Below are 112338 nucleotides of genomic sequence, written 5' to 3'. Positions count from 1 at the left end.
CTCGAGTATTCGTTGCGCTTCGGGGTGATTGCCCGGCTGGCCGCGCTCGTCTACCTCGCCACCGGGGGACGCGAGCGGGTGGGTTTCACCGTGGTCGGTTACGAAAACGGCGAGCCACAATACATCGGCGGCCTGGAAGGCATGATCGAGCGCACCGTCATGCGCTTCTATCTTGCACTGCAGGCCTGGCTCGACGTCCGCGACCGGCCGGCTCAGGAGCTCCTTCTGGCCCGCCTGGAACGCTGGTTCGACCTGACCGACGAATACCCGCGCCAGCTACGCGAGCTGGACCGCGAGACCTACCTCGAACAGAAGCAACGCGAGTACGCGAACCAGCAGAAGCTGCAGGATGCCCCACCGCCCCGCCGGCGCATCCTGCCCCTGGACTGACGGGCTATCCGAATCTCCCTGTCCTTGCAGCTCGGACAGGAGGCGGGTGTCGTGTTCTTCCGTCTTCGGCCGCAGGGGGGGTGTGGGTCAGGGGTGCTCCGGTGCGTCGGCGTATTGCTGGCGGGGGCGGTTGAGTTCGAGCAGTTCCAGGCGGTGGTTGCCGGTCGGATGGGGCCCCGAGGGGCCCTGGACGAGGAGGGCGAGGCCGTCGTCGATGCCGTGCTCGGTGAGCCACTGGCGCGCGAAGTCGTTCCAGTCGGCGCGGTCCTCGGCGACATCCACGGGGTGGACACCGTAGGAAAACTGCAGGCCCTGGGCGGTGGCCGGGTTCGGGGTGAAGGCGGCGATCCAGCAGGGCAGGCGCAGGCGGGCGATGCGCCGGGCGGTGGCCCCACTGGCCGTAGGCGCCAGCGTGACCCGTGGCAGGCGCCGCTGCGCGGTGTGCAGTACGCTGCGCGCGATCAGGTCGACGGCTCGGTCAAGACCTGCCTCGTCCGGGTCGTCGGGGCCGTCGGCGCTGATGCCGCCGTCGCGTTCCGGTTCGATGGAGCGGGCGATGGCCGCCAGCATCGCCACGGCCTCCACCGGGTACAGCCCCATCGCCGACTCGGCGGAAAGCATCACGCAGTCGGTACCGCCGAGGATGGCGTTGGCGACGTCGGTGGCCTCGGCGCGGGTAGGGCGGCGCGAGGCGACCATGGACTCCAGCATCTGGGTGGCGGTGATCACCGGGCGGTTGTGCCGGTTGGCGCGGCGGGTGATGCGCCGCTGGGCGAGGGCGATGCGCGCGATCGGGATCTCCACTCCGAGATCTCCGCGCGCCACCATGATGCCGTCGGCGGCCTCGAGGATGCCGTCGAGCTGCTCCAGCGCGGCAGCGCGCTCGATCTTGGCGATGATGAAGGGGGCGTAGTCCAGTGCTTCTGCCGCCTTGCGCACCGCAAGGATGTCGTCGCCGTCGATCACGAAGCTTTGGCTGACCGCATCCACGCCGTGTTTCGCCGCAAACCGCAGCCATTGGTGGTCGTCCGTGGTGAAGGCGCGGATGCCGAGATCGATGCCCGGCAGATTCAGGCCCTTGCGTGAGCGCAGTTCGCCGCCGGTATGCACGCGGCAGATCACTTCGCTGCGCTCGACCGTCACCACCTCCAGCTCGATGAAGCCATCGTTCAGAAACAGGGCATCGCCCGGCTGCACCGCCTCCGGCAGGCCCGCGAACGAGACGCTGACCCGCGAGGCATCGCCAATACAGGCCTCGGTAGTCAGGGTGATGGTCTGGTCGGTGTGCAGTTCGATCGGCTCTTCCGCCAGTTCGCCGATACGCATCTTCGGACCGGGAAGGTCACCGAGGATGGCGACGCGGGTGTCGGTCGCGCGCGCGGCGTCGCGGATGCGGCCGATCAGCTCGGCATGGTAGGCGGCATCGCCGTGCGAGAAGTTCAGCCGAGCTACATCGAGCCCGGCCAGCATCATGCGCCGCAGCGTCTCTGGTGAATCGGACGCGGGCCCAATGGTGGCAACGATCTTCGTCTTCTGCGCGGGAAACGGCATGGGCGGGTTATTCATCCGGGCGGTGTCTTAGGAGGGTAGACCGTCCGCGGGTACCTGTCGCCGTGCCCGTGGCGTGTCCATGTGCGGCCGCTGGAATCGGTATACGACCTTCGTAGACGACCCTCAGTGCGATGCGTCCGCTTTAATCGTGGCGTAACCCTGCCGGAGCAGTGATAGCGGCCCGTTGGGTCGAACGTTCGGACCATCGGAACAACATGGGTGTCCTCTTCTTCCTGGTCCTGGAGCAAGAAGGATGAGCGAGATAACAGCACAACCCATCGAGCGGTTTCCGTTTATTCGTTCATGTCTTCGCGCTTTGAGCGCTCCTCCTGACGTCGCTTGCGAATGGTGCTGGACTTTATGAATGGCAGGAGTTTCAGCAGCCCCGTAACAAGGCGTGAACGATAGTACTCGACGCGTACGATGAAGCGGACAGCCCAGTGTTCCTTACCCAACTTTTCCTTGGCCTCTGTTATCGCGGCACTGCTGCCGGCATTGCGGACGCTGGCCAGGCGGAACAGTTCAATCTGTCGGAGCAGGGCCGTGTGTCGCAGCAGCGGCAGGGGACGGAGAAGTCGGATCAGGCGAGTGGATTTGAGTATCTCGTGAAGCAGTGGAAACGAGAAGATGATAATCAACACCGACAGCCAGTTTTCTTTGGTCGTCTTCCAGCGGTCATGCGAGATGGCCATGTAAAAAGCATACTCGACCACGAACACGGCCCAGATCAGCCAATCGGCGACCGTGATCAGGGGGTGTTCCACGTCTAACCAGTAAGTGATCGTCAGCGGTACGGTCAGTATGGCGGCAATGATGACGGCAGCGGTCAGGTAATTGCTGAGCGATTCTTCAAGCGCCGATTCAAGCTTCAGTCGCACCGGCTCCCTCCCGCTACCCTGAGTGGCCGCCTTCCAGCGCACGAATGGCAATGGATAACGTCACGCGAGGGATTCGTGCCTTTGCATGGCGCGTTCGTCATCAACACAGACTGTTCGCCACCATAGGCCGAGGTCAGGCTGGCGTCGGTACGGTGCCAAACAAAGCGGTTTCGAGGCTCTTTGCGGCGGAAAAGCCCGCCTTTTCTCCAGCAGGGCGAGCGCCGCGGTTGACGCCAGGAGCCCGTACCGCTGGGGTCGGTGAAGGCCGGCTGCAAGAAGATGGGGATGGTGCGTTCAACCGGTCGACGCAACAGTGGCCATGAGTTTATCCGCCGGGGAGATGAAGCCCAAGGTTTTCCGCGGTCGCCGATTCAAGCGGAGGGCGACTTCATCCAGGTCGGTCTGTGAGAAGCCTGCCAGTTCTGTACCCTTGGGGAAGTACTGGCGCAGCAGGCGGTTGGTATTCTCGTTGGTGCCGCGCTGCCAAGGACTCTGCGGGTCACAGAAGTAGACCTTCACATCCGTGTCGGCGGTGAAGGCCTTATGGCTGGCCATCTCGCTGCCGCGATCCCAAGTCAGGGAGCGCCACATCTCGCGCGGGAGTCTGCGGACCTCGCGGCTGAGCGCGCTCGCGACACTCGCCGCATCCTTGCCTTGGACCTTCACCAGCATCGTAAAGCGGGAGTGGCGCTCGACAAGCGTGGCGATGTGGCTGTTCTTCGCCCCGGAGATCAGGTCTCCCTCCCAGTGGCCCGGTATCGCACGATCTTCCACTTCCGCCGGGCGCTCTCGGATCGAGATTGCATCAATGATCTGGCCGCGAGGCTGTCCTTCCGTGCTCGCAAGGCGTGAGCGGCGCATCATCCGTCGCGAACGCAGGTGCTTCAGCAGTTCTTTCTTGAGTACGCCGCGAGCCTGAATGAAAAGGCTGCGGTAAATCGTCTCGTGGGAGATGTGCATATTGGACGCGCCTGGATACTGAACCCGTAGCCATCCTGCGATTTGCTCGGGCGACCAGTCCAATCCGAGCTTCTCTGCCACTATTTGTTGCAGTGGGATATGCGTTGCGAGCCGACAGGGCTTGGGGCGCCGCGCCCGATCCCACGCCCGACTATCGGCCACAGTGGCGCGATATGTGCGCCGGGTGCCGTGGCGCGCGATCTCGCGGCTGATCGTGGAAGGGGCGCGCTGGAGGGTCGCGGCAATCTGACGGATCGTTGCCCCGCCAGCAAGGCTGCGGGAGATCTCCTCGCGCTCTGAGGGCGTCAACGCCAGACGGGACCTGCGACGCTCGGCAGGGGCAATTCCGCCACACGCGGCGACGACGCCATGAATCGAACCAGCCTGCTTGCCCAGCGCTCGGCCAATGTCACTTAGCGACTCGCCAGCTTGCCACCGTGCCCAAAGCTCAGCCCTCTGTTTGGCCGAGAATCCCGGCCTCCCCATTGGCTCCATATGCAACACCCCCCAAACGCAGTATTAGGACCGAAGGTGTTGCATCGATCAATTGAACTCACCATCTCTTCTTCCGGCTGAGGGGGTACCACTAGCTCCGCCATGATCGGAAGGAGGGGCAACAGGCAAGGTCGACCCCATGCCATGCGCGCACCCAATAGCGTGACGCACTTGACTGAGACCGGCGCCGTAACATGGAGCCCTTCTGATTCGGTTTCTCTACAATACCCGGCATCACACCCTTCCGGATCAACCCATGCAGCTGGAACAACGCGCCCGTTCCTTCGCCATTGCCGCGCATGCGCGCGTCGAGCACGTCTGCCGGTATACCGGCGAGCCCTATATCGTGCATCCGGCGCGGGTTGTGGAACTGCTGCGTTCGGTGCAGCACACCGAGTGCATGCGGGCGGCCGTCTGGCTGCAGGACACCATTCGGGATACCGGGGTAAAACCGGAGACCCTGGAGCGGCTGTTTGGTGCGGAGGTCGCAGAAATGGTGGTGATGATCAGCGACGTGAGTCATCCGGAGGACGGCAACCGGGCCCAGCGCAAGGCGATCGACCGGGCGCATCTGGCGCGGGCGACGGCCCCGGCCAAGACCGTGAAACTGGCCCAGCTGATCGATCTGGCCTGTACCGTATTCATGCATGATCGTGCCTTCACCCCGGTGTTTGTTCGCGAGAAGGCGGCCTGGCTGGAGGTGCTGGAGGGCGGCGACCCGTTGCTCTGGCGCCAGTTGCGGGATCTGACACCGGCCATGCACCCGGAAATGGCGGACAAGGACGCCGACTGGCGTCGAAACTGCCCCTTCGCACGGCGCTCTCCCCTGCGCCGGTACGATGTCGCAGTGGGGCATGGTGTTCGGGAAGGATCCAGTAACCAGGACACGGCTGCGGCCGGGTGAAGCGACAGCCCGAACCGCGCAGGAACAGGAACCCGGTCCCCATTATCGCGGTCGGCGTCTGGTTGTTTCTTGCGCGGGTCTGACACCGTCCCCAGCAGCGGGGGCAGATCAAATTTGTCACGTTGGGAGCAGCGTTGGCCTCACTCGCCGGGGACGCTCGTGGTCCTCGTGCCGATCGGGTGATGGACTACTAACTGGAGGCTCGGCCTTGCGCGCCTCGGGAAGGAAGGGGTCAGACCTGGTCTTTTTCTCTGCCTTCACCACAGGGGCAAAAGGCAAGGTGTGACCCCATGCCACAGCGGGAGATGCCGCATTGCCGTCTGTCTGCGAGCAAGTTGGCCATTTTCGTCCCTGAAATTGTCCGTTTAAGGCTATCTGTGGGCCTGGAAACCGCTATAACCGAAAGTATTTCCGGCTCTTATCGTGGTCCGACCCCGTCGCGCTTGTCGGCGCGTGCACGCTCGCCTATCGAGTGATGGGCGGACCGAAGGGTTCGGTCTTGCGCGTCTCGGCCTCCGCGCGTTGCTCCGGGGTGAGTTGCTGGTGGATGTAGTCGCGCGCCTCGGCCGCCGGCTTGTGGCCCTGATCGGCGGCGCGCGCGAACCAGACCCAGGCGGCGACATAGTCGACCTCCACACCATGGCCCTCGGCCAGCACGATGCCCAGGTTGTACTGCGCCGGTGCCAGACCCTGCCGGGCAGAGGCTTCATACCAGCGCGCCGCCGCCGACTGGTCCCGGGGTAGCCCCAGACCCCGATCCAGCAGGACCCCAAGATTGGCCTGGGCCTGGGGATGGCCCGCTTCGGCCGCCGCCCGATACCAGTGAGCGGCAGCTTCCATGTCTTCCTTTGTGCCCTTGCCATCGCGGCAGAGATTCCCCAGTTTAGCCGCGGCGTCGGGGTCCCCGGCCTCGGCGGCCTGCCGATACCAGCGGACGGCGGCGGTCAGGTCCGGGTCCACTCCATCGCCCTGTTCCAGGGCGAGGGCGAGGTTGAAGGCCGCCTCGCGGTGTCCCGCGTTGGCCGCCTGGGCGTAATACCCGACGGCGGCCGTTCGATCCCGCTCGCAGCCGCTGCCCTGCTGGTGGGCGACCCCAAGGCTGTTCAGGGCATCGGGGTCGCCGCGTTCCGCGGAGCGTTTCCACCACTGGACGGCCTCGGTGGTGGCGGCATCGCCGCCCTGGTTGAGCAGCAGAACCGCCAGATTGTTCTGTGCCGCAACGTGTCCTGACTCGGCCGCGCGGCGATACCAATGCCGGGCCATCTCGGTATCCGCCGGCTCTGCCTTCTCGGCCATCACGCCCAGGTTGAAGCTGGCATCGCTCAGTCCTTGTTCGGCAGCCTGTGTCCAGTATTCGCGTGCACGCGCCGGGTCCGCCTCCAGCCCCAGCCCCTCCGCGTAGAGGATTCCCATGCCGAGCTGCGCCCAGGCCGAGCCACCATCGGCGCGGTCCTCCCAGATATTCCGGGCGGCCCGGTAGTCGCCCCGTTCGAAGGCGAAAAAACCGTCGCGGTCGGCGCCGCCCGGACTGTCGGGGGGCAAGGGGTTGGCAGATGAGGTGGGCGTGTCCATGGCTGATGCGCTCGGTGGCAGGTGACAACCCGAGGATACAGGCCCGGATGCCTACCGCAAGACACAGCACGGAACATCGTCGGGGTTACACGGCTCGCCACCCATTCGCCCGGCCGAGCCGGTCGGTGACGGCCTGTCTCCAGCCTGGACCTTGGCTCTTGATGAAGCTTCACAGGCCACGATCCGGCAGCGACCGCTCGGTCCTCAGTACCTTGTCGAGGTCAGTCCCGGTAATGCGTGGCTGGCCCGGGTCGCCTCTGTAACCTCTTAGGGTGGCCAAATCCACAGGATCAGCGGCACGGCAGTCACGATGACGATCAGCGACAGTGGCAGTCCCATGCGCCAGTAGTCGCGAAATTCGAAGCCACCGGGGGCCATGACCAGCGTGTTCGACTGGTGCCCGATCGGCGTCAGGAAGGCGCAGGACGCACCCACGGCGACCGCCATCAGAAACGGATCCGGCGCGGCCTCCATCGACCGGGCCAGCGCGATCCCCACCGGCGCGGCCAGCACCGCCGCCGCGGCGTTGTTGATCACGTTCGACAGCAGCATCACCACGGCCATTAGCAACGCCAGCATCACGGCGGGGGAGGAGGCCTCGCCCAGCGCGAACAGGCCATCGGCGATCAGCTGCGAGCCGCCGGTCGTCTCCAGCGCCTGACCCACGGGCAGCAGCGCCGCCAGCAGCACGATCACCGGCCACTCGATCCCGCGATACACCTCGCTCGGCCCGATCAGCCCGACCAGCACCATCGCCACCGCGGCCCCGACCAGCGCGGGCGCCGCCGGTACCCAGCCCAGCGCCACCGCGCCCAGCGCCAGCGCAAACAGGCTGCTGGCGAGGATCACCTTGCGCGGCCGGGTGATGCGTAGCCCGCGCGAGGCCAGCGGCAGGCAGCCGAGCTCGCTCAGCGCGGCGGGCAGTTCCTCCTCGCCGCCCTGCACCAGCAGGATGTCCCCGGCGCGGAACCGCACCTTGTCCAGGCGCTCGCTCCGGCGCACGCCCTGGCGCGCAACGGCCAGCACATTCACCGCGTAGCGCTGGCGCAGTTCCAGGGCGCTGGCCGTGGTCCCGACCAGGCGCGAGCCGGGCGTGACGATCGCCTCCTCCAGTGCCAGTTCGCCCAGCGCGTTCTCGCGCTTTTCATCGTTGCCTTCCTGCTCGGCCTGCTCTTCCGCCTCCTCGACCCGCGCCTCCAGCTCCATCTCGGTCACGTCCAGCAGCGTCTTCAGGCTGTCGGAGTCCGCCTCGACCAGCAGGATGTCGTCCGCGCGCAGCACCTCGTAGATGGCGGGCATCGGCTCGCGGCGTTCCCCGCGCACCAGCCCGACCACGACCACCTCGGCCTCGCCGCGCAGCTCGCGCATCAGCTCGTAGACAGTGTGGCCGACATAGCGGTTGCCCTCCGGCACCCGCACCTCGGTCAGGTAGGCGCTGATCTCGAACAGCTCGCCGCTGGCGGCCGGGCGCTCCCGCTGCGGCGTCAGCCGCCAGCCGATCAGTGCGATGAAGATCACGCCGACCACCGCGATCCCAAACCCCACCGGGAGGAAGTCGAACATCGCAAACGCGGTGCCCGTCGCCTCCGCGCGGTACTCGGCGATGATGATATTCGGCGGCGTGCCGATCATGGTCAGCATCCCGCCCAGCAGCGAGCCGAACGCCAGCGGCATCAGCAGGAACGCGGGCGAACGCCCGCTCTGGCGTGCCATCCAGATGGCCACGGGCATCAGCAGGGCCAGCGCGCCCACGTTGTTCATGAACCCCGAGGCCAGTGCCACGACCCCCGTGAGGGCCGCCACCTGCACCCAGGGCTGGTCACCCACACGGGTGAGCTGGCGCGCCACCGTGTCCACGACCCCGGCGTTCAACAAGCCCCGGCTCAGCACCAGCACTGCAGCGACCGTGATCACCGCCGGGTGGCCGAAGCCGGAGAACATCTCGCGAAACGGGACCAGCCCGAGAAAGGCCGCTGCCAGCAGCGCCCCGATCGCCACGATGTCGTAGCGCCAGCGGTTCCAGACGAACAACGCCAGGGTCACCGCTAGCAACCCGAAGATCATCCACTGCTCGGCCGTCACTCACCGCTCCCTCGGGTGTCCCTTTCACCCAATGTAGGGCCTTCGCGGGTTACGTGCACCGTTTTCGGCGGCAAGCGTGCGGTGCATCAGAAACGGCCAATGGCACACCGAGCAGTGGCTGCAGGACTACAACGAAACCATCCCCCACGATTCGCTGGGGGACCTGACGCCGGTCGAATACCGGCAGCTACACCACCCGGAAACCTCTGGTTATGCGTGGACCTAATCCGGGGAAGTGGACAGTGGGGCGGTTGGTAGGCGTTGCCGCATGTACACTTCTAAGACCAAGACCGGATTGTTGCGGCAGTAGGAGAGCTGGGCGATGAGTAAGGACAGCAACCTCGCGGTGTTGATCGACGCGGACAATGTGCAGCCGGCCATTGTGGATGGGCTTCTCGCAGAGATTGCCAAGTACGGTACGGCAAGCGTCAAGCGGATTTATGGTGACTGGACAGGGCCTGCACTCAAAGGCTGGAAGGAGGCGCTTTTGCAGCATTCCATCCAGCCGGTGCAGCAGTTCGGTTATACCCGCGGCAAAAATGCGACCGACAGTGCACTGATCATCGACGCGATGGATCTGTTGTACACCGGCAATTTTGGCGGATTTTGCCTGGTTTCCAGCGATAGTGACTTCACGCGGCTTGCCTCGAGGATTCGCGAGTCCGGGCTGACTGTGTATGGCTTTGGCGAGCGGAAGACCCCTGCACCCCTCGTTGTAGCCTGCGACAAGTTTATCTACACCGAGGTCCTCACCGAGGGCAATGAAGAAGAGCAGCAATCACGGAAGCGCTCCGCCAAAGAACTCAAATCCGATACCCGACTGGTGAATGCGTTGCGCAATGCAGTCGAGGGCTCGTCGGACGAGGACGGCTGGGCACAACTGGGGCCGGTCGGTAGCAATATCGCGAAGCAGAGCCCGGAGTTCGATGCGCGCAACTTTGGTTACCGCAAGCTGCGCGATCTGGTCGAGGCGACCGGGTTGTTCGAGGTTCAGGAACGCTCCGCAGCCGATGGTGCATCCAAGGTCATCTACGTACGGGACAAGCGCAGGCCGTAGGTCGCGCCCTGGGCCGGGTATCTCCGAAGCCTCTGTTGGCAGGCTCTGAAGTCCTTGGCAGCCCATTTCTAGGCCGAAAATTGGCTGTTTAAGGCCGTATGAGGCGCTTGGTCTGTCTCTTTCCGCACTATGTTCAGTGTCTTACCGAGGTCCGACCTCATCAGGATTTCCTCTCGCCACACGGAGCCGCCGGTAATTCGCCTTCCAGAGTTCGCTGCCATGCCGTGGCAACTTCCTGAGAACTGAATATCCCATGTAAGTTTCCACTAGGAATTGGCGTCCATATGGTCGCCCTCGAAAACTGGCGACCAATGACAACGATGCGGGTCATTTTACCGATGTTTGCTTCCGTGAACGTCTCAAAGCTGGTGGCACCTAGTTCTGTCAACTTGACGTAAACCGGCCAGCCCATATCTGTCCTTTCCCCTGTCATTGATTTCTGCACATAGGGCGAGCACAGATGAAACTCCAGCTCAGTGTCTGCTACCACAATGGCAGGAGTAACCAGCAACAGAACAGCGATCCATTTCAGCATGACGATTGCCTAAGGCCAAGCTCAGCCGGGGAAGGCCGCATCGGGGCCTGATGTCGGCTGGAGCCGCGTGTTAGAGCATTTTCGTAGCACGGTAAGGTCAAGTGCGGCGTGAAGCGGGTCCCCAACACCGGCGTCTACGGGGTACGGAAGCCGGTTGCCGGCCTCGGCATATCCCCTTCGGAGGTAATACTGGACAAGTTCCCGACGCGCGGACACGACTACCAACACGAACACCTCCACCCCCGGCACGGTGCTCGCCCATGCCTGCGCGCGCACGAGAAGCGAGTTACCTATCCCCTTAGCCTGCATTCCTGGCGCGACCGCAAGCATGCCGATATGCGCCTCCCTTCCTTTAACGTCAACCTGAACGCAGCCGACAATTCGCCCATCATCCAACGCGAGAATAATCCTCGCCAGCCCCATTGCCGCCCCGATCTGCATCGGATTGGTTCTCTGGCCTCCAAGCAAAAGCGATTCGTGAGTCCAGCCCTCGTCTCCAGTGCTGGGCCGATATGCGGAATTCACAAGCCGAGCGATGTCCTCCACATCGCCTGGTGTCGCCGTCCGATACACCAAATCGACCATTACCTTCTCCGCGGCTCTAACAGTGATTAGGTAGCGTGCACGGATATTGGTTGAACGTGCGCGCTATATCTTGAACGAGCGGAGGGAAGCACTGCATTGCCGATTTCCTGCGCGCTGGTCGGCCATTTTCACGCCTGAAATTGGCCGTTTAAGGCCTTCTCTGGGCCTGCAGTAGCTTACCGAGGTCCGACCCCATAACGCTCCAACGCTGCCGAGAAAAGTCGGTTTCCTGTCCTCATGTCCTCAGGCCGCGTCGATAACGCTTGCAACTCCCGATAAGGAGATACCAACCAAAAGAAGGGTTAGCCCAATCTGTGCAGCCCGTAGCCAGCCGCCAACGATCGTCACGTGTGTAACTGGCTTCCCGTTTGCATACGTATCTCGGCTTGGGGAGATCTTTATTCCTCGGAATGAGAAGAGAGCCAAAACCAATGTCCCTATGATTTGCAGAATGGCGGAAAGGCCGACGAGGTACACCATATGCTCTTTCACGAAGATAGCTAGATCGAACATGTTAAAAGGCCTTTCGAATCCTTGTCCTATCGAGGTCTGACCCGGTGATGCCCACCGACTGTGTAATGTGACTTACGCCGTTGGTTGTCCCTTGCCGGCGTGTTCGTCGAAGCGAATCTGCTGGACGGCATCCAGCTTCACGTGCCTGCGCGCACACCAGAGGTCGTGCTGGTCCTGCATGGCTAGCCAGCTTTCGGGTGAGCGGCCGAGCGTCTTCGATAGGCGCAGTGCCATCTCGGGGCTAACGCCGCTTCGGCCCTGAAGGACACGACCGAGTGTGGAGGGCGAGACATCAAGCTTGTCTGCCAACTGACGCGCGCTCAGGTCGTACGGTTGCAGATAGACCTCGCGAATGAACTCACCCGGGTGCGGGGGGTTGTGCATGGTCATCAGTGATAATCCTCATAGTCCAGGATGTGGACATTGCCGTCACGGAACTCGAAGGTCAGGCGCCAGTTGCCGCTGACCCGGATGGTCCAGCGTCCTTGCGCCGAGCCCTTGAGTGGGTGCAAGTGGAAGCCGGGGATATCCACGTCCTCGATTGAGGAAGCGGTATCCAGGGCCGCCAACTGCATCCTCAGCCGCTTCGCGTGCCGAGGCTGTATCCCGGTGACGCTTCCCGACTCGTAGAAACGGCGCAGTCCCTTGTGCCGAAACGACTTGATCATTTCTCAAGTGTAGCGCATTGCGCGACGCTCGACATTCTGGTTGCCGATATCGGATGGCCCGGCACGCAGGGCACTAGCTGTGATCAGTCGAGGAAGGCGACGGATTTGACGAGGGCGTGGGCGCGGGTGCCGGGCTGGAGGGCGAGGCGTTCGGTGGAGAGGCGGGTGAGTTCGGCCATCAGGGTCTGGCCGTCGTCCTGGCGGCAGGTGGCGAGGATGCGGGCGGGGCCGTGGTGGCCGGGGGCTTCGTCCAGGGACTCGATGGTGACGGGGATGATGTTGAGGATGGAGACGTCCTGGGGTGGGGTCAGGGCGATGGAGACGTCGCGGGCGTCGATGCGCAGGCGGGCCTCGCTGCCGGCGCCGTTGGTGGAGCCGGGCGTGGCCGGAACGCGATAGCGTGCGTCCGGGGAGCCGAAGGGGTGCAGGCCGTGTTCGTCTGGCGGACCCAGCTCGCCCTGCAGGACAGATACGGCGCCCTCGTCGCGGAACAGGGGGGAATCGGTGCGGGCGAGGGCCTCGCGCAGGGGTTCCAGGCGTTCGAGCTGGCCGTCGTGCATGAAGGCGACGCGGTGGGCCAGGCGTTCGACCTCGTCCGGGGCGTGGGTCACCAATAGCGTGGGGATGCCGGTCCTGTCGGACAGGCGGGCGAGGAAGGGCATGATCTCGCGCTTGGTCTGGGTGTCCAGCGCATTCAACGGTTCGTCGAGCAGCAGCAGGTCGGGGCTGATGAGCAAGGCGCGGCCCAGCGCCACGCGCTGGCGCTGGCCTCCGGAGAGCTGGTCGGCGCGGCGCTCCAGCAGCTCGGTGATGCCGAGGAGGTCGGCGACCTCGTCCAGGTGCAGGCGGCGCAGGGGCTCCGGGGTGCGTTTGTAGCCGTAGAGCAGGTTGCCGCGCACGGAGAGGTGCGGGAGGAGGGTGGACTCCTGGAACACCAGTCCGACGCGGCGGCGGTGCAGCGGGACGAAGGTCTTGCCGGATTGCCAGATGGTGCCGCCGAAGTGCACCTCGGCGCCGGGCGGATGCTCTAGGCCGGCGATGATGCGGAGGAGGGTGGTCTTGCCGCAGCCGGAGCGGCCGAACAGGGCGGTGACGCCCTCCAGCGGGAAGGCGGTGTCGACGTCCAGTGCGAAGCCCGCGCGTTCGAGGCGCGCCTTGATGCGCAAGGTTTCGCTTGTGGGTCGGTTCACAGGCGCACCGTGTCGAAGCGACGGTTGATCGCGTAGACCACGAACAGCACCACGAAGGCGAAGATGAGCAGCCCGAGCGACAGGCGATGCGCGGAGGCGAAGTCCATCGCCTCGGCGTGGTCGTAGATCAGGATGGACAGCACCTGGGTCTCGCCGGGGATGGCGCCGCCCAGCATCAGGATTACGCCGAACTCGCCGAGGGTGTGGGCGAAGGCGAGCGTGGCGGCGACGATGAAGCCGCCGCGCGACATCGGCAGGACCACGGTAAAGAAGCGGTCCATGCGCCCCGCGCCCAGCGAGCCGGCGATCTCGGTCGGCCGGCGGCCGAGGTTGGCAAAGGCCTGCTGCAGGGGCTGCACGGCGAATGGCAGGGAGTAGATCACTGAGGCGATCAGGATGCCCTGGAAGGTGAACGCCAGGTGGTTCAGGCCCAGGTTCTCCAGCGTGCTGCCGACCGGGCCGGCCGGGCCCAGCAGGACCAGCAGATAGAAGCCGAGCACGGTGGGCGGCAGCACCAGCGGCAGGGCGACCAGTGCCTGCACCGTCGTACGCAGGCCGCCGGGGGCGCGGCCGTTGGCCAGCCACCAGGCGATGGGGGTGGCGATGACCAGCAGGATCAGCGTGGTGTACAGCGCAAGCTTGAGGGTGACCTCGATCGCCATCCAGTCCGTGGGGCTCAGCTCGAACATGTCGGGTTACGGGGTGGCGTCGTCGGGCAGCTCTTCGCCGGGCATCACGAAGCCGTAGCGGCGCATGATGTCGCGGGCGGTGTCGCCGTTCATGTAGTCCGAGAAGCGGTGCGCCGTGTCGTTGTGTTCACCGCGTCGGGTGATGATGAAGCCCTGGGTGAGTGGTTCGTGCAGGGCGTGGTCGATCAGGTAGTGCGGGTGTTCGGCGAGGTCCGGGAACTCGGCCAGCGACAGGGCGATGATGCCGATCTCGGCACCGCCGGCCTGGATCATGCGCGCGGTCTGGGCGATGTTGTCGCCGTTGACGATCTTGGACTGCAGATCCTCCCAGACGCCGACGGACTTGAGCGCTTCCATCGCGCGCACGCCGTAGGGCGCGTGGGTGGGCGAGGCGATGGCGACGCGGCGGATATCGTCGCGCAGCAGGTCTTCCAGCGTCATCGTGGAGGCATCCATGCGGTTGCTCCACAGCACGATGCGGCCGATGGCGTAGACCTCCGGTTCGGTGACCGCGTGGCCCTCGGCGTGCAGTTTCTGCGGGTAGGCGATGTCGGCGGAGAAGAATACGTCGTAGGGGGCGCCGTTCATGATCTGCGTGGTCATGCGGCCGGAGGAGCCGTAGGTGACGCGTACGGCATCGTCCGGGTGCGTCTCGCGGTAGGCGTCCAGGATCTCGTCCAGGGCAAAGCGCAGGTCGGAGGCGGCGGCGATGGTCAGCGGGCCGCTGGTGGTGGCCAGGCCGGGCAGCAGGAGCAGCAGGGTCAGGAAGAGGGCGCGCAGGTGCATGGTGTAGGTTGTTCCCTGTGGCTGGGTCTTGGTGGGCTCGGGTGGTTCCGTTGGGAGACTGCTTCGCCGCGCTGCTCCTCGCAGTGACGCGGCGCTTGTCTGGGTGGATATGCGTTTCGTTATATTTCAGTTTGCATATCGGTTGGCGCAATGATGCGGGGACCAGGGAGACCCGTCAAGGCTGGGGTCGGGGTTACGGCTTGGGGTCGTCGGCGAGGAAGTCGGCGAAGGCGTGCAGCTCGTCGCGCAGGGCCTCGCAGGCCTGACGTTCCATGTCGCGGTAGCGCGCCAGGACGGTCTCGCCGAATTCGGTGACCTGTGCGCCCCCGCCGCCGGAGCCGCCCTTGGCCGTGGCCACCACCGGTTCGCGGAAGCTCTGGTTCATGGTCTCGACCAGGTCCCAGGCGCGGCGGTAGGACATACCCACACTGCGGGCGGCCGCGGAGATCGAGCCCTTGTCGCGGATGGCCTCCAGCAGCATGGCCTTGCCCGGGCCCATGGCCGTGACCTCGCCCAGCAGCACGCGCAGGCGCGGGGCCTGGGGGTGGTCCTTGGGGTTGCCGGAGTGGTGGGTGCTCATGCGTTGTGGGGCCTGGGGTTTGCCGGTGATAGTGCCGGGGAAGGCTGGCGATTGCGAATGATAACCCCCGAACTGTAGGAGCCCAGCCTCTGGGCGATGGGGTGCTGGACAGGCCCCATCGCCCAGAGGCTGGGCTCCTACAGGGAGAGCCGAGAAAAGCCGAGAAAAGCCGGGGCGCGGGGCCCCGGCCCGGGGCTCAGGCCTTGCCCTGGAGCTGCGGGATGACGGCCTCGTTCTCCAGCGTGGAGGTGTCGGAGGTGATCTCCTCGCCCTTGGCGATGGAGCGCAGCAGGCGGCGCATGATCTTGCCGGAGCGGGTCTTGGGCAGGCCGTCGGCAAAGCGGATGTCGTCCGGCTTGGCGATCGGGCCGATCTGGTCGGCGACCCAGTTGCGCAGTTCCTTGACCATCTCCTCGGCCTCGTCGCCGGTCAGGCGATCGCCCTGCAGGATCACGAAGGCCACGATGGCCTCGCCCTTCACGTCATGCGGGCGGCCGACCACGGCGGCCTCGGCGACCGCCTTGTGCGCGACCAGGGCGGATTCGACCTCCATGGTGCCCATGCGGTGGCCGGAGACGTTCAGCACGTCGTCGATGCGGCCCATGATCCAGAAGTTGCCCTCGGCGTCGCGGCGGGCGGAGTCGCCGGCCAGGTAGTACTTGCCGCCGAACTTGGGCCAGTAGGTGTCCTTGTAGCGCTGGTCGTCGCCCCAGACGGTGCGCAGCATATGCGGCCAGGGCTTCTTGATGACCAGGTAGCCGCCCTCGTCTGCGCCCAGGCTCTTGCCGTCCTCGTCCACCACGTCGGCCGCAATGCCGGGAAGGGCCTGGGTGCAGGAGCCGGGGACCAGCGTGGTCGCGCCCGGGATCGGGGCGATCATGTTGGCGCCGGTCTCCGTCTGCCACCAGGTATCGACGATCGGGCAGCGCTCTTCGCCGACGGTGGTGTAGTACCACATCCAGGCCTCGGGGTTGATCGGTTCGCCGACCGTGCCCAGCAGACGCAGCTTGGACAGGTCGTACTGTTTCGGCAGGTCGGGGCCGGCCTTCATCAGCGCGCGGATGGCGGTGGGGGCGGTGTAGAACACGGTCACGCCGTGGTCCTGGCACATCTTCCACCAGCGCCCGGCGTCGGGCACGGTCGGGGTGCCCTCGTAGACCACCTGGGTGGCGCCCACGGCCAGCGGGCCGTAGGCGACATAGGTGTGGCCGGTGATCCAGCCGACATCCGCGGTGCACCAGTAGACGTCGTCGCCCTGCAGGTCGAACACCCACTCGTTGGTGACGATCGCGCCCAGCAGGTAACCGGCACTGGAGTGCTGGATGCCCTTGGGCTTGCCGGTGGAGCCGGAGGTGTAGAGCAGGAATAGCGGGTGCTCGGCCTCCACCCATTCCGGCTCGCAGTCGACGGATTCGCCGTCCACGGCGTCTTCCCACCAGACGTCGCGGTCGGCGTGCATGGTCACGTCGTTGCCGGCCCGCTTGCAGACGACCACTTTCTCGACGTCGCCCGGGTTGGAGTCCAGGGCCTTGTCGACGTTGGCCTTGAGCCCCACGACCTTGCCGCCGCGCTCGCCGCCGTCGGCGGTGATCACGACCTTGGAGCCGGAGTCCACCACGCGGTCACGCAGGGCGTCCGCGGAGAAGCCGCCGAACACCACCGAGTGGATCGCGCCGATGCGGGCGCAGGCCTGCATGGCGATCACGGCCTCGGCGTTCATCGGCATGTAGATGATGACGCGGTCGCCCTTCACCACGCCCATGCCCTTGAGGGCGTTGGCGAGCTTGCCGACCTCGTTGTAGAGGTCACCGTAGGTGAGGTGGCGGGTGTCGCCGTTCTCCGCCTCGAAGACGATCGCGGTCTTGTTGCCGCGGACTTCCAGGTGGCGATCGATGCAGTTGTAGGAGACGTTCATGCGCCCGTCGGCGAACCACTGGTAATGCGGCGCCTTGGACTCGTCGAGGCCCTGGGTGAACTCGGTCTGCCAGTCGATCTTCTCGCGCGCGAGATCGCACCAGAAGCCCTCGTAGTCGGCCTCGGCCTTCTGGTGCAGGGCCTCGAGATCGGCCGGCTTCAGGCGGGCGTTTTCGGTGAACTCCGCCGGCGGCGCAAAGTGGCGCGTCTCGGTGAGGGTGGACTCGATGTTGTCACTCATCAGGGCCTCCAGATCGGTTTTTGGTATGGGGTATGGGAGTGGCCAACCGCCAGCCCCTTTGGTGGGTGCGAGGATAGCATGCGAACCGGGCGCTGGCCGCGCTTACCAGAGCCACGCGGGGCGGAACAGCACGCGCCCCAGTGGCAGTTTTCCGTCCGGCGATTGCCGGCTCAGCAGCGCGGCGAACAGCTCGCCCGCGGCGATGGCGTCGAACAACGCGTCGTGCGCGCGATAGGCCGGCAGGTTGTAGCGCGCGCGCAGGGTATGCAGGCGCAGCCCGTGGGCCGGGATCGGCTGGCCGGCGCGGCGCAGGGCCGTCTCCGCCAGGCGCAATGTGTCCACGATGGCCAGCGGGGCGCGCACGCCGTACAGGCGCTGGCAGGCCTGCTCGAGGAAGCCGATCTCCAGGGCCGCGTGGTGCGCCACCATGACGCGCCCGGCGAGCGCATGGAACAGGGCGTTCAGGGCCTCGTCCAGCGGTACCCCGCGGGCGGCGCGCCGATCGGTGATGCGGTGGATGACGGCGCTGGCCTCCGGCACGGGCCCTTCGGCGCGCACCAGGCGTTGGTCCGCGGTGGCGAGGTCGATGCGCGGGCCCTCCATCGCCACCCAGCCCATGCTCAGGATGCGGTCGTGTTCCGGGTCCAGGCCGGTGGTTTCCAGATCCACTGCGAGAAAGCGGCTGGCGGCCACCGGCTGGCCGGCGGGCGGCATGGGGGCCTCGAGGAGTTCGCGCAGCGGGCCCGGCGGGGCGCGGCGTGCGGCCCGACGCCGGGCGCGGCAGAAGCGCCAGTGGCCAGGCGGGCGGAGCCATGTGGCAGCGTGCAGAGGGCAGACCATCAGAGGGCCGTCTTGCGGGCGTCGTTCACCAGGCGGAAGGCGGTCTTCAGGTGACTGCGCTCCAGGGTGGACAGTCCGGCCGGGTCCAGCGCGTTGTCCGGGGGCTGGCCGTTGCGGATCTGGCGAGCCTGATGGCGGGCGCGCAGGTTCGCGATGTACAGCCAGGCATCGGCCAGGTTGTCGGCCGTGCTCTCGTGGATAACCCCTGCCCGGGCCGCGGCGCTCAGGCGTTCCACCGTGCTGCGTGCCGCGCTGCCGGCGCGCAGGGCAAAGACCCGTGCCATGGCGACGATCGGCAGCAGCCCACGCATCTTCAGGTCGAGGGTGTCGGCGTGTGCGCCGCTGTCCTCCAGCACGAACTGGCGGAAGAAGCCGAGCGGCGGGGGCAGGTTGCGCGCCTGGTCGGCCAGGGTGCTCAGCAGGGCCTCGTGGCGCGCACCTACCTCCAATGCCTGTTGGCGCAATGGTTCGAACAGTTCGGCTGCACCGTGGATCACGCGCATGTCGAGGTAGTGGGTGGCCAGCATCGCATCGCGTGGGGCCGGGTGGTGCAGCACGCGTTCCATCTCGCGCGCCCAGTCGGCCGCGGGTCGGCGCCAGTCGGGATGGGTGGGATCGACATCGCCGGGGCAGGCGCGGATGCCGCAGGCGTCGAGGCCGGCGGTTACCCCGCGGGCAAGCTCCGCGAACCAGACGTCGACGTCCGGCGAGGCGTCATCGGCAATGATGAGAGCGGTGTCCTGGTCAGTGAACACGGTCTGCTCGTGGCGGCCCTGGCTGCCGCTCGCAAGCCAGGCAAAGGCGCAGGGTGCCGGGCCGCGGTCGCGTTCGTCCAGCTCGATCAGGCGCTGGGTGAGTGTGTCGATCACCGTGGTAACCGTCTGGGTGAGTTGGGCGGCGTCGGCGCCGGCCTCCACCAGTTGCACCTGCAACTGGGGCAGGGCCTGCATTACACCCTGCAGGCCGGCAAGGTCGTCGGCCCGGCGCAGGTCGCGCACCAGGTAGATGGCGCTGGTCCCCTGGTGGCGGATCAGGTCGGTGCTGGAGAGGATGCCGGCCAGGGTCCCGTCGGCCTCGTGGACGACCGGGAGGTGGTGGATGTCGTGGCGCGCCATGCGCAGCAGGGCCTCGAAGGCGGGGGTGCCGCGCGCAACCGTGGTCAGCGGGCTGGCCATGGATTCGGCAACGGGCTGGCCGGGGTCCACGCCGTTGGCGACCGCACGGCGCAGGTCGGTGTCGGTGAGGATGCCGCAGGGTTCGCCCGGGCGCTCGGGCGTGTGCAGCAGCAGTGCGGAAATGTCGCCCCGGTCCATCAGGCGCGCGGCCTCGCGCAGGCTGAGCGTGCTGACGGCCAGTATCGGGTCGCAGGTCATCAGGGCGCGCACTGGCGTCGTTAGCAGGCTGCGGTCGCCGTGCCCGCCCTGTGCTGTGCGGTCAGCGGCCAGTGGGCGCGGGGCGTCGGCGTCGAGGAACTGGGCGATGGCGTCGTCGCGCGCGGCCAGCTCAAGGGCGCGATCCAGCGGCAGGTGGTAGACCAGGGCGTCCTCGGTGACCGGGCCGAGCGGGCGCGCCGGGGTGTTGGGGATGTGCACCAGATCGCCCTCGCCCAGGCGGTCGTGCAGGGTGTCCTGCGCGTCGCGGATCTCCAGCGTGCCGGTGCGCACGATCCACAGGCCGGGTTCGGCGTCCGGGGGAAAGCTGGTGCCCTCGCGCAGGTAGCGCAGAGTGAGCTGGCGCAGAAAGGCATCCCGGCTGGCCTTTGGCAGGGGGGCCAGATCGGGGCAGTGGTCGAGAAACTCGCGGATCTCTTCGAGTTCGCCGTTCATGCGTGGGTCCGTATGGGGTGGGGCAACCGGCAATCGACCGGGGTGGGGTCGATTGCCGCTTGGCCCGCAGACACTGTGCCAGATAAAAGGGGCCGACCCGGTGTACCCGAGCCGACCCCGTCTTTTCTCCTGTCGAATGACCATCCAGTCATGGTGGCAGGGGTCCCGCCATGTCGGTCATGGCGGGACCGTCCATCAGCCTTCGGTACGCGGTACGCGCACGCTTTCCACCAGATCCTGGATGTCCTTCGGCGGCTCCTTGGTCAGCTTCATCACGATGTAGGCGGTGACGAAGTTGAAGACCGCGCCGATGGCGCCGAAGCCGGTCGGGTTCACGCCCAGCAGCCAGCCGTCCGGGTTGTCCGGGAGCATGGCGGTGCCGGAGAAGAAGAACCAGCCCTTGTACGTGAAGATGTACAGAAGGGTGGTCAGCAGACCCACCAGCATGCCGGCGATCGCGCCTTCCTTGTTCATCTTCTTCATGAAGATGCCCATCATCAGGGTCGGGAACAGCGAGGCCGCGGCGAGACCGAAGGCCAGTGCCACCACCTCGGCCGCGAAGCCGGGTGGATTCAGCCCCAGATAACCGGCGAACAGGATGGCGACACCCATGGCGATACGTCCGGCCATGAGCTCCCGTTTCTCGCTGATCCTTGGCATGAACACGCCCTTCAGCAAGTCATGCGAGATGGCCGATGCAATGGCCAGCAGCAGGCCCGCCGCGGTCGACAGTGCGGCGGCGATACCGCCCGCTGCGACCAGTGCGATGACCCAGCCCGGAAGCCCGGCGATCTCGGGGTTGGCCAGCACCATGATGTCGCGGTCGAGGGTGACGATCTCGGAACCTTCCCAGCCGTATTCCTCTTCGGCGAAAGCCGCGAACTCTTCGTTGCCGTCGTTGTAGTACTGGATCACGCCGTCGTCGTTCTTGTCCTCAAAGGCAAGCAGGCCGGTCTGTTCCCAGCGCTCCATCCACGCCGGCCGGTCCGCATGGGCCAGGTGCCCCTCTTCGGTGCCGATCTCGCCCGGGTGGACGGTGTTGACCAGGTTCCAGATGGCCATCGCGCCGACTGCCGGGGCAGTGGTGTAGAGGATGCCGATGAACACCAGCGCCCAGCCGGCGGACTTGCGGGCATCACGCACGCGCGGAACGGTGAAGAAGCGGATGATCACGTGCGGCAGGCCCGCGGTACCGATCATCAGCGCCAGCGTCAGCAGGAACATGTTGAGCATGCTCATGCCGCCCACTTCGGTGTAGGCGTGGAAGCCCAGATCGATCATGGTCTGGTCCAGCGCCTCCAGCAGGTAGGTATCCGTCCCCTGCAGGGTGGAGCCCAGTCCCAGCTGCGGTACCGGATTGCCGGTCAGGGTGATGGCAATGAAGATCGCCGGCACCGTGTAGGCAAAGATCATGATCACGTACTGCGCGATCTGGGTGTAGGTGATGCCTTTCATCCCGCCGAGCACGGCGTAGATGAACACCACGGTCATGCCGGCGATCAGGCCGGTGGCCAGTGGCACTTCCAGGATGTTGGAGAAGGCGATCCCGACCCCGCGCATCTGCCCGATCACGTAGGTCACGGACATCACGATCAGGGAGATCACCGCGATAATGCGCGCGGTCTTCGAGTAGAAGCGGTCACCGATGAATTCCGGCACCGTGAACTTCCCGAACTTGCGCAGGTACGGGGCCAGCAGCAGCGCCATCAGCACGTAGCCGCCGGTCCAGCCCATCAGGTAGGCACCCCCGGTGAAGCCGAGGAACGCGATCAGGCCGGCCATGGAGATGAACGACGCGGCGGACATCCAGTCCGCGGCCGTGGCCATGCCGTTGGCGATCGGGTTAATGCCGCGCCCGGCGACGTAGAACTCGCTGGTCGAACCGGCGCGCGCCCAGATGGCGATGCCGATGTACAGGGCGAACGTCGCCCCGACCACGAGCAGGCTTAGAGTCTGTTGATCCATGACAGGCTTACTCCTCGTGGACGTTGAACTTGCGATCCAGGACGTTCATGCGCCAGGCATAAACGAAGATCAGGATGATGAAGGTGTAGATCGAGCCCTGTTGCGCGAACCAGAAGCCCAGCGGATAGCCCCCCAGCTGGAACGCGTTCAGCGGCTGGGAGACCAGAATGCCCAGCACGAACGACACCAGGAACCAGATGGCCAGGCAGATGCCCAGCAGACGCAGATGCGCCCGCCAGTAGGCCTGCCGGCTCAGGTCTTCTTGTGACATGACGATGCTCCTCTCGTAAGGTTTTGTTGTTTGCCGTGACTCGTCTATGCGATTCGTCACAGTTGGTACTGCACCTCAAGCTGTCCCTGCAGCTTGCGGGCCTGCCGGAAACTCTCCTTGAGCACCCGTCCCTCCAGGGCACCCAGCTCTTCCGGCCGGATTCGGTTGTCGTCGTCGCGTCCCTCGCGCAGCGCCTTTTGCTGGGCGCGCAGGCGCAGCATCTGCAGGTAGCGCAGGGCGGAGTGGTAGTCACGGGCGTCGCCTTCGCGCATCACATCCGCCGCAACGGCCTGGTCCAGGCGCTCGTGAGTGCGCGTGGCCGGTAGCTCGGCGGCCAGCGCGATGACCCGTGCGCCGTCGACGAAGGGCGTGAGGCCCTGCTTCTTGATGTCGATGCCGTTGGACCCGCTCTTGATCTCGCCAAACAGACCCAGCGGTGGACGGAACATCTGCTGGTTGGCGGCCATCTGGCGGCGGAAGCGGCTGTTGAAGGCGGTCTTCTGTAGCAGGCGGGTGCGCAGCGCCTCGACGGGTCCGGCATCGCCGTCCACGGCGCGCAGATCGAAGAAGATGCTGCTCTTGAGCAGGTGCTCCGGCGTGCCTTGCTCGATCCAGCGGGTGAAACGCTGATCCCACTCCGGGCCGCTCAGGCAGCACTCCGGGTTGCCGGCCATGATGTTGCCGGGGCACAGCATGAACCCGCACTCGGCCAGCGCCAGGTTCACGTCCTTCGCGTACGGCAGCAGGCGCTCGCGGATCGCGTCCGCGTCGCTGACCGCGGCGTCGAACAGGATGCCGTTGTCCTGGTCCGTGACCAGGGCCTGCTCCTCGCGCGCCTGGGAGCCGAACGCCAGCCAAGTGAAGTCGATGCCCTCGATCGCCTCGTGCTGCGGCCGCAACAGGGTCAGCACCCGGCGGGTGGCGTGTTCGTTGAGACGCGTGATCAGGCGCAGGACCTGATCGGCCTCCGCGCCCTGGCCGACCACCGCCTCGATCAGGCGGGGCACCTGGTGCAGGCGCTCGGCGACGACGGCGACGGAGTCGGCGCGGCGGATCGCGCGCACCAGACCGTCCAGGGTCAGCGGCTGACTGGTCAGCAGGTCGCGCTCGCCCAGCACGCCGACCAGGCGGCCGTCGCGCACCACACACAGATGGGTCATCCCGTGCTCGGTCATCGCCTCGATACCCTCGAAGCCCGGGGTGCTCTCCTCCAGCGCCACCGGGTCGGGGGTCATCACGGCCGCGACCGGGGTGTCGAGGTCGACATCCGCAAGCGCCACGCGCGCGAGCAGGTCATGCAGGGTGAAGATGCCCACCGGCCGCTGGTTGTCGTCGACCGCGACGATGGAGCCGACACGTTCGTCGCGCATGGTGGCCAGGACCTCGCGCAGCCGGGTGTCCGGGCGGCAGGTCACCGGGCTGCGCGCCAGGCGCAGGACCAGCGGCGTATTGAGTTGTCCGGCGCCACCGTCGCGGGCGGACAGGGTATCCAGGCCCTGCTGCAGGCGGTCCAGCAGGTTGGCCAGGCGGCGCGTGCAGAAGTCGTTAAAGACTCGCGAACGGACGCGCAGGCGATCGAAGTCCTCCAGGCTCAGTTCCAGGCAGACGGTGTCCTCCGCTGCGCGATGCACGGTATGTACCGCGCGGCGGCCGAGCAGGGCGCCGATCGGGAAGCATTCGCCGGGGATCAGCTCCCAGGCCTTGCCGGAGAGCTGTTCGTCCTCGCTGGGGGTCTCGCCGCGGATACGGCCCTGGCGGATGATGTGGAAACGCTGGGCCGGACCGGCCTCGGGGTCGGTGATGCGCGCGCCACGCGCGTAGAAGCGGCTCTCCAGGCGGGGCAGCAGGAACTCCAGCGCATCCGTCTCGAGCTGGTCGAACGGGGCGTGGGCGCCGAGGAACTCCCGGGTGCTGTCGAGCGCGTCGGACATGGCGGTAGCGGCATCCCCAAAGTGATGGTGTTCACGTCTCGGGGGTCTACTGCAAGTTGCACGCCAATTCTTTGGCCCCCGCGAATCAGCAGGTTGTGGTCAATCGGTCTGTTCCGTGCGTTACGTTGCGTAACGTGCGTGTTTCTTCTCGTTACACCGGCCCGCGGCATAACGGAGGCAAATGCGAATGCCGACGTGTTCGCATTCGCCCCGGTCGTCAGCAAGCCTTCGTTACACCGGGGGGCGCCTGCCGGTGACGAAGAACACCACCGCGAGGATCAGGCCCACGACAAACAGGATCCAGGCGATTTGCGTGGCGGCCCCGGCAATCCCGCTCAGCCCCAGCGCGCCCGCGACGATCGCAACGATCAGGAAAAGTAGCGCCCATCCCAGCATTGGTTCTCTCCTTTCGACTCGTTTGAATTCTTAGTGTAGGCCAGAATTCGCTGCCCCATGACTTCTTGTATTCGGCTTGGCGTACCAGTTCTCAGTTCCGGATTCCCATGGGCGACCTGGCGTATCCACCAAGGACACACTGGGGGGAGGTGAGTGATGCTCGCTATGGGTTTTCAATCGGATGAACGTGTGTCCGGTCGGGAAATGTGAACCTGTTCAGGACGGCTTCGGTGTATGCCGAGATAGAGGTCGCCGGCGTCGGTACAAAAATGTTGCCTTGTCGATGGATTGGGAAGCATTGATCGGCGCGCCCTGGAAAAGAATTCCTGGAGGGAAAATGCAATGAGCAGCGTTATCCGAAAATCATGCAAGGATGCGGACGGTCCGTCCCGATTCCTGTCGCTGCCGGTATATGCGGTAGCCCTGGTGCTTGGCGGCATGCTGGCGGGCTGTTCCGATCCGGGCCCGGCGCAGGAGGCCGGCGAGGCAGTGGACGAGACGGTCGAGGAGGTGGACGAGGACCTGCGTGGCTGGATCGAGGATCTGCGCGAGGATGAAGTGCAAGAGGACGAATCCGGCCGCGGGGGGCATGACGACGCGTTCTCCGAGGAGGATCCGGCGCACGATATGGACTGATCAGTGGTCGCCGTGCCGTGGGGCCGGGTCGGAAAGGGATTCGGTCAAACGGATGCAGCAATCAGGAAACAAAAGGCTGGTGGGTGGGTCGCCATGAGCGGATGGCGGTTCGCCCATCAGCCTTTTTCTTTGGGTTCTGTGCGTGTGCGCGGTATCACGAGTCGGGTCTCGGGGTGGTCCTGTTTTGCACGTGTTTGAAAATGAGTCACGCATTTCTGCTTTCCGGACCTGGGGTGTTTCGGGAAAATCGCCAGCGTCTTTATGGCAGTCAAGAAATTTTACATTCCGAGCACGATCAGGAAGGAGACGCGAAAATGAAAAAGATCTTGTTGAATACGGTTGTGGTGGCCGCTGCAGGGATCCTGGCGCCCCAGGTGGTGATGGCAGATGAGTCCGATCGGGGCGAGGGCCTGTACATGGGGCTCGGTACCGGTTTCAGCGCTCTGAAGAACGACCGCGACGAGGTCGCCGATTTCATCGGTTCCGGGGCCTCGGACTACCGTCTGGACGACGACGACAACGTCTGGCGCGGGTTTGTCGGGTACAACTTCAACCCGTATGTAGGGGTCGAGGGGTTCTACTCGGATCTCGGAAAGGTGAAGCTGCGCGGTGACGAGTCCGGTGCGCATACCGACATCAAGTCTCGAGCCTATGGCGCGAGCGTCCTCGGCAAACTGCCGATCGGGCAGCATTTCGAGTTTTTTGCGAAGGCGGGCCTCGCCAAGTGGGATGCCGACGTCCGGGGCAACCTGGGGGATGAGAGCATCACCCTGCGCGATAACGATGGCGTGGATCCGGTCTACGGACTCGGTGCGCAGGTGAATCTGGACAGCTTCCTGATTCGCGCCGAGTACGAACGCTATGACTTCGACAGCGACTACAAGGTCGACGCGTTGACTGCCTCGGTTGGCTGGCGATTCTAGAAAATACGGGCACTGACGGCCCACGAGATAACGTCTTGACGCCGCCCCGGTTGGTTGCCGGGGCGGCGTTTTACGTGGGGAGAACGGCGTGACCCTCAGGCGGCCTTGGCGATGCCTTCCTGGCGGCCCGGGCGGCCTTCCTTCAGGGTGACCAGTTCCTCGGCGCTGGTCGGGTGCAGCGGGATGGTCAGGTCCAGGTCGCGCTTGGTCGCGCCCATGCGCACGGCCACCGCGAAACCCTGCAGCATCTCGTCCACGTTCGCGCCGATCATGTGGATGCCGACGACCTTTTCGTCGTCCCCGGCGCAGACCAGCTTCATCGCCACCGGCGGCACCTCGCCCTCGGCGAATGCACGGTTCAGGCCGCCGAACTGCGTCTCGTAGATGCGTACCGTGTCGCCGTGCTTCTCCACCGCCTGTGGCTCGGTCAGGCCGACCATGCCCGCGGTCGGGTGGGTAAAGGTGACTGTGGGGATCTGATCGTAGTCCACCGGCACGGGATTCGTCTCCGGGGCATACCAGTGCGCGGCCAGGCGGCGACCGGCGGCGATGGCCACGGGGGTCAGCGGGCCCTTGCCGATGATATCGCCCAGGGCGTAGATGCCCTCGACATTGGTTGCCTGCCATTCGTCGACCGGGATCGTGCCGTCACGGGCGATCTCGACGCCGATCTCTTCCAGGCCCATGTCGCTGGTGGCCGGCTTGCGGCCGACGGCCCATAGCACCTTCTCGTACGGGCCCAGTTCCTTGCCGCCTTCCAGTTTGATGGTGACCGCGCCGGGCTTGCCGCCCAGACCCGCGGCCTTCATGCCCAGGTGGCGTTCGATGCCCTGGTGCTCCATGTGCTGGTCCAGCGTCTGCGAGATCATCGGGTCGGCAATCTCCAGCACGCGGTCCTCCATGGCGATCACGTCGGTCTTCACGCCCATGGAGCGCAGCATGCCGGCCATTTCCAGCCCGATGTAGCCTCCGCCGATTACGGCGATGGATTCCGGCAGCTCGGTCCACTCGAAGAAGTCGTCGGAGGTGGCACCCAGCTCGGCGCCCTCCAGCGGCGGTACCAGCGGGGCGCCACCCATGGCCAACACGATGCGCTCGGCGGTGTACTCGGTGCCGCTCTCGCTGACCACCTTGTTCGTGTCGGCCAGGCGGGCCCGTTCCGGGATATGGGTCACGCCCAGCTTCTCCAGGTGCCCGGACCAGAAGTTGTTCAGGTCCTTCAGCATTGCCTGGCGTTTGTTCGCCAGGTCGGCATAGCGGATGCCCTTGATCTCGACGTCCACACCGAACTCGCCGGCCTCGCGGGCGTGCGACAGGTGCTCCGCGGCGTACCAGGTGAGCTTTTTCGGGACGCAGCCCTCGTTCACGCAGGTACCGCCCAGGGGCTTGGGATCGAACACGGCGACGCGGGCGCCGTGCGGGGCGGCGCGTTCCGCAACGGCCAGGCCGCCGCTGCCGCCGCCAATCACGATGATGTCGTAGTGTTCCATGTCGGTTCCTCGAAGGAGTCGGTCAACGTTGGGTTTAGTCGAAGTTTCGCATAACGACCGCCGTCGTTACGGTCGTCAGGGTTTGCCATCCGTGTCCGGACGTCCGGATGGGTCGACATCCGGACACGGATGGCCACCTGTGGGAGCAGATGGCCATCCGGGGCGGGCCGTGGACCCGCCCCGGGTGGTGGTGACGAGTTACGCCGCCTTTTTCTCGCGGGAGATCCACTCCTGCAGATCTTCCGCGCCACCGATGCGGTGCCCGCCGACGAACACCTGCGGCACGGTCATCGCACCGGTAGCCGCCCGCAGGCTGCGCAGGCTGGCGTCGCGACCCAGCACGATCTCCTCGTAGTCGAGACCGGCGTTCTCCAGCATCTCCTTGGCGCTGGCGCAGTACGGGCAGCCCGGCTTGGTGAAGACGACCACGTCCTCGGGGCAGGCCGCATCCGGGGCGACGTGGGCGAGCATCGTGTCGGCGTCGGAGACGACGAAGGGGTCGCCCGGCTCGTCCGGCTCGATGAACTGCTTCTCGATCACGCCGTCGCGCACCAGCATGGAGTAGCGCCAGGAGCGATGACCAAAGCCAAGGTCGCTCTTGTCGACCAGCATGCCCATCTGTTCGGTGAATTCGCCGTTACCGTCGGCGATGAAGGTCACCCGGTCGGCCTGCTGATCGGCCTGCCAGGCTTCCATCACGAAGCCGTCATTGACCGAGATGCAGACGATCTCGTCGATGCCGTGCTGCTTGAGCACCGGTGCCAGCTCGTTGTAACGCGGCACGTGGGCGGACGAGCAGGTCGGGGTGAAAGCGCCCGGCAGGGCGAATACGACCACGTTGCGACCCTTGAACAGGTCTTGGCTGCGGACGTCATTCCAGTCGTTGTCCTTGCGGCAGCGGAAGGTGACTTCCGGGACGCGCTGACCTTCGCGATTTTCGAGTTCCATGTTTCGTACTCCTGTTTGGGTGTTAATTGCGGTAGACCAGAAAGAAGATTTTGGTTCGGTCGGGGCGATGCCCGACTGCGAGACTCAAGATAAGGGCTGGCCTCTCATTGATCCAGTTTTCGTTCTCTATGTGGTTGTTAGTTTCGGGCTATCGTCAGTTCCGGCCCTTTGTGGCGTCTCAAGGTTGACGCGTCCGCCGGAAATGCGGAAGCTTGCCGCCCGGATTCGGAAAGCCCGAATCGCGGTCCGCGTTATGGTGGTCCGTATCAGTCCCCTCGCGACGACAGGTTGTGAACCCCGCCAGGCCCGGAAGGGAGCAACGGTAGCAGCTGCGTCGGGCGCCGGGGTGTGGCGGGTGCGGGCCACCACCCTTTTCCTTGCGGCCCAGATTCCTGCGGTGATTGCCCCGCACCCGGGCACGCAACAGACTCCACTGACGGGGGAGGCATGAGTCACCAGGTTCTGGCCCGCAAGTGGCGCCCCTCGCGCTTCGAGGACCTGGTCGGGCAGCCGCATGTGGTGCGCGCCCTGGCCAATGCCCTGAGCGGCGAACGCCTGCACCACGCCTACCTGTTTGCCGGTACCCGCGGGGTGGGCAAGACCTCCATTGCCCGGATTCTTGCGCGCTGTCTCAATTGCGAGACCGGCGTAACGGCCACGCCCTGCGGCGAGTGCCGTTCCTGCGTGGAGATCGCCGAGGGTCGCCACCTCGACTTGATCGAAGTGGATGCCGCCTCGCGCACCCGGGTGGATGATACCCGTGAGCTGCTGGATAACGTCTCCTATGCCCCGACCACCGGGCGCTTCAAGGTGTACCTGATCGACGAGGTACACATGCTCTCGGAGAAGAGCTTCAACGCCCTGTTGAAGACCCTGGAGGAGCCGCCGGAACACGTGAAGTTCCTGCTGGCGACGACCGATCCGCAGAAGCTGCCGGTCACCGTGCTGTCGCGCTGCCTGCAGTTCAACCTGAAACCGATGCCGCCGGCGATGATCGCCGAGCACCTGACCCGGATCCTGGCCGCCGAAGGCGTCGAGGCGGAGCCGGGTGCCCTGCTGCGTCTGGGCGAGGCGGCCGAGGGCTCGATGCGCGATGCCCTGAGTCTGACCGACCAGGCGATTGCCTATGGCGGCGACCGCCTGAGCGAATCCGACGCCTGCGACATGCTTGGATTGCTCCCGCGCACGCGACTGGCCGCGCTGCTGGATGCGGTGTTTGCCGGGGACGGCCCGGCCCTGCTGGCGGGCCTGGCGGAGCTGGAGACGCTGGGACCCGACTGGTCGCGCCTGCTGGACGAACTCGCCGCGCTGGTGCATCAGGTGGCGGTGCAGCAGGTGGCCGGTGCCACACCGGCGGCGGGCGAGGAGGCGCTGGTCTGGGCACACGAGACCGCCGGCCGGGTCGACCCGGAAACGATTCAGCTGATCTATCAGATCCTGATCCACGGGGTGCGTGATCTGCCCTACGCGCCGGACGCGCGCATGGGCGTGGAGATGACATTGCTGCGCCTGCTGGCCTTTCGCCCGGAGCCAGCCCCGGGGTATGGGGAGCACGAGGGCCAGGCCGAACGCCGGCCGGCCACGGTGCGCGGGGAAGCGTCTGCGCCGCGCGCCGCGCCCTCCCGTAATGCCGCAGCGGCGGCGCGACCCGCTGCAGTCGAACCGGCCGTGTCGAAATCGGCCGCGCAGGCGGCCTCGCGCAGCGGTGAACACTCGCCGCCGCCCCGCGAGCGGGTGAGCGAGCCGCCACCTCCGCGGGAGGCACCCACACCGCCGGTGCACGCCGATGAGCCCACGCACCAGGAGTCGTCGCCGCGACAGGCCACGCCGGCGGCGTCTTCGACGGCGGAACCGGTCGCACCCGCCGTGGCCGCGGACGGGATGTTCGACTGGCACCGTTTTGCCGAAGGTCTGCCCATGGGGACGGTGCGCGAACTCGCCCTGCACGCAGAGCTGCGCAAGCATGACCAGGAGTGCGTGGTGATTGCGGTGGCTCCGGGTACGTTGTGTACCGACCGGGCCAGGACCCGCCTGAAGGAAGCGCTGGAGAAGACGCTGGGGCACTCCCTGCGCCTGGAGATCGTCAACCAGTCCGAACCGTCGGAGACGACACCCGCGGCGCGGCTTGCGGCCGCCTCGGCAGAGCGTCAGGCTAGCGCCGAGACGACCATGCGCGAGGACCCGGTGGTCCAGGCCCTGGGCCAGGAATTTGGCGCCGAACTGGGCGCGGTGCGCATTCGCGAAACCAACGAAGACAACTCCGCGGGCGACGCGTCGTCGGCCCCGCGCTAACCCGTCGAATACGGACAAACCCGCCTTTGTGCGGGGCAGGAGATCGAACCGATGATGAAAGGTGGCATGGGTGGCCTGATGAAGCAGGCCCAGAAGATGCAGGAAGACATGCAGAAGGTGCAGGCCGAGCTGGCCGAGATGGAGATCGAGGGCCAGGCCGGCGGCGGGCTGGTCAGCGTGGTGTTGACCGGCAAGTACGCCGCGCGCCGCGTGAAGATCGACCCCAGCCTGTTCGACGATGACCGCGACATGCTCGAAGACCTGGTGGCCGCTGCGATCAACGATGCGGTGCAGAAGGTCGAATCCACCACGCAGGAGCGCATGGGCAGCCTGACCGAGGGCATGGGGCTGCCGGCCGGCATGAAGCTGCCGTTCTGAACCGGCGGAGCGGGCGCGCCTGATGGAAGCGGAACTGGACGAGCTGGTCCAGGCGCTGCGCTGCCTCCCCGGGGTCGGGGCGAAGTCGGCGCGGCGCATGGCGCTGCACTTGCTGGAGCGCGACCGTGAGGGTGCGCGACGCCTGTCGCGGGCGGTGGACGAGGCCGTGGCGCGCATTGGGCATTGCTCGGTGTGCCGCACGCTGACCTCGGCCGAGACCTGTTCGCGCTGTGCGGACCCGGAGCGCGATTCGCGGGTGGTTTGCGTAGTAGAGAGCCCTGGCGACGTGCTGGCGATCGAGTCGGCCACGGATTTCGGCGGTCGCTTTCACGTTTTGCTGGGCCGGTTGTCGCCGCTGGACGGGATTGGCCCGGAGGAACTGGGGCTCGACCGACTGGAGGCCCGCTTGCAGGCGGAGGGTGTGGAGGAGCTGATCCTGGCGACGAACACGTCGGTAGAGGGCGAGGTGACCGCGCATTACCTCGCCGAGATGGCCGCACGTCACGGGATTCGTACCACGCGTATCGCCCAGGGTATCCCCAGCGGCGGCGAGCTGGAGTACATCGATGCCGGCACCCTGGCGCATGCACTTTCGGGTCGGCGCGAATATTGATGCGTGGTAATATTTTGATACAGGAGTGGCGGCATGACGGATTGCGTGTTCTGCAAGATCGTGGCGGGCGAGATCCCGGCCCGGGTGGTGTTCGAGGACGACGCGGTGCTGGCCTTCGAGGATCTGAACCCGCAGGCGCCAGAACATGTGCTGGTGATCCCGAAAAAGCACATTGCCACGCTGAACGAGTTGAGCGCTGCGGAGGCCCCGGTGATCGGGCAGATGGCCCGGGCCGCGGCGGAGATCGCACGCGATCGCGGATTTGCGGAGAACGGTTATCGAACCGTGATGAATTGCAACGACCACGGTGGGCAAACGGTCTACCATATACACATGCATGTTCTCGCTGGGCGTGCACTGAGCTGGCCCCCCGGCTAGCGACCAGGAACGACAACACGGATTACTGGTGTGACGCGACAAGGATCGAACGGTGCAGCCCTGAAGCGGCCGCAGGCACAATGCCTGCGGCCGCTTCGTGCGCGCGCGTGGCGCTCGGGCTGGTTCGTGGTTTCGCTGGTGGTTGCGGGTCTCGCACTGGGCACGGGCGCTGCCAGCGCCGCCGACCGTTACTCGCTGGTTGCGCCACCCCAGGCCCAGGGGATCGGTGGGGCGGGGGTGACGTTGCGCGACGAGCCGGAAACGGGTCGCGACACCGAATCGCGCTACCGCCTGTCGGTGCGCAGTACCGGCGATGCCTCGGCCCTGGACGAGGCCGACAATGCCTTTGGCGGGACGCGCCTGTTCGAGGCGGTGGGTGGCTATCACCAGGAACTGGGTGGGGGCTTCGGCTACGGCCTGAATCTTGGGGTGGGCATGGAGACGCGTCCGGACTGGAACGAACTCGGGCCGTCCGGTGAGTCCACCGCGTACTTCACCGATTTCAGCTTCGGGCCGACCTTCGCCTCCGGGCGTTTCGACAGCCAGTTCCGGGTGGGCGTGCGCCAGCCCCTGTCCAGCGAGGATCGGGATCTGGGCTTCGGCTACGGTGATCGCAGTCGCGAGACGGGCCGCACCGCCGGTTACCTGAGCCTGGATGGCCGCCTGCGCCTGCAGAACCAGTCCGAGCTGTCCCTGAGCCTGTACTACGACGATTACTCGCTGAACTCCGCGGATAACTGGCTGGCCGATCGCCTCGAGTTTGAAGGCGTGAGCCGCGAGCCGGCCTCCTCGGTCATCGGCGTCGAGATGGGCCTGACCTTCTGATCCCGGCCCCCCGGCCGCGACACCTGCCACACGTTCCGCCGCAACTCTCACTGCCCGCCACCGTGCGGCCTCCCCGAACTCGTCTGGCGCAACCACGACGTACACGAAGGCACGAAGAAGGGCCGGAAAAGCGATTCACAGGGCATTGGGAGGTTGGAAGAAATCCCGACTGGAATTTTCCGATTCGCACGGATCGTTGCGGCGTGCCACCGAACACGCGGTTTCCAATGCCTTTCTGCGTCCAGGCTTCCCCTTCCCGTTAATCGCTTTGTAACGCTGGGTGTTCTTCGCGCGCTTCGTCGAGGAAAAGTTACCCGCGCGCGCGGTTCTGGGCGGGGATCTCGGCGGCGAGGGCGTGCCAGGCCTGCAGGCGTGCGGCGGGGAGTTCGCCGGTCTCGATCGCGGCCAGTACCGCACAACCGGGCTCGCTCTGGTGGCGGCAGTCACGGAAGCGGCATTGATCACCGCGCTCCGCGATGTCCGGGAAGCCGCGCTCCAGGGTGTCCAGGGACGGGATCTCGGGCGTGAAATCGCGCACGCCGGGCGAGTCAATCCAGGCGCCGCCGTTGGCCAGTGGAAACCACTGGGCGGTGACCGTGGTGTGGCGTCCCTCGCCGGAGGCGGCCAGGTCGCCAGTGGTTGGCGCGATCGCGTCGACGATCCCGTACTGATCGAGCAGCGCGGCGACCAGCGAGGACTTTCCGACACCGGACTGCCCGACCAGGATGTTGGTCTGGCCGGCCGCAGCCGCCGCCAGGTCGTCCAGCCCGAACCCGCTTTTGGCGCTGACGAATAGCGGATCCAGGTCCAGCTGGCGGTAGGCGTCCAGCCACTCGGGCCGGGCCGCGGGCCCCTCGTCCTGCTTGTTGATCAGCAGGCGGGGGCGGGCGGGCAGGTTGAGGATGGCCACCAGGAAGCGGTCGATCAGGTTGCGCGAGGGTGCCGGTTCCGGCGCGATCACAATCCACACGCAGTCGATATTGGCTGCGATGACCTTGCGCCGGCCGAAGCCGTCGCGGCGCACGAGCACGTTGTTGCGATCCAGCTGGCGGGCCACCTCGTCGCCGGTGGCATCCAGCTCGACTAGGTCGCCGCAGGCGAGGTCGCGGAAGCGGCGGTGCAGGCGTAACCGACGCGGGGCCTCGTCGGGCCCCGCGATGTCGGCCATCTGGTTGTGGCGGGCGAAGACCCGGGCGATCTGCGTCAAGCTCGTACTCGGCCGTGGCGGGAAGGGTTAGTCGAACAGGGCATCGACGCGCGCGGCACAGATAAAGTCATTCTCGCTCAGCCCGCCGATGGCATGGGTCGAGAACTCCACCGCACAGCGGTTGAAGCCGACCGCCATGTCGGGGTGATGATCCTCGCCATGCGCGATCCAGGCGACGGCGTTCACAAACGCCATGGTTTCGTGGAAGTTCTTGAACTTGAAACTGCGCTGGATGCTCTTGCCGGCTTCGTCGATACCCCAGGCATCGTGCACTTGTTCCAGGGCGCGTTCCGCGTCTGCGCGAGGCATCGGGGCGGTCATGCCCTCGCAGGACTCGCAGTGTCGGGTCTTGAGATCACTCATCGAACTGGTAGTACTCCGCGTTGAGGTAGGCGACCACGGCATTGACCTCGTCGTCGAACCAGTTGGTACCGAGATTCACGTTGCAGTTGTTAACCTGGGCCACCAGTTCGTCGTGCGAGCCGACCATGCGGTTCGATCGCGTGTAGAGGTCGGAGCCATCGCCTCCGACCATGTCGGCGTGACAGCTGATGCAGTTGTCGCTGTGCAGCTCCTGTCCCATGCGGATGTCATCCGCCAGCGCGATATTCGCGCCGCTAAGGCTCAGGGCCAGCGCGGCAGTGCCGGCGGCAATACGTGCGTTGGTATGTCGCATTGTTCCCTCCTGATCACGGGGGTTGGAGTCCGGGGCCACAGGCCCCGCAACCATGATGATAGACTCCTGCGGCATATGAAAGGGCCGTGGTCGTCACACGACGGCCTCCCCGCGAAGGAGTACGCGACATGGCCGTGAATGCCGAAAACCTGATCTGGATCGATCTCGAGATGACCGGTCTGGAGCCGCAAACCGACCGGATCCTGGAGGTGGCGACCATCGTCACCGACAAGGACCTTAACATCCTGGCCGAAGGGCCAGTCATTGCCCTGTACCAGCCGGCCGAGGTGCTGGAGGGGATGGACGAATGGAACCAGCGCACCCATGGAACATCGGGACTGATCGAACGGGTGCGCAACAGCTCGTCGGACACCCGCGATGCGGAGCAGGTGACCCTGGAGTTCCTGGCGCAGTATGTGCCGAAGGGGGCCTCGCCGATGTGTGGCAATTCCATCTGCCAGGACCGGCGCTTCATGGCGCGCCTGATGCCGGATTTGGAGCAGTACTTCCACTACCGCAATCTGGATGTCTCCACCTTGAAGGAGCTGGCGCGGCGCTGGGCCCCGGACGTGATCGCGCAGTTGCGCAAGAACGCGTCGCACCAGGCCATGCAGGATATCCGCGATTCCATCGACGAACTGCGCCTGTACCGCGAACGCTTCATCCAGCTCCCGCCGGCGTCGCAGAACTAGCCTCCCGTCCTTCCAGGTCCCATGGTGCACTCGGCGTGTGTGCTGCGTGGCGCACCGGCCGGGCCCGGTTCTTCCTCGGGTGTTTATGGTGGGCTCTGTCCGGCGCCGACCCGGGAGGCTGGTCCCGGTTCATCCTCAGTGTTTACTTGCCTCTGGTCCGCCGCCTGCCACGCGCTCTCTCGCGAGCGCACCGCGAGGTACTTTCTTGCTTGCCCAAGAAAGTACCCAAAGAAGGGCCCTCGGATTCCGCCCGGGAACCTTGCTCCAGGGCCCTCGGGCCGGCGGCGCTGAACTCGCTGCGCCTTCGGCTCCGCTCAGACATCCAGCGCCTTCTTCCGGCCCGAGGACCCTTCCGCAAGGGGCTCCATACGGGAAGAGCAGGTCAAGACAGAAGGTGTTCCGTCCCCCGGACATAACAATAGGCAATGCCGTCCGAAGGCCCCGGCGCCCGCTTCGCGGGCGCGGCACGCAACGGCCAAAGGCCGAGCGTGCCGAAGATGCGGGAACAGCCTGCCTCCATCCAATGGCAAAGGCCTTCGGATCGCAATTGTCTTGACCTTCCTCCCCGTTGTCGTCGCGCCGAGTGGAGAGGGTTTTCGCGGGATTCAAGGCGCTGGATGTCTGAGCGAAGCGCAGCGTAGCGAGTTCAGCGCCGCCCGCGAAAAGCCTCGGAGCGAGGGAAACCCCGGCCCGCACAGCGGGCCGGGGTCGCGGCAGTCGGGCGTGTTTCTTGGGTACTTCTTTGCACGAGCAAAGAAGTACCTCGCGGCGCGCTGGCGAGTCAGCGCGTGGCAGGCGGCCGGACGCAGCCACCGTAAACACCGGATGGCGAACCGTGGCCAGCCACAACCAGGCATGCGGCGGACCGAAGCCCTCCTAAACACCAGTGGATGAACCAGGCCCGGCCCCAGGCGGCGAGTGGAGCCCCGTAATCGTCGGGATCGCAACCGTAGGGCTAGTCCAGGCGCAGGGAGTAGTCGATGGCGTGGAGGTGCTTGGTCAGGGCGCCGACCGAGATGTAGTCCACGCCGGTGGCGGCGATGGCCGCCAGGCTGTCCGGCGTGACCCCGCCCGAGGCCTCGGAGATCGCGCGGCCGCGAATGCGCTGCACGGCCGTGGCCAGATCTGCCAGCGACAGCTCGTCGAGCATGATGACGTCGGCCCCGGCGGCCAGGGCCTGATCGACCTCGTCGAGGTTCTCGGTCTCGACCTCTACCCAGCGCCCGGCGCCCAGGGTGCGGGCCCGTTCCACTGCGGCCGCGATGGAGCCGCAGGCGGCGATGTGGTTTTCCTTGATCAGCACGGCATCCCACAGGGCGAGGCGATGGTTGTGGCCCCCGCCGCAGCGCACGGCGTACTTCTGCCCGTGGCGCAGGCCCGGGAGGGTCTTGCGGGTATCGAGGATGCGGCTGTCCGTGCCCTCCAGGCGGGCGACCCAGCGGGCGGTCTCGGTGGCCGTTCCGGACAGGGTCTGGAGCAGGTTGAGGGCCGCGCGTTCGGCCGCCAGAACGGCCCGTGCGGGCCCTTCCAGGGTGGCGATCACGCGTGGTTCGTCGTCCACTTCCACGTGGGTGCCTTCGGCCACCTGCCAGTCGATCCGGGTCTCCGGCGCGAGGCTGGCGAACACGCGGTCGAACCAGGGCTGGCCACAAACAATCGCGCTCTCCTTCAATAGCAGCGTGGCGCGCGCCACCCGTTCAGCCGGGACCAGGGCGGCGGTCAGGTCGCCGGCGACACCATCGGGGCCCAGGTCCTCCGCGAGGGCGCCTTCGACCTCGCGCACCAGCATGGCCGCGTCCGGACGTGCGGGGGCCTGTGCGAACGGGTCGGATGGACCACCCGCAACGCTGTGCTCATCCCTCATGGCGATCCGGCATCGGGCGATGCGCCACGTAGTCGTCGCGCAGCTTCTTGACCAGGCCGGCGAGCAGGATCAATGCGATCAGGTTGGGTGCCGCCATGGCGATGTTGGCGATGTCGGAGAAGTTCCAGACCACGCCCAGCGGGATGGTCGCGCCGAGCACGATGAGGATGACGAACACGACGCGGTAGGGCATCACCGCGCGCTCGCCGAACAGGAAGTAGGCCGAGCGGTCGCCGTAGTAGGACCAGGCAATCATGGTGGAGAAGGCGAACAGCATCAGGCTGATGCCGACCACCATGGCGCCGAACGGGCCCAGCGTGGAGCTGAAGGCGGTGGCGGTCAGCGAGGCCCCGACCACGTCGTCGGCGCGGTCGATATAGGCCCCGGTGACGACAATGGCCAGGCCGGTCAGGGTGCAGACCACGATGGTGTCGATGAACGGCTCGAGCATGGCCACGGAGCCTTCGCGCGGCGGGTCGCCGTTCTTGGCCGCGGCGTGTGCCATGGCCGAGGAACCCAGGCCCGCCTCGTTGGAGAACATGCCGCGCGCGACGCCGTACTGGATGGCGAGGCCGATGGCACCGCCGCCGGCGGCCCAGGGGTTGAGCGCGAGGTTGAGGATGGTGCCGACCGCCGCCGGAACCGCCTGGATGTTGGCGACAATCACCACGAAGGCGCCCAGCATGTAGATCACGGCCATGAACGGGACGATGGTCGAGGCGATCATGGCGATGCGCTTGACCCCGCCGATGATGACCAGCGCCACCAGCACGGCCATGGTCAGGCCGATGATCAGGGCCATCCAGCCCATGATGTCGTCGTTGGCGCGCAGGTCCGGGACGATGAAGGTCAGGCCGTCGACCACCGAGTTGGCCTGCACCATGTTGCCGATGCCGAACGAGGCGATCAGGGTGAAGGCGGCGAACAGGATCGCCAGCTTCTTCATCTTGAGGCCGTGGAGCAGGGTGAACATTGGCCCGCCGGCGATGCTGCCGTCCGGGGCGATCTCGCGGTAGCGGACGGCCAGGGTGGTCTCGGCGAACTTGGTGGCCATGCCGAAAAAGGCCGTGACCCACATCCAGAACAGCGCACCGGGGCCACCCAGCGCGATGGCCGTGGCCACACCGGCGATGTTCCCGGTACCGATGGTGCCGGACAGCGCGGTCGACAGCGCCTGGAACGGCGAGATCTGCCCGGTGCCGCCGCCGCGTCCATCTGCCCCGCGCAGGGCGCGCCAGCCCTCGCGGAATGCGACGACCTGGACCAGGCCCAGGCGAATGGTGAGGTAGAGCCCGGTGCCCAGCAGCAGGATCAGGGTGAGCGGGTTGCCCCAAAGCAGGCCGGCGGTGTCGCCGAGGAACTGGTCGATGGTGTCGAGCATCGGAGGGTCCTTGTGGTCCGGAGCGGCTTTGGCTGAAAACTCTACCGCGCACAACGGGTGTTGACGATAGCTTTTGTCGAACCTGGCCATTGGGCGCGTCTGTGGAACGCCGCGATGGACCCTGTTTCAATGGCAGCCTCGACTCTCAAGGACCACGCATGAGCGAATCCTCTCCCGCGGCTTCCGAGCCGGATCACGGCAAACCGGTACCCCGGATCTTCCTCGTCGGATCGCTGATCGCACTGGCGGTCTTCATCTGGCTGGTCAGCCTGCTGTGGCCGATGCTGGAAGAGCGCATTGCCGATCTGAGCACGCTGCAGATCGGCTTGCTGGCGAGTTTCGTCGCCGGTCTGATGACCGCGGTGGGGGCGATCCCGATCTTCTTCCTGCGCCGCATCAGCCAGTCGGTCGAGGACGCGATGATGGGCTTCGGCGCCGGGGTGATGCTGTCGGCCACGGCCTTCGAGCTGGTGCTGCCCTCGGTGGAGCAGGCGGAAGCGCAGTACGGCGGCGTGGGCATGGCCATTGTCGTGCTCGCGGTGGGGATCGGGCTGGGTGGCGGTGCATTGCTGGCGCTGCACAAGCTGGTGCCGCACGAGCACTTCTTCATCGGGCCGCAAAGCGGGGCCGACCCGCAGAAGATCCGTCGCGTATGGTTGTTCATCTTTGCAATCGCACTGCACAACCTGCCGGAAGGCCTGGCGGTGGGGGTCGGCTTCGGCGGCGATGACGTGAGCGACGGGATTGCGCTGGCCATCGGGATCGGGCTGCAGAATATGCCCGAGGGGCTGGTGGTCGCCATCGCCCTGCTGTCGCTGGGCTACAGCAAGTGGGCGGCATTCGGGGTGACCTTGCTGACGGGCCTGGTGCAGCCGATCGGCGGCCTGATCGGGGCCGGAGCGATCACGCTGATGGAGTTCCTGCTGCCCTGGGGGCTGGCGTTCGCGGCCGGGGCGATGCTGTTCGTGATCAGTCACGAGATCATCCCCGAGTCGCACCGCAAGGGCCACGAGGCCCAGGCCACGGTGGGGGTCCTGGTCGGCTTCGTCGTCCTGCTCGCGATCGACATGGCGTTGTAGGGGCACAGCACAGTGGTAGCGAGTGGCACCGTCATTGCGAGGAGCGCAGCGACGCGGCACAAAAGCGCGCAGCGCGTTGAACGGCCGCAGGCCGGCCCGAAGGGCGAGCGCAGCGAGTAACCTCCGTTCGAAACCACCGGATGCTGATCGTGACGCACTGCCAGCTTTCGGAGGTTGCTTCGTCGCCTTCGGCTCCTCGCAATGACGGTGCTTTTTGGATGTATGAGGGGGTAGGTGACGGGGCAGGCCGCGGCGTCGGAATAGTGGCGCGGCCCGTCCGGGCTTTCGCAGCGAGGGTATTTTGGTCTACAATTACTTTCGTCTGTGGGCGCCCGACAATGCCCGCACACCGTTCTGGAAGAGATCTGCGATCGCCAGTCGATTGGCAGACGCCGAAGGCGCAACATCCGCCCGGAATCGCTCAGGCTACAGGACCGGAACGGTGCAGGAGACACACTCTGGAGAGCGGCCGGAAACGGCCCACCGAAGGGGGCGGTCACGCAGTCCGACAACGGGCTGACGCGACGCAAACTCTCAGGTTTCAGGACAGAGGGGCGGCTGGCAGATTCATTCTGCCGGCCGCCCCTTTTTTTATGCCCGGAGCGCGGCGGCCGGGCCTCGCGGTTCCACCGGCGGATGCCGGCGAGCCGACCACGACACGCAAGCAAGGCGAGAACTAGATGACGACGTTGAAGACAACTCCGCTCCATGCCGCGCATCAGCGCGCGGGGGCCAAGCTGGTCGATTTCGCCGGTTGGGAGATGCCACTGCATTACGGCTCCCAGATGGAGGAGCACAAGCGGGTGCGCGAATCCGCCGGCATGTTCGATGTCTCGCACATGCAGGTCGTGGATATCCACGGCCCGCAGGCCCAGGCCTTCCTGCGCTATCTGCTGGCCAACGACGTGGCCAAGCTGAAGACCGAGGGTCGCGCGCTGTACAGCTGCATGCTGAACGAGGCCGGCGGTGTGATCGACGACCTGATCATCTACTGGACCGGTGGCGACAGCTACCGCGCGGTGGTCAATGCCGCGACCGCCGAGGGCGATATCGCCCACATGCAGACGGTGGCGAAGGACTTCGACGTGAACGTGGAGCCGCGCCCGGAGTTCGCCCTGATTGCGATCCAGGGCCCGCAGGCGGTGGAGAAGACCCTACCGCTGTTGCCGGCCGATCTGCGCAATGCGGGGGATCTCAAGCCGTTTTCCGCGGTCTGGAATGACAAGTGGTTTGTCGCCCGCACGGGCTACACCGGCGAAGACGGCTTCGAGGTGATGCTGCCGGCGGAGGAGGCCGACGGTCTCTGGGAAAAGCTGAAGGCGGCCGGCGTGCACCCCATCGGCCTCGGCGCGCGCGACACCCTGCGCCTGGAGGCCGGCATGAATCTCTACGGCACGGACATGGACGACCAGACCAATCCGCTGACCGCCAACCTGGGCTGGACTATCGCGCTGAAGGATGCCGAGCGGGATTTCATCGGCCGCGCGCCGATCGAGCAGTCGAAGGACGAGGGCGTGAAGGAACGCATGGTGGGGCTGGTGCTGGATGGTCGCGGGGTGCTGCGTGGCGGCACCCGCATCGAAACCGAGGCCGGCGACGGCGTGGTCACCTCCGGCAGTTTCGCGCCTAGTCTGGGCGTGTCGGTGGCGTTCGCGCGTATCCCGGCCGGGGTCGAGGCCGAGCAGCTGCACGCGGACATCCGCGGCCGCAAGCTGCCGGTGCGCGTGGTCAAGCCGGTGTTCGTCCGCAACGGCGAGCCGCAGATCGATCTGCCGAAAAACTGAAGCGAGGATTGCCTCATCCCGCGTGCACCGGACTACACTGCGCAGGCGGGATCTAACAAGCAAAAGGAAGATGTCATGAGCGAAGCACCGAAGGACCTGAAGTACACCAAAAGCCACGAGTGGGTGCGCAGCGAGGCCGACGGCAGCGTGACCGTGGGCATCACCGATCACGCGCAGGAACTGCTGGGCGATCTGGTGTTTGTCGAGGCCCCGGAAGCGGGCAGCATCATCGAGGCCGGCACGGCCTGCGCCACCGTGGAATCGGTCAAGGCCGCCTCGGATATCTATGCGCCGATCTCCGGCGAGGTGACCGCGGTCAACGAGGACCTGGCCGACAGCCCCGAGAAGGTCAACGAGTCGCCCTTCGAGGATGGCTGGCTGTTCAAGGTGGAGCCGTCCGATGCCGGCCAGCTGGATGCGCTGATGGACGCGGATGCCTATGCCGCGCACGTCGAGGCGGAATCCTGAGCGTAGCCGCGTATCACCGGTCCCGGCCGCGTCCGGCCGGGACCCAACCGAACTTCGCCGCAATCGGCGAAAGCGAGACCTGACATGCCGTTTATCCCGCATACCGAAGAAGACATCCGTGCCATGCTCGACAGCATTGGCGCCGAATCCGTCGAGGACCTGTTCGACGAGATTCCCGCCGACCTGCGTTCGCCGCCACTCACGGGGATCCCCGAGGGCGAGAGCGAGATGGGCATCACCCGCCTGATGCAGGAGCGGGCTGCGAAGGACGGCATGCCATCGAATTTCATCGGGGCCGGTGCCTACGAGCACCACATCCCGGCCGCCGTGTGGCAGATCGCTACCCGCGGCGAGTTCTACAGCGCCTACACGCCGTACCAGGCGGAGGCCAGCCAGGGCACGCTACAGCTGATCTACGAATACCAGACGATGATCAGCCGCCTGACCGGGATGGAGGTCTCCAACGCCTCCCTGTATGACGGTGCCTCCGCCCTGGCCGAGGCCGTGCTGATGGCGGTGCGCGTGAATCGCCGCTCCAAGGCCAAGCGCGTGCTGCTGCCGGGGGCGCTGCATCCGGACTATCGCAAGGTGGTGAAGACGCTGATCGGCAACCAGGGCATCGAACTGGTCGAACTGCCGTTCGACGAAACCACCGGCCAGACCCCGGTGGAGGTGCTGGCGCCGTATGCGGACGACGACGTCACCGCCATGGTGATCAGCCAGCCCAACTTCTTCGGCATCCTGGAAGACGTGGATGCCCTGACCGGGTGGGCCGAGGAACGCGGCATCCCGGTTATCGCCGTGGTGAACCCGGTCTCGCTGGCGCTGCTGAAGCCGCCGGGCGAGTGGGGCGCCAATGGCGTGGACATCGTGGTCGGCGAGGGCCAGCCGCTGGGTGCGCCGCTGTCGTCCGGCGGGCCGTACTACGGCTTCATGACCACGCTGAAAAAGCATATCCGGCAGATGCCGGGGCGCATTGTCGGCCGTGCCGAGGACGCCGACGGCAAGCCCGGTTTCGTGCTGACCCTGCAGGCGCGCGAGCAGCATATCCGCCGCTCCAAGGCGACCTCGAACATCTGCACCAACCAGGGCCTGGTGGTGACGGCGTCGACGATCCATATGTCGCTGCTGGGTGACGAGGGCCTGACCCGCGTGGCCGAGGCCTGCTACGCCAACACCCATGCGCTGGTGGAAAAACTGGCCGCCAAGGGCATCAAGCCGCGCTTTACCGGCGAGTACTTCCACGAAGTCGCGCTGGACTTCGGCGGCGATGCCGCGACCCGCGTGCAGACCATGGCCGATGCCGGCGTGCTGGCGGGCCTCGAGCTGAGCCGGGACTATCCGCAGCTGGATGGCTGCGTGCTCGCCTGCGCCACTGAGACCAAGACCGAATCCGACCTGGAGCAGTACGTGACCACTTGGGAGCAGGCCGCCTGAGGCGGTTCGGCTTCCCACGGTCAACGACACCAAGCGCCATACACATCAAGCCGGGAGGCAACCATGGCCGAAATCAAGCTGCAAGGTAATCCGATCAACACCAACGGCGATCTGCCGCACGTGGGCTCGCCGGCCCCGGACTTCAAGCTGACCAATAAGGATCTGCAGGATGTCTCACTGGCCGACTTCGGCGACAAGCGCAAGCTGATCTCCATCGTGCCCAGCCTGGATACCCCGGTCTGCGCCGACTCCACCAAGAAGTTCAACGAGATGGTCGCCAGCCGTCCGGATCTCGAGATCCTGATCGTCTCCGCCGACCTGCCGTTCGCGATGAGCCGCTTCTGCGCTGCCGAGAACCTGGAACGCGTGACCGTGCTGTCGATGATGCGCGATCGCAACTTCGCCCAGGACTACGGCGTGCTGATCCAGGACGGCCCGCTGGCCGGGATCACCGCGCGCGGTGTGGTCGTGCTGGATACCGACAACCTGGTGATGCACGCCCAGCTGGTCTCCGAGATCGGCGACGAGCCGGACTACGACGCCGCGTTCGCGGCCCTGGATGATCGGGCCAACCTGAGCCCGACCCAGTAATCGGCCGGAGTCCCTCCGTGCCGCCGGTGGCCGGGCCTGTGCCCGGTCGCCGTCACCCGAATACGCAAGCGAGAAACCGCTATGAGCACCACTGAAGCCAATCTGATCTTCGAACGTTCCCGCGCCGGCCGCTCGGCCGTGGCCCAGGCGCCGCGCGACCACGCCGCGACCCGCATCCCGGCGAACCTGCAGCGCAAGTCCGCGCCGGGTCTGCCGGCGGCCTCGGAACTGGACGTGGTGCGGCACTACACGCGGTTGTCGCAGAAGAACTTCTCCATCGACACCGAGTTCTACCCGCTAGGCTCGTGCACGATGAAGTACAACCCGCGCGCCTGTAACAGCCTCGCGATGCTGCCCGGGTTCCTGAACCGGCATCCGCTTGCTCCGGCCAGCCACAGCCAGGGCTTCCTGCAGACGATGTTCGAATTGCAGGAGATGCTGAAGGAAGTGACCGGCATGAAGGCCGTGTCGCTGGCGCCGATGGCGGGTGCCCAGGGCGAGTACACCGGTGTGGCCATGATCCGCGCCTACCACGATTCCCGCGGCGATACCGAGCGCCGCGAGATCATCGTGCCGGATGCCGCCCACGGCACCAACCCGGCGACCGCGATCATGTGCGGCTACGAGGTGCGCGAGATCCCCACCGACGATACCGGTGACGTGGATATCGAGGCCCTGAAGGCGGCCGTGGGTCCGCACACCGCCGGGATCATGCTGACCAATCCGTCCACCGTGGGCGTGTTCGAACGGCGCATCAAGCAGATTGCCGGCATCGTGCACGAGGCCGGCGGCCTGCTGTACTACGACGGCGCCAACCTGAACGCGATCCTCGGCAAGGTGCGCCCGGGCGACATGGGTTTCGACGTGATCCACATGAACCTGCACAAGACCTTCTCCACGCCGCACGGCGGCGGTGGACCGGGCTCCGGCGCCGTGGGCGTCGCTGAACGGCTGCTGCCGTTCATGCCGATCCCGCACGTGATCGAGGCCGAGCAGGGCGGCTACCGCTTTGCCGAGGAATCCGATCGTCCGCAGAGCATCGGGCGCCTGTCCGCGTTTGCCGGGAACGCCGGCGTGTTGCTGCGGGCCTATATCTACATGCGCATGCTGGGGCGCGAGGGCATGGTGCGGGTCTCCGAATTCTCGACCCTGAATGCCAACTACCTGGCGCGCGAACTGGCCGCGGCCGGGTTCGACCTGGCCTATCCCAAGCGCCGCGCCACCCACGAGTTCATCGTGACCATGAAGAAGCAGGCCAAGGAACGCGGCCTGACCGCGGGCGATGTTGCCAAGCGCCTGCTGGACCACGGCTACCACGCGCCGACCACCTACTTCCCGCTGCTGGTGCCGGAGTGCCTGCTGGTGGAGCCGACCGAGACCGAGTCGAAAGAGACCCTGGACGGCTTTGTCGAGGCGATGGCCTGCATCCTGGCCGAGTCGGAGAACGACATGGACACCATCAAGGGCGCGCCACACACGCTGCCGAACCGGCGCTTCAACGAGGTGGCCGCCGCCAAGGCGCTGGACGTCGTGTTCCAGCCCGCCGAAGACAGGGGCGCCAGCGCGCCGCGAACCGGTACACACGGCTGACGGGATTTCCCGGGCCAGCCCCGGGCATCCTGGTTCGTTCTGAAATGCCCCCGCTTGCCGGGGGCGTTTCCGTTTTGCGGGGCAGTAAACGACTTTTTTTGGGGTCAAGAGGAAACCTGACTCGTTATCTGGTAGTTTCCGGACCCAGTCCAATCACGCGCTGCCAGGCCCGCGGGCAGCCGACACACGAATGAGTGCCGACAAAGCCTCCGTCAAGGAAGGCGAAGACGGGCAAGGACGCGTTACCCAATGAGCGAAATTTGTGCCATCCATGGCTATGCGGCGCTGTTCGAGCATGCGCCGGTGGGGCTGGCCGAGATGGATACCGAGGGGCGCATCCTGCGCGCCAATCCCCGCCTGGGCGCCTTGCTGGCCTGTGATCCGGCGGATCTGACCGATGCGTTCCTGAAGGCGCATGTCTGCCCGGATGATCAGGAGTGCTTCGAGGACCGGCGTCATGCATTGCGGAGCGATGAATGCGCCAACTGCAGCTTCGAGGCGCGTCTGCTGGATGCCACCGACCAGGCATGCTGGGTGGAGTTGACGGTCAGCCGGATCCCGGCCACCGCGGACTGCCCCGAAGCCCTGCTCGTGGCGGTCGCCGACATCGCCGCGCGCAAGGAGGCCGAGAAGCGTACCGAGACCCTGCTGCGTGCCAGTCCCGCGGTCATCTACACCATGGACCCGTCGGACTTCGGCACCATGACCTGGCTCAGCCCCAACGTGCAGGCCGTCACCGGCTGGACACCGGAACAGATCACGACCCAGCCGGACTGGCTGCGGACCCATCTGGCTCCCGAGGATTTTCGTCGCTGTGTCGGCCAGGTGAAGCGCTGGCTGGCCGACGGCGCGCGCGGATTCTGTCGCCTGAGCTATCGCCAGCGCATGCCCAGCGGGCACTGGCAATGGCTGGAGGATCAGGTGACCGCGATCCGCGACGGTCAGGGCGCGGTCGTCGAACTGGTGGGTGCCTTCCAGGACGTGGGGGCGCGGGAGGAGACCGAGCGCCACCTGGAGAAGATTGCGCACAACCTGCCCGGGGTGATCTACCAGTACCGTCAGTACCCGGATGGCCGGGCGTCGCTCCCGTATGCCAGTGAGGGCATGGCCGACGTGTACGGCGTGACGCCCGAGGCCGTGAGGCACGATGCCAGCCCTGCCTTCGAAGTCATCCACCCGGATGATGTCGAGCGGGTTGTCGCCAGCATCGAGGCCTCCATGCGCTGCCTGGAGCCTTGGCGCCAGCGCTATCGCGTGCGCCACCCCGAGCGCGGCGAGATCTGGGTGGAAGGGCATGCCAGTCCCGAGGCACTGGAGGATGGCAGTGTGCTCTGGTTCGGGGTGATCCTGGACATCACCGAACGGGTGCAGGCCGAAGAGGTCCTGCATCTGCGCGAGCGCGAGCTGGCCGAGGCCCAGCGCATCGCGCATATCGGCAACTGGGTGTCGGACTTTTCCCGCAACGAGGTCCGCTGGTCCGACGAGGTCTTCCGGATCTTCGGGATGCGACGTGGCGAGTGGGGCGGGACGCACGCCGCCTTCCTGCAGGCGGTTCATCCGGAGGACCGCGACCGGGTTCAGGCCGAGGTGGACACGGCGCTGGCCGAGGGAGGCTCTTTCGATACCGTGCATCGCGTACTGCGCGCCGACGGCGCCGACGGCGAGGAGCGCGTGGTGCACGAGCGTGGCTACGTGGAGGTCGATTCGGATGGCCGCGCGCTGCGCATGATCGGGACCGTGCAGGACATCACCGAGCGGCACCACCTGGAGCAGGAGCAGCGGTTGCTCGCGGCGACCTTCGAGACCAGTCAGGCGATCTTCATCACCGATGGCGAGGGGACGATTCAGCGTGTCAACGTGACCTTTACCGAACTCACGGGGTTCACCGAAGAAGATGCGGTGGGCCAGAATCCGCGGATCATGAATTCGGGCCGACAGGACCGCGGCTTTTATGAGGAGATGTTCCAGTCCGTGCGTGAACACGGTCACTGGTCCGGCGAGGTATGGAACCGGCGCAAGGACGGCCAGACCTTTCCCCTGCACGAGATCGTCACCGCGATCCGGGATGCCAGCGGGACGATCGAGTATTACATCGCCATGTTTCATGACATCTCCCGACAGAAGGAACTGGAGGCCGCGCTGGAGTACCAGGCCTTTTACGATCCGTTGACCGATGCCGCCAATCGGGGCTATTTCGAGGCATTGCTGGAGCAGGAGGCCCGGCGGGCGGAGCGCTACGGCGATTCCTGCTCGCTGGTGATGCTGGACCTGGATCACTTCAAGCGGATCAACGACACCCATGGCCACGACATCGGGGACGAGGTCCTGCGCCGGGTTGTGGCCGTGGCGGGAGAACGTCTGCGCCAGTCCGATGTGCTGGGTCGTTGGGGCGGCGAGGAATTCATGGTCATGCTGCCGAGCACCACCGCCGAGGCGGCCTGCCGTCTGGCGGAGGATCTGCGGCGCCAGGTCGCCGCGCTGGAGTTGTCACATGTGGGGCACGTGACCATCAGTCTGGGGGTGGCGGAGTGTCGTCGTGGCGAGGCGATCAAGGACTGGATCAAGCGCGCGGACGATGCGATGTACCGGGCCAAGCGCTCGGGGCGCAATCGGGTCGTATGGCAGGATTGACGGCCACGGCCAAACTCCTCGGGGAGACTTGATGGATCCTGCGGAGCATGCAGGCGCGGGCTTATTCCACCGGGCCGCCGTGGGGCTGGTGTTTCTGGAGGCCAGCGGTCGCATCCATGCGGCCAATGCGCGCCTGGCGGAATGGCTGGGCTGCGCGGCGGATGACTTCGATGGTGTGCGGCTGGCCGAGTGTGTGCCGCAGGGGCAGCACAAGGCGTTGATGGACGCCCTCGCGCGCTCCGGCTCGGCCGAAGTGACCCTGGAGCTTTCGCTCAGGGCGCCGCACGTGGAGGACGCGACGGTGGTTGCCTGCACGCTGGTGCTGGCGCCCGACCCGCATGGGCGGCTCGCCACCGTACAGCGCCGGGTGCAGGGCGATTCCGCCGGCCAGGTCTACGAACAGACCTTTACCGCCAATACCGCCCCGAAGCTGCTGATCGACCCGGAGGGCGGGCGGATCGTGGACGCCAATCCGGCCGCGGAGGCGTTCTACGGCTATTCGGCCGAGGCGCTGAAGGCCATGCACATCCAGGACATCAACACGCTCTCGGCGGACGAGGTGCGCACCGAGATGGAGCGGGCGGCGCGCGAGGAACGCCGCTTCTTCCGTTTTCGCCACCGCATTTGCGGGGGCGAGATTCGTGATGTCGAGGTGTACTCCGGCCCGGTGGTGCTGGACGGGAACCGATACCTCTACTCGATCATCCATGACGTGTCGGAGGCCCGTCGCTACGAACACGAGCTGGAGTTCTACGGGGTGGCCTTCGGTCGCCTCCCGGTGGGGGTCTACCGCAACACCCCGGGGCCGGAGGGCCGCTTTGTCCGTCTCAATCCGGCCATGGTGGAGCTGTTCGAGGCCGCCACCGAGATCGAGCTGCGCTCGACGCCGGTCCGCGAGCTCTACCGCGATCCGCTCGAGCGCGAGGCGTTCAGTCGCGATCTCGAGGCCTATGGGCGGGTCGTCGGTCGCGAAGTGGATCTGAGGACACTGCGGGGACGGCCCTTCCGTGCCCGGATCACCGCCTACCGGACCGAGGATGCGGATGGCCTGTTCGTGTTCGACGGGGTGATCGAGGATGTCACCGAGCTGCGGGCGGCCGAGGCCTTCCAGACGCGCTTGCTGGGCAGCCTGGCCGAAGGCGTTTTTGGCCTGGATCGCTATGGCCGCTATACCTTCCTGAACCCGACGGCCTGCCGTCTGCTCGGTTTCGAGAGCGAAGGCGATGCCCTTGGGCAGGACGCGCATTCGACCAACCATCACACACTGGTGGACGGGACGCCCTATCCGCCCGAGGCCTGTCCGATCTACCGCGTCCTCGAGACCGGCAAACCGGTGGAATCCTGGGACGATCACTTCGCGCGTGCCGACGGGACCCTGTTTCCGGTGAGCGTCTTTAGCGCACCCACGTTCGACGTATCTGGGCGGGTCGACGGCGCCGTGGTCTCGTTCCAGGACCAGACCGCCCGGCATGAGCGCGAGGCGCGTCTGACCAAGGCAACCAGCCACCTGCCCGGGGCGATCTACCAATACCGCCTGTATCCGGACGGACGCCACGCCTTCCCGTTCGTCAGCGAAGGCGTCCAGCGGGTGTACGGGTTGTCCCCTGACCAGATCCAGGAGGATGCCGATGCGGCCTTCGCCCGGGTGAACCCCGAGGATCTTCCGCGGATCCAGGTCAGCATCGAGGAGTCGGCGCGCTCGCTGGGGCCCTGGCAGGTGCGTTTCCGCGTCCGCCATCCGTTACGCGGGACGGTCTGGGTCGAGGGCCGCGCGACGCCGCAAGTCCTGCGAACGGACGGCAGCATCGTCTGGCACGGGGTGATGATCGACATTACCGAGCAAGTGGCGATGGAGGGGGCCCTGCGCGAGCGTGGCGAGGAACTGGCCGCGGCGCAGCGCATCGCGCACGTGGGGAGCTGGGTCTGGACGATCCAGGAGGATCGCACGCGCTGGTCGGACGAGGTCTATCGTATCTTCGGCCTGCGGCGGGAGGATCGGGAGGCGAACTACGCGGGCTTCTTGCAGGCCGTGCACCCGGACGACCGGGACCGCGTGGCCGCCACGGTGGAGTCGGCGCTGGAGACCGGGGAGTACGACATTCATTTCCGGATCCTGCGGCCCGATGGCCGTGAGCGCGTGGTCCACACGCGCGGCGCGGTCGAGCGCGATGCCGGCGGCAAGCCCTGCCGCCTGATCGGAACGGTGCAGGACGTGACCGACCGCCGCGCGCTGGAGGAGAACCTGCGCCGGCTGGTCGGCATCCTGGAGTTCACCCCCGATGTGGTCGGCATGCACGGGCCGGACGGGAACATGCTGTTCCTGAATGCGGGCGGGCGTGCATTGTTCGGTCTGCCACCGGCCTCCGGAGAGCCGTGGGACCCCGAAACCGGCTGGAATACCCGAAGCCTGCCGACGGAGGTGGGTTCCCTGGAGACCACGGTCCGGCGGTTCCATCCGCCCTGGGCCGCGGACCATATCCTGCAGGAGGCGGTCCCGGTGGCGATGCGCGAGGGTATCTGGCAGGGCGAGACCGCCGTGCTGGATGGCGAAGGCCACGAAGTGCCGGTGTCCCAGGTCATCATGGTTCGCCACGATGGCCAGGGGCAGGTGCGGCAAATCTCGACCATCCTGCGTGATCTCTCGCAACGCAAGGCCGTGGAAGAGGCCCTGCGCGAGAGCGAGGCGCGTTTCCGCCAGCTGGCCGGCTCCGTGAACGAGGTCTTCTGGCTTCAGGACGCTGAATCGATCCTCTACGTCAATCCGGCCTACGAGCGGGTCTGGGGATACAGCCGCGAGCACCTGTACCGCGACTCGGTCGCGATGCTGGAGGCCGTGCACCCGGAGGACCGCGACCGGGTGGAGGCGGTGTTTCTCTCCGGGGCTTTCGGCGACGGAACGGCCGACGAGACCTTCCGCATCCAGCGCCCGGATGGGGAGCAGCGCTGGGTCCGGGTCCATCGGTACCCGATCGCGGACGCGGACGGCCGAGTGACGCGGCTGGCCGGGACGGCGGTCGACATCACCGAGCTGAAGACCATCCAGCAGGAGCTGGAACGCAACCAGGCGGAACTCGAACGTCAGGCCTTCTATGATCGCCTGACCGGGGTTGCCAACCGGCGGTATTTCGAAAGCCTGCTGGACCGCGAAGTCCGGCGTGCCGAGCGGTATGGACAGGGGTTCGCGCTGGTGATGTTCGATCTCGATCACTTCAAGAAGGTCAACGATACCTATGGCCATGCCACCGGGGATGTGGTGTTGCAGGAGGTGACCAGGGTCGCGGGCGAGCGCCTGCGCAGCGTGGATGTACTCGGACGCTGGGGCGGCGAGGAGTTCATGGTCCTGCTGCCGGGCGCCGCGGCGGAGGAAGGCGCCCGGGTGGCGGAGTTGGTCCGGGCGCGCGTGGCCGGGCATGCCTTTCCCCGGGTGGACGAGGTGACCGTGAGCCTCGGCGTGGCGGCATTCCATTCCGGCGAACCGCGCGGCGAGCTGCTGCGGCGCGTCGACGAGGCGCTCTACCGCGCCAAGCGCGAGGGCCGCAACCGGGTGGCCCTCGCGCCGCCGCCCGCCGCATGACCGGGCGCACCGAGGGGAATCCGGGTGGCGCATAGTGGCCGGCGTGGCCTGAGCCGGGTGCTGCATGCCTTCGGGTATTCCTGGCGCGGGCTGCGCGAGGCCTATCAGCACGAGTCGGCGTTTCGTCAGGAGCTGGCGTTGCTCGCGGTATTGCTGCCGCTGGCGATCTGGTTGGGCGAGAGCGGGGTGGAGCGGGCACTGCTGGCCGGCAGTGCCTTGTTGATCCTGGTGGTGGAACTGCTGAACTCGGCGGTCGAGGCGGCAATCGACCGGTTTGGCGACGAACGCCATCCGCTGTCGGCGCGCGCCAAGGACATGGCCTCGGCCGCGGTGCTGGTCAGCTTCCTCCTGGCGGCGCTGGTGTGGGGGCTGATCCTGCTCTGACCGCGGTGGGGCATCCGGGCCTTGTCCCTTCGGTCACCCCGGCCGAAGCGAAGCGCAGAGCCGGGATATCCGGCCTTGGGGGCTGGGAGATCCCGGATAACCGCTACGCGGTTTCCGGCGTGACAGCACAGGAAGGTGGGGCGGCGAGGCGCGGCGTCCGGAGGTGGGGCCGCGTGTCCGTCAGGAGCCGTTATGTGCCATGCAGTCGGTGAAGCCGTCCGCCATACCCTGCATCAGCAGGAACCAGGCATCGGGGCCAGGCTCCAGCTCCGCGCCGATGGGGTCGAGCATGCCGAGCCGGGTGCCGGTACCCTCGGCCACGGTTTCTGCCAGCGCCGGGCGAAACTGCGGTTCGGTGAACAGGCAGGCGACATCGCCCTCGGCCAGACGGCCGCGTAGTTCGGACAGCCGGCGGGCCCCGGGCATGCGCGAGGGATCGACGCTGATGGAGCCGGCCGCGTTCAGGCCATAGTGCTGCTCGAAGTACTGGTAGGCGTCGTGAAACACCATGAAGCGCTGGTCGCGTACCGGGGCCAGTTGCCCGGCGATCGTGGCGTCCAGCTCGTCGATGCGCTGGAGCAGGCCGTCCCGGTTGTCCCGGATCGTTGCGGCCTGTTCCGGATCGAGTTCCGCGAGGCGCTCCGCGAGTTGTTCGACGATGGCACGTGCGACGGCCGGCGACAGCCACAGGTGACTGTCGTAATCGCCATGTGCATGCCCGTGCCCGTCGTCATGCGTGGCGTGTCCATGATCATCCGAGCCGTGAGCATCGTGGTCATGCGCGTGGTCCGCGTGTCCGTTGTGATCGTCGTGGGGATGTTGGTCATGTCCATGATCGCCGTGATCGTCATGCCCATGGCCGCCATCGTCGCCGTGGTCATGATGGCCTTCCCATACGCCCCCGGTGCGGCCCTCCAGAAGATCAAGATCGAGGTCGTGCATCAGGCTGATGACTGTCGCGCGGTCGGCGATCCCGTGCAGCGAGCGCTCCAGAAAGCCCTCGAGCTCCGGACCGACCCAGACCACCAGGTCGGCCTGCTGCAGGCGCCGTGCCTCGGAGGGACGCATGGAATAGCCGTGGGGCGAGGCGCTGGCCGGCACCAGCAGTTCCACCTCGTGGGTGTCGCCGGCCAGCGCGGCAACCAGACTGTGAATCGGTAGAATCGATGCGACGATGCGCGGGCTGTCGGCCTGCGCGGGCGTGGCCACCGTTACCAGAAACGCCAGGGCCAGAAGCAGGGCGAGGAAGGTCGGGCGGCGGGCAGCAGAGCGCATGGGCGGATTCTCCATCGGATTCAATAACGTTATAGTATACCAGTATGAATCGCGAAACCCCTTCCCCGCACGCGCAACCGGCGACGGACGCCTCGCCGTTGCTGGCCGCCCGCGACGTCTCGCTGGAACGCGGCGGGCGGGTGATCCTGGATCATGTCTCGGTACAGGTGCGGCCGGCCGAGGTGACCGTGGTGATCGGCCCCAACGGGGCGGGCAAGACCTCGCTGTTGCGGGTCCTGCTGGGACTGTGGAAGCCGGGGCAGGGCCGGGTACAACGCCGGCGCGGGCTGCGCATCGGCTACATGCCGCAGCGCCTGCAGATCGAGCCGGTGCTGCCGCTGTCGGTGCGGCGTTTTCTGACGCTGCGTCAGCGGGCCCCGGAGGCCGTCCTGCGCGAAGGCCTGGAGCGGGTCGGCGTGCCGCATCTGCTGCACAAGCCGGTGCAGTCGCTTTCCGGCGGCGAGATGCAGCGGGTGCTGCTGGCGCGCGCCCTGCTCAATCGCCCGAACCTGCTGGTGCTGGACGAGCCGGCGCAGGGGGTGGATATTGTCGGCCAGGGCGAGGTGTTCAAGCTGATCGATGACATCCGCCACGAGACCGGCTGCGGGGTGCTGATGGTGTCGCACGACCTGCACCTGGTGATGGCCGGGGCCGACGCGGTGATCTGCCTGAACCAGCATGTGTGCTGCACCGGCCGGCCGGAGGAGGTATCGCGGCATCCCGAGTACCAGCGCCTGTTCCCGGAGACGGACATGCAGGGGATCGGGGTCTACCGGCACGATCACGACCACGTGCACGATGTGGCCGGGGATGTACACGAACATCACGCCGGCTGCGGCCATGCCCACCGGCCCGGTCCCGGGGGCGATTCCCGATGATGGATGGCCTGCTCGACGATTTCCTGGTTCGTGCCCTCCTGGCGGGGCTGATGGTGGCCGCCGTCGCGGGGCCGCTGGGGGCCTTTGTGGTCTGGCGCCGCATGGCCTATTTCGGCGATACCGTGTCCCATTCGGCGCTGCTGGGCGTCGCCCTCGGGGTACTCCTGGGGCTGAACCTGAACCTGATGGTCACGATCGTGTGCGTGGCCATCGCCATCCTGCTGGTACTGCTGCAGCGGCGGCAGGAACTGGCCTCGGACACCCTGCTCGGGATTCTCGCGCACAGTTCGCTGTCGCTGGGGATCGTCGCCGTTACCTTTATCGAGGGGTTGCGGGTGGATCTGATGGCCTACCTGTTCGGTGACATCCTCGCGGTGGGCACCGGGGACCTGCTGTCCATCGCCATTGGCGGGGGCGTGGCCCTGCTGTTGCTGATCCTGCTGTGGCGCCCGCTGCTGGCGCTGACGGTGCACGAGGAGCTCGCCCAGGTGGAGGGTGTGCCGGTGCTGCTGGTGCGGCTGGGCCTGATGCTGCTGATCGCGCTGGTGATCGCGGCGGCGATGCAGGTGGTCGGCGTGCTGCTGATCACGGCGCTGATGATCATCCCGGCGGCCAGTGCCCGGCGCTTTGCGGCCACCCCCGAGCAGATGGCGATCCTCGCCGGCATCATCGGTATGCTGGCCGTGGGGGCCGGGCTGTGGGGCTCCTTCCAGTACGACACCCCGACCGGCCCGACCATTGTGGTCGCCGCGATGCTGGGCTTCATCCTGGTTCACCTGCTGCCCGGCCGCCTGATCCCCCACTTTGGCGGGCGTTGAAAACACCGTTCTTCACCACGAAGCGCACGAAGCGCACGAAGGCATGAAGGCATGAAGAACGGGCTAAGGATCCGGGCGATTGTGTACCCTAGGGGGCACAGAGAAAGATTGTTCCTGATTAGCCACGAGGGTCAGCCAGTCAGGGGGATCGTCCAGGGGCGTAAATAGCCCGCCGCAGGTCGCTTTAATCCGGGCCTTTCTGGAATGTCACCGTTCCCGGCCCCTGCCCCTGTACTGACATCCCGGCCGCAGCGAAGCGAAAAGCCGGGATCTCCCCCGTCGGGGCAACCCCGGCCGCCGAGATCCCGGATAACCGCTACGCGGTTTCCGGGATGACGAAGCAGGAGGGGCGTGGAGCCCCGGGGCGTGTACCACTGCGTTCCAGGGCCGCCTTCGGCCGCCGGGTGCTGTACACACCCGGGCCCGTACGGTCCCTGGACGGCGTCGGGTCGCGTTCAGCGGCGGCGTTCGAGGCGTTCGAAGGTGAAGGGGCAGGCGTGGCGGTCGTCGGCTTCGTGGTGCTCGGACCAGACGACGTCCCAGTCCGCGGGGTCGAGGGCGGGGAAGAAGGTGTCGCCGGCATGGCACTCGTGCACCCGGGTCAGGTGCAGCACGTCGGCGCGCGGCAGGGTCTCCGCGAACAGGCCGGCGCCGCCGATCACGAAGACGGGGCCGGCCTCGATGGTGGCCAGCGCCGCATCCAGATCGCGATAGACCTCGATACCGTCCGCTTGCCAGTCCGCCTGGCGCGTCAGCACCAGGTTGCGGCGATTCGGCAGCGGCCGCCCGATGGATTCGAAGGTGCGCCGACCCATGATCATCGGGTGACCGGCAGTCATTCGCTTGAAGTGCTGCAGGTCCTTCGGCAGGTGCCAGGGCAGGTCGTTGTCGCGCCCGATCACGTGATCCGGATCGAGCGCGACCATCAGATGAATCTCGGGCTGGGGCATGGGGACTCCGGTAACGCTCAGATCGCGATGGGGGCCTTGATCGGGGGGTGGGACTGGTAGTCGCGCACCTCGATGTCGTCGAAGGTGAAGGCGAACAGGTCGGTGACGTCCGGGTTCAGGTGCAAGGTTGGCAGCGGCAGCGGTTCGCGCCCGAGCAGTTCTTCGACCTGCTCCTGGTGGTTGCGGTAGAGGTGGGCGTCGCCGAAGGTATGGACGAACTCGCCGGGCTTCAGGCCCACCACCTGCGCGAGCATGTGGGTTAGCAGGGCGTAGCTGGCGATGTTGAACGGCACGCCGAGAAAGACATCCGCGCTGCGCTGGTAGAGCTGGCAGGACAGCCGATCGTCGGCCACGTAGAACTGGAACAGGGTGTGGCAGGGCGCCAGGGCCATGCGCCCGGCCTCCGCGTTGGCCTGTGGCGAGATGGATTCGTCCGGCAGGTCGGCCACGTTCCAGGCACTGATGATGTGGCGCCGGGAGTGGGGGCGGTTCCTCAGGTTGTCGATCAGTTCGGCCAGCTGGTCGTGGCCGGCCCAGTTGCGCCACTGCGCGCCGTAGACGGGACCCAGGTCGCCGGCCGCGGTGGCCCACTCGTCCCAGATGCGGACCTTGTGCTCGCGCAGGTAGCCGACATTGGTATCGCCGGCGATGAACCACAGCAGTTCGTGGATTACCGAGCGCAGATGGGTGCGCTTGGTGGTGACCAGCGGGAAGCCGTCCGCCAGGTCGAAGCGCATCTGGTAGCCGAATACCGAACGCGTGCCGGTACCGGTGCGGTCCGGGCGGTCCGTGCCGTGGTCGCGGATGTGCCGCACCAGGTCCAGGTATTGCTGCATCTCAGGCGGTCTCCGGGGCCGGGCGGGGTGCGGGCAGGGGGTTGCGCCGCGACCAGACGATCAGGGCAACGCCGAACAGGATCACCGGCAGGGTCAGGACCTGTCCCATCGTGAGCCAGTCGAAGGCGAGGTAGCCGAGATGGGCGTCGGGCACGCGGACGAACTCGACCGCGAAGCGGAAGCTGCCGTAAAGCGTCAGGAACAGCCCGGAGATCAGTCCGGTACGCCGCGGCTGGCGCGAGACGACCCACAACACCACGAACAGCACCAGCCCTTCGAGAAAGGCCTGGTACAGCTGCGACGGATGACGGGGGATGTAGTCCGCGGCCGGGAAGACCATGGCCCAGGGCAGGTCGGTGGGTTTGCCCCACAGCTCGCCGTTGATCCAGTTGCCGATGCGCCCGGCGCCCAGGCCGATCGGGATCAGGGGGGCGATGAAGTCGGTCAGACGGAAGAACGGCTGGCCGATCTTGCGGGCGTATAGCCAGCAGGTGACCAGCACGCCGGCCAGTCCGCCGTGGAAGGCCATGCCGCCCTCCCAGATGCGGAACAGGCTCAGCGGGTCGGCCAGCGTCGTGTCGAGGTTGTAGAACAGTGCATAGCCGAGCCGCCCGCCGACGACGACCCCGAGTACGCCCCAGAACAGCAGGTCACCGACCTGCCAGGGGTGCAGGGGGTCCCAGTTGCGACTGCGTGTGCGCCATACGCCCAGCGCCCAGAAGGCGACAAATCCGACCAAGTATGTCAGGCCGTACCAATACAGGGTCAGTGGGCCGATGGACAGGGCGACGGGGTCGATAAACGGGTGTGTGGGCATGGGCGCTTGCGGATGAAAAACCGGCTGCACATGCTACTCGCCCGGGCCCCGGCATGCACCTGTATGTCGCTAGCCCGATCCACCTGCAAGGAGGCCGCGCGATGAATCGACTGGCCGGGGCCAGCAGCCCGTATCTGCTGCAGCACGCCGACAATCCCGTGGACTGGTACCCCTGGGGCGAGGAGGCGCTGGAGCGCGCCCGCCGCGAGGACAAGCCGATCCTGCTCTCGATTGGCTACTCTGCCTGCCACTGGTGTCACGTGATGGCGCACGAGTCCTTCGAGGACCCGGACACCGCCGCGGTGATGAACGAACGCTTCGTCAACATCAAGGTGGACCGCGAGGAGCGCCCGGACCTCGACCGCATCTACCAGAACGCGCACATGCTGCTGTCGCAGCGCCCCGGAGGCTGGCCGCTGACCGTCTTCCTGACCCCGGACCAGGTGCCGTTCTTTGCCGGGACCTACTTCCCGAACACCCCGCGCCACGGCCTGCCATCGTTCGTGGACCTGATGACCCGGGTGTCCGATTTCCTCGCCGAGCACCCCGAGGAGATCCAGCGCCAGAACGACTCGTTGCAGCAGGCACTGGGGCGGATCTACAGCCCGGCCGGTGGCGCGATCCCGGCCCTCAGTGTCATCGACAAGGGGCGCGCCGAACTGGCGAAGACCTTCGACGAGCAGTTCGGCGGTTTCGGGGACGCCCCCAAGTTCCCGCACCCAGCCTCGCTCGAGTGGCTGGCCTGGCATGCCGCGCGCCATGGCGACGCCGAGGCGGAGCGCATGCTGGCCCGCACGCTGGATGCGATGGCCGCCGGCGGGATCTTCGATCAGGTGGGCGGGGGCTTTTGCCGCTACTCGGTGGATGCCCGCTGGATGATCCCGCACTTCGAGAAGATGCTCTACGACAACGGGCCGCTGCTGGGGCTGTACGCCGAGCGCGCCGCGCACGGCGACGAACGCGCGCGGCGGGTGGTGGAGCCGACGGTCGCCTGGTTGGAGCGCGAGATGCGGGATCCCTCCGGGGCCTTTTATTCGAGCCTGGACGCGGACTCCGAGGGCGAGGAAGGACGCTTCTATGTCTGGGACCCGGAGACGGTCCAGGCGCTCCTGACGGAGGACGAGTGGGCCGTCGCCAGCCGGGTCTGGGGACTCAACGGCCCGGCCAATTTCGAGGGGCGCTGGCATCTGCACGAGGTGGCGCCGCCGGCGATCGTCGCCGAGGCGCTGGGGATCGACGAGGCGGAGGCGAACACGCGCCTGGACCGGGCCCGCGAACGCCTGCTCGCGGCACGCGAGGACCGGGTACGACCGCATCGCGACGAGAAGATCCTGGGCGCCTGGAATGCCCTGATGATCTCGGGCCTGGCGCGTGCCGCGCGCGCCCTGGAGCGCCCGGAATGGTTGCGCCTGGCACGCGAGGCGATGACCGCCGTGCGCGAGCGTCTGTGGCGCGACGGCCGGTTGTACGCCAGCGTGCGCGAGGGGGCGACCGGCGCGATGCCGCGCGCCTACCTGGACGATCACGCCCTGTTGCTGGAGGCCACGCTGGCGCTGCTGGAGGCCGAGTGGGACAGCGACCTGCTGGCCTGGGCCACCACGCTGGCCGACACCCTGCTGGAGGAATTCGAGGACCGCGAACAGGGTGGTTTCTTCTTCACCGCCCGGGATCACGAGGCACTGATCCAGCGCCCGAAGGTCTATGCCGACGATGCCATGGCTGCCGGCAACGGGACCGCCGCTCAGGTATTGCAGACACTCGGGTTCCTGCTGTCCGAACCCCGCTACCTGGAGGCGGCCGAGCGCACGCTGGCGAACGCCGGTCCGATGGTCGAGCAGGCGCCACTGGGCCACATGAGCCTGCTGACCGCGCTGGACATCCATTACCAGGCGCCGGCCCTGGTCGTGCTGCGGGGGGCAGCCGACGAACTTCCCGCGTGGCAGCAGCGACTGCGGGCGCAGGATGCTCCGGTGTGGGCCTTCGCGATCCCCGCGCCGGCCGGCGAGCTGCCCGCCGCGCTCGCGGAGAAAGCCGCCCCGGAGACGGGCGTGCGGGCCTATGTCTGTCGCGGGTTGCAGTGCGCGGCCCCGGTGACCGATCCCGTTGCGCTGGAAGGTGCGCTCGACGAGGGTTGAATCGCCCGGACTCGCACCCACGGTAGAATGGGTCAGCCCCGCATGTAGGAGCCTGCTTGCAGGCGAATGCTCCTGATCGTGTCCGACGCTGGCAGGGGCTTCGCCTGCAAGCAGGCTCCCACAAAACATCCAGATCATTGCAAAAGGGAATGTTCGAATGAGCGAGAAGAAGCTGATGGATTTCGTCGCCGAGGCGCGGAAGAACGTGAAGGAGATCGCCCCGGCGGATCTCGCCGAGAAGATGGAGAACGGCGAGGACTGGCTGGTGGTGGATGTTCGCGAGCCCTACGAGTTCGAAAAGATGCACGCGCCGAACTCCATCCTCGTCCCGCGCGGCCTGCTGGAGGGTGCCGCCGATCCCAACACCCCGCACCGCATCGATGCGCTGGTGAACGCGCGCGAGAAGCCGGTGGCCGTTATGTGCGCAACCGGCGGCCGTGCCGCGATGTCCGTGCAGCGACTGCAGGACATGGGCTTTACCAACGTGGTGAACATCGCCGGCGGTATCAAGAGCTGGGAAGGCGAGGACCTGCCGGTGGAATCCGGCGCCTACACGGGCCCGCTGCCGTAGCAGAGGCTGGCGGGGCGGGGGCAGGGGCCTCCGCCCCGAACGGTGCCGTATTCGGGCACGGTTCCGGCGGCGGGTTCATCCGACCGTCATCGTTCCTACACGGGGTGGTCAACCACGCGGCGTAGTCTCCGGGACAGTTCAACCGGAGGTCGCCACCATGAGCGAACCGCAGCTGTCCCCAGCTACACCGATCGCGGCGAACGAAACCGCCTACCGCGTCCACCTCGCGTCCAGCCCGTCGGACCTCGAGGCGGCCCAGCGCCTGCGCCACGAGGTCTTCGCTGGCGAGATGGGGGCTGCGCTTCCGGATACTGGATCCGGTCTGGACCGGGATCCCCTGGACCCCTTCTGTCATCACCTGCTGGTGCGCGAACGGTGCTCCGGTACGGTGGTTGCCTGCACACGCATCCTCACCGAGGAGAGCGCCAGCACGGCCGGTGGCTTCTACTCGCTGTCCGAATTCGAACTGGGCCCGTTGATGAATCTCCCGGGGAAGACCCTGGAGATCGGCCGCACCTGCGTGCGCGCGGATCATCGTCAGGGCGCCGCGATCAACGCGCTGTGGACCGGCCTGGCGCGGTTCATGAACGCCCATCGTTACGACTACCTGATGGGCTGTGCGAGCCTGCCATTGAGCGAGCAGACGCCGGCCCAACTGGCCTGGCTACGCCTGTTCCATCGGGCGCCATCACGTCTGCGGGTGACGCCGCGCCGGCCGCTGCCCAATGCCCTGACCATCTGGCATGGCACGCCCAGCCGTACCGGCATGCCGCCGCTGCTGAAGGCCTACCTGCGTCTGGGTGCCCGGGTCTGTGGCGAGGCCTGTTTCGATCCCGATTTCAATGTGGCCGACGTGCTTGTCCTGCTGGATGTGCGCGCCATGCCGGACCGTTACCATCGGCACTTCATGGGCGCTATGACGCCCGCAAGCCGAGGAACGGAGCATGACCGGAACACTGCGGGCACTGGGTAGGCTGATGCGCATCGTGCTGCACATGCTGGCGGGGGTCTGGCTGACCTGGCGAATGGTCCGCCGGGGGGGCGACTTCGCGGAACGCAGCCGCATCCGCCGCGCCTGGTACGACCGCGCGCTGTGCATCGTGGGGGTGCGGCTCCGGATCCATGGCGAGGAACCCCGGCGTACATCACTGGTGGTGGCCAACCATGTCTCCTGGCTGGATATCCCGCTGATCGGCGCCGCGATGGACACCTGTTTCCTCTCCAAGGCGGAGATCGCACGTTGGCCGATCATCGGCTGGCTCGGTCGTCAGCATGACACCCGCTTCATCGAACGCGGGGCCAATCAGGCGTCGGCCCACTTCGAGGCGATGCGGACCGGGCTCGACGAGGGCCTGCAGTTCGTGGTGTTCCCGGAAGGCACGACCAGCCGCGGCGAGTTCGTACGCCGGTTTCATCCGCGACTGTTTGCGGCCGTGGCCGGCACCCAGCATCCGGTGCAGCCGGTGGCGCTGGCCTACGAAGGCATGCCGAATGGCCCGGTGCCGGTGTCCTACGCGGAAGACGATCGCCTGATCTCGAACGTCTGGAAGCTGTTGTGTCGACGCGAGACGCACGTGGACCTGCATCTTCTGGCACCGCTGGAATCCGCCAACCAGGATCGGCGCAGTCTGGCCGACGGTGCCCGCAGCGCCATTGTCGATGTGCTCGGCCTGCCGGTCGATCCGCCTTCGGGGCGCGCAAGCGCCCGCGCCTCGTAGCGGCGGGCGGGGAGGGGGTTCACCATGTCGTCGCCGCTACACACGGAATCCCGCCGCCCCTCCCGCCCATGTCTGAACCTGGCCCTGGTGACCGAGACCTGGCCACCGGAGGTCAATGGTGTGGCCCATACCCTCGCGCGCCTGGTTGAGGGGATGCGCAGCCGCGGCCATCGCGTGCAGGTGCTGCGTCCGTGCCAGCCGGGCGAATCGAAGGCCGTCGTCGTGGACCCGCTGGAGACGGACGGTTTAATGGAGGAGCGGCCATTGCCGGGGTTGCCGCTTCCGGGCTACAGCGGTTTGCGCATGGGATTGCCGGCTCGCCGGCGCTTGACGGCGCTGTGGACCGAACACCGGCCTGACGCCGTGTATGTCGCGACCGAAGGGCCGCTTGGCCACTCGGCCCTGCGCGCGGCACGGCGCCTCGGGATCCCCGTCGCCTCGGGGTTTCACACCCATTTCGATGGCTATGCCCGCTACTACGGCGTGGGCTGGCTGACGCCTCTGGTGCGGGCCGTCCTGCGCCGTTTCCACAATCGCTGCGACGTAACCCTGGCCCCCACGCAGGCACTGGCCACAAGCCTTGCAGGCCATGGCTTCGAGCGCGTGCGGGTGATGGCGCGCGGCGTGGATACCCGGCACTTCACGCCGGCACGGCGATCCTCGCGCCTGCGTCGGCAATGGGGGCCCGGGCCGGTGGTTCTGTCCGTCGGCCGACTGGCGCCAGAGAAGAATCTGGGTCTGGTGGTGGAGGCCTTTCGTGCGTTGCAGGAGCGCGTGCCCGAGGCCCGCCTGGTACTGGTAGGCGACGGACCCTCCCGTGTCGCGCTTGAGCGGGCACACCCGGACCTGATCTTTACCGGGCAGCAGGTGGGGCAGGCCCTGGCCCAGCACTACGCCAGCGCCGACCTGTTCCTGTTCCCATCCACCTCCGAGACCTTCGGCAACGTGGTGATCGAGGCCATGGCCAGCGGACTCCCGGTGCTGGCCTTCGATACCGCGGCGGCGCATGAGCACGTGATCAGCGGCGTGAGCGGCGCCCGGGTGCGCTTTACCGGAGACGTCACCATGGATGCGGCCGCTTTCCTCACGGTCGCTGCGGAACTCGCGCAGGCCCGGGAGGGATGGAGAGAGATGGGGCGCTACGCCCGGGCGTGCGCCCGGGGCCTTGATTGGGTCGAGGTGGTCGCCGAGTTCGAAACGGTTTGTCTGGAACCTCTAGGAGAGGCGCGCGATGCGAGTCCTGCACTGGATGGATGAGTTCGAGCTGGCGGTCTGCCAGCGGTTCAATCACTACAATCGCCGTCGCGCCGTCAGCGGGTTCTTCGGCTGGATCAGCCGCCTGGGCGATGGGGCCATCTGGTATGCGCTGATGCTTGCCCTGCCACTGATCCACGGGCCGCAGGCGGCCTGGGTCAGTCTGCAGATGGCGGTAGTGGGGCTGGCCTCGCTGCCGCTCTACAAGTGGCTGAAGCGGCGCACCAGCCGGCGTCGTCCCTGCCATCGTGGTCGTCCGTTCGCGCGCACCGTGGATCCGCTGGACGAGTTCAGTTTCCCCTCCGGCCATACCATGCACGCGGTGGGGTTTGCGGTAATCCTGGTGGCCTGGTTCCCGGTGTGGGCGTGGCTGGTCGTGCCGTTCGCGGTGCTGGTGGCCGCCTCGCGGCTGGTGCTGGCCCTGCACTACCCGAGCGATGTCGCCATGGGCGCCTTGATCGGCGCAACGGTGGCTGCGACCGTTCTTGGACTGGTCAGCCTGCTCTGACAGCCGAACCTGCGTCACCCACTTTGTCATCCCGGAAACCGCGCAGCGGTTATCCGGGATCTGGTTGAACGGCCGGGGGCGTTCCCGGAGATCCCGGCTCTCCGCTTCGCTGCGGCCGGGATGACGGGGAGAGGTTTGCTCCGGCCGGGGGGCGGTGACAGCTTCGCTCCGGCCGGGATGACGAGGAGGGTTTCACTCCGGCCGGGATGGCGGGGCATTCAGGCCTTTCCGGGGTGATGGCCCACGGAATGCCCCGCCGGCTGTGTCCGGGGGCAGGGCGCGGCGTCAGCCGCGCAGGGCGAGTGCTTCCTCGTTGTAGGCGGCGTCGATGGTGACGATGGTCTTTTCCACCAGGCGGAAGCCCTCGACCGGGGCGTCGTCGCCCATGTACTTCAGGCGGGTTGGGCCGATGGACTTGACCGCCTCGGCCCGTTCCATGGTGGCGTCCGGGCTGTCGGAACCGGCGCCGTTCATCAGGGCGACCAGGACCTCGGCCGCAATGGGGTTGCGGTGGTCTCCGCTGCGCGCCTTTTCCAGTGACGCGGCGGGGTCGCCGTCCAGGAACACGCCGTCCATGTGTTCGTCCAGATACTGCAGCAGTTGACTTAGCGTCATGGGGTAGGTCTCCCGTTGGGTCTCGAAGCGCCGCCATCGCCTGCGGGCGATGGCGGCGGCCGGTAATGGTTCAGCCTTGCTGCGCGTAGGTGGCGCGGGCGGCGGACAGCGCACGGCCAGGGGTGACCGCGCCCATGTCGGCCAGCACGGCCTCCAGCGCAGACAGGCACAGCAGCACGTTCTTCTCGTTGGCGCCATGGCCCATCAGGCCGATGCGCCAGACCTTGCCCGCGTACGGGCCGAGGCCCGCACCGATCTCCAGGCCGTAGCGGTTCAGTAGTTCGCCGCGCACCGCGGCCTCGTCGACGCCTTCCGGCACGTGAATGGTGTTCAGCTGCGGCAGACGATGCTCGGCGTCCACCAGGAAGCTCAGGCCCATGGCCTCGAGGCCGGCGCGCAGGGCATCGTGGTGACGGTTGTGGCGCGACCAACTGTTCTCCAGGCCCTCTTCGGCCAGGATCACCAGCGATTCGTGCAGGGCGTACAGGGCGTTGATCGGCGCGGTGTGGTGGTAGGCACGCTTGCCGCCGCCGCCCCAGTAGCCCATGACCAGGTTGAGGTCGAGGAACCAGCTCTGCACCTTGTGGCTGCGTGCCTGGATGCGTTCCACCGCGCGTTCGCTGAAGCTGACCGGCGACAGGCCCGGGGTGCAGGACAGGCACTTCTGCGAGCCGGAGTAGATCGCGTCCACGCCCCAATCGTCCACGTACAGCGGGCTGCCGGCGAGGCCGGTGACCGAGTCGACGATGCTCAGGCAGTCATGCTCGCGGGCCAGGCGGCACAGCGTCTCGACATCCGAGCGCGCCCCGGTGGAGGTCTCGGCGTGCACGAAGGCCAGGATTTTCGCGTCCGGGTTGCCCTTCAGCGCGTCCTCGACCTTCTCGGGGGAGACCGGGGCGCCCCAGTCGTCCTCGACCAGGACGGCGGTACCGCCGCAGCGCTCGACGTTCTCCTTCATCCGGGTGCCGAACACGCCGTTGATGCAGACGATGACCTTGTCACCCGGTTCGACCAGGTTCACGAAGCAGGTCTCCATGCCGGCGGAACCGGGGGCGGAGACCGGCAGGGTCAGGGCGTTGTTGGTCTGGAAGGCGTACTGCAGCAGGCCCTTCATCTCCTCCATCATGCCGACAAACACCGGGTCCAGATGGCCGATGATCGGGCGGCTCATCGCGGCGAGCACGCGCGGATTCACGTCGGAGGGGCCGGGGCCCATCAGGGTGCGCTGCGGGGGGAGAAAGGATTTTGCCTGCATGGATGCGTCTACCGGATTGGAAAAGGGGGAATCTAGAGTGCTGTCGGGGCTTGGGCAAGCGCCCCTACGCACCGGCGGGAGTTGCGCCGCAGTGGCGTTCGAGCAGTGTGAGCCAGTGCTCGACCGGCGTATCGGTCCCGTACTGCAGGTGCGTCTGGCAGCCGATGTTGGCGGTCACGATGCGCGCGGGGCCGCTGGCCTCGAGGTTGTCCAGCTTGCGCTGGCGCAGACGGCCCGCCATCGCCGGCTGGAGAATGGAATAGGTTCCGGCCGAGCCGCAGCACAGATGCGGCTCGGCGACCGGCACCAGGTGGAAGCCGGCGGCCTGCAGTAGCGGTTCCACGCGGCCGGCCAGGCCCTGGCCATGTTGCAGGGTGCAGGGGGCATGCCAGGCGACGGGCGGGTGATCTGCCGGCGCCCGGATGCCGAGGCTGCGGATGGTCTGGATATCGAACAGCTCGACCGGGTCGCGGACCTGCGCCGTGAAGCGGGCGGCGCGTGCGGCATACGTCGGGTCGTCGGCGAGGATGTGCGCGTAGTCGCGCAGCATCACGCCGCAGCCGCTGGCGGTGCTGACGACGGCGTCCACCCCGTTCGCAAGAATCGACTCCCAGGCGTCGAGGTTGGCCCGGACCCGCTCGCGGGTGCGCTCCGCGAACGCCAGGTGGTGTTCCACCGCGCCGCAGCAGCGGGCCTCGCCGGCCTCGACCACCTCGATGCCAAGGCGCCCGAGCAGGCCCCGGAGTGCGGCGTTGATGCGGGCATCGATCGCATCGTGCACGCAGCCGCCGAGCAGCAGCACGCGCCCGTGGGGAAAGCCCGCCGGAGTCACCGCGCCAATGTTGGTTGCACCGGCCCGGGCACCGTGGCGTGCGGGCACGCGGCGCTTCAGGGTGGCGGGCAGCAGTGGGCGGGCCAGGCGGCCGAGCCCCAGGGCTAGACGGAACGGCCAGCGCGCCGGCAGCGCGCGGACCAGCAGGGCGCGCAGCAGCCGGTCGCGCCAGCCGCGCGGGAGGTCTTCCTCGATCACCTCCCGGCCAAAGGCGACCAGGTGGTTGTAATCGACCCCGGAGGGGCAGGTGGTCATGCAGTTGAGACAGGTCAGGCAGCGGTCCAGGTGGGTGCGGGTGGTGGTATTGGCCTCGCCGCTCTCCAGGACCTGCTTGATCTGGTAGATGCGTCCGCGCGGGCCGTCCAGCTCGTCACCCTGTTCCTGATAGGTGGGACAAGTCGCGTTGCAGAAGCCACAGTGCACGCAGGCACGCAGGGCGTCTTCGGCGATGCGCGCCGCCGGATCATTCTCGAAGCGCGGGTGCAGGCGAGTTTCCATGGCTTCAGCTCGTCGGCACGGTGCGTGGATGAGGGGTGATCAGCGGGGCGAAGAACACGCCGTCAGGGTCCAGGGCGGCGCGGACCTCGCCCTCCAGGCGCGCATGGGCCGGTGCGCGGGGGTGCAGCCAGGCCGCCCCGGCCGGATCGCCGGACCACAGGCGGGCGTGTCCGCCCGCTTGCTCGGTGGCAGCGCGCACTGCGTCCGGGGTGGCCGTGGAGCGCAGCCAGCGCTCGCCGCCGCCCCAGTTGAGCAGCCATTCGCCGGGCAGATCCAGCGGCGGGGTGGCGGGCGGCAGGCTCAGACGCCACAGGCGCTCGCCGCGGGCCATGGGTCGGGTGAGGAACGGCAGGTGCCGATCGCGCAGTTGCGCCCAGAAGGTCGGGCCGTCGATATCCGGTGCTGCGCCCAGGCGTTCGGCGGCCTCCTGCACGGCCTCCTGGCCACCGCCCAGGCGGATGTGGCCGATACCGTCAGCCCAGGCCAGGCCCGAGAACGGCAGGGCGGTACGGCCCCAGTCGCGCGCCTGCTCGATGAAGGCCGCGGCGGAGCTCTCCTGGCGCAGCCAGGCCTGGTAGGCGGGGGCGGGCAGCAGCTTGAAGCTGACCTCCAGCAGCAGGCCCAGGCTGCCGAGGCTGCCGGCCATCAGCCGCGAGACGTCGAAGCCGGCGACGTTCTTCATCACTTCGCCGCCGAAGCGCAGGATCTCGCCGCGACCGTTGACGATGCGGGTGCCAAGCACGGCGTCGCGCAGGCTGGCGGTCCAGGGGCGGCGGGCACCGGACAGGCCCAGGGCCACCATGCCGCCCACGGTGCTGGACGGCGTGGGCATAGCCGGTTCGAAGGGCAGCATCATGCCCACTTCTTCCAGCGCGGCCTGCAGTTCCATCACCGGCGTGCCGGCGCGCACGGTCACCACCAGCTCGCTGGGTGCGAGGCTGACGATGCCGTGATGGCCGCTGGCCTCCAGTGGCTGGACATCCGGTTCGAAGCCCGTGGGGAAGGCACGCGCGCGTTGACTGCCGCCGCCAGCGATCGCCAGGCGGTGCCCGGCGGCGACGGCCGTGCGGATGCGCTCGGCCAGCCCGGCGGACTGGTCGGTTCCAGTATCCATGGTGTGCTCTCGAAGCCGGGGGCTAGCCGGTCTCGAGGGTCAGGCGCACGCGCTCCAGACGATGGCGTACCTCGCCGGCCAGGTCTTCGACACCGGGTTTGTCGACCAGCCCCATGACCGCGACCGGGTCCATGAAGCCGACCGTGCAGGTGCCGTTCTCGTTGTCCTGCACCAGCACGTTGCAGGGCAGCAGAAGGCCGATGTTGGGGTCGGCCTCGACGGCCTGGCGTGCAAGGTTCGGGTTGCAGGCGCCGAGGATGCGGTAGGGGCGATGCTCCAGATCCAGTTTCTTCTTGAAGGCCGCAGCGACGTCGATATCGCTGAGGATGCCGAAGCCCTCCTCGCCGAGGGCGGCCGTGGTCTGCGCGATCACGTCCTCGATGCCGCCCTTCACGATGACATTGAAGCCGTAGTTGGGTTGTTCCATTGCGGTGTACTCCGATTGCGGTTCGTGGTTACGCCGAAAGGGCGGGGGTGTCGGCGGAAGGGCCGCGCCCCGGCGGTTCCGCGCGTCGGCGCTGATTCCAGACTACCAGCAGTCCCAGCGCCAGGGCCGGAAGGTAGAACCAGTATGGGCTGGGGCGCTCGGTCGGCACCAGTACGCCGGTGATGGTCCAGCCACCCTCCAACCCTACTCGGCCGGCCGGGCTGCCGAAAGCGACCGTCTGGATCTGTGCCTTCTGGTCGTCCGGGTCGAAGCGCACGTCCAGCCCGGCGTCGGCCAGACGCTCGCGCGGGGCCAGGTCGGGGTCGCCCAGCGGGAACATCACCGTGCGGGTGATCTCGCGGCCCTCCAGGTCGATGCCGGTGGCCTCCAGGCGCAGCGAGTCGCGGTCCGGGATGGTCTCGACGACCTCGAGCAAGGTCTCCGCCGGCTGGTGCTGATAGGGAGCCGCGATGCGGTCCATCAGCACGGTCGGGACCAGCAGCACGAAGGCGACGACCATCAACGCGGCGGACTCCCAGTAGCGGCTGCGGGTCAGGAACCAGCCCTGGGTGGCCGCGGTAAAGGCGAGGATGCCGGCCAGCGAGCCGAGGAAGACCAGCGCCAGCTGGAACACGTTGTCCACCCCGATCAACAGCAACTGGCTGTTGAAGATGAAGAAGAACGGCAATGCGATGGTGCGCAGGCTGTAGGCGAAGGCCTGGATCCCGGTGCGAATCGGGTCGGCCTTGGCGATTGCCGCGCCGGCGAAGGAGGCCAGGCCCACCGGTGGCGTCACGTCGGCCATGATGCCGAAATAGAACACGAACAGGTGGGCCGCGATCAGCGGGATCAGGATGTCGTGCTGGGCCCCCAGATCGACGATGATCGGGGCCATCAGGGTCGCCACAATGATGTAGTTCGCGGTGGTCGGCAGGCCCAGGCCAAGGACCAGGCTGATCACTGCGGTTAGTACCAGCACCAGCAGCAGGTTGCCGCCGGACAGGGTATCCACCAGGTCGGTCAACACCAGCCCGACGCCGGTCATCGCGACCGTGCCGACGATGATCCCGGCCGCGGCAGTGGCCAGGCCGATACCGATCATGTTGCGCGCGCCGGTCTCGAAGCCCTGGAACAGTTCCCAGACTCCGACCCACGCGGCTTGCAGGAGACGCCCCTGGCGCCGGAACAGGGCCACCAGCGGGCGCTGGGTCAGCACGATGAAGATCATGAAGGCCACCGCCCAGAACGCCGCCAGCCCCGGCGACAGCCGCTCCACCACCAGTGCCCAGACCAGCACCACCAGCGGCAGCAGGTAGTGCAGCCCGCTCAGGACCGTGGGGGCGACCCGCGGCAGCGGGCGTTCGGTATCCAGGGCCTCAGGGTCCGGCTCGCGCGCGACGATCCAGACCAGTACCAGGTAGGTGGCGAACAACAGGCCGGCGATGATCCAGGCCGCGGCGTCGCCGGCGACGATCTTGATCCAGCCCAGTCCCCAGTACACCGCACCCGCCAGGATGATCAGGCTGGCCACGGTCAGGGTGAAGCTGATCAGGCGCCCGCGCCAGGTCGTCACGGTGGCGCGCTGGAGGCCCTCCATGCCGTTCTTGCAGGCCTCCAGATGGACGATGTAGATCAGCGCGATATAGGCGATCAGGGCCGGCAGGATGGCGTGCTTGAGCACCTCGACATAGGGGATGCCGACGTATTCGACCATCAGGAACGCGGCGGCGCCCATCACTGGCGGCATCAGCTGCCCGTTGACCGAGCTGGCGACCTCCACCGCGCCGGCCTTGTGCGGGGCGAAGCCGACCCGTTTCATCAGCGGAACCGTGAAGGTGCCGGTGGTGACCACGTTGGCGATCGACGAGCCCGAGACCACGCCGGTCATCCCGGAGGCCAGCACCGCGGCCTTGGCCGGGCCGCCACGCAGGTGCCCGAGCAGGGCGAAGGCGACGCGGATGAAGTAGTCACCGGCCCCGGCGCGCTCCAGCAGTGCGCCGAACAGCACGAACAGGAACACGAAGCTGGTGGAGACCCCCAGCGCGATGCCGAACACCCCCTCGTTGGACAGCCACTGCTGGGCCATCGCGCGCGGATAGCTGGCGCCGCGATGGGCGATCAGGTCCGGCATGAGGGGGCCGGCGAAGGTATAGAACAGGAAGATCGCGGCGATGATGGTCAGCGCCGGGCCGAGCACGCGGCGGGTCGCCTCCAGCAGCAGGATCAGACCGATCCCGGCCATGATCAGGTCCAGTTCGGTGGGGGCGCCGGGGCGCGCCGCCAGTGCCTCGTGGAACAGGTAGAGGTACAGGGCGCTGAAGGCCGCAACCGCGGCGAACACCCAGTCACCCAGCGGCACGCGATGCACGGGGTCGTTCCCGCGCAGCAGCGGCCAGGCCACGGCGACCAGGGCGATGCCGAGCGCCAGGTAGACCTCGCCCAGGCGTTCCAGGCCGAGGAACTGCCACAGCCCCAGTGCAATCAGGGCCAGCCCACCCAGGGCATACAGGATACCGATGGCGTGCTGCCAGCCCTTGCCGCGGGCGGTGGCGCGGACCGCCGGGAACAGCAGATAGCCGAGGAAGATCGCGAACGCCAGGTGGATGGAGCGAGCCTCGGTCTCGGAGACGACGAAGATGTCGACCCAGTCGGCGATCGGTGAGGCGATCCAGATCTGGAACAGCGACCAGGCGACGGCCGTGAGCCAGATCAGGGTGCGGGTCGCGCGGCCGGGGTGGCGGCCGCCGGTCTCCAGTTCGGCGACCTGGCGGTCCTCCGAAGTGGCGGGATCCTGTGCTCGGGTCTCAGTCATCGATCAGTCCTGCCTCGCGGAAGTAGCGCCGGGCACCGGGGTGCATGGGGGCGGACAGGCCCTCGTCGACCATGCTCTTGCGTTCGAGGCCGCTGAAGGCCGGGTGCAAGCCGCGGAAGGTCTCGAAGTTCTCGAACACGGCGCGGGTCAGCTCGTAGGCGGCGGTATTCGAGGTGCGGTCCGAGGTGACCAGGGTCGCGCCGACCCCGTAGGTGTGGATGTCCTCGTCCTGCCCCGGGTAGGTGTCGGCGGGGATCACGGCGGTGAGGTAGTAGGGGGTCGAGCGGATCAGCTCCTCGATGGCAGGGCCTTCGATGGACACCAGGCGGGCGTCGCAGGTGGCGATCGGCTCCTGGATTGCCGCAGAGGGGTGCCCCACCGAGAAAACGAAGGCGTCGATCCGGTTGTCGCACAGCGCCTGCGCCTGCTCGCGCGAGGGCAGCTCGCTGACGCGGCGGAAGGTGTCGTGGTCCCAGCCGAGCTTGGCCATCAGCTCTTCCATCAGGATGCGCTGGCCGGAGCCGGGATTGCCGATGTTCACCCGCTTGCCCGGCAGGTCGTCCAGACCCTGGATGTCCGCGTCCGGGCGGACCACCAGGGTCAGTGGCTCGGGGTGCAGGCTGAACATCGCCCGCAGGTGGTTGCCGGGTCCGAAGGCCTCGAAGCGGCCACTGCCGTGATAGGCGTGGTACTGGAGATCCGACTGGGCCACGCCGAAGTCCATGTCGCCGGAACGCACCATGTTCAGGTTGAATACCGAACCGCCGGTGCTCTCCGCGGTGCAGCGCATCCCGTGGCTGTCGCGGCGGGTGTTGAACAGCCGGCACAGGTGCTGGCCGGCGGGGTAGTACACGCCGGTGACGCCGCCGGTGCCGATGTTGATGAAGCGTTGTTCCGCCTGGGCCAGGGGTGCGAGCAGCAACAGGCCGAGGGCAAGCAGCCCAACGGTCAGGTGCCGGGTGCGGCGTCTCGCGGTGCGTTGGTCGGGTCGTCCTCGCATACGGGCTCCGGGGAACAGGCGATTTCGGAAGTGTAGGGAATCGCGGGCCAATGTACACGGTCGCAGCCGGCTGCCAGGCCCGTCTGCGTGTAGCCCCGCCGTCGGGCAGGGCGTAGTGTAGGAGGTTCACCCCAAGAGGCCCCGTTCATGTGGCTCGAGACCCGTTGTGACTTCGAGTTCGAGATCGTCGAACCCACGCCGTTTGTGCTGATGCTGCGACCGCGCAGTGGCCCGCTGCAATGGGTCGCGCGCGAGGAATATCGCCTGGTGCCGACGGCGCCGGTGTCCGAGTTCGTCGACATCTACGGCAACCTCTGCCAGCGCCTGATCGCGCCGCCGGGGACGTTCTCCATCCATACCGCGGCGGAGGTGCAGACGGCCGAGGCCCTCGACCGGGCCCCGGGCGCACCGTTTGTCGAGGTGCAGTCCCTGCCGGATGCCGTACTGAGTTATCTCCTGCCGAGCCGGTTTTGCGAATCGGATCGCTTCAACCTGATGGCGACCGAAATCACTGCCGGCCAGTGGCTGGGTTACGACCAGGTGGCGGCCATCGAGCAGTGGCTGCGCGAGCGCATCGAATATCTCCCGGGGACCAGCGATATCCCGATCTCGGCCGCGGAGGTGAATCAGCGCGGGAGCGGGGTGTGTCGCGACCTGGCGCATCTCGGGATTGCACTGTGCCGCAGTCTCAGTATCCCGGCGCGCATGGTGGTCGGGTATCTGCACGGCCTGCAGCCGATGGACATGCATGCCTGGTTCGAGGCCTTCGTCGGGGGGCGCTGGTACACCTTTGATGCGACCCAGGCCGAGTTGCGGGGTGGCTACGTGGTCGTAGGCTATGGCCGTGATGCGGCCGATGTGGCGGTCTACAACCAGTTCGGCCTGCCGGTATACCCGACCCGCCACGACGTCGACGTCCGTCGAATCGAAGGGCCGAACTAAGGCGTTGGAGCAAGCGCACGCGGCCCGTTTTCCGGATGAGCGGAAGGGGTTTGTGCCTCTGGTCTTCCCGGGGTGGGGCCGGGCACCAAAGTGCCTGATCGGATTTGCGAAACACCGGTCTTGGAAGGGGGCTCGGTGGTCCGCAGCGGCCGTGTCGGGAGACGTCCGGCCTGAAAAGAAGGGCCGGATGGCGTATGATTGGCGGCCTTTTTGCGGCAGCGCCCCAAGTAGCTGGCGCGCCGAAATCCGCTGAATCCAACGCTTTGAACGGGAGACCCGAATGTTTTCGATCGACATGAGTATCCACGGCTACGACGACGACCTCTGGAATGCCATCCGCGACGAGTCGCAGCGTCAGGAAGAGCACATCGAGCTGATCGCGTCGGAAAACTACACCAGCCCGCGCGTGATGGAAGCGCAGGGTTCGGTGCTGACCAACAAGTACGCCGAGGGCTACCCGGGCAAGCGCTACTATGGCGGTTGCGAGCACGTCGATGTGGTTGAGCAGCTGGCGATCGATCGCCTCAAGCAGCTCTACGGTGCCGACTACGCCAACGTGCAGCCGCATTCCGGCTCCCAGGCCAACGCCGCGGTGTACATGGCCCTGCTGCAGCCGCATGACACCGTCCTGGGCATGAGCCTGGACGCCGGCGGCCACCTGACCCACGGTGCCAAGCCGAACTTCTCCGGCAAGATCTACAACGCGGTGCAGTACGGCATCACCGACGAGGGCCTGATCGACTACGACGAGGTCCAGCGCCTGGCCACCGAGAACCAGCCGAAGATGATCGTCGCCGGCTTCTCCGCCTATTCGCGCGTGGTCGACTGGAAGCGCTTCCGCGAGATCGCCGATTCGGTGGGCGCGTACCTGATGGTGGACATGGCCCACGTCTCCGGCCTGATCGCCGCTGGCGAATACCCGAACCCGATCGACCACGCTCACGTGGTCACCTCCACCACGCACAAGTCCCTGCGCGGGCCGCGTGGCGGCTTCATCATCTCCAAGGGCCAGCCGGAACTGAACAAGAAGTTCCAGTCGCTGATCTTCCCGGGCACCCAGGGTGGTCCGCTGATGCACGTGATCGCCGGCAAGGCGGTGGCGTTCAAGGAGGCCCTGGAGCCGGAATTCAAGACCTACCAGAAGCAGGTGATCGCCAACGCCCGCGCGATGGCCGAGGTGCTGGTGGAGCGTGGCTTCGATATCGTCTCCGGCGGTACCGACAACCACCTGTTCCTGCTGAGCCTGGTCGCCAAGGGCATGACCGGCAAGGCCGCGGATGCCGCGCTGGGCCGTGCCAACATCACGGTCAACAAGAACGCCGTGCCGAACGATCCGCAGTCCCCGTTCGTGACCTCCGGCATTCGCATCGGCACCGCCGCGCTGACCACTCGCGGCTTCACCGAGTCCGAGTCCCGCGAGCTGGCCGGCTGGATCGCCGACGTGCTGGATGATCACGAGAACGAGCAGGTGATCGACGCGACCCGCGAGAAGGTCCTCGAGATCTGCCGTCGCTTCCCGGTGTACGGTCACGGCGAATAACCACCGCCAGTTGGCCGGCTGACGGGGCCCGGGATGCGCTGTCCGTCCTGTCATGATCAGGACACCCGCGTGGTCGATTCGCGGGTGGCCGGCCCGGAGCAGGAACAGATCCGGCGCCGGCGGCAGTGCCGTGCCTGTGGTGCGCGCTTTACCACCTTCGAGCGGGCGGAGTTCAGCCTGCCGCGGGTGGTCAAGCGTTCCGGTGAACGGGTCGCCTTCGACGAGGAAAAGCTGCGCAGCGGTCTGCGCCGGGCACTGCACAAGCGCCCGGTCAAGACCGATGATGTCGAGCGGGTGATCGACGACATCAAGCGCCAGCTTTCGGCCGTCACGGCCCCCGAGGTCAAGTCCGACCGCATCGGCGAAATGGTGCTGGCGGCCTTGCACGGGCTGGACCATGTGGCCTATATCCGTTTTGCCTCTATCTATCTCAGCTTCGCCAGTGTGCAGTCCTTCCGTGAGGCGATCGAACGGCTGGAGGATGACCTCAGCCCGGAGATGCGCCGTTCGCAGATGCGCCTGATCGACGAGGAGGCGACCGGAAACGCCCCGGAATCCGCGGCGGACGGGCGGGCCACCCCGGCGACGGACGGCGGCTCGCAGGAGGGGATGTAATGGAAGCGCCGACGACCGAGCAGGTCATTGCCGACCGCCGGCACATGGCGCGCGCCCTGAAACTGGCGGACTACGGCCGCTTCACCGCGGATCCGAATCCGCGGGTGGGCTGCGTCATCGTGCGCGACGGCCGGGAGGTAGGCGCGGGCCTGCACTGGAAGGCCGGCGAGGTGCATGCCGAGGTGAACGCGCTGCAAGCGGCCGGTGAGGCCGTGCAAGGCGCGACCGCCTACGTGACCCTGGAGCCCTGCAGTCATCAGGGCCGCACCCCGCCGTGTACCGATGCGCTGATCCGGGCGGGCGTCGCGCGGGTCGTGATCGCGATGCTGGATCCGAACCCACAGGTATGCGGGGGCGGGATCGATGCCTTGCAGGCGGCCGGTATCCGGGTCGACAGCGGCGTGCTGGAGGCCGAGGCACGGGCGCTGAACCCCGGCTTCGTGCAGCGCATGGAGCAGGGGCGCCCCTGGGTGCGGGTCAAGCTGGCTGCGAGCCTGGACGGGCGGACGGCCATGGCCTCCGGCGAGTCGCAGTGGATCACCGGCGAGGCGGCGCGGCGCGACGTGCAACTGTGGCGGGCGCGGGCCGGGGCGATCGTCACCGGCAGTGGCACCGTGGTCGGCGATGACCCGCGCCTGAATGTGCGCATGAAGCCGTTTGATCTGGCTGCCCACGCCGGCTTCCCGGATGACTCGCGGTATCACGATCTGCCGACCCGGCAGCCACTGCGCGTCATCCTTGATGCGCGCCTGCGCACGCCCCCGGGCTCGCAGATCCTGCGTGACGGGCCGGTCTGGATCCTCACCAGTCCCGATGTGGTGGGCTCGCCTGCGGCGGATACCCTGCGCGGCAAGGGTGCCGAGGTGCGGGCCGTGCCGCTGGCGGAGGAATCTGCCGAGGGCGGACTTGATCTGGGTGCGGTGCTTACGGAGCTGGGACGGGCAGAGGTCAACGAGCTCCACGTGGAATCCGGACCCGGCCTGGCCGGTGCGCTCGCCCGCGGTGGCTGGGTCGACGAGTGGCTGATCTACCAGGCGCCGTTGCTGATGGGCTCCAGCGCCCGTCCCCTGGTGGAGTGGCCACTGGCCCGCATGGCCGAACGCGCCGAACTCGAAGTCATCGACACCCGCTGGGTCGGCGATACCCTGCGCCTGCTTGCCCGTCCGCGTTCGTAAGGGCTTGTTTGCATCACGAAGCGCACGGCGACAGGAAGAGCGGGCAGGGCAAGTAGCAAGAGCGATCGACAGGAAGACGGGGAGGATGATGGAGCTCGAGGCGCGGGAATCCAACGCCTCGGCGCTGGATAAACCATAGGGCCCCCTGTTCGGCTTCGTTCCAAGGCCTTCCGATCTGCAATCGCCATTGACCTGCTTCGTGTCTTCGTGGGCTTCGTGATGGCCCTTGAAGGACTTGCGAGGACAGGCGTTGCCACTATAAACGCCCGGGTCGTGGTGCGAATTCATTAGCGTTTCCCTATGATGGGGCGCCTGTGGCCCGGCATTGTGCTCCGGACCCGACCGAACGAGTGGACACCCATGTTTACCGGAATCATCGAGACCCTTGGCAGCCTGGAGCGCCTCACCCCCAGCGGGGGCGATGTGCGCTTGCACGTCAATGCGACCGGGATGGACCTGTCGGATACCCGCCTGGGGGATTCCATCGCGGTCAATGGGGTCTGCCTGACGGTGACCGATCTGCCGGGTAAGGGCTTTGCCGCCGATGTCTCGCGGGAGTCGCTGGATGTCACCACGCTGGGCCATCTCGGTCCGGGGGATCGGGTGAATCTCGAACGCGCGCTGGCGCTGGGTGATCGCCTGGGCGGGCACATGGTGTCCGGGCATGTCGACGGTGTGGGCGAAGTCGTGGCGATGGAGCCGGACGCGCGCTCCACCCGCGTGCGTTTTCGCGCGCCGGCCCCGCTGGCCCGCTACATCGCGGCCAAGGGCTCGATCACCATCGACGGCACCAGCCTGACGGTGAACCGGGTGGACGGCGCCGAGTTCGAGGTGAACATCATCCCGCATACCTGGTCGCTGACCCGGTTCGCCGTGTACGCGGTGGGCACACCGGTCAACCTGGAGGTGGACCTGATCGCCCGCTATCTGGAACGCTTGATGCTGGGCGATCGCGCGGCCGAGCCGGGCGGGCAGGCGGGCGATCTGTCCGAGGCCTGGCTGGCCGAGCAGGGCTTTCCCAATCACTCCGGTTCGCGCGACTAACTGCGCGGCCGAAAGCAGGAATCTATGGAATTTTCCAATACCGAAACCATCCTGGAAGAGCTTCAGGCCGGACGCATGGTGGTCATCGTCGATGACGAGGACCGCGAGAACGAAGGCGATCTGCTGATGCTCGCCTCGCACGCGCGCCCGGAAGACATCAACTTCATGGCCAAGTACGGGCGGGGGCTGATCTGCCTGACGCTGACCCGCGAGCGCTGCAAGCAGCTGGCGCTGCCGTTGATGGTGACCGACACCAACGACGTGCACGGCACCAACTTCACGCTGTCGATCGAGGCGGCCGAGGGCGTGACCACCGGCATCTCCGCCTACGATCGCGCGCACACCATCCGCACCGCCGTGGCGCCCAATGCGACGCCCGAGGACATCGTCCAGCCGGGCCACGTGTTCCCGCTGATGGCGCAGCCGGGCGGGGTGATCGTGCGCGCCGGGCATACCGAGGCCGGCTGTGATCTCGCGCGCCTGGCCGGGGCCGAGCCGGCCGCGGTGATCGTCGAGATCCTGAACGAGGACGGCAGCATGGCGCGGCGTTCGGATCTCGAACGCTTCTGCGCCGAGCATGACCTGAAGATGGGCACCATCGAGGATCTGATCCGCTATCGCATCGAGAACGAGAAGACGGTCCGGCGGGTGTCCGAGCGTCCGTTCCCGACCGAGCATGGCGAGTTTCGCCTGCTGGCGTTCGAGGACGAAGTGGACCACGAACTGCATTTTGCCCTGGTGCGTGGCGAGCCGAAGCCGGACCAGGACACCCTGGTGCGCGTGCATCTGGAGAGCACGTTGTGCGATACCCTCGGCTATGCCGGTCCGGATCGTGGCTGGCCGCTGGATGATGCCCTGCGCCGGATCGACGAGGCGGGCGCGGGCGTGGTGGTGGTGCTGCGCAAGCACGAGAGTGGCGACGCCCTGGCCCAGCGGCTGGAGAATATCGGTCAGCCCGCGCCGGAGGAACGCAGCGGGCGCGAGAACTCCGCCGAATGGCGCATGTACGGGATCGGTGCACAGATTCTCGCCGACTGCGGTGTCGGACGCATGAAGCTGATGTCCGCGCCGAAGCGCTTCCACGGCCTCGGGGGCTTCGGCCTGGAGGTGGTGGACTACGTCCACGAGTAGACCGATGGCGGTGCTACACTAGCGCCATTCGAAAACGGGGCCCGCGGGTCCTTCATCAGCCCAACCGGAAGTTCATCATGTCCGAGATCAAGACCCTGGAAGGCGTATTCACCGACGCCGCCGACCATCGCTATGGCCTGCTGCTGGCGCGCTTCAACAGCCTGATCGTCGAACGCCTGCTGGAAGGGGCCGTGGATACCCTGAAGCGTCACGGGGTGCAGGAGACGAACCTGACCATCGCCCGTGTGCCGGGTGCCTATGAACTGCCGCTGGCGGCGCAGGCCATGGCGCGTTCCGGGCAGTACGATGGCGTGATCGCCCTGGGCTGCGTGATTCGTGGTTCAACGCCGCATTTCGATTACGTCGCGGGCGAGGCGGCCAAGGGCCTGGCCCAGGTGCAGATGGCGGAGGACCTGCCGATCAGCTTCGGCGTGCTGACCACCGACTCCATCGAGCAGGCGATCGAGCGCGCCGGCACCAAGGCCGGCAACAAGGGCGCCGATGCCGCCATGGGCGCGATCGAGATGGTCAGCCTGATGCGCCAGCTGCGCCGCTGATCCCGCACTGCCACCCAGTGTTATCCGTCCACCCGAACAGGCTTGCCGTGACTGAACCCTCTGATCCCCGCCCCGAAGGTGGTGCCCCGCGCAAGGATGCCGATGCCGGCAAGTCCGCTCGGGCCCGGCGTCCGCGCAGCACGCCCGAGCAGCGGGCGCGGCATGCGCGTTCCTTCGCGCGCCGGCGCGCGATGCAGGCGCTATATTCCTGGCAGATCACGGGCGCCCACCCGAAGGATATCCTGGCCGAGTTCCGCGACGACGAGGAACACGCCAAGGCGGATGCCGAGTACTTCCGCGAACTCCTGATCGGCGTGACCGGCGACCGCGAGGCCCTGGATGCCCGCATGGAGCCGTACCTCGGCCGCCCGCTGGATCAGCTCGATCCGGTGGAGCACGCCCTGCTGTGGTTGGGCCAATGGGAGTTGGCCGAACGCATGGAGGTGCCCTACCGCGTAGTGATCAACGAGGCCGTCGATCTGGCCAAGCGCTATGGTGCCGAGCAGTCGCATCGCTACATCAACGGCGTGCTGGACCGGCTCTCCGCCGACCTGCGCGGCCCCGAGCGCTCCACCCCGCGCTGACCCCGGGCGGGTCAGCACCACGGCCATGCCCGGCCCCGATTCCGAATTCGATCTGATCCAGCGCTATTTCGGCACGCCGAGCGCAGGCGCGGTTGCCGATGGCGTGCGTCTGGGCATCGGAGACGATGCCGCCCTGCTGGCCGTGCGTAGTGGCCACGAGCTGGCCGTGACCGTCGACACGCTGGTCGAGGGCACCCACTTCTTTCCTGACCACCCGCCGGCAAGCGTCGGCCACAAGGCCCTGGCCTCCAATCTCAGTGACCTGGCCGCGATGGGGGCCGAGCCGTTGGGCGCGGTGCTGTCGCTGACCCTGCCGCGTGTGGATCATGACTGGCTGGCGGGCTTCAGCCACGGCTTTCTGACCCTGGCCGAGGAGGTCGGGATCCCGCTGGTGGGCGGGGATACCAACCGGGGTCCGCTGGCGATCAGCGTGACGGTCCTGGGCGAGGTGCCCGTCGGCCAGGCCCTGCGCCGCGACGGTGCACGGCCTGGCGATCGCCTGGTGGTTTCCGGTGCGCTGGGCGGAGCGGCCTGCGGTTTGGCCCACGAGACGCAGCGGCGTGCAGAGGGGAGTCCCGTAGACGCCTCGAGCCCCGCCTGCGCCCGGCTGTTCTGGCCCGCGGCGCGTCTGAGTCTGGGCCGTGGTCTGCGCAACCGCGCACGGGCCGCCATCGATATCTCCGACGGCCTGCTGGCGGACCTGGGCCATCTGTGTGCCGCCTCGGGTTGCGGTGCGCGAGTCGACTGGCCCGCCGTCCCGCGCGACCCGCTGCTGGCGGAGGTGTCCGAGCAGCAGGCTCGCTCCTGCGCACTGGGCGGTGGCGAGGACTACGAGCTGCTGTTCGCCCTCCCGCCGGGGGAGTCGCTGGACCTGCTCGCGTTCAGCGTGGACGTCCCGCTGACTGTGATCGGCGAGTGCACCGAGGGTGCGGGTGTGGTGGTGGAGGACGCAAACGGGCAACGGCTGGACGTGGCGCGGGCGGGCCACGATCATTTCGCGAACACAGAATAAAGAATAGGGACAGGGGAGCCATGTCGGAGCAGAAGATCCGTAATCCGAAGATGCCATCGGTGAAGACCGTGTTCGGCGATCCCATTCACCTGTTGGCGTTCGGCTTCGGCAGTGGCCTGTCGCGCTGGGCACCGGGCACCACCGGCTCGCTGGGTGCACTGGTGCTGTACTTCGCGATCATGAATTTCCCGGAGTGGGCCTACCTTGCGATCACCGTGGTCGTGGTGATGGCCGGCTTCCACATCTGTGGCGAAAGTGCGCGCAAGCTGGGAGTGCACGATCATCCCGGCATCGTGTGGGATGAATGGGCCGGCATGCTCATCACGCTGGCGTTTGCCCCGGCGGGGCTGATGTGGGTGGTCGTTGGCTTCCTGCTGTTCCGGGTGTTCGATATCCTCAAGCCCTGGCCGGCGAACTACTTTGATGAAAAGTGGCACGACGGCCACGGGATCATGATGGACGACGTCGTGGCGGGCCTGTACGCGGGGTTCGCGCTGGTGATCCTGGGTGGGCTGTTCCAACAGCTGGTGGTCGAGGCTTAGGGGACGCTGAACCGTGTTTCCCTGGACGTGATGGACTTGGCAGAGTCACAGGCTGCCGGGAACCATGGGCACGCGCGGCCGCCTCAGGGGCAGGCAACGACGCAAGGAGTGAATGGCATGCAGTCCCTCTTTCGTTCCCTGACGCAGGTTGCGGTCATGGGCGCCGTTCTGGCGTTCGGTGGCGCGCAGGCTCAGCCGTCGGGCGGGCCGCCGCCCGGGTCTCCGGGCGCCAGTGGCGACACGCCCGCGGCGGGCAATTGGCCGCCCGGGCATGGTGGGACCCCGCCGGGGCAGCGGCGCGGCGACTCGCGCCCCGATCAGCGCCTGGATCTCCCGCGGGCGCCCGGTTCATCCTCGGCGCCGACTCCTGACGATCCGCCGCTGCCGGACCCGTCCGACCCTCCGAAACTGCCGACGCCACCGGCACCGAACCTGCCAGGGCTTTGATCAGGCTCTAATCCGCACTTCCCTGGCGCGGGCGCCACGCGGCGGGTGAGGCGGGAGCCATCAGGACGGCGTAGGCAGCCGTTGCCACGATCACGCCCAGCAGAGGAGGTACCACGGGTGCGTAGTACGCCGCGGCGGATCCTGCCGCGTACGCCAGCAGGCCGGGCCAGTGGAACCCGGGCAGACGGGCCGAGCCCAGGCGGGGGTATTGCCCGCGATGGCGCAGCCAGAAGTCGGCGACGATCACGCCGCCGAGCGGCGGGATGAAGGTCCCCAGCAGGATCAGGAACGGCACCAGATAGTCATGCATCCCGGCGACCGCGAGGGCCGTGCCGATCGCGGCCCCGAGCACGGTGACCAGTCGCCGGCGCTGGGTGCGCAGCAGATTGCAGCCGGCCACGCCGAAGTTGTAGATGGTGTTGTCCTGGGTGCTCCAGATGTTCAGCAGAAGCATCAGTACCGTGATCGTCACGAAACCCTGGGCCAGCATGACGTGGACGATGTCGGCCTCGTGGTAGATCAGGGCGCCGAGCGCGCCGGTCAGGACCATTAGTCCGTTTCCCAGCACGAAGGCCGCCAGGGTCGCGATGACCGCAATGCGCGGGGTGCGGGCGAAGCGGGTCCAGTTGGTGGCGAGGGTTGCACCGCCCACAAAGGTGCCGATCACGATGGTCAGGGCGGCGTGGAAATCCATCTCCGTGCGCGGGTCCTGACCAAGCAGGCCCCCGGGGCCGCCGGCGTCGCCGATCCCGATGAATAGCGTGAACAGGATGAACAGGAGCATGACCGGTACCGCGACGCGGGAAAGCCAGTCGAGACCGCGATAGCCGATCATCGCGGTGATGCAGAAGGCGAACCCGAACAGCACCATCAGCCCGACTTCCATTGGTTCCGGCAGTGCGGTGGTCTCGACCAGGATGATCGCGACGGTGGCCGTGCCCCAGGCGTACCAGCCGATCTGGGTGAACGCGAGGATGACGTCGGAGAGTTTGCTGCCCCATTCCCCGAAGCAGAAACGCCCCATCAGGACCGTGTGCAGTCCGCTCTTGCAGCCGATGTAGGCGAGCGTGGCCGCGTAGGCCCCCAGTAGCAGGTTGCCCAGTGCGATCACCAGCATTAGCTCGCCGAAGCTGAAGGCCAGGCCCAGCGACCCGCCGGCCCACAGGGTCGAGGTAAAGAAGGTGAACCCGAACAGCACCACGGTCATCGACCAGAAGCCCTTGCGGGCATGGTCCGGCACTTCGCTCAGGGGGTGGTCGTTGTGATTCACGCGCACGGCCGGTCGGAAGACCGCACGAGTGTACCGGCCACAGGGTTACCGTGCCGCGTGTCCGAGCTCGCGCATCTTCTTCAGCCAGCGTTCGCGGGCGGCGGCATCACCGCCGTTCTGCCCGATCAGGGTGTGGCGGATCGGGCCGAAGCCGCAGAAGCGGAAGATGTTGCGTTCCAGGCTCTTCAGGCTGTGGGCGCCATAGAACCAGCGGTAGGCCAGCGCCGGCATGCCCATGGTGACCACGATGCGTACCGAGCGGCCCTTGAGCCGCGTGTGGCGCAGGCGGTTCATGTCGCCATCGCCGACGAATGCCGGGCGCAGGGTCTGTTCCAGGAAGCCCTTGACCAGGGCCGGCATATCGCCCAGCCAGAGGGGATAGATCAGGACGATGTGGTGGGCGACCTCGATCAGTTCCTGCGCCTCGAGGATCGCGGGCGGAACGGTCTCGTCGACAAACTCGGCCTGGTTCTTCAGCAGTGGAAAGTCGCGGTGGGCAATCGTCAGGGTGTCCACCGCGACGCCGGCCTTCTCGGCCCCTTCGCGGTAGGCATCGGCCAGCGCGTGGTCGAGGTGGCCTTCGGCCGGGTCGGGGTGTCCCTGAAGGATAAGGATGCGCGTCATGCAGCTGTCCTCGTGGCGGGAAGACTTCTCTTCAAGCCTAGATTAGATGACGGGGCTTGTTGCCACGCAATGGTTTTCTGCCGGGCGGGTCTCGCCTACGATTAGGGTGCGAGTTGCAGCGCATTGCGGCTTCCGCACACGGAGGCGAGATGGCATTCGATCCGGTTGTACTGTTCTTCCTGCTGGGCGCCATTGCGGGCCTCGCCAAGTCGGATCTGAAGATCCCGATGGCGATCTACGAGGCGCTTTCGATCTATCTGTTGCTGGCGATTGGCCTGATGGGTGGGGTCAAGCTGGCCGAGAGCGAGCTGGTGCCCTTGCTGCTGCCGGGGTTGGCGGTGCTGGCGGTGGGTTCGTTGATCCCGCTGATCGCGTTCCCGGTTCTGCGCTGGGTGGGGCGCATGCCGCGGGCGGACTCGGCCTCGATCGCGGCGCACTATGGCTCGGTCTCGGTGGTGACCTTCTCGGTCGCCGTGGCCCTGCTGGCCTCGCGCGGGATCGATTACGAGGGCCACATGGTGGTCTTCCTGGTGCTGCTGGAGATGCCGGCGCTAATCATCGGCATCCTGCTGGCGCGCATGGGCAGCAAGGGCCCGACGCGCTGGGGCAAGACCATGCACGAAGTGTTTTTCGGCAAGAGTATCTTCCTGCTGGCCGGCGGCCTGGTGATTGGTTTCATCGCGGGTCCCGTGCACATCGAGCCGCTGGAGCCGATGTTCTTCGACCTGTTCAAGGGCGTGCTGGCGCTGTTCCTGCTGGAGATGGGGCTGGTCGCCTCCAGTCGCATCGCCGACGTGCGCCAGTACGGCTTCTTTCTGGTGACCTTCGCGATCGTGATGCCGATTGTCTCGGCCGTGCTGGGTACGCTGCTGGGGTATGCGCTGGGCATGTCGATGGGCGGTACGCTGTTGCTGGCGACCCTCTATGCGAGTGCCTCCTACATCGCCGCACCGGCGGCCATGCGTATCGCGGTACCCCAGGCTAATCCGGCACTTTCCATTGGCGCATCGCTGGGAATCACGTTCCCCTTCAACATCTTCCTGGGTGTGCCGCTGTATTTCTGGATGGCCCAGACCCTTTATTCGCTGGGAGGCTAGCGCGATGGAATCCGATGACATGCACCTGCTGACGGTGGTCGCCGAGGCGATCCTGGAGGACACGCTGATCGACGAGGCGCGCGCCATGGGCGCGGCCGGGTACACGGTGACCGATACGCGCGGCTGGGGCCGGCATGGCAAGCGCCGGGGCAACTGGCGCCAGGGTGGCAATATCAAGGTCGAGGTGGTGGCTTCGGCCGAGTTGTGCGATCGCATCGCAGCCCGGTTCAAGGAACAGTACGAGGCGGACTATGGTTTGTTGATGTTCACCGTCCCGGTGGCGTTGAAGAATTAGGGACGCTCCGGGTCCGGGGAATCGAGTTTCCATGGAGTGAAGTGTTTCGCGGAATTTCCGGGAACTCGACTGTCACCCTTGGGGGCGCGGGGTCTGGCTGCTATCAAGGGGGCCTGAATGAACGGCGTTACAGCCTGCAGGAGGCTCCCAATGACGAGATTTCGTAGCACGGCCCTGGCCATCGCGCTGGGTTCACTGTTTGCCGCCGGTTCGGCATACGCGCAGGCCCCGCAACATGGGGACCCACAGGGCGGAATGGGCCAGGGTATGCCGCCCGCCGAACAGGGTGCCCCGCCGGCCGGTGGTCAGCAGGTCCCGGGCCAGGGCGGCATGCCGCGCGGCCAGGGTCAGGAGCGTGGGCAGGGCATGCCTCAGGGGCAGCCGCCGGAGCAGCCCGGCCAGCGCAGGCAGGGGCAACAAGCTCCCGGGCAGATGGAGCGCGGTGGCCAGCCGGCACCGGGGCAAAGCGGAGCGCCGAGTCCGCCCCAGGGGCAGGGCCAGCCGCCTGAGGGACAGGGTCAACCTCAAGGGCAGGGGCAGCCCCAGGATGCGCCCCCGCTGGGACAGCAGCGCCAGCCCCGGGGCGAGGATGCACCGCCGCTGGGCGAGGGAACACCGACGCGACCGGGTACCGGAACCCAGCCAGCCGATCCGGCAGACCCCGCCCAGCCAGCCGACCCTTCGGCAACGGATAACCTTCCGCCCCTCGATTGATCCGACTCTCGCGGCCGCCGCTGGCCTGCCGCGCGGGCGGGCTGGTCAGGTCTGGGCGAGGATGCGGTAGGGCCCGGGATGGCCGTCTTTTCCCGACTCGATCAGCGCAATCGTGTCCGCCAGCCAGCGCAGGGGCGGTTCGATGCGTTCGGTGTCGGGCGGCGCGGCGTGGCGTCGCAGGGACACGTGGGGTCGGAAGGGACGCGGCGGACCGAGGTCGATACCGCAGTCGTTGCACAGGGCATGTGCCTGCTCGGCGAGGTCGGCCAGTGCGGCGGGCGGCTCGGCAGGAGCGGCCCAGGTGATGCGCGGCCCGGTGAAGTGACCCAGATGGTCCAGGGTCAGGTCGATCGGCGCGCAGGCGAGTTCCGTGATGCGCCCGGCCAGACAGTCGGCCTGTCCGACCGGGATCGTTCCGGCGAAGGCCAGCGTCAGGTGCAGGTGATCGCGCGGGACCGGTCGGCCAGGGCCGTCGAGTTCCTGGCCGAGGCGGGCTAGTGTGGCGCGTGTGGGGTCGTCGGGCCACAGGGCCAGAAAGACCCGCCGGGCTGCGGGGGATGCGGCCACCGATTCAGCCGCGCGGGCGGGGGAGATTCTCACGCTGACGGCGTTCCCACAGGGTCTTGCGGCTGATGCCGAGGGCCCGGGCCAGCTCGGTCTCGGTCATGCTGCCCTGGTTTTCCTGCACGAAGTGCCGGAAATACTCGTTCAGGCTCGAGCCCTTGCCCTTGCGGGTCGGAAACGCGGGGTTGGGGATCTCGTCGTCCCGGGCCGGGGTGCCCGTCGAGAGTCCCATGTGGTCCGCTTCGATGCAGCCATCCGGGCTCAGTACCCACCCGCGTTCCAGGGCGTTCGCCAGCTCGCGCACGTTGCCGGGCCAATCTTGCGACTCCAGGGCTTGCCGTGCCGCGTGTGACAGTTGTGGCACTGGCCCCGAACCGGCCAGTGCCTCGAGGAAATGCCGTGCCAGGGGGATGATGTCCTCGCGCCTTTCGCGCAGGGGCGGGATGGACAACTCCAGGACCCGCAGGCGGTAGTAGAGATCGGCACGAAAGGCCTGTTCCTCGATCATGGCCTCGAGGTCGCGGTGGGTGGCCGCCAGCAGGCGCACATCCACCTTCAGGTTCTCGTTGGACCCGACCGGGCGGAGCTCGCCATCCTGCAGGACCCGTAGCAGACGGGCCTGGGCCGCAGGCGCCAGTTCGCCGATCTCGTCCAGGAACAGCGTGCCGCCGTGGGCGCTCTGGATCAGGCCGGTGCGCGCCTTGACCGCACCGGTGTAGGCACCCTGGGCGTGACCGAACAGCTCGGCCTCGACCAGACCCTCGGGGATGGTGGCGCAATTGACCGCGACGAACGGGCCGCTGGCGCGCGGGCTCAGTTCGTGCAGGGCGCGCGCGGCGAGCTCCTTGCCGGTACCGGACTCGCCGCGCAGCAATACCGTGGAGTGGGTCATGGCCACACGCCGGATCTGATCACGCAATTGCTGCATGGCCTGGCTCTCGCCGATGAGGCCCAGTCCGGGGCGCGGAGCGGAATCGGTTCCCTCGTCGTCGGGTTCGTCGGTGTTGGGGCGGTCGCGCTCGCGCAGGGCGGCGCGCAGGGTCAGCAGCAGGGCGTCGTGGTCGAAAGGCTTGGCGATGTAGTCGGCGGCGCCTTCCTTCATCGCGTTGACCGCGGAGGGCACCGACGCATAACTGGTCATGATGACCGTGGGCGTGTGGGCGAATTCCGGCAGCAGCTCGATCCCTTCGCCATCCGGCAGGCGCAGATCCACCAGTTGCAGATCGTAGGGATCGGCGGCTGCCAGCGCTCGCGCCTCGGCCAGGTTTTCGGCCATGCCGACCTCGAAGCCGTGGTGCTCCAGGAATCGGCGCACGGCGCGGCGGATCGGGGCTTCGTCGTCAACCAGGAGGATGCGGGTCATGAGTCTTGGCGCGGAAGTGTCAGCAGGAATCGGGCACCGCCCTCGGGGCGGTTGGCGGCCATCAGGGTACCACCGTGGTCGCGCACGATGCTGTAGGCCACCGGCAGGCCCAGGCCGGTGCCCTGGCCGGCCGGCTTGGTGGTGAAGAACGGCTCGAACAGTCGTTCCAGGCTGGATGCGTCGATTCCGGGGCCGGCGTCGTCGATGGTGATCTGGACATGCCGTCCATGGACTCGGGCCGCGATGGCGACGGTGGCGTCTTCGGGCGAGGCCTGTTCGGCGTTGGTCAGCAGGTTGATGAACACCTGCAACAGCGTGGCATGCGAGCCGCGGACGTGCAGCCCCGCGAGACCCGAGGTCGTGAATTGCAGGTCGTTGCGCCCGGCCAGGCGCATCAGGCGGATGGCCTCGGCCACGAGATCGTCCAGTGCGATGGTCTCGAAGTGTCCGGCCGATGGGCCTTCGTCGGCGTGGGCGAAGGTGATCAGCGACTGTACGATGGCGTTGATGCGTCGCGTCTGGGCGAGGATGTCGTCGGCGATGCCGTGGATCTCCTGCGGGTCGTCCTCGAGGGGCAGGGTCTGCGCCAGCGAGGCGATACCGGTCAGTGGATTGCCGATCTCGTGCGCGACCCCGGCGGCAAAGCGGCCGATGGAGGCCAGGCGATCGCCGTGGGCGATCTCGGACTCGAGCTGGGCGCGTTCGGTCACGTCCTCGATCAGGACCACGCGGCCTTCCACCTGACCCTGGGCATCCTGCAGTTCGGAGCGGTGCAGGTTCAGGCGGCGGTTGCCGTTGGGCAGATCCACGTTCAGCTTGTACCACTGGCGGTCCGGGCTCTCCAGGAAGGCGGTCAGCAGGCCGCTCCAGGGGCTGTCGAGCTGACCGATGTTCTGGCCCACGGCGTCTTCCGTGGCGACCTGCGTGAGCTGCGCCAGGGCCTGGTTCCAGCCGGTGATCTCGCCGGTATTGGTGAGGCTGGCTACCCCCAGCGGGAGCTCGTGCAGGATCTGGCGATGAAAGCGGCGCAGGGCGTCCAGCTCGGCCGCCAGGCCGGACAGCGGCAGGGGGCGGGTCTCCAGCTGTTCCTCGATCCGCCGCAGGCTTTCGCTCAGGGTGTGGCGCCCGGCGGCATCCAGGCGCAGGTGCTGGTCGACGATCATGCGAGCCAGTACCGGCCCCAGCAGGCCGGAGAGATTGCGCTCGATCCGTTCGCGGAGGTGGCGCAGATCGCCGCGTGAACGCGTATGGCGGGGCAGGCCGAGATCATCCAGGGCGCGCTGGACCTCGTGGCGCGCCGTGCCCGGGCCCAGGGTGGCCGCAAGTGCAGTCTCCATCTCGGTGACGTCGCCCGCCAGTGGCAGGCCCGCTCCGGTGGCGGTGGATTCGTTGGGGCAGCAGGCCCGGCCGGCCTCGGTTTCCTCGGGGTTGGGCCGGGTCAGCAGCGAGCCGACGACGAACAGGACCGCGTTGACGCCTAGGCTCAGCATTAGCGCGAAGGTCCACGGGTCCAGCATCTCCGCGCGCAAGAGGCGTTGTGGGTCGGGCAGGGCCGTCGCGATCCCGGCATCCGACAGCAAAGGCATGACGAGGGTGAATGCCCAGCCGGCAATCCCGGCCCCCAGGCCCAAGAGAAATCCGACCCGGGTCGCCTGTTTCCACAGCATCAGGCCGATCAGGCCCGGCAGAAGTTGCGCCACCGCGGCAAACGAGATCAGACCCAGCTGCGCCAGGCCTTCTACGACCTGCAGCAGGCCGTAGAAGGCATAGCCGAGCCCGATGATGAACACGATCCAGATGCGCCGCCCCCAAAGCAGGCGGGTGTAGAGGTTGGCGCTGCGCTCCTCTTCGTGCAGTCGGGTCAGTGGCGAGAGGTAGTTGGTGCCCATATGGGCGAGCGCCAGGGTGGTCACGATCATCATCGCGCTGGCGGCGGACAACCCACCGATGAAGACCAGCAGGGCGAGGCTGGGTGACTCCAGCAACCCGGCGATGCCGATGGCGTAATAGTTGGGCGAGATGCCCAGCCCGGCCGCCTCCCCGGCCCAGTAGAGCACGGGCATCGGCAGGTTCAGCAGCAGCAGGAATGCGGGGAACGCCCAGGCCGCGGTGTTCAGTGCCTGCGGGTTGATGTTCTCGGTGAACAGCATGTGGAACTGGCGTGGCAGCAGGAAGGCGGCCGCGAAGGCCAGGATCATCATCGCGAACCAGCCGCCCTGGCGCACCGGCTCGTACAGCGCATCGACCGCTTCGGGATGGGCGGCCAGCCAGTCGTTCAGCCCGCCGAGGCCGCCGAACACGGCGTACAGCGCCACGGCGGCAATCACAAGGATGGCGAGCAGTTTGACGATGGACTCGAAGGCGATGGCCAGCACCAGACCGGCGTGCTTTTCGCGCGGGGCGATGTGGCGGGCGCCGAACAGGATCGCGAACAGCGCGATGGTGCCGCTGAAGGTCAGGGCGAGCAGATGCGGCGGGGTCTCCGCGGTCAGCACGGCGGCGGACTCGGCCACGGCCTTGATCTGTAGCGCGATGTACGGGAGTACCCCGGCGAGCATGAACAGGGCGACCACGGGCCCAGTGAAGCGGCTGCGGTAGCGAAAGGCGAACAGGTCGGCCAGCGAGGTCAGCTGCTGTTCGCGGGTCAGGCGCAGGAGGGGGCGCAGCAGCCAGGGGGTGGCGGCGAAGGCCAGGGTCACGCCGAGGTAGATGGTCAGGTACAGGTAGCCCTGGTCGGCGAGGAAACCAAGGTTGCCGTAGAAGGTCCAGGACGTCGCGTAGACCCCCAGCGACAGGCTGAACACCCAGCCGTTGGCCGCCAGCCGGCCTACTCGGGGGACGCGGTCGGCCAGGAACGCTATGCCGAATAGCAGGGCGAGGTAGGCCACCCCGACCGCGTAGATCAGACCCAGGCTAAGGGTCACGGCGCCCGCTCCGGCTCAGTGCCGCGATGGCCACGACGAACAGCGCCCAGGCCGTGAAGGGCCACCACCAGGCAGGACTCAGGTAGGCAACCCAGAGGACCAGCGGGCTCAGAAACAGCAATGCGCCCAGCAGGGCGATCAGGATGGCGCGAGGGGCGTCCATCGTCAGCCGCTCGCAAGCACCTTGCGGTGCGCGGGCGAGCGATCCTGCGGGGCCGTCCGGGTTGGCGCGCGGGTGGAGAGCATGCGGCGAGTCTACACCGCGCGCGCGGCCCCGGGCAGTGCCGCCGGCAATGGCAGGTGGTCGCCGAGGGTGTGTCCCTGCAGGCGCTCCAGGGCTTCGGCCAGCTGGGTCTCCGGTGCGTCGGGTGCCTGGGCGTCGCCCGGGGCCAGGCCGATCACCGTCAGGGTGTCGGCCAGCTGCCGCCGGGCGGTATCCGCGTGGATGCCCTTGGCTCCGGTGGCCTTGGCCAGCTTGTCGCCGCCGGGCGCGACAAGGACCGGGTGGTGGGCATAGGCCGGTGGGGTGGCGCCCAGCGCCTCGTAGAGCTGCATCTGGCGCGGGGTGGAGCCGAGCAGGTCGATCCCGCGCACCACGCGGGTTACGCCCAGGTCCAGGTCGTCCACCACGGTGGCGAGCTGGTAGGCGACGATGCCATCCGCCCGGCGGATCACGAAGTCGCTTCCGAGTGCCTCCAGATCGAAGGCGACCGCACCCAGAAAGCGATCCGCGATCGTCCAGTAACGGGTGGTCGCCCGGGCACGCACGGCCCGTGGCTCGCGTTCGGGCGGCAGGCCGTGGCGACAGGTCCCTGGATAGATCGGCCCTTCCCAGCCCGGCCGGCCGCGCGCGGCCAGGTCCTTGCGGGTACAGCCGCAGGGGAAAGCCAGGTTCGACACCAACAGGGTGTCCAGGGCGCGCTGATAGGCGGGACCGCGTTGGCTTTGCCAGGTAACGGGGCCATCCCAGACCAGGGCGAAGGCCTCGAGGGCATGGAAAATGGCATCGGCCGCCCCCGGGCGAACCCGGGGGGCGTCGATATCGTCGATTCGCAGATGCCAGCGGCCGTCGGTACTCCGGGCATCGAGCCAGGAGATGACGGCGGCCAGCAGGGAGCCCGCGTGCAGCGGGCCGGAAGGGGTAGGGGCAAACCGGCCGACATAGCGGTCGGCCCGGGTAATCCGTTCGGGCGTGACCGTCACGGCCCGGCCGGGATCAGGCGCGCTGCTTTTCCTTGATCTCGTCGAGCTGCTTGCAGTCGATGCACATGGTGGCCGTCGGGCGGGCCTCCAGGCGGCGAATGCCGATCTCCACGCCGCAGGTCTCGCAGTAGCCGTAATCGTGGGTGTCGATCTTGCGCAGCGCCTCGTTGATCTTCTTCGACAGCTTGCGTTCGCGGTCGCGGGAGCGCAGTTCCAGGCCGAACTCCTCTTCCTGGGTGGCGCGGTCGGCCGGATCGGCAAAGTTGGACGCGTCCTGGCGCATGTGCCCCACGGTGCGATCGACTTCCTCGGCCAGCTCCTGGCGCCATGCCCGCAGCAGGCTGCGGAAATGCTCGAGCTGATCCGGATTCATGTAATCTTCGTCCGGCTTCGGCTCGTAGGGCGCAATGCCCCCGGCGACCATGTGCTGGGTGGAGGGCTTGTCGGTCTTTTCGTCAGCAGCCATGCGGGCTTTCTCCGGCTGGAAAAATGAGGCGCACTTAGTACCAGAGTCGGGCGGGCCGGGCAAGTCCCGTGCCATGACTGTTGGTGCCTGGTCTCGGTTGGATGCCGGGAATGTGCGGGCTCGCGGCCGGTTTTTCAGCGAGATACGGGAAAAGGCGGAAATAACGGGATGACGGAATTGCAGGCGCTGATTTTCGATGTGGACGGCACATTGGCGGACACTGAACGCGACGGTCATCGCGTCGCCTTCAACAAGGCGTTCGCGGACGCGGGCCTGGACTGGGAGTGGAGCATCGCGCGCTACGGCGAGTTGCTGCGCGTGACCGGCGGCAAGGAACGCATCCGCCAGTACCTGTCCGAGGACCATCCCGAGGTCCTGAACGAGCCGGGGATCGATGCGCGTATTCGCGAGCTGCATGCGGCCAAGACGCGGCACTACGTGGCCCTGCTTGAGACCGGCGCGATCCCGCTGCGGCCGGGGGTGCGGCGGTTGCTGGACGAAGCGGAGGCCGAGGGTCTGCGCCTGGCGATCGCCACCACCACCACCCCCGAGAACGTCACGGTCCTGCTGGAGGCCACGCTCGGAAGCGAGGGCCCGTACCGCTTCGAGGTGATCTCCGCTGGCGACGTGGTCCCGGCCAAGAAGCCGGCTCCGGATATCTTTACCCACGCACTGGAGGCGATGAACCTGCCGGCGGAGGCCTGCCTGGCCCTGGAGGACTCCGACAACGGTGTGCGTTCCGCGCGCGGGGCGGGGCTGGAGGTCGTGGTCACGACGAACGACTACACCCGCGAGCAGGCGTTTGATGGCGCCTTGGCCGTGCTGGACGGGTTCGGTGAGGCGGATCAGCCCGCGACGGTCCTGGCCGGTCCGGCACTGGAAGGCTCGGTGGTGGATATCGCGACCCTGCGCGCCTGGGTCTCCGGGGCGAAGGGATAGCCGGCGCGCCGGCTCAATCGTTTTCGCGCGGCGGCAGGCGCGGGTCCTCGATCTCGGCCCCGTCGAGCATCTGGGTATCCAGCAGGAAGCCGACGGCGGCGTCGCTGACCCCGTTGATCACGAACTGCACGGCCAGGACCGCGAGAATCAGACCGAACACCTTGGTCAGGATGTCCTTGCCGGTATTCCCGAGGAATTTCACCAGATAGCGCGAATGGATCATCGCGTAGTAGCACGCGACCATGCAGGCCAGCACCGCCAGGAACACGAGGACCAGGTGATAGATGGTGGGGGCCTCGCTGGTCAGGATCATGACCGTTGCAATCGCCCCGGGCCCGCTCATGAACGGGATGGCCAGCGGGATGACCGAGATGTCCTCGGTCACCTGCCCCTTGTCGGCCTTCACCTCCTCGGCGGTTTCGCGCTCGCTGGCGGCCTTCTGCCGGATCATGCCGATCGCGATGCCGAACAGGATGATGCCGCCGGCGATGCGGAACGCCGCCAGCGTGATCCCGAACAGCTGGAAGATCACCCCGCCCAGCAGTGCAAAGGCGAACAGCAGGGCCGTGGCGACCTTGACCGAGCGCAGGGCGGTGGAGCGGCGCTTCTCCTCGGAGGCGCGCGGCAGCATTGCGGTGAAGATGAACGCGGTCGTCAGTGGATTCACGATGACGAATACCGCGAGGAAAGTGACGATCAGGTATTCGAGCAATACGAGCATGGCTCTAGCTTAGGCAGAATGGGGTGTCGTTGCGAGGTCCTCCGTGGGGGTGCCACAGAGATCGTTCCGCACACCGTCATTGCAAGGCCCCGCAGGGGCCGAGGCACAAAGGCACGAAGCGCGTTGAACGGCCACAAGCCGGCCTGAACGGCGAGCGTAGCGAGTAATCTCTGGAATGCCGCACGCCGTCGGAATCCGGTGGTTTCAGAGGGGGATCGCCACGTCGCGGTGTTCCACGCGATGACGGGGCGAGCGTGCATGGGCATGGATCGGGTCCGATCGTTATACTCTGCGCGCATGAAGAAACGCCTGCACCCGGAATCCTTCCCGACCCTCGAGCACTTCGTCGGCAATACGCCGCTGGTGCGCCTGCAGCGCATGGCGGCGGATCTGCCGTCCACCGTGCTGGTGAAGCTCGAGGGCAACAACCCCGCCGGTTCGGTCAAGGACCGGCCCGCGCTGAACATGATCCAGGCGGCCGAGCGCCGCGGCGACATCCAGCCGGGCGACACCCTGATCGAGGCGACCAGCGGCAACACCGGCATCGCGCTGGCGATGGTCGCGGCGATGAAGGGCTATCGCATGATCCTGGTGATGCCGGACAACATGTCCGCCGAGCGCCGCGCCTCGATGAAGGCCTTCGGCGCCGAGCTGGTGCTGGTCTCGCGCGAGGAGAGCATGGAGGGCGCGCGTGACCTCGCCGATCGCTTAGAGGCCGAGGGCAAGGGCCGGGTGCTGAACCAGTTCGGTAACCCCGACAACCCGGATGCGCACTACATTGGCACCGGGCCGGAGATCTGGCGCGACACCGAGGGCACGGTGACCCACTTCGTCTCCGCGATGGGGACTACCGGCACCATCATGGGCGTGTCGCGCTATCTCAAGGAACGCGATCCGGAGGTGCAGATCGTCGGCGTGCAGCCGGCCGAGGGGGCGTCCATCCCTGGCATCCGGCGCTGGCCGGAGGCCTATCTGCCGACCATCTTCGAGGCCTCGCGGGTGGACCAGACCGTGGACGTGACCCAGGAGGAGGCGGAGGAGACCATGCGTCGGCTGGCGAGTGAAGAAGGCATCTTTGCCGGGGTCTCCTCTGGTGGTTCGGTGGCCGCGGCGTTGAAGCTGGCGGCGCAGACCGAGGGTGGGACCTTCGTCGCGATCATCTGTGACCGCGGCGACCGCTACATCTCCACCGGCGTGTTCCCCGCATGAGTGCCCCGGTCCTGATCTTCGACCTCGAGACGGTCCCGGATATCGAGGGCGCGCGCCGCCTGCACGACTTCGAGGGGCTGAGCGATCACGAGGTCGCCGAGGCGATGTTCGCGCTGCGCCGTGCCCAGACCGGCTCCGAGTTCCTCAAGCATCCGCTGCATCGCATCGTGTCGATCGGCGTGCTCTATCAGGGCGGCGATGCGCTGAAGCTCTCCGCCTTCGGCCGCGAGGGCGAGGACGGCCAGACGCCCTCCGAGGCCGAACTGCTGCGGCAGTTCTTTGACGTGATCGACAAGCGCACGCCACAGCTCGTTAGCTGGAACGGCGGCGGCTTTGACCTCCCGGTGCTGCATTACCGCGCGCTGGTCAACGGCGTGCAGGCCCCGCGCTATTGGGAGCAGGGCAACGACGACCGCGAGTTTCGCTATAACAACTACCTGTCGCGCTTCCACTGGCGCCACGTGGACCTGATGGACGTGCTGGCGGGCTTCCAGGGCCGCGCGGTCACCAGCCTCGACATGATGGCCAGCCTGCTCGGCTTCCCCGGCAAGCTGGGCATGGATGGCTCGAAGGTCTGGCCGGCCTGGCGCGACGGGCGTCAGGCCGAGATCCACGACTATGTCGAGCACGATGTGCTGAACACCTATCTGGTCTGGCTGCGCTTCGAATACATGCGCGGCAACCTGACCGACGCCGCCCTGGCCAGCCGGCAACAGCAACTGGCCGAGTACCTGGAGGGCAGTGGTGCGGCGCACCACCGTGAATTCCTCGACGCCTGGCAGCCTGCCGGGACCGACACCTGATGGCACGCATCGACAAGACCCCGTTCGAGGCCCGGATCGAGGAGGTCACCCTGGACGGCCAGGGCGTGATCCGTCGCGAGGGCAAGGCCTGCTTCATCCACGGCGTGCTGAAGGGCGAGCGCGTGATGGCGGTGCAGACCGGGCGCAAGCGCCGTTTTGATACGGCCGAGGTGGTCGACGTGCTGGAGCCGGCCGCGGGCCGTGTCGAGCCGCCCTGCGAATTCTTTGGCCTGTGCGGTGGCTGCAAGCTGCAGCACGCATCCGTCGAGACCCAGCGTGAAATCAAGGAACAGGCCCTGTTCGACGCGCTGGAACGCATCGGCCACGTGACGCCGGAGGCGCGCTTCGAGCCGCTGACCGCCGACACCCTGGGTTATCGCCGCACTGCGCGGCTGGGCGCCAAGCACGTGCCGAAGAAGGGCGGGGTGCTGGTCGGCTTTCGCGAGCGCGGTAGCCCGTATCTCGCCCAGATGACCCACTGCGAGGTGCTGCACCCGGCAGTGGGTGGGCGTATCCAGGCGCTGCGCGAGTTGATGGACGGGCTCGAGGCGCGCGACCGCCTGCCGCAGATCGAGGTCGCGGTGGATGACGACGAGCGCGTGGCGTTGATCTTCCGCAATCTCGATCCGCTGTCGGAGGCGGATACCCAGCGCCTGTCCGACTGGGCCGAGGCCGAGGGCATCCAGGTGTATCTGCAGCCGGGCGGGGCGGACACGGTGGAGCCGCTGGCCGGGCCGATCGAGCCGCTGATCTACCGCCATCCGGACTACGGCGTGTCGGTGCCCTTTATGCCGACCGATTTCATCCAAGTGCACGCACAGATCAACCGCAAGATGGTGCCGCAGGCCCTGGAGGCGCTGGACCTGCAACCGGGGCAGCGCGTGCTGGACCTGTTCTGCGGGCTGGGCAACTTTACCTTGCCGCTGGCACGGACCGTGACCGAGGGCGAAGTGGTCGGCGTCGAGGTGGACGCCGCGATGCTGGCGCGGGCGCGTGCGAATGCCCGTGACCAGGGCATCGCCAATACCCGCTACGAGCGCGCAGACCTGGACGATGTCGAGGCGTTGAAGAGCGCCGCCTGGTTGCGCGAGGACTTCGACCGTGTGCTGCTGGACCCGCCGCGTACCGGCGCGGCCGCGGTGATCGAGGCCCTGGCGCCGCAGCGGATCGAACGCCTGGTCTATGTGTCCTGCAACCCGGCCACGCTCGCCCGTGACGCCGAGCGCCTGGTGCATCATCATGGCTATCGCCTGGAGCGGGCCGGGATCATGGACATGTTCCCGCACACTGCGCACGTGGAATCCATGGCCGTGTTCCGGCGCGCCTGACGCGCTTCGATACTTTAGGGGAATTGCATGCTGGAGATCGTACAAGCGGGTGGGTGGCTGATGCTGCCGATCCTGCTGTGTTCCGTACTGGCCGTGGCCATCGTGCTGGAGCGGCTGTGGACGCTGCGCCGCTCGCGGGTCGTGCCGCCGCGCCTGCTGACCTCGGTGTGGGAGCAGATGCGTACGCAGGGACTCAAGCTGGACGATATCCAGCGTCTGCGTGCGGGTTCCCCGCTGGGGGCGATCCTGGCCGCGGGTCTCGCGACCCATGACCGCGCCCGCCAGATCACCCAGGAGAGCATCGAAGAGGCCGGACGTCGCGTGGCCCACGATCTCGAGCGCTACATGAACACGCTGGGCACGATCTCGATGATTACCCCGTTGCTGGGCCTGCTTGGCACCGTGGTCGGGATGATCGAGGTGTTCACCGTGATCACCGAGATCGGCGTCGGCAGCCCGCGCGATCTGGCCGGTGGTATCTCGCAGGCCCTGATTACCACCGCGACCGGGATCGGCGTGGCCATCCCGGCGCTGGCCTTTCATCGCTACTTCCGTGGCCACATTGACGAACTGGTGCTGGAGATGGAGCAGGAGGCCACCAAGCTGGTCGAGGTGATCCATGGCGAACGCGAGGCCGGTGCGGTCGAGGGCGGGGCCAAGGCGTGAACTTCCGTACGCCAAGCCGGCAGGAAGAGCCCGGCGTCAATCTGACGCCGTTGATCGATGTGGTGTTCCTGCTGCTGATCTTCTTCATGGTCTCCACCACCTTCGATCAGCACGCGGACATCGAGCTGACCCTGCCCTCGGCCGACCGCGAGGCCGAGGCCGTGGAGCGCGCGTGGATCGACATCATCGTGGACGCGAACGGCAACTACTTCATCAACGGCCAGGAACTGATCAACCGCCGCGCCGAGACCCTGGAGCGGGTGCTCTCCGAGGCCCGCGAGGGCCGCGAGGATGACCCGGTGCTGATCCGCGCGGACGCGAATGCCACCCACCAGTCGGTGGTGCGCGCGCTGGATGTCGTCGGCCGCCTGGGTATCACCTCGGTCTCCATCGCCACCTTGGGTGATGCCGCCGATGACGACTGAGGCGTACCACCCGCAGCACGTCGAGCCTGACTCTGTGCTCGCGGCCGTCCCCTGCCGCGAGGAGGTGGGGGATGCGGGGTGATGCAGGAGGTTACGGCGCTCGGCGGTTTGCGGTCTGGGGCGCGACCTGGCGCGATTATCGTCGCGGTGAGGGGAACCGTGCGCGGGCCCGTCGGGGCTTCCTGACGCCACCCGACGAGCGGGGGCGGCTGGTCTGGATCAAGGCCGGCGGCACGCCCGAGGAGGTGCGCCTGGGGATCGAACTGCTCGGCGCGGTGCGCGACAAGCGCCAGGATGTACGCATCGTCCTGACCTTCGAGCAGGACTACCCGGAGCTCTTTGAACGACACATGCAGCCGTTTCGCAAGGTGGGTGTGGGCTATGGCCCCTGTGACCGTCCGCGGGTGGTGCGCCGGGTGCTCGAGCGTTTTCAGCCCCACGGCATCCTGCTGGCCGGCGGTCAGGCCCCGGTGAACCTCCTGCAGGCGGCCGAGGTCCCGGTGATCGCGGTCAATACCGAGCCGCCTGCCCGGGCAGTGCCTCCGGTCGTGCGCCACTGGCCGGTTGATCCGGCCGGGGCGCTTACGTGGCCGGAGGCCGCGTTCGAAGCGGCACTGGCGCCCGCCGACCCGCAGGCGCGATTTGTCGAGGCCCAGGCCGACGTGGTCCTGCGCGCATTGGTCGGGGGTAACGTGGAGCGCCTGTGGTGGTGGCACGGCACGTCGGAGCAATGGCCCGCCTGGCACGCGGCCTGGCAGGCCTCTGGCCGGGGGCGCAGCGATATCCTGCTCGCGAGCCTGCGCGGGAATGCGACCGAGGCCGGGCTGCCCGGCGCGGATCTGGCGGTCTCGGCCTGGGATCGTTCGACGTTGGCGCCGGGGGCTATCCTGCATCTGGATGACCGACGCTGGTTTGCCGCTGCGGCCAGTGCCGCCCATGCGGTGCATCTTGCGGCCTCGGATCGCCAGGCCTTGTGGCAGGGCCTGGCCGGCGGGGCGGCGGTGAGCCTGGGCGAGGCCCCGGCAGCGGCGTTGCCCTGCCCGGTGCTGGGCGAACCCACCGCGGTACTGGAGGCCTGGCAGCGGTTGAGCGCCGACCCGGCCGCGCGGCGTCAGCAGGGGGATGCGGCGCGGCGGCGCTTCTGGGACGAGCGGCGCCAGGTGGATGCCAATTTCGATGCTGTTCTGCAGCAGGTCTGGGACTGGTAGTCATGGGGTCGTTTCAGGCGTGGCTGAGCGCCCGGTTGTGGGATCAGTGGAGCCAGCGCGGGCCGTTCGCCGCGGCGATGTTCCCGTTGTCGTTGGCCTACGCCGGGCTTGCCGAGTGGAACCGTCAGCGCCAGGAGCAGGCGCGGCGCGATATCTCCATCCCGGCGCGCGCGGTGATCGTGGTGGGCAATCTGACCCTGGGCGGCAGCGGGAAGACACCGATGACGGTGTGGCTGGCCAAGCGCCTGCGCGCCGCTGGCTATCACCCCGGCATTGTCAGTCGCGGCTATGGCGGGCGTGGGGATGTGGCCGGGATTGCGGTGACGGCCGATTCCGATCCGGTGGTGGTGGGCGACGAGCCGTTGCTGATCGCCCGGCGCACGGGCGTCCCGGTGCAGGTGGATCGCGACCGGGTGCGCGGGGCGCGGGCCCTGACCGACCAGGGTGTGGATGTGGTGATCGCCGACGATGGCATGCAGCACCATCGCCTGCCTCGCGATATCACTATCCTGATGGTCGACGGGAGACGCCGCTTCGGCAATGGGCTTTGTCTGCCGGCGGGGCCGTTGCGGGAGCCGAAGCGGGCCCGTGAGCGGGCCGATTTCGTGATCGTGACCGGTGGCGAGCCGGGTCCCGGCGAGATCCCGATGGAACTGGTCCCGTCCAGTCGGTTGCAGCGGGTGGACGGGGCGGAGGAGGCGCGCAAGCCCCACCGCTTTGCCCGGCGCGATGCCCACGCCATCGCCGGGATCGCGGATCCGGAGCGCTTCTTCCGCACCCTGGAAGCGGCGAAGATCGGTATCATTCGGCATCCGTTTCCGGATCACCATCGTTTCCTGCCGCATCAGATCCGCTTCGATGACGAGTTGCCGGTTCTGATGACGGAGAAGGATGCCGTAAAATGCCGGTCGTTTGCGCAGGATAATCACTGGTACTGGCCAATCGCGGCCCGGTTGCCAACCACTTTCGAGCCGGCGCTACTCGCGCGCCTGGAGACGGTCAGTCGGCTCAAACACCTGGGGTAATGCATGGACAAGCGTCTGCTCGATATTCTGGTCTGCCCGGTTACCAAGGGTCCGCTCAAGTACGATCGCGAGAATCAGGAGCTGATCTCCGTCTCCGCCGGTCTCGCCTACCCGATCCGCGATGACATCCCGGTGATGCTCGAGGATGAGGCGCGCGCCCTCTCCGAGGACGAGAAGGAACGCTGGCGCGAGGCCTGAGTCGCCGCATGACGGGCTTCGTCGTCGTTATCCCGGCACGCATGGCCTCCAGCCGCCTGCCGGACAAGCCGCTGGCCGCGGTGGCCGGGCGACCGCTGATCGCCCACGTGATCAGTCGGGCGCAGGAGAGCGCTGCGCGCCGGGTGATCGTCGCCGGGGACGACGAGCGTATCCTCGACGTGGCGCGCCAGTGTGGGGCCGAGGCCTTCCTCACCGACCCCGCGCTCCCCTCGGGCACCGACCGCATCGCCGCGGTCGCCGCGGCCGAGGGCTGGGGCGACGAATCCATCGTGGTCAATCTGCAGGGCGACGAGCCGCTGACGCCAGGCCCGTTGCTGGATGACCTGGCGGCCCTCCTGGAGCAGACCCCGCAGGCGGATATGGCTACCCTGGGCGTGCCGATCCGCTGCGCGCAGGACTTGGCCGACCCCAACCAGGTCAAGCTGGTGACCGACCGCAACGGCCGGGCCCTGTATTTCTCCCGCGCCCCCATCCCCTGGGATCGCGAGGCTCATCGCGCCGGGCAGACGCCCGCAGTGGAGCAGGCGACCCGCCACCTGGGCCTGTATGCCTATCGCGCCGGGTTCCTGCGCCGCATGAGTGCCGAACCACCCGCCGCGTTGGAACAGCTCGAGCAACTGGAACAGCTGCGGGCTCTGGCAATGGGCGCCTGGATACAGGTGGGGAGGAGGACCGAGGCCCATCCCCCGGGCGTGGACACGCCGGAGGACCTGGATCGTGTGGAGGCCTTTCTCTCCGGCACGGCCCGCGTTTAACGCGCGACCGGACTTCTGACTAGCCCCATCCTTCGCGGGCCAGAGGGCCCCCTGAGCGCTTCCGAGCCGCCGTTGGTTCGCCTGCAAGCAGGCTCCTACCGGGTCTTGCCCTCGTAGGAGCCTGCTTGCAGGCGAAGCGCCCCCGCCAAAGAGCTTCGATCCTGACCAGGCTCGGTAGAATCGCTCGGACAGCCGCCTACTGGTTGTCGGGGTGGGTTGGGTCGAGGGTGGCCAGCAAGGCCTCGTGCTCCAGTCGCGCATCCTCGATCTCGTCGAGCACCCCATCCACGTCGGGGGTCTCTTCGCTGTGCACGAAGTGCCCGGTCAGGGGTGTTTCCGGAGTCAGGTCACCGTTGGCGAACAGGTCCCACATCTCGTGGGCGTACTGCGTCTCCAGCAGCGTGGGGTCCACGCGGCCGAAGGTTGTGCGCATATTGTTCACGTCCCGCTGCAGCATGCGGAATGCGCTGTTGTTGCCGGCGGCGTTGACGGCCTGGGGGAGGTCGATGATGACGGGTCCGTGCGCGTCCACCAGCACGTTGTACTCGGACAGGTCGCCATGGATCAGGCCGGCGCACAGCATGCGCTGGATCTGGCGGATCATGAATGCGAACCACTCGCGTGCTGTCTCGGGGTCCAGCTCGACTTCGTGCAGCTGGGGCGCGGTGTTGCCGTCGGCGTCCAGCACCAGTTCCATCAGCAGGACGCGGTCGAATACGCCGTAGGGGACGGGCACTCGAACGCCCGCGTCGGCAAGGCGGTAGAGCGCCTCGACCTCGGCGTTCTTCCACTGCGTCTCCTCGACCTCGCGGCCGTGACGCCCACGTCGGGCCATGGCCCGTGCATCGCGGCTGCCGCGGACCTTGCGGCCTTCCTGATACTCGGCCAGCTTGTGGAAGCCGCGATGCTTGGCTTCCTTGTACGCCTTGGCACAGCGTGTCGCATCCCCGCTGCGGACGAGGTAGATGTTCGCCTCCTTGCCGCTTTGCAGCTGCCCGATGACGGTATCAATGACGCCGTCTTCGATCAGCGGCTGGAGGATCTTGGGGATTTTCATAAGCGCGTACGGGGTTGGCGAAACGAAAGACGCCGACCTGGGGGGAACCCCGGAGGCCGGCGTCGTGCGTTCCAAAACGGTTGGGTCAGGGCAGAAAGATCTTGGGTTTGCGCTTCTCCGCCTTGGCGGTGCGTTTCTCCATCAGTGTCTTTTCGGCCTTCTTCTTGCTGTCGCGCTTACGATCCATGGTCTTCATGGGGTGGGTCCTCTGGGGCGCCGGACGGATCATCCGGCTGATTGCGTGCCCGTTTCTGCTGGCGTTTTTCTTCTTGCTTGGCGGCTTTCTTCAGCTCGCGCTGGCGCTTTTCGTATTGGTAGTTCGGTTTGGCCATAGGGCAGCAGGGTCTCCATCGGGGTGTCGCCAGCGAGGCGGGGTCACGAAGCGTTGTCTCTCCACAATAGCACCGAAACATTGTCATGGGGGCGAGCGCACGAAGAAGGGCAACGAGGCACCTGGCGTTTCCTTCCCCGTGCCGTTCAGGCGGGCGGGTGCAAGCCGCCTTGCAGGGCGCGGGCCAGGGCCTGGCCTTCGCTGATGGCCCGCTCCGCTGTGGAGTGGTGCGGTTTGAGGGTCGCGATCACGCGGTGTTCGAGCTCGGTCTCGGTCAGGATTGTGTTCGGGTCGATATAGCCGTTGTCGGTGAGCCATTCGGACAGCCGTTCGCGGGCACTGCTCTGGAAGCGCTTGACCGTACCGTTCTCCAGTTCGCGCAGGAGCTGTTCGCCGTTGCCGTTCAGCTGGTTCGCCAGGTCGGAGACGGCGTCGATGAAGGTCGCACTGACGGCCTCGGAGGCCTCCAGGGCCTCGCGGTCTACCGGGCGGCCGCGACCCTGGCGCCAGGCGCGAGTCCAGGCGCGGGCGGCCTCACTACGGGCCTGGAGCGTCTGGCATTCCGGGGGTTCCAGCAGGGAGTCGGCGGGGCCTTGTAGCAGGGATTCCAGCGCGCCCAGGCGATCCACCCCCAGCTCCAGCAGGCGCTGCAACAGTTCCAGACGGTCTCGCAGCAGGTGAAACAGATGGATACCGGCCGGATCCTGCCAGGGGTCGATCAGGGGGATGCCCCCAATCCGCTGGGCGTAGTCCTCGGGCGCGTCGCTGCCGGGGGAGGGTACCGCTTCGGTTTCCGGAAGGCTCAGCTGCTCGTGGCTACCCAGCGCTTGCTGTCCCCAGCGGCGTGCGGCCAGGTCAATGATCTCGACGCTGGACTCCTGTGCCTGCCAGTAACGCGCGTCCTCGGGCTGGGCGGTCAGGTAGAAGACCTGGCGGCCGGCCTCGTGGGCCAGTGCCTGCAGGCTTTCGGCCACCGCCCGGAAGCGGTCCGGGTCCGCCGTGCCCAGTGCCTCGTCGAGGATGAGCGGGAGCGCGCTGCGCCCGCGTTCGGCCTCCAGCGCAAAGGCGATGCGTACGGCGAGCAGAAGCTGCATCCGCGTCCCGCTGGAGAGTTCGCTGAGCGAGCGGGTGGCCCCGCTGGTGGTCTCGCGGGCGCTGAACCGGGCCGAGGCATGGGGCGAGAACTGAAGTTCGTAGTGATGCCGTGTGAAGCGCCGGAACCACTCGCGGGCCTGGCGCAGGGCGGCGGGCTGCACCGCCTGTTCGTGTTCCATCTCCACCTGGTCCAGCAGGAAGTTTCCGGCCGTGGCGAACAGGGCCTGGTCGAGTCGCTGGGTCAGGGCGTCGCGGGCGAGTTCGCGGCGGGCGCGGGCGGTTTCCAGCTGGCGTTCATGGCCGGCGCGGTCGATGGCCGCTTCGATGCGGGCGATCTCCTCGCTAAGCCGGTCGCGTTCCCCCGCCTGGTCACGCAGGGTCTGAAGTTGTGATTCCAGGGGTTCCGCGGCATCGGCCTCGACCGCCTCCAGCAAGTCCGGGCGGTCCTCGAGGTGGCGGCGGCGTTCGCGTTCGCGTTCGCGCACATTACCCAGTTGCTCGCTTAGCTCCTGCCAGGCGGGCCACAGGCGCAGCCTCTCGCGCAGGGTCGCTTCATCGTCATTCTCCAGGCCGGCCGCTGCGTACAGGGCGGCGATCTGCTCCCGCGTGCGGTTCGCGTCGGCTTGCAGGCGTTCGAGTTCGCGCTGGGCGGCCTTCTCCTCCCGCTGCGCGGTGTCCCGCGTCTGCAGCCGGGCCGCGAGACGGTCCAGCCGCTGGGCCAGGGCATCCGCCGAAGGGTCGGGGTCCGGAGGGGCCACGGCATACTGGGTGAGAAAGGCCATGACGGGTGCCCGGGTCGCCTCCCGATCGGCTGTCAGGCGTTCCTGCTCCGCCCGGGCCGTGTTCACGGCCTGGCGGGCCCGGTCATGGTTCGCGGTCAGGTGGATCCAGCGCTGCAGCGAGGCATCCATGCAGCCGGGGTCGAAGCCGACCTGCCGGGCAATGTCCTTCAGGCGCCCCTCTTCCCGGTCGCGGGCGGCGCGCCGCTCTTGCAGTTCCCGTTCGAGTTGAGCGCGGCGCTCCGCCGTTCGCCGCGCGCCCTCCGCAGTTTCAAGTTCGCGCTCCAGGTGGGTCAGCCGCTCGCGGACCGCGTCGGCCGCCCATTCCGTGGGTAGCGCCAGACCGGTATCGCGGAAACGTGCCTCCGCGGCCTCGCGCGGGATGCTGTCGGGCGCCGGGCGACGACCGGCGATGTAGGCGCCCCAGGCGACCGGGAGCGCGAGTACGGCGAAGGCGGGGTGTACCAGCACCGTCGCGGCGCCAATGGCGCCGCCGGCCGCGAGCAGGGCGACCCCGGCGGCGACCCGGCGCAGGCCGGTCCAGGGAGTGGGACGCGGAGAACCCAGCCAGTGCAGCAGCTCGTCGCGGCCGCGGCGCAGTGTGTCGGGGGTGGGCAGGGTGTCCTCGGTCGGAGGCAGGGAGGCGAGTTCGTCTTCCCGTTGCGCGATGCCGGCCTGCAGCCCACGCAGGGTCTCCAGGGACTGTTCCACCGAGTGGAGCGTGGCGGGGTCCAGGGCCGGAGCCGCCTCTGGCGTGCCCCCCAGCTCTTCGGTTGCCTGGTGCAGTGTCGCCTGGGCCGCGTGCAGCTCCCTTGTCGCCTGTTCCAGCCCCCTCTCCAGCTCCAGCAGCCTGCGAACCACGGGGCGTTGATCGTCCACGCGATCCGCATCCAGCTCGGGGTCCGCCAGTCCGGCTCCCTCGCGGCGCTGGCGGGCGTCCTCCTCGCGTTCACGGGCCTGTTGTTGTTCGTGTTCCAGGCGCCGCATCTCGTCCTGGAGCGGGGCGAGGCGTTGCAGTTCGTCGCCGCGGAGCCGGTCCAGACCGGGAGGCAAGGCCGCCATCCGGGTCTCCAGATCCCGGTGTTCGCGGCGCGCCCCCAGCAGGTCCAGGGCGCGTGCGTACTGATCGGCCTCGTGGGCGGCGCGCTGGGTCTGCTGGCGTTGCGCCTGCAGGTCGGTCAGGCGCTGTTCGTCGTGCTGCAGGCCGCGTTGCTGCTGGCGGCGTTCGCGCAGTTCCTGTTCCGCGGCCGTCAGCGCCTGGGACTCGCTACGGGCGTGGGTCGTCTTCAGGGCCAGCGCGGGATCGTCGCGCAGGGCGGGCAGGTCGTAGCCACCGGCCAGTTCGCGGGCCAGGCGCAGGCCGATCTCCTGCTCGGTGCCGTGGTCGGCGTTCAGCAGGTCCTCGATGCGCAGGGTGTAGCAGTCGATGAAGCGATGATCCGGCAGTGGGGGCGCCTCGACGCGTTCGCCATTGCGGGACCAGGACAAGTCGGTCCCCAGCCGATGGGCCTGCAACCGGCCCTGGGCATCGACGAAGGTCGCCTCGATGTGGACCCCGGTCTGGCGCAGTTCCTGGGCATACAGGGCGGCTCGCAAGGCGCGCACCAGGCTCGATTTTCCGGACGCGTTGGGCCCGATGGCCACGTTCACGCCGGGCCCCAGGGCATCCAGGCGGAACCCCGGATGGATGCCCGGCAGACGGACGATATCCAGTGAGTCCAGTCTCATGCGGCCCTCACGCTTCGCTCTCGCGCTGGAGCAGCAGCCGGTCAAGGGCGTGCAGGGCGGCCGCTTCCAGGTGGCGGGCGATCGCCTCGTCATCCGGACTCTCCGGGGCGAGGGCGCGATAACGCGGGTCATGAATCACCTGGGCGAGCGGACCCCGGGCCTTCTCCAGGAGTTCGCGGCGGGCCGCGTGGTCCGGGCCTTGCAGCAACTGGAGCTTGCGGGCCAGCAATGCGGCGGGATCGCTGCCCGCGGCGAGTTCCGCCAGGTCCAGGGCGGGCAGGGCCTCCAGGCGCCAGTCATGGACGAAATACAAACGGCCGCCGAGGTCCTGCGGGGTGGCGCGCGGGTCGTCGGCGTACAGGCTGCGCTCCAGCGCATGGCGTTGATCGCTGCGTCCGGTCAAGCGCAGACGGCAGCCGACGGCCGCAGGCCTGTGGCTCCAGGTCTCCAGCTCGGCATGGAGGGCTCCCAGTGCCTCGGTCACCCGGCGGTGGATATCGGCCGCTTGCTGCAGGCCATCCACGGCGATCTCGAGGGTATGCCAGGACAGCGGTGCCAATGGAATCTGCTCGATCGCGAGGTCGCCGCCCGGGGTGATCTCGAGACACCAGGGGCCATGGCGGCCGGGTTCGCCCGGATCCATGCCGCTCAGGGAGCCCAGATAGCCCATCGGTCGGGGCGCGGCGAGCGGATCGGGGCGGTGGATGTGGCCCAGCAGCCAGGCCTCGACCGGGGCGGCCTCCAGGTCGCTGCTGCGCACGGGGGCGTGCGGGCTGCGGGACTGGTCACGATCGCAGTGCAGGAGCCCGAGGGTGGCGCAGTCTGTGGGGGCGGGAAAACCGCCTTCCAGCGGACTGGTGGTTACGCGCGCTTCGGGGAACGACCAGCCCGCAATCCGTAGGCGCTGATCATCATGGCCGCGCAGCTCGCGGGTTTCCCACTGCCCGCCGGCCCCCAGCAGCTCGAAGGCCGGCAGGGATTCGGCCAGCCGTGGCAGGACCTGGACGTCATGGTTGCCGGCGACGCCGAGTACCCGGATGCCCGCCTCGGTCAGGCGCTCGACACCCGCCCTCAGGTCGCGGTAGGCCTCGTAGAAGTCGTCCTCCTGTTCGACCACGTCGCCGGCCAGCAGCACCGCGTCGATGCCCTGTTCCACGGCGTAGTCGACGCTGCGGCGCCACGCAGCGGCCGGGCCGAGGTTTGCGATGCCGAGCGCCTCGTCCACTGCGGGCGGGATGCGGGACGGCTGTCGGCCCAGATGGATGTCGCCCACGCACAGGAGCTTCATGGACGCGGGGAGGCGGTCGGGATCATGGGCGCAGTTTGGAAGAATCGCGGACCAAAGCCAATCCCGGACCGTGGCCGGGTTGGCTCAGGCTTCCATGCCGAGTTGCCGGGGCAGCTGGCCGAGGCGGCCGAGGGTCAGGCAGGGGCGGGGGTGACCGTGTTCCCAGGGGAGCGAGTCGGGGTTGAACCAGGCGGCGCGGAATCCGGCCTGTAGTGCCCCCAGGACGTCCGCGGTGCTGTCGTCCCCGACGTGCAGGATGGCGTCCGGCGTTACGCCCGCCTGTTCGCGGGCCTGGTGGAAGATGCGTGGATCGGGCTTGGCGGCCCCGGCCTCCCCGGCGGCGATGGCGAAATCGAAGTGTCGGCCCAGGGGCGTGCGAAAGACATCCGCGTTACCGTTACTGATCGCGCCCAGGCGGAAGTGGCGTGCCAGGGTTGCCAGCACATTCTGGGCCTCGGGATAGGGCGTGACCTCGTTGCGCGCCTCCCAGAACACCTGGAAGCCTTCACCCGACAGACGCTCCGGGCAGCAGCCACAGGTTTCGGCCAGTTCCCGCAGCCAGCGCTTGCGCAGGCGGGTCAGGTCGTGGCGCTCGTGGTCGGGGGCCGCGCGCATGAAGGCCGTGCGCGCCTGGATCAGGGCTTCGGGCCCGAAGCGCTCGCACACCTCGGGCGCCTGTTCGCGCAGCCAGGCATAGAAGCGCGCCTCGGCGTGGTGGATGACCGGCATCACCGGCCACAGCGTGTCGTCCAGGTCGAAGGTCAGGCAGCGGATACCGCCGGGTTCGAACGCTTGAGGTCGAAAAGGCGCGGGACGGGGTGTGTGGTTCATCCTTGCAAGGTTAGCGTGGAACCGTCACGACACGACCATTCGGATAACAGCCTTGGGGATACTTGCGGCATTCCGCAGTCGCAGCGGACTGCTACGCTGGGAAGGAAGCGACGAGGAGGTCTTCGACATGCAAACAACCAACGATTCCGGTGCCTGGCCGCGCTACAGTCGGGGCCAGCGGGTGGTGCACTGGCTGGTGGCGGTATTGGTGCTGGGCGCGCTGAGTCTCGGCGGGACGATTGGCTGGTTCGGTTTCGAAGGGTTGCAGGCGCGCTTCGGCGAGGATGCGACCAACACCATTTACACCTGGCACAAGAGCTTCGGGGTGCTGATTCTGGCACTGATGCTGGTGCGCATCGGGCTGCGGCTGCGTCATGGCAAGCCGCCCTACGCGGTGGCACTCGCCCGTTGGCAGCGGATTGGCTCGGAGGTGGTGCACGGGCTGCTCTATGTCCTGCTGATCGTGATGCCGGTGATCGGGTGGTGGGCGACCGCGGCCGGGGGCTATCCGGTCCAGCTGGGGCCGTTGATCCTGCCGGGCTTGTTCCCGGAAAACGAAGCCCTTTCGGAGATCCTGTTCGGCTGGCACCAGGCGCTGGGGATGGCCATCCTGATCCTGGCGCTCGGCCATATTGCGGTGGCGCTGTTCCACTGGCGCGTGCGTCGGGATGGCGTGATGCAGCGAATGACCTTCGGTTCGGCTCGGCGCTGATTCCGGGGCGCCGATGCTGCGATTGCTGCTGACCTTTGTTGCGCTGAATGCGGTGCTGCTGGGTCTGGAACTCCCGCGCTACGCGGGGCTTGCACCGTACTGGTTGGCCTGGGAGGCCGTGCTGCTGGTGGGCCTGTTCGCGCTTCTGCCGTCGGGCCGGCTGGCGCGGGGGTTGGCGTGGCTGGCGGGCGGGCTCCTACTGGCGCTGGTGGTGTTGGCGTTGTTCGATGCCCTGACCCGGGCCAGTCTGAACCGGCCGCTCAACCTGATCCAGGACTGGATACTGCTGGATGCGGTGTACCAGTTGGTGACCGGGAATCTCGGCTGGGTGGCCACCGTGTTGCTGGGCATCGTCCTGATCGCCGGGCTGGTCGTGGTGATCTGGGGAGCGGCTCGGGGGCTGTATGCGCTGGGCAGCCGTGCCGCAGGCGCGCGGCGGGTGCCGCTGCCCCTTGCCGTTGGGCTGCTGGCGCTTGGCCTGGTGGGTACGGCCGCCGGCATGCGCGACGTGGCGCCCGCCGGAACGGTCGCGCCGGCGGCTGGGATGGTGCAGCAGCAGATCGCGGCGGGGCAGGCCGCCATCGCGGAGAACCGGGCCTTTCGTGCGCGGCTGCAGCAAAGCCGTGAGCAGGCCGGGGCACAACCGCTGCCGGGACTTGCCGGGGTCGACGTGATTCTGGGCCTGGTGGAGTCCTATGGCGTCTCCGCCGTTTTCGACGAGCGCTATGCGCCCGTGATCGTGCCGGGACTCGAGTCGATCGGCGACGATCTCGACGCCGCGGGCCTGCACGTGGTGACCGGCGTGCTGGAGGCGCCGATCGCCGGCGGGCAATCCTGGCTGGCGCAGGCCTCGCTGCTGTCGGGTCTGCAGGTGCGCTACGCCGGGCACTACGACGCGTTGCAGGCCGAGCCCCGCGATACCCTGGTGCAGGATTTCCAGACGACCGGCCACCGCACGGCCATGCTCGCGCCGGCGATCCAGCTTGACTGGCCGGAGGGCCGGTGGTTCGGCTGGGACCGGATGGTGGGCAAGCACGACTTCGACTACGCCGGGCCGCCATTCTTCTGGGTAACGATGCCGGACCAGTACACCTGGTCGTTCTTCGACCGCGAGGTGCGCGCGACGTCGGAAGACCCGGTGTTCGCGATGCTGGCGCTGGTCAGTTCGCATGCGCCCTGGACGCCGATCCTGCCGGTGCTGGAGGACTGGGATGCGATCGGGGATGGCGCGATCTTTGACCAGTGGGCCGACCAGGGGCCCGCGCCGGAGACGCTGTGGCGGGACTTTGGTCGCGTGCGCGAGTACTACGCGGAGTCGGTGCGCTACTCGCTGGAGGTGACCGGGGCCTACGCCGCCCGGTTTGCCGATGAGGAAACGCTGTTCTTCATGCTGGGCGATCACCCGGCGGCTGCGCTGATTACCGGTCAGGACGCGAGCTGGGCGGTACCGGTCCACGTGATCTCGGGCGATCCGGAATTACTGGAGCCGTTCCGGGCGCGCGGCTTCGTGCCGGGCATGCAGCCGCCTTCGGAGCGGGCGGAACATGGCTTCGATGCCCTGCGCGGCTGGTTGCGCGATGCATTTGGCGGGGCGCCCGGAAAGGACTGATCGACCGGCTACTGTTGCAGGCTCTCGAGCCGATTGGCTGGCCCCGGTTCGTCATCTGGTGTTTACGGTGGCTTCGTCGGGCCGCCTGCCAGGCGCTGACTCGCCAGCGCGCCCCGAGGCACTTTCTTGCTTGCCCAAGAAAGTGCCCAAAGAAGGGCACCCGGATTCCGCCCGGGAACCTTGCTCCAGGGCCCTCGGGCCGGCGGCGCTGAACTCGCTGCGCCTTCGGCTTCGCTCAGACATCCAGCGCCTTCTCCCGGCCCGAGCACCCTTCCGCAAGGGGCTCCATACGGGAGGAGAAGGTCAAAACAGACGGTATCCGGACCCCGGCCGCTAGCCCCCGTCCCGTAGGGTGCGGTTGAGCGCGCAGCGAAACGCACCGTTCTCCACGCCGTGCGAAACCCTGATGCGATTCGCTGCGCTCATCGGCATCCTACGAAAGCCTTGGCACGCGCTATGCGAGCGCGGCACGCAACGGCCGCAGGCCGAGCGTGCCGAAGATGCTCGAAGACCTAGCCCTCATCCACT

106 protein-coding genes, 1 other RNA gene, 1 pseudogene and 2 riboswitches (1 of these 110 only partly in view) are annotated in these 112338 nt (G+C 67.3%); of the genes and pseudogenes, 54 read left to right on the top strand and 54 right to left on the bottom strand.

The window, feature by feature from the left end; genetic code table 11:
* On the top strand, window positions 1-390 hold the 3' portion of the coding sequence (locus D575_RS0112050; RefSeq protein ID WP_026182150.1) for a hypothetical protein. It extends 540 nt beyond the left edge of the window; 390 of the gene's 930 nt are visible here — the last part of the coding sequence; its start codon lies off the left edge, out of view; it ends in the stop codon at window positions 388-390.
* Between the two features lie 87 nt (window positions 391-477).
* Here D575_RS0112050 and pyk read toward each other — a convergent pair whose 3' ends face one another.
* From pyk to D575_RS14245, 3 genes are all read right to left on the bottom strand, one after another.
* Window positions 478-1941 carry a pyruvate kinase gene (gene pyk / locus D575_RS0112045; protein ID WP_018146173.1) on the bottom strand — a complete coding sequence of 488 codons (1464 nt, stop codon included), beginning with the start codon at window positions 1939-1941 and terminating at the stop codon, window positions 478-480.
* A 293-nt stretch (window positions 1942-2234) separates the two neighbouring features.
* On the bottom strand, window positions 2235-2819 hold the full coding sequence (locus D575_RS0112040; RefSeq protein ID WP_018146172.1) for an ion transporter: 585 nt from the start codon (window positions 2817-2819) through the stop codon (window positions 2235-2237).
* 294 nt (window positions 2820-3113) lie between these two features.
* The gene (locus tag D575_RS14245) at window positions 3114-4274 is read right to left on the bottom strand and encodes an IS30 family transposase (RefSeq protein WP_081612150.1); all 1161 of its coding nucleotides are present in this window, start codon (window positions 4272-4274) and stop codon (window positions 3114-3116) included.
* A 256-nt stretch (window positions 4275-4530) separates the two neighbouring features.
* Here D575_RS14245 and D575_RS0112030 point away from each other — a divergent pair, with 256 nt between their 5' ends.
* Complete coding sequence (locus D575_RS0112030) at window positions 4531-5178, top strand: HD domain-containing protein (RefSeq protein WP_018146170.1); 648 nt, start codon at window positions 4531-4533, stop codon at window positions 5176-5178.
* A gap of 465 nt (window positions 5179-5643) precedes the next feature.
* On the opposite strand, the gene D575_RS0112025 is transcribed toward D575_RS0112030, so the two are convergent.
* Both D575_RS0112025 and D575_RS0112020 read right to left on the bottom strand, forming a co-directional pair.
* Entirely contained in the window at window positions 5644-6750 is a 1107-nt protein-coding gene (locus D575_RS0112025; protein WP_018146169.1) for an SEL1-like repeat protein, read from the bottom strand.
* 267 nt (window positions 6751-7017) lie between these two features.
* Entirely contained in the window at window positions 7018-8814 is a 1797-nt protein-coding gene (locus tag D575_RS0112020; RefSeq protein ID WP_038032340.1) for an SLC13 family permease, read from the bottom strand.
* Window positions 8815-8908: 94 nt separating this feature from the next.
* On the opposite strand from D575_RS0112020, the gene D575_RS14240 reads away from it, so the two are divergent.
* Together D575_RS14240 and D575_RS0112015 are read left to right on the top strand one after the other, a co-directional pair.
* The gene (locus D575_RS14240) at window positions 8909-9058 is read left to right on the top strand and encodes an integrase core domain-containing protein (protein ID WP_081612137.1); all 150 of its coding nucleotides are present in this window, start codon (window positions 8909-8911) and stop codon (window positions 9056-9058) included.
* Between the two features lie 96 nt (window positions 9059-9154).
* Entirely contained in the window at window positions 9155-9889 is a 735-nt protein-coding gene (locus D575_RS0112015; RefSeq protein WP_018146167.1) for an NYN domain-containing protein, read from the top strand.
* A 160-nt stretch (window positions 9890-10049) separates the two neighbouring features.
* Here the strand turns inward: D575_RS0112015 and D575_RS14415 are convergent, their stop codons facing one another.
* The 15 genes from D575_RS14415 to D575_RS14235 all read right to left on the bottom strand — a co-directional run bounded on the left by D575_RS14415 (window position 10050) and on the right by D575_RS14235 (window position 24819).
* Window positions 10050-10424 (bottom strand): hypothetical protein, encoded by a 375-nt coding sequence (locus D575_RS14415; protein WP_155985186.1) that lies wholly within the window; start codon window positions 10422-10424, stop codon window positions 10050-10052.
* Between the two features lie 21 nt (window positions 10425-10445).
* Window positions 10446-11009, bottom strand: coding sequence for a GNAT family N-acetyltransferase (locus D575_RS0112010; protein ID WP_018146166.1), 564 nt, complete (start codon window positions 11007-11009; stop codon window positions 10446-10448).
* 585 nt (window positions 11010-11594) lie between these two features.
* Window positions 11595-11912 (bottom strand): HigA family addiction module antitoxin, encoded by a 318-nt coding sequence (locus D575_RS0112000; protein WP_018146164.1) that lies wholly within the window; start codon window positions 11910-11912, stop codon window positions 11595-11597.
* Window positions 11912-12190, bottom strand: coding sequence for a type II toxin-antitoxin system RelE/ParE family toxin (locus tag D575_RS0111995; protein WP_026182149.1), 279 nt, complete (start codon window positions 12188-12190; stop codon window positions 11912-11914). The genes D575_RS0112000 and D575_RS0111995 overlap by 1 nt, the downstream gene beginning before the upstream one ends.
* Before the next feature lie 83 nt (window positions 12191-12273).
* Window positions 12274-13380, bottom strand: a complete 1107-nt coding sequence (gene modC, locus D575_RS0111990; RefSeq protein ID WP_026182148.1) for a molybdenum ABC transporter ATP-binding protein — start codon at window positions 13378-13380, stop codon at window positions 12274-12276.
* Complete coding sequence (gene modB / locus D575_RS0111985) at window positions 13377-14069, bottom strand: molybdate ABC transporter permease subunit (RefSeq protein WP_018146161.1); 693 nt, start codon at window positions 14067-14069, stop codon at window positions 13377-13379. The genes modC and modB overlap by 4 nt, the downstream gene beginning before the upstream one ends.
* 6 nt (window positions 14070-14075) lie before the next feature.
* The gene (gene modA / locus D575_RS0111980; protein ID WP_018146160.1) at window positions 14076-14855 is read right to left on the bottom strand and encodes a molybdate ABC transporter substrate-binding protein; all 780 of its coding nucleotides are present in this window, start codon (window positions 14853-14855) and stop codon (window positions 14076-14078) included.
* A 193-nt stretch (window positions 14856-15048) separates the two neighbouring features.
* Window positions 15049-15435 carry a winged helix-turn-helix domain-containing protein gene (locus tag D575_RS0111975; RefSeq protein ID WP_018146159.1) on the bottom strand — a complete coding sequence of 129 codons (387 nt, stop codon included), beginning with the start codon at window positions 15433-15435 and terminating at the stop codon, window positions 15049-15051.
* A gap of 196 nt (window positions 15436-15631) precedes the next feature.
* Window positions 15632-17590, bottom strand: coding sequence for an acetate--CoA ligase (gene acs / locus D575_RS0111970; protein ID WP_018146158.1), 1959 nt, complete (start codon window positions 17588-17590; stop codon window positions 15632-15634).
* Window positions 17591-17692: 102 nt separating this feature from the next.
* Window positions 17693-18304, bottom strand: a complete 612-nt coding sequence (locus tag D575_RS0111965; protein ID WP_018146157.1) for a 3'-5' exonuclease — start codon at window positions 18302-18304, stop codon at window positions 17693-17695.
* A 125-nt stretch (window positions 18305-18429) separates the two neighbouring features.
* Window positions 18430-20256: a putative nucleotidyltransferase substrate binding domain-containing protein gene (locus tag D575_RS0111960; RefSeq protein WP_018146156.1), complete on the bottom strand. Its 1827-nt coding sequence runs from the start codon at window positions 20254-20256 to the stop codon at window positions 18430-18432.
* A gap of 195 nt (window positions 20257-20451) precedes the next feature.
* Window positions 20452-22221, bottom strand: a complete 1770-nt coding sequence (locus D575_RS0111955; protein WP_018146155.1) for a sodium:solute symporter family protein — start codon at window positions 22219-22221, stop codon at window positions 20452-20454.
* Between the two features lie 7 nt (window positions 22222-22228).
* Window positions 22229-22492: a DUF4212 domain-containing protein gene (locus D575_RS0111950; RefSeq protein ID WP_018146154.1), complete on the bottom strand. Its 264-nt coding sequence runs from the start codon at window positions 22490-22492 to the stop codon at window positions 22229-22231.
* A gap of 56 nt (window positions 22493-22548) precedes the next feature.
* On the bottom strand, window positions 22549-24423 hold the full coding sequence (locus tag D575_RS0111945) for a DUF294 nucleotidyltransferase-like domain-containing protein (protein ID WP_018146153.1): 1875 nt from the start codon (window positions 24421-24423) through the stop codon (window positions 22549-22551).
* Between the two features lie 231 nt (window positions 24424-24654).
* Complete coding sequence (locus D575_RS14235) at window positions 24655-24819, bottom strand: DUF1328 domain-containing protein (RefSeq protein WP_018146152.1); 165 nt, start codon at window positions 24817-24819, stop codon at window positions 24655-24657.
* A gap of 342 nt (window positions 24820-25161) precedes the next feature.
* Here D575_RS14235 and D575_RS0111935 point away from each other — a divergent pair, with 342 nt between their 5' ends.
* Both D575_RS0111935 and D575_RS0111930 read left to right on the top strand, forming a co-directional pair.
* Window positions 25162-25455, top strand: coding sequence for a hypothetical protein (locus D575_RS0111935; RefSeq protein WP_018146151.1), 294 nt, complete (start codon window positions 25162-25164; stop codon window positions 25453-25455).
* A gap of 314 nt (window positions 25456-25769) precedes the next feature.
* Window positions 25770-26378, top strand: a complete 609-nt coding sequence (locus D575_RS0111930) for a porin family protein (RefSeq protein ID WP_018146150.1) — start codon at window positions 25770-25772, stop codon at window positions 26376-26378.
* Between the two features lie 95 nt (window positions 26379-26473).
* On the opposite strand, the gene gorA is transcribed toward D575_RS0111930, so the two are convergent.
* Both gorA and D575_RS0111920 read right to left on the bottom strand, forming a co-directional pair.
* Window positions 26474-27868 (bottom strand): glutathione-disulfide reductase, encoded by a 1395-nt coding sequence (gene gorA / locus D575_RS0111925; protein ID WP_018146149.1) that lies wholly within the window; start codon window positions 27866-27868, stop codon window positions 26474-26476.
* 198 nt (window positions 27869-28066) lie between these two features.
* Window positions 28067-28816 carry a glutathione peroxidase gene (locus D575_RS0111920; RefSeq protein WP_018146148.1) on the bottom strand — a complete coding sequence of 250 codons (750 nt, stop codon included), beginning with the start codon at window positions 28814-28816 and terminating at the stop codon, window positions 28067-28069.
* 264 nt (window positions 28817-29080) lie between these two features.
* On the opposite strand from D575_RS0111920, the gene ffs reads away from it, so the two are divergent.
* The 6 genes from ffs (at window position 29081) to D575_RS0111895 (ending at window position 33302) form a co-directional block, all read left to right on the top strand.
* Window positions 29081-29177, top strand: an RNA gene (gene ffs / locus D575_RS14230) — signal recognition particle sRNA small type.
* Between the two features lie 86 nt (window positions 29178-29263).
* The gene (gene dnaX, locus D575_RS0111915; protein ID WP_018146147.1) at window positions 29264-31108 is read left to right on the top strand and encodes a DNA polymerase III subunit gamma/tau; all 1845 of its coding nucleotides are present in this window, start codon (window positions 29264-29266) and stop codon (window positions 31106-31108) included.
* A 51-nt stretch (window positions 31109-31159) separates the two neighbouring features.
* Entirely contained in the window at window positions 31160-31486 is a 327-nt protein-coding gene (locus tag D575_RS0111910) for a YbaB/EbfC family nucleoid-associated protein (protein WP_018146146.1), read from the top strand.
* Between the two features lie 22 nt (window positions 31487-31508).
* Window positions 31509-32099: a recombination mediator RecR gene (gene recR, locus D575_RS0111905; RefSeq protein WP_018146145.1), complete on the top strand. Its 591-nt coding sequence runs from the start codon at window positions 31509-31511 to the stop codon at window positions 32097-32099.
* Window positions 32100-32132: 33 nt separating this feature from the next.
* Window positions 32133-32477 (top strand): histidine triad nucleotide-binding protein, encoded by a 345-nt coding sequence (locus tag D575_RS0111900; protein WP_018146144.1) that lies wholly within the window; start codon window positions 32133-32135, stop codon window positions 32475-32477.
* A gap of 30 nt (window positions 32478-32507) precedes the next feature.
* A complete protein-coding gene (locus tag D575_RS0111895) occupies window positions 32508-33302 on the top strand; it encodes a hypothetical protein (RefSeq protein ID WP_018146143.1) in 795 nt (264 codons plus the stop codon).
* 310 nt (window positions 33303-33612) lie between these two features.
* Here the strand turns inward: D575_RS0111895 and rsgA are convergent, their stop codons facing one another.
* Genes rsgA through D575_RS0111880 form a run of 3 tightly spaced genes read right to left on the bottom strand, consistent with a single transcriptional unit; the run spans window position 33613 to window position 35185 of the window.
* The gene (gene rsgA, locus D575_RS0111890) at window positions 33613-34509 is read right to left on the bottom strand and encodes a ribosome small subunit-dependent GTPase A (RefSeq protein WP_018146142.1); all 897 of its coding nucleotides are present in this window, start codon (window positions 34507-34509) and stop codon (window positions 33613-33615) included.
* Window positions 34510-34536: 27 nt separating this feature from the next.
* The gene (locus tag D575_RS0111885; protein WP_018146141.1) at window positions 34537-34872 is read right to left on the bottom strand and encodes a 4a-hydroxytetrahydrobiopterin dehydratase; all 336 of its coding nucleotides are present in this window, start codon (window positions 34870-34872) and stop codon (window positions 34537-34539) included.
* Complete coding sequence (locus D575_RS0111880; RefSeq protein WP_018146140.1) at window positions 34865-35185, bottom strand: cytochrome c; 321 nt, start codon at window positions 35183-35185, stop codon at window positions 34865-34867. The genes D575_RS0111885 and D575_RS0111880 overlap by 8 nt, the downstream gene beginning before the upstream one ends.
* A 128-nt stretch (window positions 35186-35313) precedes the next feature.
* On the opposite strand from D575_RS0111880, the gene orn reads away from it, so the two are divergent.
* Window positions 35314-35877: an oligoribonuclease gene (gene orn / locus D575_RS0111875; RefSeq protein WP_018146139.1), complete on the top strand. Its 564-nt coding sequence runs from the start codon at window positions 35314-35316 to the stop codon at window positions 35875-35877.
* 314 nt (window positions 35878-36191) lie between these two features.
* On the opposite strand, the pseudogene D575_RS14585 reads toward orn, so the two are convergent.
* The 3 genes and pseudogenes from D575_RS14585 to D575_RS0111865 all read right to left on the bottom strand — a co-directional run bounded on the left by D575_RS14585 (window position 36192) and on the right by D575_RS0111865 (window position 39122).
* Window positions 36192-36397 (bottom strand): annotated as a pseudogene (locus D575_RS14585) (hypothetical protein).
* Window positions 36398-36832: 435 nt separating this feature from the next.
* Window positions 36833-37741, bottom strand: a complete 909-nt coding sequence (nadC, locus tag D575_RS0111870; RefSeq protein ID WP_026182147.1) for a carboxylating nicotinate-nucleotide diphosphorylase — start codon at window positions 37739-37741, stop codon at window positions 36833-36835.
* The gene (locus D575_RS0111865; protein ID WP_018146137.1) at window positions 37731-39122 is read right to left on the bottom strand and encodes a sodium:alanine symporter family protein; all 1392 of its coding nucleotides are present in this window, start codon (window positions 39120-39122) and stop codon (window positions 37731-37733) included. Before D575_RS0111865 ends, nadC begins: the two co-directional genes overlap by 11 nt.
* Window positions 39123-39280: 158 nt before the next feature.
* Here D575_RS0111865 and D575_RS0111860 point away from each other — a divergent pair, with 158 nt between their 5' ends.
* The 9 genes from D575_RS0111860 (at window position 39281) to D575_RS0111820 (ending at window position 52660) form a co-directional block, all read left to right on the top strand.
* Complete coding sequence (locus D575_RS0111860) at window positions 39281-40201, top strand: ZIP family metal transporter (protein WP_018146136.1); 921 nt, start codon at window positions 39281-39283, stop codon at window positions 40199-40201.
* Between the two features lie 345 nt (window positions 40202-40546).
* A riboswitch (glycine riboswitch) is annotated at window positions 40547-40648 on the top strand.
* A 1-nt stretch (window position 40649) separates the two neighbouring features.
* A riboswitch (glycine riboswitch) is annotated at window positions 40650-40761 on the top strand.
* Between the two features lie 120 nt (window positions 40762-40881).
* Window positions 40882-41985, top strand: a complete 1104-nt coding sequence (gene gcvT / locus D575_RS0111855) for a glycine cleavage system aminomethyltransferase GcvT (RefSeq protein WP_018146135.1) — start codon at window positions 40882-40884, stop codon at window positions 41983-41985.
* A 75-nt stretch (window positions 41986-42060) separates the two neighbouring features.
* Window positions 42061-42453: a glycine cleavage system protein GcvH gene (gene gcvH / locus D575_RS0111850; protein ID WP_018146134.1), complete on the top strand. Its 393-nt coding sequence runs from the start codon at window positions 42061-42063 to the stop codon at window positions 42451-42453.
* 84 nt (window positions 42454-42537) lie between these two features.
* The gene (gene gcvPA / locus D575_RS0111845; protein ID WP_018146133.1) at window positions 42538-43890 is read left to right on the top strand and encodes an aminomethyl-transferring glycine dehydrogenase subunit GcvPA; all 1353 of its coding nucleotides are present in this window, start codon (window positions 42538-42540) and stop codon (window positions 43888-43890) included.
* 63 nt (window positions 43891-43953) lie between these two features.
* On the top strand, window positions 43954-44481 hold the full coding sequence (gene tpx, locus D575_RS0111840) for a thiol peroxidase (RefSeq protein ID WP_018146132.1): 528 nt from the start codon (window positions 43954-43956) through the stop codon (window positions 44479-44481).
* An 81-nt stretch (window positions 44482-44562) separates the two neighbouring features.
* Window positions 44563-46071 (top strand): aminomethyl-transferring glycine dehydrogenase subunit GcvPB, encoded by a 1509-nt coding sequence (gene gcvPB / locus D575_RS0111835; protein ID WP_018146131.1) that lies wholly within the window; start codon window positions 44563-44565, stop codon window positions 46069-46071.
* 249 nt (window positions 46072-46320) lie between these two features.
* Entirely contained in the window at window positions 46321-48702 is a 2382-nt protein-coding gene (locus D575_RS0111830) for a PAS domain S-box protein (RefSeq protein ID WP_018146130.1), read from the top strand.
* A 31-nt stretch (window positions 48703-48733) separates the two neighbouring features.
* Window positions 48734-52276, top strand: a complete 3543-nt coding sequence (locus D575_RS0111825) for a PAS domain S-box protein (RefSeq protein ID WP_018146129.1) — start codon at window positions 48734-48736, stop codon at window positions 52274-52276.
* A 24-nt stretch (window positions 52277-52300) separates the two neighbouring features.
* Window positions 52301-52660: a diacylglycerol kinase gene (locus D575_RS0111820; protein ID WP_026182146.1), complete on the top strand. Its 360-nt coding sequence runs from the start codon at window positions 52301-52303 to the stop codon at window positions 52658-52660.
* 180 nt (window positions 52661-52840) lie between these two features.
* Here the strand turns inward: D575_RS0111820 and D575_RS0111815 are convergent, their stop codons facing one another.
* Window positions 52841-53935, bottom strand: coding sequence for a zinc ABC transporter substrate-binding protein (locus tag D575_RS0111815; RefSeq protein ID WP_018146127.1), 1095 nt, complete (start codon window positions 53933-53935; stop codon window positions 52841-52843).
* A 44-nt stretch (window positions 53936-53979) separates the two neighbouring features.
* On the opposite strand from D575_RS0111815, the gene znuC reads away from it, so the two are divergent.
* Both znuC and znuB read left to right on the top strand, forming a co-directional pair.
* The gene (gene znuC, locus D575_RS0111810; RefSeq protein ID WP_018146126.1) at window positions 53980-54813 is read left to right on the top strand and encodes a zinc ABC transporter ATP-binding protein ZnuC; all 834 of its coding nucleotides are present in this window, start codon (window positions 53980-53982) and stop codon (window positions 54811-54813) included.
* Window positions 54810-55631: a zinc ABC transporter permease subunit ZnuB gene (znuB, locus tag D575_RS0111805; protein WP_026182145.1), complete on the top strand. Its 822-nt coding sequence runs from the start codon at window positions 54810-54812 to the stop codon at window positions 55629-55631. The genes znuC and znuB overlap by 4 nt, the downstream gene beginning before the upstream one ends.
* Before the next feature lie 455 nt (window positions 55632-56086).
* Here the strand turns inward: znuB and D575_RS0111800 are convergent, their stop codons facing one another.
* The 3 genes from D575_RS0111800 to lgt are packed head-to-tail and all read right to left on the bottom strand — an operon-like array spanning window position 56087 to window position 58234.
* Window positions 56087-56581, bottom strand: coding sequence for a dihydrofolate reductase (locus tag D575_RS0111800; RefSeq protein WP_018146124.1), 495 nt, complete (start codon window positions 56579-56581; stop codon window positions 56087-56089).
* Window positions 56582-56598: 17 nt separating this feature from the next.
* Window positions 56599-57417 carry a thymidylate synthase gene (locus D575_RS0111795; protein ID WP_018146123.1) on the bottom strand — a complete coding sequence of 273 codons (819 nt, stop codon included), beginning with the start codon at window positions 57415-57417 and terminating at the stop codon, window positions 56599-56601.
* 1 nt (window position 57418) lies between these two features.
* On the bottom strand, window positions 57419-58234 hold the full coding sequence (lgt, locus tag D575_RS0111790; RefSeq protein ID WP_018146122.1) for a prolipoprotein diacylglyceryl transferase: 816 nt from the start codon (window positions 58232-58234) through the stop codon (window positions 57419-57421).
* A 101-nt stretch (window positions 58235-58335) separates the two neighbouring features.
* Here lgt and D575_RS0111785 point away from each other — a divergent pair, with 101 nt between their 5' ends.
* From D575_RS0111785 to D575_RS0111760, 6 genes are all read left to right on the top strand, one after another.
* Window positions 58336-60369, top strand: coding sequence for a thioredoxin domain-containing protein (locus D575_RS0111785; RefSeq protein WP_018146121.1), 2034 nt, complete (start codon window positions 58336-58338; stop codon window positions 60367-60369).
* A 157-nt stretch (window positions 60370-60526) separates the two neighbouring features.
* The gene (locus D575_RS0111780) at window positions 60527-60940 is read left to right on the top strand and encodes a rhodanese-like domain-containing protein (protein ID WP_018146120.1); all 414 of its coding nucleotides are present in this window, start codon (window positions 60527-60529) and stop codon (window positions 60938-60940) included.
* Window positions 60941-61097: 157 nt separating this feature from the next.
* Window positions 61098-61913 (top strand): GNAT family N-acetyltransferase, encoded by an 816-nt coding sequence (locus D575_RS0111775; protein WP_018146119.1) that lies wholly within the window; start codon window positions 61098-61100, stop codon window positions 61911-61913.
* Window positions 61914-61917: 4 nt separating this feature from the next.
* A complete protein-coding gene (locus D575_RS0111770; RefSeq protein ID WP_018146118.1) occupies window positions 61918-62658 on the top strand; it encodes a 1-acyl-sn-glycerol-3-phosphate acyltransferase in 741 nt (246 codons plus the stop codon).
* A gap of 24 nt (window positions 62659-62682) precedes the next feature.
* On the top strand, window positions 62683-63915 hold the full coding sequence (locus tag D575_RS0111765; protein ID WP_018146117.1) for a glycosyltransferase family 1 protein: 1233 nt from the start codon (window positions 62683-62685) through the stop codon (window positions 63913-63915).
* Complete coding sequence (locus tag D575_RS0111760) at window positions 63890-64420, top strand: phosphatase PAP2 family protein (protein ID WP_026182144.1); 531 nt, start codon at window positions 63890-63892, stop codon at window positions 64418-64420. Before D575_RS0111765 ends, D575_RS0111760 begins: the two co-directional genes overlap by 26 nt.
* A gap of 285 nt (window positions 64421-64705) precedes the next feature.
* On the opposite strand, the gene D575_RS0111755 is transcribed toward D575_RS0111760, so the two are convergent.
* The 7 genes from D575_RS0111755 to D575_RS0111725 form a co-directional block, all read right to left on the bottom strand.
* On the bottom strand, window positions 64706-65035 hold the full coding sequence (locus D575_RS0111755; RefSeq protein ID WP_018146115.1) for a hypothetical protein: 330 nt from the start codon (window positions 65033-65035) through the stop codon (window positions 64706-64708).
* A gap of 70 nt (window positions 65036-65105) precedes the next feature.
* Window positions 65106-66290: an alanine--glyoxylate aminotransferase family protein gene (locus D575_RS0111750; protein ID WP_026182143.1), complete on the bottom strand. Its 1185-nt coding sequence runs from the start codon at window positions 66288-66290 to the stop codon at window positions 65106-65108.
* A 64-nt stretch (window positions 66291-66354) separates the two neighbouring features.
* The gene (gene glcF / locus D575_RS0111745) at window positions 66355-67620 is read right to left on the bottom strand and encodes a glycolate oxidase subunit GlcF (protein WP_018146113.1); all 1266 of its coding nucleotides are present in this window, start codon (window positions 67618-67620) and stop codon (window positions 66355-66357) included.
* A gap of 4 nt (window positions 67621-67624) precedes the next feature.
* Window positions 67625-68734, bottom strand: coding sequence for a glycolate oxidase subunit GlcE (glcE, locus tag D575_RS0111740; RefSeq protein WP_018146112.1), 1110 nt, complete (start codon window positions 68732-68734; stop codon window positions 67625-67627).
* A 22-nt stretch (window positions 68735-68756) separates the two neighbouring features.
* Entirely contained in the window at window positions 68757-69161 is a 405-nt protein-coding gene (locus D575_RS0111735; protein ID WP_018146111.1) for a DUF302 domain-containing protein, read from the bottom strand.
* Window positions 69162-69189: 28 nt separating this feature from the next.
* Window positions 69190-71973 (bottom strand): TRAP transporter permease, encoded by a 2784-nt coding sequence (locus tag D575_RS0111730; RefSeq protein ID WP_018146110.1) that lies wholly within the window; start codon window positions 71971-71973, stop codon window positions 69190-69192.
* Window positions 71966-72973 (bottom strand): TAXI family TRAP transporter solute-binding subunit, encoded by a 1008-nt coding sequence (locus D575_RS0111725; RefSeq protein WP_018146109.1) that lies wholly within the window; start codon window positions 72971-72973, stop codon window positions 71966-71968. Before D575_RS0111725 ends, D575_RS0111730 begins: the two co-directional genes overlap by 8 nt.
* Window positions 72974-73120: 147 nt before the next feature.
* Here D575_RS0111725 and D575_RS0111720 point away from each other — a divergent pair, with 147 nt between their 5' ends.
* From D575_RS0111720 to D575_RS0111675, 10 genes are all read left to right on the top strand, one after another.
* On the top strand, window positions 73121-73915 hold the full coding sequence (locus D575_RS0111720) for a transglutaminase family protein (protein ID WP_018146108.1): 795 nt from the start codon (window positions 73121-73123) through the stop codon (window positions 73913-73915).
* A 280-nt stretch (window positions 73916-74195) separates the two neighbouring features.
* Window positions 74196-75455 carry a serine hydroxymethyltransferase gene (glyA, locus tag D575_RS0111715; RefSeq protein ID WP_018146107.1) on the top strand — a complete coding sequence of 420 codons (1260 nt, stop codon included), beginning with the start codon at window positions 74196-74198 and terminating at the stop codon, window positions 75453-75455.
* A gap of 33 nt (window positions 75456-75488) precedes the next feature.
* Complete coding sequence (nrdR, locus tag D575_RS0111710) at window positions 75489-76070, top strand: transcriptional regulator NrdR (protein WP_018146106.1); 582 nt, start codon at window positions 75489-75491, stop codon at window positions 76068-76070.
* Window positions 76070-77245 (top strand): bifunctional diaminohydroxyphosphoribosylaminopyrimidine deaminase/5-amino-6-(5-phosphoribosylamino)uracil reductase RibD, encoded by a 1176-nt coding sequence (ribD, locus tag D575_RS0111705; protein ID WP_018146105.1) that lies wholly within the window; start codon window positions 76070-76072, stop codon window positions 77243-77245. Before nrdR ends, ribD begins: the two co-directional genes overlap by 1 nt.
* 360 nt (window positions 77246-77605) lie before the next feature.
* Window positions 77606-78289 carry a riboflavin synthase gene (locus D575_RS0111700; protein ID WP_018146104.1) on the top strand — a complete coding sequence of 228 codons (684 nt, stop codon included), beginning with the start codon at window positions 77606-77608 and terminating at the stop codon, window positions 78287-78289.
* Window positions 78290-78313: 24 nt separating this feature from the next.
* Window positions 78314-79420 carry a bifunctional 3,4-dihydroxy-2-butanone-4-phosphate synthase/GTP cyclohydrolase II gene (gene ribBA, locus D575_RS0111695; protein WP_018146103.1) on the top strand — a complete coding sequence of 369 codons (1107 nt, stop codon included), beginning with the start codon at window positions 78314-78316 and terminating at the stop codon, window positions 79418-79420.
* A 77-nt stretch (window positions 79421-79497) separates the two neighbouring features.
* A complete protein-coding gene (ribE, locus tag D575_RS0111690; RefSeq protein ID WP_018146102.1) occupies window positions 79498-79977 on the top strand; it encodes a 6,7-dimethyl-8-ribityllumazine synthase in 480 nt (159 codons plus the stop codon).
* 47 nt (window positions 79978-80024) lie between these two features.
* The gene (gene nusB / locus D575_RS0111685) at window positions 80025-80561 is read left to right on the top strand and encodes a transcription antitermination factor NusB (protein ID WP_018146101.1); all 537 of its coding nucleotides are present in this window, start codon (window positions 80025-80027) and stop codon (window positions 80559-80561) included.
* A gap of 25 nt (window positions 80562-80586) precedes the next feature.
* Window positions 80587-81573 (top strand): thiamine-phosphate kinase, encoded by a 987-nt coding sequence (gene thiL, locus D575_RS0111680; RefSeq protein WP_018146100.1) that lies wholly within the window; start codon window positions 80587-80589, stop codon window positions 81571-81573.
* A 20-nt stretch (window positions 81574-81593) separates the two neighbouring features.
* The gene (locus D575_RS0111675; RefSeq protein ID WP_018146099.1) at window positions 81594-82115 is read left to right on the top strand and encodes a phosphatidylglycerophosphatase A; all 522 of its coding nucleotides are present in this window, start codon (window positions 81594-81596) and stop codon (window positions 82113-82115) included.
* 454 nt (window positions 82116-82569) lie between these two features.
* On the opposite strand, the gene codB is transcribed toward D575_RS0111675, so the two are convergent.
* Window positions 82570-83832, bottom strand: a complete 1263-nt coding sequence (gene codB / locus D575_RS0111670; RefSeq protein ID WP_026182141.1) for a cytosine permease — start codon at window positions 83830-83832, stop codon at window positions 82570-82572.
* Window positions 83833-83877: 45 nt separating this feature from the next.
* Window positions 83878-84456, bottom strand: a complete 579-nt coding sequence (locus D575_RS0111665; protein WP_018146097.1) for an NAD(P)H-dependent oxidoreductase — start codon at window positions 84454-84456, stop codon at window positions 83878-83880.
* Window positions 84457-84605: 149 nt separating this feature from the next.
* Here D575_RS0111665 and D575_RS0111660 point away from each other — a divergent pair, with 149 nt between their 5' ends.
* Window positions 84606-85553: a sodium-dependent bicarbonate transport family permease gene (locus tag D575_RS0111660; RefSeq protein ID WP_018146096.1), complete on the top strand. Its 948-nt coding sequence runs from the start codon at window positions 84606-84608 to the stop codon at window positions 85551-85553.
* Window positions 85554-85557: 4 nt separating this feature from the next.
* Window positions 85558-85848 (top strand): hypothetical protein, encoded by a 291-nt coding sequence (locus D575_RS0111655; RefSeq protein ID WP_018146095.1) that lies wholly within the window; start codon window positions 85558-85560, stop codon window positions 85846-85848.
* 192 nt (window positions 85849-86040) lie between these two features.
* Here D575_RS0111655 and D575_RS0111650 read toward each other — a convergent pair whose 3' ends face one another.
* The 7 genes from D575_RS0111650 to dksA all read right to left on the bottom strand — a co-directional run bounded on the left by D575_RS0111650 (window position 86041) and on the right by dksA (window position 93082).
* Window positions 86041-86265: a hypothetical protein gene (locus D575_RS0111650; RefSeq protein ID WP_018146094.1), complete on the bottom strand. Its 225-nt coding sequence runs from the start codon at window positions 86263-86265 to the stop codon at window positions 86041-86043.
* 342 nt (window positions 86266-86607) lie between these two features.
* On the bottom strand, window positions 86608-87129 hold the full coding sequence (gene thpR, locus D575_RS0111645; protein WP_019612666.1) for an RNA 2',3'-cyclic phosphodiesterase: 522 nt from the start codon (window positions 87127-87129) through the stop codon (window positions 86608-86610).
* A gap of 4 nt (window positions 87130-87133) precedes the next feature.
* Window positions 87134-88489, bottom strand: coding sequence for a sigma-54 dependent transcriptional regulator (locus D575_RS0111640; protein ID WP_018146092.1), 1356 nt, complete (start codon window positions 88487-88489; stop codon window positions 87134-87136).
* Window positions 88486-91413: an ATP-binding protein gene (locus D575_RS0111635; protein ID WP_018146091.1), complete on the bottom strand. Its 2928-nt coding sequence runs from the start codon at window positions 91411-91413 to the stop codon at window positions 88486-88488. Before D575_RS0111635 ends, D575_RS0111640 begins: the two co-directional genes overlap by 4 nt.
* Window positions 91403-91576 carry a hypothetical protein gene (locus D575_RS14475; protein WP_018146090.1) on the bottom strand — a complete coding sequence of 58 codons (174 nt, stop codon included), beginning with the start codon at window positions 91574-91576 and terminating at the stop codon, window positions 91403-91405. The genes D575_RS0111635 and D575_RS14475 overlap by 11 nt, the downstream gene beginning before the upstream one ends.
* Before the next feature lie 92 nt (window positions 91577-91668).
* Window positions 91669-92616, bottom strand: coding sequence for a tRNA glutamyl-Q(34) synthetase GluQRS (gluQRS, locus tag D575_RS0111625; RefSeq protein ID WP_018146089.1), 948 nt, complete (start codon window positions 92614-92616; stop codon window positions 91669-91671).
* Between the two features lie 13 nt (window positions 92617-92629).
* Window positions 92630-93082, bottom strand: a complete 453-nt coding sequence (gene dksA / locus D575_RS0111620) for an RNA polymerase-binding protein DksA (protein WP_018146088.1) — start codon at window positions 93080-93082, stop codon at window positions 92630-92632.
* Window positions 93083-93250: 168 nt separating this feature from the next.
* Between dksA and D575_RS0111615 the strand changes: the two genes are divergently transcribed.
* A complete protein-coding gene (locus tag D575_RS0111615) occupies window positions 93251-94021 on the top strand; it encodes an HAD family hydrolase (RefSeq protein ID WP_018146087.1) in 771 nt (256 codons plus the stop codon).
* Window positions 94022-94034: 13 nt separating this feature from the next.
* Here D575_RS0111615 and D575_RS0111610 read toward each other — a convergent pair whose 3' ends face one another.
* The gene (locus D575_RS0111610) at window positions 94035-94742 is read right to left on the bottom strand and encodes a MarC family protein (RefSeq protein WP_018146086.1); all 708 of its coding nucleotides are present in this window, start codon (window positions 94740-94742) and stop codon (window positions 94035-94037) included.
* Window positions 94743-95039: 297 nt separating this feature from the next.
* On the opposite strand from D575_RS0111610, the gene cysM reads away from it, so the two are divergent.
* The 9 genes from cysM to kdsB all read left to right on the top strand — a co-directional run bounded on the left by cysM (window position 95040) and on the right by kdsB (window position 102380).
* Complete coding sequence (cysM, locus tag D575_RS0111605; protein WP_018146085.1) at window positions 95040-95951, top strand: cysteine synthase CysM; 912 nt, start codon at window positions 95040-95042, stop codon at window positions 95949-95951.
* Window positions 95948-96754 carry a 3'-5' exonuclease gene (locus D575_RS0111600; protein WP_018146084.1) on the top strand — a complete coding sequence of 269 codons (807 nt, stop codon included), beginning with the start codon at window positions 95948-95950 and terminating at the stop codon, window positions 96752-96754. Before cysM ends, D575_RS0111600 begins: the two co-directional genes overlap by 4 nt.
* Window positions 96754-98082, top strand: a complete 1329-nt coding sequence (gene rlmD / locus D575_RS0111595) for a 23S rRNA (uracil(1939)-C(5))-methyltransferase RlmD (RefSeq protein ID WP_018146083.1) — start codon at window positions 96754-96756, stop codon at window positions 98080-98082. The genes D575_RS0111600 and rlmD overlap by 1 nt, the downstream gene beginning before the upstream one ends.
* A 27-nt stretch (window positions 98083-98109) precedes the next feature.
* The gene (locus tag D575_RS0111590) at window positions 98110-98748 is read left to right on the top strand and encodes a MotA/TolQ/ExbB proton channel family protein (protein WP_018146082.1); all 639 of its coding nucleotides are present in this window, start codon (window positions 98110-98112) and stop codon (window positions 98746-98748) included.
* Entirely contained in the window at window positions 98745-99173 is a 429-nt protein-coding gene (locus D575_RS0111585; RefSeq protein WP_018650355.1) for a biopolymer transporter ExbD, read from the top strand. The genes D575_RS0111590 and D575_RS0111585 overlap by 4 nt, the downstream gene beginning before the upstream one ends.
* Window positions 99174-99244: 71 nt before the next feature.
* Window positions 99245-100381 (top strand): glycosyltransferase N-terminal domain-containing protein, encoded by a 1137-nt coding sequence (locus D575_RS0111580; RefSeq protein ID WP_018146080.1) that lies wholly within the window; start codon window positions 99245-99247, stop codon window positions 100379-100381.
* A 2-nt stretch (window positions 100382-100383) separates the two neighbouring features.
* Window positions 100384-101406 (top strand): tetraacyldisaccharide 4'-kinase, encoded by a 1023-nt coding sequence (lpxK, locus tag D575_RS0111575; RefSeq protein WP_018146079.1) that lies wholly within the window; start codon window positions 100384-100386, stop codon window positions 101404-101406.
* Window positions 101407-101409: 3 nt separating this feature from the next.
* Window positions 101410-101604: a Trm112 family protein gene (locus tag D575_RS0111570; RefSeq protein ID WP_018146078.1), complete on the top strand. Its 195-nt coding sequence runs from the start codon at window positions 101410-101412 to the stop codon at window positions 101602-101604.
* Between the two features lie 8 nt (window positions 101605-101612).
* Entirely contained in the window at window positions 101613-102380 is a 768-nt protein-coding gene (kdsB, locus tag D575_RS0111565) for a 3-deoxy-manno-octulosonate cytidylyltransferase (protein ID WP_018146077.1), read from the top strand.
* 196 nt (window positions 102381-102576) lie between these two features.
* Here kdsB and D575_RS0111560 read toward each other — a convergent pair whose 3' ends face one another.
* The 5 genes from D575_RS0111560 to D575_RS0111540 all read right to left on the bottom strand — a co-directional run bounded on the left by D575_RS0111560 (window position 102577) and on the right by D575_RS0111540 (window position 109489).
* Window positions 102577-103437: a PA4780 family RIO1-like protein kinase gene (locus D575_RS0111560; RefSeq protein WP_018146076.1), complete on the bottom strand. Its 861-nt coding sequence runs from the start codon at window positions 103435-103437 to the stop codon at window positions 102577-102579.
* A 176-nt stretch (window positions 103438-103613) separates the two neighbouring features.
* Entirely contained in the window at window positions 103614-103769 is a 156-nt protein-coding gene (locus D575_RS14580) for a hypothetical protein (protein ID WP_018176369.1), read from the bottom strand.
* Between the two features lie 145 nt (window positions 103770-103914).
* On the bottom strand, window positions 103915-107370 hold the full coding sequence (locus D575_RS0111550; protein ID WP_018146074.1) for an AAA family ATPase: 3456 nt from the start codon (window positions 107368-107370) through the stop codon (window positions 103915-103917).
* Window positions 107371-107377: 7 nt separating this feature from the next.
* The gene (locus D575_RS0111545; RefSeq protein ID WP_018146073.1) at window positions 107378-108658 is read right to left on the bottom strand and encodes a metallophosphoesterase; all 1281 of its coding nucleotides are present in this window, start codon (window positions 108656-108658) and stop codon (window positions 107378-107380) included.
* Between the two features lie 84 nt (window positions 108659-108742).
* The gene (locus D575_RS0111540) at window positions 108743-109489 is read right to left on the bottom strand and encodes an HAD family hydrolase (RefSeq protein WP_018146072.1); all 747 of its coding nucleotides are present in this window, start codon (window positions 109487-109489) and stop codon (window positions 108743-108745) included.
* Between the two features lie 127 nt (window positions 109490-109616).
* Here D575_RS0111540 and D575_RS0111535 point away from each other — a divergent pair, with 127 nt between their 5' ends.
* Complete coding sequence (locus D575_RS0111535) at window positions 109617-110201, top strand: cytochrome b (RefSeq protein WP_018146071.1); 585 nt, start codon at window positions 109617-109619, stop codon at window positions 110199-110201.
* A 13-nt stretch (window positions 110202-110214) separates the two neighbouring features.
* Window positions 110215-111810 (top strand): hypothetical protein, encoded by a 1596-nt coding sequence (locus D575_RS0111530; RefSeq protein WP_018146070.1) that lies wholly within the window; start codon window positions 110215-110217, stop codon window positions 111808-111810.
* Window positions 111811-112338: the final 528 nt, after the last annotated feature.

This window comes from Thioalkalivibrio sp. AKL6 (assembly GCF_000376905.1).
Lineage (GTDB): Bacteria > Pseudomonadota > Gammaproteobacteria > Ectothiorhodospirales > Ectothiorhodospiraceae > Thioalkalivibrio > Thioalkalivibrio versutus.
The sequence above is the reverse complement of the archived record's forward strand: the minus strand, read 5'-3'. Positions and strand labels throughout refer to the sequence as shown.

Bases quoted from the DNA above. Each gene is read 5' to 3' on its own strand.
- pyk (WP_018146173.1), bottom strand. From the start codon at position 1,941: ATGCCGTTTCCCGCGCAGAAGACGAAGATCGTTGCCACCATTGGGCCC.
- D575_RS14245 (WP_081612150.1), bottom strand. From the start codon at position 4,274: ATGGAGCCAATGGGGAGGCCGGGATTCTCGGCCAAACAGAGGGCTGAG.
- D575_RS0112030 (WP_018146170.1), top strand. From the start codon at position 4,531: ATGCAGCTGGAACAACGCGCCCGTTCCTTCGCCATTGCCGCGCATGCG.
- D575_RS0112025 (WP_018146169.1), bottom strand. From the start codon at position 6,750: ATGGACACGCCCACCTCATCTGCCAACCCCTTGCCCCCCGACAGTCCG.
- D575_RS0112020 (WP_038032340.1), bottom strand. From the start codon at position 8,814: ATGATCTTCGGGTTGCTAGCGGTGACCCTGGCGTTGTTCGTCTGGAAC.
- D575_RS0112015 (WP_018146167.1), top strand. From the start codon at position 9,155: ATGAGTAAGGACAGCAACCTCGCGGTGTTGATCGACGCGGACAATGTG.
- D575_RS14415 (WP_155985186.1), bottom strand. From the start codon at position 10,424: ATGCTGAAATGGATCGCTGTTCTGTTGCTGGTTACTCCTGCCATTGTG.
- D575_RS0112010 (WP_018146166.1), bottom strand. From the start codon at position 11,009: ATGGTCGATTTGGTGTATCGGACGGCGACACCAGGCGATGTGGAGGAC.
- D575_RS0112000 (WP_018146164.1), bottom strand. From the start codon at position 11,912: ATGACCATGCACAACCCCCCGCACCCGGGTGAGTTCATTCGCGAGGTC.
- D575_RS0111995 (WP_026182149.1), bottom strand. From the start codon at position 12,190: ATGATCAAGTCGTTTCGGCACAAGGGACTGCGCCGTTTCTACGAGTCG.
- modB (WP_018146161.1), bottom strand. From the start codon at position 14,069: ATGTTCGAGCTGAGCCCCACGGACTGGATGGCGATCGAGGTCACCCTC.
- modA (WP_018146160.1), bottom strand. From the start codon at position 14,855: ATGCACCTGCGCGCCCTCTTCCTGACCCTGCTGCTCCTGCTGCCCGGC.
- D575_RS0111975 (WP_018146159.1), bottom strand. From the start codon at position 15,435: ATGAGCACCCACCACTCCGGCAACCCCAAGGACCACCCCCAGGCCCCG.
- acs (WP_018146158.1), bottom strand. From the start codon at position 17,590: ATGAGTGACAACATCGAGTCCACCCTCACCGAGACGCGCCACTTTGCG.
- D575_RS0111965 (WP_018146157.1), bottom strand. From the start codon at position 18,304: ATGCCGCCCGCCGGCCAGCCGGTGGCCGCCAGCCGCTTTCTCGCAGTG.
- D575_RS0111960 (WP_018146156.1), bottom strand. From the start codon at position 20,256: ATGAACGGCGAACTCGAAGAGATCCGCGAGTTTCTCGACCACTGCCCC.
- D575_RS0111955 (WP_018146155.1), bottom strand. From the start codon at position 22,221: ATGGATCAACAGACTCTAAGCCTGCTCGTGGTCGGGGCGACGTTCGCC.
- D575_RS0111950 (WP_018146154.1), bottom strand. From the start codon at position 22,492: ATGTCACAAGAAGACCTGAGCCGGCAGGCCTACTGGCGGGCGCATCTG.
- D575_RS0111945 (WP_018146153.1), bottom strand. From the start codon at position 24,423: ATGTCCGACGCGCTCGACAGCACCCGGGAGTTCCTCGGCGCCCACGCC.
- D575_RS14235 (WP_018146152.1), bottom strand. From the start codon at position 24,819: ATGCTGGGATGGGCGCTACTTTTCCTGATCGTTGCGATCGTCGCGGGC.
- D575_RS0111935 (WP_018146151.1), top strand. From the start codon at position 25,162: ATGAGCAGCGTTATCCGAAAATCATGCAAGGATGCGGACGGTCCGTCC.
- D575_RS0111930 (WP_018146150.1), top strand. From the start codon at position 25,770: ATGAAAAAGATCTTGTTGAATACGGTTGTGGTGGCCGCTGCAGGGATC.
- gorA (WP_018146149.1), bottom strand. From the start codon at position 27,868: ATGGAACACTACGACATCATCGTGATTGGCGGCGGCAGCGGCGGCCTG.
- D575_RS0111920 (WP_018146148.1), bottom strand. From the start codon at position 28,816: ATGGAACTCGAAAATCGCGAAGGTCAGCGCGTCCCGGAAGTCACCTTC.
- dnaX (WP_018146147.1), top strand. From the start codon at position 29,264: ATGAGTCACCAGGTTCTGGCCCGCAAGTGGCGCCCCTCGCGCTTCGAG.
- D575_RS0111910 (WP_018146146.1), top strand. From the start codon at position 31,160: ATGATGAAAGGTGGCATGGGTGGCCTGATGAAGCAGGCCCAGAAGATG.
- recR (WP_018146145.1), top strand. From the start codon at position 31,509: ATGGAAGCGGAACTGGACGAGCTGGTCCAGGCGCTGCGCTGCCTCCCC.
- D575_RS0111900 (WP_018146144.1), top strand. From the start codon at position 32,133: ATGACGGATTGCGTGTTCTGCAAGATCGTGGCGGGCGAGATCCCGGCC.
- D575_RS0111885 (WP_018146141.1), bottom strand. From the start codon at position 34,872: ATGAGTGATCTCAAGACCCGACACTGCGAGTCCTGCGAGGGCATGACC.
- D575_RS0111880 (WP_018146140.1), bottom strand. From the start codon at position 35,185: ATGCGACATACCAACGCACGTATTGCCGCCGGCACTGCCGCGCTGGCC.
- orn (WP_018146139.1), top strand. From the start codon at position 35,314: ATGGCCGTGAATGCCGAAAACCTGATCTGGATCGATCTCGAGATGACC.
- nadC (WP_026182147.1), bottom strand. From the start codon at position 37,741: ATGAGGGATGAGCACAGCGTTGCGGGTGGTCCATCCGACCCGTTCGCA.
- D575_RS0111865 (WP_018146137.1), bottom strand. From the start codon at position 39,122: ATGCTCGACACCATCGACCAGTTCCTCGGCGACACCGCCGGCCTGCTT.
- D575_RS0111860 (WP_018146136.1), top strand. From the start codon at position 39,281: ATGAGCGAATCCTCTCCCGCGGCTTCCGAGCCGGATCACGGCAAACCG.
- gcvT (WP_018146135.1), top strand. From the start codon at position 40,882: ATGACGACGTTGAAGACAACTCCGCTCCATGCCGCGCATCAGCGCGCG.
- gcvH (WP_018146134.1), top strand. From the start codon at position 42,061: ATGAGCGAAGCACCGAAGGACCTGAAGTACACCAAAAGCCACGAGTGG.
- gcvPA (WP_018146133.1), top strand. From the start codon at position 42,538: ATGCCGTTTATCCCGCATACCGAAGAAGACATCCGTGCCATGCTCGAC.
- tpx (WP_018146132.1), top strand. From the start codon at position 43,954: ATGGCCGAAATCAAGCTGCAAGGTAATCCGATCAACACCAACGGCGAT.
- gcvPB (WP_018146131.1), top strand. From the start codon at position 44,563: ATGAGCACCACTGAAGCCAATCTGATCTTCGAACGTTCCCGCGCCGGC.
- D575_RS0111830 (WP_018146130.1), top strand. From the start codon at position 46,321: ATGAGCGAAATTTGTGCCATCCATGGCTATGCGGCGCTGTTCGAGCAT.
- D575_RS0111825 (WP_018146129.1), top strand. From the start codon at position 48,734: ATGGATCCTGCGGAGCATGCAGGCGCGGGCTTATTCCACCGGGCCGCC.
- D575_RS0111815 (WP_018146127.1), bottom strand. From the start codon at position 53,935: ATGCGCTCTGCTGCCCGCCGCCCGACCTTCCTCGCCCTGCTTCTGGCC.
- znuC (WP_018146126.1), top strand. From the start codon at position 53,980: ATGAATCGCGAAACCCCTTCCCCGCACGCGCAACCGGCGACGGACGCC.
- znuB (WP_026182145.1), top strand. From the start codon at position 54,810: ATGATGGATGGCCTGCTCGACGATTTCCTGGTTCGTGCCCTCCTGGCG.
- D575_RS0111800 (WP_018146124.1), bottom strand. From the start codon at position 56,581: ATGCCCCAGCCCGAGATTCATCTGATGGTCGCGCTCGATCCGGATCAC.
- D575_RS0111795 (WP_018146123.1), bottom strand. From the start codon at position 57,417: ATGCAGCAATACCTGGACCTGGTGCGGCACATCCGCGACCACGGCACG.
- lgt (WP_018146122.1), bottom strand. From the start codon at position 58,234: ATGCCCACACACCCGTTTATCGACCCCGTCGCCCTGTCCATCGGCCCA.
- D575_RS0111785 (WP_018146121.1), top strand. From the start codon at position 58,336: ATGAATCGACTGGCCGGGGCCAGCAGCCCGTATCTGCTGCAGCACGCC.
- D575_RS0111780 (WP_018146120.1), top strand. From the start codon at position 60,527: ATGAGCGAGAAGAAGCTGATGGATTTCGTCGCCGAGGCGCGGAAGAAC.
- D575_RS0111775 (WP_018146119.1), top strand. From the start codon at position 61,098: ATGAGCGAACCGCAGCTGTCCCCAGCTACACCGATCGCGGCGAACGAA.
- D575_RS0111770 (WP_018146118.1), top strand. From the start codon at position 61,918: ATGCGCATCGTGCTGCACATGCTGGCGGGGGTCTGGCTGACCTGGCGA.
- D575_RS0111765 (WP_018146117.1), top strand. From the start codon at position 62,683: ATGTCGTCGCCGCTACACACGGAATCCCGCCGCCCCTCCCGCCCATGT.
- D575_RS0111760 (WP_026182144.1), top strand. From the start codon at position 63,890: ATGCGAGTCCTGCACTGGATGGATGAGTTCGAGCTGGCGGTCTGCCAG.
- D575_RS0111755 (WP_018146115.1), bottom strand. From the start codon at position 65,035: ATGACGCTAAGTCAACTGCTGCAGTATCTGGACGAACACATGGACGGC.
- D575_RS0111750 (WP_026182143.1), bottom strand. From the start codon at position 66,290: ATGCAGGCAAAATCCTTTCTCCCCCCGCAGCGCACCCTGATGGGCCCC.
- glcF (WP_018146113.1), bottom strand. From the start codon at position 67,620: ATGGAAACTCGCCTGCACCCGCGCTTCGAGAATGATCCGGCGGCGCGC.
- glcE (WP_018146112.1), bottom strand. From the start codon at position 68,734: ATGGATACTGGAACCGACCAGTCCGCCGGGCTGGCCGAGCGCATCCGC.
- D575_RS0111735 (WP_018146111.1), bottom strand. From the start codon at position 69,161: ATGGAACAACCCAACTACGGCTTCAATGTCATCGTGAAGGGCGGCATC.
- D575_RS0111730 (WP_018146110.1), bottom strand. From the start codon at position 71,973: ATGACTGAGACCCGAGCACAGGATCCCGCCACTTCGGAGGACCGCCAG.
- D575_RS0111725 (WP_018146109.1), bottom strand. From the start codon at position 72,973: ATGCGAGGACGACCCGACCAACGCACCGCGAGACGCCGCACCCGGCAC.
- D575_RS0111720 (WP_018146108.1), top strand. From the start codon at position 73,121: ATGTGGCTCGAGACCCGTTGTGACTTCGAGTTCGAGATCGTCGAACCC.
- glyA (WP_018146107.1), top strand. From the start codon at position 74,196: ATGTTTTCGATCGACATGAGTATCCACGGCTACGACGACGACCTCTGG.
- nrdR (WP_018146106.1), top strand. From the start codon at position 75,489: ATGCGCTGTCCGTCCTGTCATGATCAGGACACCCGCGTGGTCGATTCG.
- ribD (WP_018146105.1), top strand. From the start codon at position 76,070: ATGGAAGCGCCGACGACCGAGCAGGTCATTGCCGACCGCCGGCACATG.
- D575_RS0111700 (WP_018146104.1), top strand. From the start codon at position 77,606: ATGTTTACCGGAATCATCGAGACCCTTGGCAGCCTGGAGCGCCTCACC.
- ribBA (WP_018146103.1), top strand. From the start codon at position 78,314: ATGGAATTTTCCAATACCGAAACCATCCTGGAAGAGCTTCAGGCCGGA.
- ribE (WP_018146102.1), top strand. From the start codon at position 79,498: ATGTCCGAGATCAAGACCCTGGAAGGCGTATTCACCGACGCCGCCGAC.
- thiL (WP_018146100.1), top strand. From the start codon at position 80,587: ATGCCCGGCCCCGATTCCGAATTCGATCTGATCCAGCGCTATTTCGGC.
- D575_RS0111675 (WP_018146099.1), top strand. From the start codon at position 81,594: ATGTCGGAGCAGAAGATCCGTAATCCGAAGATGCCATCGGTGAAGACC.
- D575_RS0111665 (WP_018146097.1), bottom strand. From the start codon at position 84,456: ATGACGCGCATCCTTATCCTTCAGGGACACCCCGACCCGGCCGAAGGC.
- D575_RS0111660 (WP_018146096.1), top strand. From the start codon at position 84,606: ATGGCATTCGATCCGGTTGTACTGTTCTTCCTGCTGGGCGCCATTGCG.
- D575_RS0111655 (WP_018146095.1), top strand. From the start codon at position 85,558: ATGGAATCCGATGACATGCACCTGCTGACGGTGGTCGCCGAGGCGATC.
- D575_RS0111640 (WP_018146092.1), bottom strand. From the start codon at position 88,489: ATGACCCGCATCCTCCTGGTTGACGACGAAGCCCCGATCCGCCGCGCC.
- D575_RS14475 (WP_018146090.1), bottom strand. From the start codon at position 91,576: ATGGACGCCCCTCGCGCCATCCTGATCGCCCTGCTGGGCGCATTGCTG.
- dksA (WP_018146088.1), bottom strand. From the start codon at position 93,082: ATGGCTGCTGACGAAAAGACCGACAAGCCCTCCACCCAGCACATGGTC.
- D575_RS0111615 (WP_018146087.1), top strand. From the start codon at position 93,251: ATGACGGAATTGCAGGCGCTGATTTTCGATGTGGACGGCACATTGGCG.
- D575_RS0111610 (WP_018146086.1), bottom strand. From the start codon at position 94,742: ATGCTCGTATTGCTCGAATACCTGATCGTCACTTTCCTCGCGGTATTC.
- cysM (WP_018146085.1), top strand. From the start codon at position 95,040: ATGAAGAAACGCCTGCACCCGGAATCCTTCCCGACCCTCGAGCACTTC.
- D575_RS0111600 (WP_018146084.1), top strand. From the start codon at position 95,948: ATGAGTGCCCCGGTCCTGATCTTCGACCTCGAGACGGTCCCGGATATC.
- rlmD (WP_018146083.1), top strand. From the start codon at position 96,754: ATGGCACGCATCGACAAGACCCCGTTCGAGGCCCGGATCGAGGAGGTC.
- D575_RS0111590 (WP_018146082.1), top strand. From the start codon at position 98,110: ATGCTGGAGATCGTACAAGCGGGTGGGTGGCTGATGCTGCCGATCCTG.
- D575_RS0111580 (WP_018146080.1), top strand. From the start codon at position 99,245: ATGCGGGGTGATGCAGGAGGTTACGGCGCTCGGCGGTTTGCGGTCTGG.
- lpxK (WP_018146079.1), top strand. From the start codon at position 100,384: ATGGGGTCGTTTCAGGCGTGGCTGAGCGCCCGGTTGTGGGATCAGTGG.
- D575_RS0111570 (WP_018146078.1), top strand. From the start codon at position 101,410: ATGGACAAGCGTCTGCTCGATATTCTGGTCTGCCCGGTTACCAAGGGT.
- kdsB (WP_018146077.1), top strand. From the start codon at position 101,613: ATGACGGGCTTCGTCGTCGTTATCCCGGCACGCATGGCCTCCAGCCGC.
- D575_RS0111560 (WP_018146076.1), bottom strand. From the start codon at position 103,437: ATGAAAATCCCCAAGATCCTCCAGCCGCTGATCGAAGACGGCGTCATT.
- D575_RS14580 (WP_018176369.1), bottom strand. From the start codon at position 103,769: ATGGCCAAACCGAACTACCAATACGAAAAGCGCCAGCGCGAGCTGAAG.
- D575_RS0111550 (WP_018146074.1), bottom strand. From the start codon at position 107,370: ATGAGACTGGACTCACTGGATATCGTCCGTCTGCCGGGCATCCATCCG.
- D575_RS0111545 (WP_018146073.1), bottom strand. From the start codon at position 108,658: ATGAAGCTCCTGTGCGTGGGCGACATCCATCTGGGCCGACAGCCGTCC.
- D575_RS0111540 (WP_018146072.1), bottom strand. From the start codon at position 109,489: ATGAACCACACACCCCGTCCCGCGCCTTTTCGACCTCAAGCGTTCGAA.
- D575_RS0111535 (WP_018146071.1), top strand. From the start codon at position 109,617: ATGCAAACAACCAACGATTCCGGTGCCTGGCCGCGCTACAGTCGGGGC.
- D575_RS0111530 (WP_018146070.1), top strand. From the start codon at position 110,215: ATGCTGCGATTGCTGCTGACCTTTGTTGCGCTGAATGCGGTGCTGCTG.